This window comes from Mesorhizobium sp. M1217, from assembly GCF_040318275.1.
Lineage (GTDB): Bacteria > Pseudomonadota > Alphaproteobacteria > Rhizobiales > Rhizobiaceae > Mesorhizobium.
The window spans coordinates 1-110,018 of sequence record NZ_JAMYMA010000002.1; the positions used below are offsets into that span (position 1 = coordinate 1).

Here is a 110,018-nt window from a genome sequence, read left to right on the forward strand (position 1 = left end):
GCGAATGGTTCGAGGCCAAGACCCAGTTCGCCGTCGTCTTCGGCGAAAGGTTCGTCAGCCAATGACGAAACCGGCCTCGCGCACAGAATTCCTGACAGTTCCTAGCCCGGCTCCATCGCTGGCCGGGCAGCGGGATCAAGCGAGTGGCAGTTTAGCTTCGAAACCGCCGAAGGCCGGGCTGATGCGAGTTCTCCGCCCGGTCGTTGGGCCCTTGTGGCTCCAGTGTACGACTTCCGGCATGACCTGGCGCCTGGCTACTCCGTAGGATCGCAGTTTGTCCGTGTCGAAACCATTATCGAAGTTACCCGGCCCGATGGCGGAGTGTTGCGGATTGCGCGATCCAAGGACCGGTCCGTCCAACAACCAACAAGTTGCGCGGAAGCCATCTCAAAAAGGTCCAGGCTGTGCGTCGTCAGGATGGTAGCCGAACCAGCGAAACAGCCAATCAGGTGTCCCTTCCTTCGACCTTTAGAGACTGAGCAGTCAGCTGCCGCCAAGCGAGAATGACGATCGCTCTCACTGCTGCGGCGCTGGTATCGGTGTGCCGCCAAACCAACCAGCCGCATACGCAATCACGACCAATACCACGATCACGGCTACCACGCCGTACCAGAGGCGCCTGTCCTTGAGATCCATCGTTACCTCCTGCCCGCTACGTGTTGGCCACTGGGCGAATTCCTTGAGCCTTTAGCCGTCATTTCCCAGATGAGCGACCCATTTGCCGTCTGGCAGGCACACAGTAGGCTGGATAAGGGGTCTTTGAGAAGCGCGCAATACGACCGCGCCGGCATGATCGCCAGCGGCTGCGACCGGCGGCGGCAGGCGTGCTCGACGAGTGGCGTTGCGGCATGGATGTCAAAAGATCGGCGATGCCATCCAGCGCCTGTGTGATCGATGCGGCGCGCGTTATCCTGATCTTCCAGCACGGCTCCGCGCAGCCGCACCCCTCATTAGACCGTTTCGAGACGGCTGAACCGAACCGGGATGAGTTTGCGAGTCTTCAGTTGCCCTGCCGCATCCTTGTCGATGACCGTCAGAAACTGTGCATTTTCAGATCCCAAAGGCAGAACCAAGCGTCCTCCCGGCTTGAGTTGCTTCAGTAAAGCCGGCGGTGTCCGCTCAGCCGTCACCGTGACCAGGACCTTGTCGAATGGGGCGTGCTCAGGCCAGCCGCGAGACCCGTCTCCGACACGAATGCCGACATTGGAGAAGCCGAGACCCTGCAGGAGAGCCTCGGCATGGCTTGCGAATTCCTCGATGATTTCGACGCTCCAAACTTGCCCGGCAAGGTCCGCGAGGATTGCGGTTTGGTAGCCTAGGCCGGTGCCGATCTCGAGCACTACCTCGTGCGGTTGCGGCGCAAGGAGATCGGTCATGAGAGCAACGATGAAGGGCTGCGAGACGGTTTTATCAAAGCCGATCGGCAGCGGCATGTCTTGGTAGGCATAAGGCGCAACTGATGCTGGCACGAAGAGATGCCGCGGTATCCGCCTCATCGCCGCCAATACCCGCTCATCGAGCGCCGCCTTGCCAAGTTCTTCGCTTGCAAGATCGGTGTGAATTGCAATCATCTCGACCATGTGCCTGCGTAGAACCGCGAGATGCTCTTCGTTCATCGGCTTCATGACGGTGGGGCGCTCCTCAACCAGTCTGCTGCCTCATAACCTTATACCCTGTTCGTCTTGTCACAGTAACCATGTCGTCGAGAACGCGGCTTCGGTTGGGGCGGGTTGTACCGCCCTGCTATTTCGTCGCCGTCCTTGGTGCTCTCCCGTTCCTCGCACCGGGGTGGAACGGCGTGCGCATCAGAAGCTCGCCAGCCAGGCGACAACATCGATATAGCGGATCGCCAGCCAATTGAGCACCAATAGGCCGAAGGCCAAAACGACGCCGAACCCTGCGCTGTCGTTCACCGGCTCCATCCCGTGCTGATCGTGCGTGATCTGGCGATTGACGATGGCCGAACCTGGGCGAGCCAGCAGCGCGATTCGCGCTGCAGGCCGGCCATACGATAATCAGCGTTAGCCCGCGTGGCGCTGCTGAGAAGAACCGGAATTTCGTGATGGCTTGCCGCCGCCATTGGCGCGGCACTGGGGGACTGGCTGTCCTTCTGGATCGGCAAACGGCTTGGAAAGCGGGTTTCGCACTATTGGCCGCTCCCCTGTTCTTCGAGCGGTGGGGGGTCGCCGGCGCTTCTTCGGTCCCTTGCGTGCATCCGTACCCATGGTGGCGGGCATCTGCGCGATGCCCGCTCTGACGTTTCAGTTTGCCAATATCGCTTCGGCTCGCCGGAGTTCGTAGCCGACGTTGCACGGTTTTTCGACGTCACGAGAGGACACGTCTTGCTCGCCGGTCCCAAGACGATCGCGAGCGTTCCGGATTTTGCTCGCGCGGATCGGGAACTTGTCGTCGTTCGCTCCAGTATGGATCCCGAGGACACGCTCAAGCGCTTTGCCGGCCGTGTCGTCTTCATCGGCGGCGGTCCACCGGTCTGGGACGCCTACGCGCGCTTCGTCAGCCACTGGGATGTCACGCGGCTGCCCTATGACGGGCCGGCGGACCGCTGGTTCGATGCAAGATGGCTTACGGGGTGGCGAAGTTGCCAGAAATCACCGCGACCAATGAAGGCTCGGCTCGTATCGATCTGGGATTATTTAGACCACCTCGCGACCCAAGTTCCAGACCGCATTTTATGCAACTTTACATCGAACACAGAACCGACAGCGGTGCAGCTTGCAATTATTTCGCCGAACGGCGTCACACGGTGATGGTCGTGCAGCACCAGCCCGCGCACAAAACGATCGCGGACTCCTTCCTGCAACTGGTGCAATCCCCGAAAGTCCTGCGGAACCGTTTGCGGAGGCCTTCACCTCGATACCGACGACCCGACCGCGTCGATCCTCGATCACGACGCCGACCTCGTCCTGATCCTTGGTCCGGTAGTGTGAGAAAGACACCCGTCGCTCTGACCACCATGCGAGCTTCAGGAATTCCGACACCACGAACCTCTCGAGCAAAGCACCGCGATCGGTCCTACGTTCTTCGTCTACGGCCGCTCACAAGATTGTCAACAATCTGAGAAAGTTTTGTTGACAGGTGATTGATTTGAGCCTTCACTCACAAAAGTCCGCGTATCGGTCGAGTTCTGTCGCAACAATGCGCGGCCTCCAAAGGGGAAAGAACAATGATCAACAGACGTTCAATAATCACATCCGCGGCGCGCGGCGCCGTCTCCGCGCTGGCAATCATGGCCGGCGGCACAATCGCGGTGCACGCCGCCAACAAGGAACTCAAGATCGGCTTTGTCGGCGTGACGAGTGGCGCGGCCGCTGCGTGGGGCACATCCAACGTCCGCTCGATGCAGACGCGCGCCGCCTGGATCAACGAAACCGGCGGTGTGAAGATTGGTGACGAGACCTATGACATCAAAATCGTCACCTTCGACGACCAGAAGGACCCGAAGCGGGCGATCGCTGGCATGGAGAAGATGGCCCAGGAGGGCATCCACTATGTCGTCGGTCCGAATGTCGACGACGGCGCGGCGGCGGTGCGTCCCGTGGCAGAATCCAAGGGCATCATCTATTTTCCCTACGCATTCCCGAAGGAACTCTACACCCCGCCGGCGTCCAACGCCGTGCTCGGCATGATCGCCAACTACCAGTCGGCTCCGGCGATCTACAAATATCTCATGGAAAACAGGGGCGTGAAAAAAGTTGCCTTTGTCGCCGCCAACGAATCCGATCCGCTGAGCCAGCGGGATGGCGGTGTTGCCGCGGCAAAGGCGCTCGGGCTCGAGGTTGTGGCTGCCACGGATGTCTACCAAAACGATACCCGCGATTTCACGCCGGTACTGACGCCGATCGTTTTGCAAAAACCGGACCTGCTGGTGCTTTCGGGCGTCGCGCCGGGCAATGCGCCGCTGCTGATCCGCGCCGCGCGCGAGCTCGGCTACGAAGGCCTGATCTCCACCGAAACGGCGCAGGATGCCAAGGTGTTGGAAGAGGGCGCGGGCGAGTTGGCCAACGGCTTCATCTCGGTCGGCGGCGCATCGACGCCCGAAATCGCGTCCGACACGATGAAGGAGTTCGTCGAACGCTATACGAAAATGTTCGGCGAATACAATGACGAGTCCAACACCAAGGTCTACGCGCTCGAATACATCATCGAGACGCTGAAGGCGAACCCGGCCGCGATCGACAATGTCGAGGAGTTCAAGAAGACGATCGACACTTTCTCGGCGCCCAATCCCTATCTGAAGGACGATGCCAAGCTGACCTATGTCGGAATGACGTCGTTTGGCCAGAAGCGCCAGCTTTCGGTCCCGATGGTGGTCACGGAATACCGCGACGGCAAGTTCGAGACGCTCTTCGTCGCTCAAGTCGATTGACGCAACTGCACTGAAGCGGATTGCCGCAGAGACTCGAGCATTCGTCTTCAGCCTCTGAACGGCCGGAACCATCCTGATGGAACAAGTCATCGCCAACGGGCTTTATCTTGGCGCGCAATACGCCTTGATCGCGCTCGGTCTGACCCTGATCTTCGCGCTAATGAACGTGCTTAACTTTGCCCATGGGCAGATGTACGTTCTCGGCGGCTTCGTCACCTACACCGTCTATGGCCAGCTCGGCATGCCTTTCGTCGTCGCGCTCGTCGCGTCCGGGGTCACGCTGCTGGTCATTGGAGCGCTTGTCGAGAAATTCCTTTTCAGGACGGTGATTAAGCGAAGCGTGCGGGAGGAAAGTACGATGCTTCTCGCGGCGGCGGTCGCATTCTTCCTCGACGCCGTGATCCTCCTCTTGTTCGGCGAAAAGCAGCGCGGCGTGCCGAAGATCGTCAAAGGCGTCTTCGTCTCCGACAGCCTCATAATGCCTTACGACCGGCTGCTGGTCGGCGCACTCGCCATACTGTTCATCGCCTCCTTCGTGCTTTTCATGCAGTACAGCAAGCCGGGACGCGCCATGCGGGCGCTGGCGCAGGACCGGGTCGCGGCGCAGCTGATGGGCGTCGAGGTCGACCGCTATTCGATGATCGGCTTTGCGCTCGGCGCCATGCTTGCCGGCATAGTCGGGGGGCTGCTGGTCGCCATCACCGGCGTCAATTCGGGCATCGGCGGGCCGATCTCGATCAAGGCGTTCTTGATGGTGATGATCGGCGGGGCCGGCGTGGTCAGCGGAGCGATCGCCGGCGGCTTCATCCTCGGCATGATGGAATCGGTCGGCCTGACGGTGCTACGCCAATATGGCGACGTCACTTATCTCGTCATCTTCGCCGCGCTGATGGTGTTCCTGAGCATCCGCCCGAACGGGCTCATGGGCAAGCCGTGGGGATGATGGACATGAAGCGTACACGCAACATCCTCGTCGTCGCTGTCTTCCTGCTGGTCGTACTCGTTGGCGTGCCCTGGCTGATTGAGGCGACCGGTCGGCTCGACCTCTACTACACGCTGACCTCGGTCGCGCTGCTCAGCATCGCCAGCGCCGGGGTGTGGGTGACTTTCTACATCGGCCGCATCAATATCGGCCAGGGCGCCTTCGCGCTTATGGGCGGCTATGTTTCGGCCATTCTTGTCGTCCAGTACGGTGTGTCGTTCTGGCTGACACTGCCGCTGGCTGGGCTATTCTGCGCCGCTGCAAGCGTGCTGATCGGACTGCCCATCCTCAGGCTTCGCGGCGTCTATTTCGCCATGGTCACGCTGGTTTTGACCGAAGTGGCGCGGCTGCTCGCGCTGGCGCTGCCGATCACCAACGGAGCCAAGGGCATGGTCAGCATTCCGCTCCCCGGCGGCATCTCGATCTTCGGGCTGACCATCCTTCCAGATTTCGCGACGCTCGCCAATCCGCGTCCCGCCTTCTATCTGGTGTCGGTTGTGCTGATGGTGCTGTGCTTTGCGGCGCTCTACCGCCTAGTCCATTCGCGCATTGGCAAACTCTGCCAGTCGTTGCAGCAGAACGAGGAACTGGCCTCCTCGATCGGCGTCAACATCGCCTATCTGCGCGTTATCGCCTACGCCTTATCCTCATTCCTCGGCGGTCTCGGCGGTGCGATGTTCGTCGCCATCTCGCAGTCGATCTATCCGTCGAGCTTCACCGTCACCGACTCGGTGAACTTCATGCTGAACTGCTTCCTCGGCGGGCTCGGCCACGTCTTCGGGCCGATGATCGGCACCTTCGTGCTCTATTTCGGCTGGGATTTCCTGTTCGAGACCGGCGAGTTCCAGTTGCTGATCTTCTCTTCGGTGCTGATCGCGCTGATGCTGTTCCTTCCCAACGGCCTGCTCAGCCTCAGGCTGTTCGGCAAGAAGCAGGGCTAGGACCATGACTGAGCTTCTCCAGATCAAGGCCGTGAACAAACGCTTCGGCGGGCTGGTCGCGGTCAACAATGTTTCCTTCGCGGTCCGCGAACGCGAAATCCTCTCCGTCATCGGCCCCAACGGCGCCGGCAAGTCGACGCTGTTCAAGTTGATTTCCTCTTTCCTCAATCCGACCTCGGGCGAAGTGCTATTCCGGGAAGAGCGGATTTCAGGCCTGGCGCCGCATATCGTCGCCCGGAAGGGCGTGGTGCGCACGTTCCAGGAGACGACGATCTTCAAGGGCATGACGGTGCGCGACAATGTCATCATCGCGCATCACCTGCGTTCCAATGCCAGCCTTGCCGGCTTCTATCTCGGCACGAACACCGCACGGCGCGACGAGGATGAATTCGGCCGCTCGGCCGACGAGATCATCGACTTCCTCGATCTCGGCGCGCAACGGCATGAGATCGCCAGCACGCTGCCGCACGGCCATCTGCGCGCGCTCGGGATTGCCATCGGGCTCGCTACCAACCCGACCGTGCTTCTGCTCGACGAGCCCTTCGCCGGTATGAACCATGACGAAACCGTGCGCGCGGTGGAGATGGTGCGCGGCGTGCGGAAGCGCGGCGTGACTGTCCTGCTGGTCGAGCACGATATGCCCGCCGTCATGAACATTTCCGACCGCATCGTCGTCCTGAACTTCGGTGTGAAAATCGCCGAGGGAACGCCGAAGGAAATCCAGGAGAACGAAAAGGTCATCGAGGCCTATCTCGGCGTCGAAGATGAGACGATCGGATTTTAGCCATGAGCGAACTGCTGAAAGTCTCCGACATCGAACTCTACTACGACCATGTCTATGCACTGAAGGGCGTGTCGCTCAACGTCAACGAGGGCGAGACCGTCGCGCTGATCGGCGCGAACGGCGCGGGCAAATCCTCGATCCTGCGCGCCATCACCGGCCTGAAGAAAGTCCGCAGCGGCGAGATTCATTTCCGGGGCCACCGCATCGACGGAACGCGCCCGGACGAGCTGGTCAGGATGGGCATCGCCATGGTGCCGGAGGGTCGGCGCGTCTTTTCCTACATGACGGTGCGCGACAATCTGATGATGGGCGCCTTCACCCGCACCGACAAGGCCGAAATCGCCAGGACGCTGGACATGGTGCTCGCGCGCTTTCCGCGCCTGAAGGAACGCTATTCCCAGACGGCGGGCACGATGAGCGGCGGCGAACAGCAGATGCTGGTGATCGGGCGGGCGCTAATGGCCAAACCGAAGCTTCTGCTGCTCGATGAACCCTCGCTCGGCGTCGCGCCGAAGCTCGTCCAGGACATCGCCCGCTCCATCGTGGCGATCAATCGCGACGAAAAGGTCAGCGTTCTCTTGGTCGAGCAGAATTCGCGCATGGCGCTGCGCATCTCGCAGCGCGCCTACGCACTGACGACCGGAAAGATCGCGCTGGCCGGACATTCGGCTGAGCTGCTTGGCGACGACCGGGTCAAGAAACTCTATCTCGGCGGCGAAATATGAAAGCGCAAATGGACATACTCGTCGTCAATCCCAACACCACTGCGTCCATGACCGAAAAGATCAGCGAGGCGGCGCGCGGCGCGGCTTCGGCCGGCACCAGGATCATCGCCGTCAATCCGAAGGACGGGCCGCCGAGCGTCGAAGGCTATTTCGACGAGGTCTTCGCCATCCCGGGAATGATCGGCGAGATCCAGAGATATCCGGCGGCGAGCGCCTGCGTCATCGCCTGCTTCGACGACACCGGCCTCGACGCAGTACGCTGCGTCGGCGAGATGCCGGTGGTCGGCATCGGCGAAGCGGCGTTTCACATGGCGAGCCTAATTGCCGGCAAGTTCAGCGTGGTGACGACGCTGTCGCGTTCGGTGCCGGCGATCGAGCACAATCTGGTGCGCTACGGCCTCGCCAGCCGCTGCGCTAGGGTGCGGGCAAGCGACGTTCCCGTTCTGGAGCTCGAAGTGCCCGGCTCCAACGCCCGCCATCGAATTTCGGAGGAGATCGAGCGCGCCATCCGCGACGACCGGGCCGAAGCGATTGTGCTGGGATGCGCCGGCATGGCCGACCTCGCCGCCGCGTTCAGCCGCGAACATGGCCTTCCTGTGCTCGACGGCGTCGCCTGCGCGGTACAACTCTGCGAGAGCCTCGTCAGCCTTGGCCTGTCGACCTCGAAGCGCGGCGGCTACCAGGTTCCACTCGAAAAGTCCTTCGCCGGAATCTTTGCGTCCTTTTCGCCCTCCGGCCGTGTATCCTGATGCGTGCAAAATTGTTGACATTCCCACACAGGATGTTCGATGTCCGGCCGGAAACGCGGTGTTCGCGCCGCTATGCGATCCGGCCGCCGGGACAATGAGACGATGGACCTGCTTGGACCAAAGACACGGGATGGCGACAAGCCGACGATGCGCTGGTTTCCGGTCTATGCCGGCCTGCGCGACGCCATCGTCAGCCACCGCCTCGCACCGGGCACAAAGCTGCCCGAGGACGAGCTCGCCTCGATCTATTCGGTAAGCCGCGCGGTGATACGCGCGGCGCTGCAGGCGCTGTCGCATGACCGCTTGGCTCGGCTCGAGCCGAACCGCGGCGCGTTCGTCGCCCAGCCGACCAAGCAGGAAGCGCGCGAGGTGTTCGAAGCGCGAGCGCTGATCGAGCCCAAGGTCGCGGCGCTTGCCGCCGAAGTGGCAAAGCCGGCCGAGATCGCGCAACTGCGGCTTCATCTCGAAAAAGAGCACGAGGCCCTGCATGCCGGCCGCGACAGCGACGCCATAATGCTGTCGGCAAAATTCCATGTCGGCATCGCTGAAATCGCCGGCCATTCGATCCTGACCGGCTTCGTCAAGGACCTGTTGTCGCGGTCGTCGCTGATCATCGCGCTCTACTGGCGTCGCCGCGACACCACCTGCGAAAGCCACGCCCATCACGCCCTCGTTGATTCCATCGAAAAGCACGACGCAAAAAACGCGTCCGACCTGATGCAAAGTCATCTCATCGACCTTCTGTCGGGCCTTGATCTGTCGCTTGGCGAGAAGAAGCCCGAGAGCCTGTCGGACATCTTGCGCTGATCTCCGCTGTCAAACTCTTCGCCGGAGTTCGCCTATGTCCGCACGTGCTGGGCGTGATCGAAGCAATGCATAGCATGCATCGGTCCATGAGGACTGCTTCTTCGTTCCTGCCGTCATAACAGTAGCGCTCGTTGAGTCCGCGGCGCTGCCCCCCAGCTTCAGCTACTCCTGCTGCCGCACAACGGACGGGCAATGCGCCGATCAGAGCTTGAGGCACGCAGTCGCAGCAAGGATTGGCAAACTGCCGGTTTTTCTTACGGCCTTTAGATACGACCTGATGCGATCGGTCGATGGCCCTCGCGAGAGGCCAGTTCCAGTTTATGCGACTTTGGAAGCACAAAAGGGGAACACCTAGCGGCTTATGTGTTTTCGACGTCAACAGCCTCTGGCGGTCAGATCGGCGATCGACCGGCATTGTGAATGCCTGGAAGGGGCCGGAACCGGACTGTCAGCTTTCAAGATGACTGGACAAGATAGCCGGCCCTTGCGTCCAGCCCCGTCTGACCGCTGTGCGCCAGAAGCGACCTTTCGGACCACTGGGGCTAATGGACGACCTCCTGGCTTTGGCCGGGCGGGCTCGTCAGGGCGCCGCGATAGGTGTACAATTTTAGCCATGTTGGGTCCGGGGCCGGATGATGATCGTCCCTCCATTGAACCGGAAACTGCTGGCGATCCTTGCAGCGGATATGGTCGGCTATTCAACGGCGATCGAAATTGACGAAGCTGGCACCATCGGACGCCTGAGAGCTATCCGGGCCGACGTAACCGATACGGCGATCGCTCTGCACCAGGGTCGAATTGTCAAACTATTAGGAGATGGCGCACTTGTCGTCTTCGACAGCGTGGTCGATGCGGTAATCTGCGCAGCCGAAATTCAAAAAGCTGTGGCCGTTCGCAATGGTGGACTGCCGGAGCATGAGCGGATTGTGTTCCGCATCGGGATAAATCTTGGCGATGTGGCGCTCGTGGATGGCGATGTGTATGGCGACGGCGTCAATATCGCCGCTCGGTTGCAGCAACTCGCTGACCCGGGCGGCGTGATCGTATCGGGCACGGCCTTTGACCATCTGCAGGGCAAGCTTGATTGGCCCCTCGATTTCGCTGGCGAGCAGCAAGTCAAGAATATCAATCGCCCCGTGCGGATGTACCGGCTGAGGCTCGATGGCAAGCCGGCGCGCCGCCCGCTTCTCGGAATGATGCCGCGCTGGGCCAGGACGGCTGCGGCGGCCATCGTGGTGCTGGCTCTGGCGGGTGGAGGGACATGGTGGGTCTTTCAGCCTGCGCCACTGGGGGCCAAGCCGTCGATCGCGGTGCTGCCCTTCAATAATTATGGCGGCGACGAGGCCACCGGGCGTTTGGCCGATGGCCTCACCGAAGACATCATCACCGATCTCGCGCAGTTTCCCGAACTCGACGTCGTGGCACGCAATTCGACGCAAGCGTACAAAGGCAAGTCGCTGGATGTCCGCCAGGTCGCGAGTGCGCTCGACGTCGGCTATGTGCTGGAAGGCTCGATCCAGCGCCTGGGCGGTCGGCTGCGGATCACCGCGCAGCTGATCGATGCAAAAACCGGCAACCATCTGTGGTCGGAGCGATGGGACCGGCCTGCTGAAGACGTATTCGCCGTTCAAACCGAGATCGCCGAGCAGGTCACCAACCGCCTCGGCAACGGCGTGGGGCTGATTCAAGGCGCGGGGCGGGCTGCAGCGAAGCGTAAACGGCCGGACAACTTGACTGTCTATGATTACTACCTGCTCGGAACCGAAAGGATTGAAAAGATTACCGTAGCGGATGAGGAGGAGGCCATCAGGCTGCTCAACCTCGCTGTCGAGCTGGACCCGGGGTTCGCCCGCGCCTGGGTGGAACTTTATCATGCTCATAACATATTGGCTGGCTTCGGTATCAATCCCGAGAGCGAGATCAAGGCGGCTGCCGATGTAGCCGAACGCGCGGTGCGGCTCGATCCGAGCGACGCCGAGGCGCACGCCGTTTTTGGCATGAGCCTCAAAGACAAGGGCGACAACGCCCGCGCCAAGGTCGAGCTGGACACGGCCCTCCGCCTCGCTCCGGGTTCGGCCGAAATCCTGACATTCTATTCCGGCTTTGCGGCAGGCTTCGACGAACCCGAACGCGGCGCTCAGTTGGTCGACCAAGTTATACGGCTCGACCCGAATTACCCGATGTGGGCAACTGCTTTCTACTCCACTGCCTATTTTATGGCTGGTCGCTATGAGGACGCCTTGAAGATGCTGGAGCGCAAGACGCCCGATAACTACGGCAAAGGGGGTTGGGTGGTGCGTAGCAGCTCCTTTGCGGCTCTGGGTCGAATCGATGAGGCGAATGCTTCGGTCCGGGAAACCCTCAAACGGTATCCGGACCTGACCGTCGAGGGCATGGTCAATGAATTCAGCTTGAGCAAGACGGAGCGCGGTCGTTTCATCGAGACAATGCCGCTAGCCGGCTTCCCGGCGTGCGCCAAGACCGGGTCGCTGGCAAAACTCGCCAAACCTGTGCGGCTGCCGGAATGCGAGGCGGGGGAGGCGCAGCCTCTCGGGCAGCCATAGAACAAGCTCGGCGCAAAAGGGAGACGTGAGCCGCGAATCACCCCGGCACTGGCGGGCGCTGTCGCCGAAGGTTGGAGGCGATGACACATATGGTTGTGACGCCGCGCGAGGCTCCCGCTAGCGAACGAAGAACTCAGGGTCAAACGCTCAAGTGAGTATCCCTACGGTGGAAGCCGGCTGAGCAAGTGATTTTCTGAGCAGTGGCGATTATGTCAGGAATGGGCCGACAACGGATCGGCAGCTTCGAGCCCGTGGATATCGAAAGCGGACATTCACGTCGATGTGGGCATGATCATCATCTGACCCTGAACAGACTGGGAGCGAGGTGCCAAAAGCTTCAACGCCGAAGAGCGATTTAGGTCAAATCAGACGATCCTCATTACGACATCGATGTTGCCCCGTGTCGCTTTGGAGTAAGGACAAATCTCGTGCGCTTCATCCACCAGAATTTGTACCACATCGCGCTCCAGACTCGGCACGGCAATATCCAGTTGGACGCTAAGAAAGTGGCCGTTTTCTCCGTAGTTCAGATTCACCTCGGCCTCGATGCTCATCCCTGCAGGCAGCGCGATTTTTCGTTCGTGGGCCGCAGATGCGATTGCGCTTGCGAAGCTGGCCGACCAGCCGGCCGCGAGCAACTGCTCCGGATTGGTGCCGATGCGCGCCGATCCAGGCGTCGATAGCCAGATGTCCAGAAGACCGTCGGAACTGCGCGAGGCGCCATTTTCGCGACTGCCCGTGGTTGCGGTCCTGGCCGTATAGACAACCCTTGTGATGTGGCTCATGGGCATTCTTTGCTGGTAGCGGTAACCGCCGCTTCGGCGGTTGCCGCGAACTCGATCAGGCGTCGACTTCGACAACGGCATCGGCAAAGGCCTGCGGCGCTTCCTGGGGCAGGTTGTGCCCGATGCCGCCGGTGACGACCCGATGCGCGTATCTGCCCGGGAACATCGTGGCGTATACGCTGGCGTCCGGATGCGGCGCGCCATTGGCGTCGCCTTCGAGGGTGATCGTCGGCACGCCGATGACCGGTGCCTGCGCGAGTCGCTCCTCGAACGCGTCGTATTGCTGCTCGCCGGCGGCGAGTCCGAGCCGCCAGCGATAATTGTGGACCACAATGGCCACGTGATCGGGATTGTCGAAGGCTGCGGCGCTGCGCTCGAATGTGGCATCGTCGAAATTCCACCGCGGCGACGCGAGTTGCCAGATCAGCCTGGTGAAATCTCGTGTGTATTTCTCGTAGCCGGCGCGGCCGCGATCGGTGGCGAAGTAATATTGATACCACCATTGCAGCTCGGCCTTGGGTGGCAGCGGCAGCTTGCCGGCTTGCTGGTTGCCGATGAGGTAGCCGCTCACCGAGACCATCGCCTTGCAGCGTTCAGGCCATAGTGCGGCAATGATGTTCGCGGTGCGCGCGCCCCAGTCGCAGCCGCCAATCGTCGCCTTTTCGATGCCCAGTGCGTCCATCAGGGCGACAATGTCCGCGGCAATCGCTGACTGCTGACCGTTGCGCATCGTGTCGTCCAACAGGAATCGGGTCGTGCCGTATCCGCGCAGGTAGGGAACAATCACGCGGTGGCCTTTCGCTGCCAGCAGAGGAGCGACATCGGCATAGGTGTGGATGTCATACGGCCAGCCATGTAGCAGGATGACGGGCGGGCCGTCGGTCCGTCCAAGTTCCGCATAGCCGACGCTCAGCACGCCGGCCTCGATCCGCTTCAAGGGCCCAAAGGACGCCGCAGGCTCTCCAGTCGTCTGTTGCGCTTGTGCCGGGCCGATCAGGCCGAACTGAGTGGCGGCGACAGCCATCGCGGCGGCGCCAAAGAACCGACGGCGATCTTGGTCGATTTCATCGGGGATATTGAGCGAATGCATTTGGGAACCTCTATCCTTGCGCGGGCGATCAGCCGAACGTGAATGCAAAGACCTCCACGCCTGAGTCGAGAAACTCGATCTCGAACTGGCGATCGACGATGGGTTTCGATTGTCGGATCAGTTGGTACAGGCGCTGCTCTGTCACTGCGCCTTCGCCCATTTCATTGACGTCGATGCCGTGAGCCGTGCCTGGCGGCTGCCCGTCGATCAGCACGCGAAATCTCACAGACGTTCCCGGCGCTGCCGGACCCATGACCAGATGAAGGTCGCGCGCGTGAAAACGGTACGCGGTGCGGGCATCGGACTTGTTCAGTACGGCGGTTTCTTTCCTTACCGTCCAACTGCCAGACAGCCCCCACTCATTCAGGCGTAGTCGCGCCGGCACGTCGTAGATGTGCGGCGCGTCCAAGACCGCTTCACCGCCGGAGGCAGAATTCTGGGTGCGTTCGTAGCCGAGATAATTTTCCGGAGACTTGAGGGTCTCCCAATCGGCCGCGGCCTCGATGCCGCGGGCATCCACCGACACAGGCTCACGGTCGAATCCGCCGGCGCCAGCCTCAGTCAGCAATTCCTGGATGACCATTTCCGACTGTTGGTATGAGCCCTCGCCAAAGTGGTGATACCGGACGCGTCCCCGCGAATCGACGAAATAGAGTGCCGGCCAGTACTGGTTGCTGAAAGCCCGCCATATGAGATGGTCGTTGTCGACGGCGATCGGGTAATCGATCCCCAGGTCTTTCACCGCCCGGTGCACGTTGTTCAGGTCTTTTTCGAACGAGAACTCCGGCGCGTGGATTCCGATCACCACCAAACCATGCTTCCGGTATTTCTCGTCCCAGGCCTGAACGTAGGGAAGCGTGCGCAGCCAGTTGATGCAGGTGTAGGTCCAGAAATCGATGAGGACGACCTTGCCATGCAAAGCCGACGCCGTCAGCGGCGGCGAATTTATCCACTCGTGCGCCACGCCAAGCGAAGCAAGCTCGGATTGACTCTCGAACTGGTCGGAGGAAAGTCCGTGAAGGAACGGAACCCTCATCGGTGCGGAGGGTATCGGCTGAGCCACATTCGTGTCTCCCAGAAAACTGGCAATCGGAGCCCCGATTGCCATTGCGAGCGCCACGGCGACGAGCAGCTTAATTGCTTTCATCGACGACGCCTTTTCAGTTTCGATCGATATCGCCGCGCAGACGGTTCAGCGGCGCGCTGCGCGCTGAATCCTTCAGAGCGGAAGCTCTTTGCCGGCCTGCTCAGCCACCATGTATTCCGCGTACCAGTCCGGCCAGTTCTCATCGCGCTGGCCGCCGTTGCGCTTCTCGTGCTCGCCGTGGGCCTCCGACGCGCGTCGCAGCGCGGCAACAAGATCCGCTCCGGAAGCGTAGGTCGTGGTGTCGATCCGGCCGGGAAAGCGGGTGGTGATTTCCTGCAGCAGCCATTCGTTGCCGTCCGGGTCCTTGAACGTCGCGAACGAGGAGTAGCTGCGCCGCTCGGGATCGCGCCCCTTGACCGCCGGCTTGCCGGGACCTGTGCGGTGAAACGCCTCGCTGACCTCGGCGCCGTGGCCAATGAGCTCGGCGCGCGCCGCCTCGATGTCCGACACGACAAGATAAAGCCCGCTTGCCGAGCCGGGCTCCGCCGTCGTGACCCCCGTGCCGAAGTGGATCGAGGCAGGCGAGCCCGGAGGTGTGAACTGCACACCCCGGAACGTATCGCCGACGACGAAATCGCCGTCGAGCCGCCAGCCCAGGCCGATATAAAAGCTCTTGGCGCGATCGACGTCCGAGACGGGGATGACCACGACCTCGAGCTTCATGTCGAGCGCCTGCTTTTTGAGGGTCCCGGTCGCAGTTTCGTGCTTTTCGTCACGGGGCGTTTTCATGGTTTGAGACATTTGTCGTTCCTTTCGAGTGAGGTGGTTATTTGGTTTGCCGCAGCGGCCTGAACGCGGCGCGCAACTCGGCAGAAAAGAGCTCCGGCCGCTCCCACGCGGCGAAGTGGCCGCCTTTGTCGACCTCATGGAAGTAGATCAGGTTGGGGTAGGCGCGCCGGGCCCACGTCTCGGGGGCCTGATAGCCTTCCCCCGGAAAGACCGTGATGGCCACCGGCAGCGAGACTTCGCTGGTCTTTTCAGGGCCGGCAAAAACGGGACTGCGCCCGCCGCCGTACTCCCAGTAAATTCGCCCGGACGAGGTGGCGGTGTCCGTCAGCCAGTACAGCGTGATATCGTCCAGCACCTCGTCAGGCGACTTTTCGGGGTCGCTTTTGTCGTAGGTCCAGCCCGAAAAGCCCGGATGCCCGAGCATCCAAGCGGCGAGCCCTGCGGGGGAGTCATTGATGGCGTAACCGATCGTCTGGGGCCGGGTGCCCATCATCGTGGCGTAGGATCTGTTCCCCATCTTGGCGGCCATGCTGAGCGCATCGAACGCCGCGCGCTCCTTGTCCATGAGCCCCGCCGGCGCCGGTCCGCCGGCGGCGAGCACCGCGGCAATCTCTGGCGGTACGACAGCCGGCAGGTTGACATGAATGCCGAGCAGGCCTGCCGGGGCCAGACGTCCCATTGCATTCGAAACGGGAGAGCCCCAGTCGCCGCCCTGGGCGACGTAATCTGTGTAGCCAAGGCGCTTCATCAGCTCTGCCCAGGCTCGTGCAATGCGGTCTGTACCCCAGCCGGTATCTGTGGGTTTGCCGGAGAAGCCGAAACCCGGCAACGACGGCAGTACGAGGTCGAACGCGTCTTCCGGGCTACCGCCATGCGCCGTGGGATCGGTGAGAGGGCCGACGGTCTTGAGCAGTTCCAGCACCGAGCCGGGCCAGCCATGCGTCATGATCAGCGGCAAGGCATTGGGATGTTTCGAGCGAACGTGAATGAAGTGGATGTCCACTCCGTCGATCGTGGTCATGAACTGGGGCAGGGAATTCAGCTTCGCTTCCGCTGTCCGCCAGTCGTAGGCCGTGCCCCAATACTCGACGAGCGGCCTGATCTTCGCGAGCTGTATGCCCTGCGACTGGTCATCGACCGTCTCCCGGTCGGGCCACCTTGTCTGCGCAATGCGACTGCGAAGATCATCGAGCGGCGCTTGCGGCACATAGACTTTGAAGGGCCGGATCGAGCGATCCTCGACCGGGTTGGCGGAGGCGGGCGCGGAAAGGATGCAAAGCCCGAATGCCAGCACGGCCGCCAGTTGGTCGAGCCTCATGGCTGCACCTTCTTGTCCGGAGTGTGGAACGTCACCGTTTGTTTGGTGAAGACTTTGCCTTCGGGATCCACCACCTCGATCAGCACCTTGTGCTGGCCGCTTGGCATGCCAACCAAGATGATGGTGTTGCTCTGACCGTAGTCCGCCCACGCCCAAGGCAGGTCGTCGACGGTGACGTGCAGATGCCCGACCCGCGGAGACACGTTGCGCGCGGCCGCCCCGCCCACAGGCAGGATGCGCAAGTTCTCCACCCGGTACGGGATGAACACGACGCCGTTGGCCAACGGACCCGGAAGCGGCGGCTCCACGATCAGCTTGGATGCGGGCTCGTTGTCGATGGGAACGACCGTGCTCTGGGCAAACGCGCCCGTGGCGAGCACGGTGCAAACCGCGAGTGCGGTGAGCGTCTTGATGAGGGGGTTCATTGCAGTCGCTCCCTTCGGAGGTTCGCTACGCAGCTATCGCTGGGCGGAAGATGACGAGCGTCCGGCGCGCCATCCCCCGCCAACACGTCATGTCTGCAACGTCTTGAATGTTGCGCGCACCTCATCGGTGAAACTCTTCGGCTGCTCCCAGGCGGCGAAATGGCAGCCCTTGTCCGTGCGGCCATAGTGCAGAAGCTTCGGGAACGCGCGTTCGGTCCAACTCTTCGGTGCGGTGTAGATTTCACTGGGGTTCGCAGTCGCACCGACGGGAATGGTGATGCCCTTGGCGTCGAAGAAGCCGGCCTTCGCCGTTTGCGTATGTTCCCAATAGAGACGTGCCGACGAGATCGCCGTGTTCGTCAGCCAGTAGAACGTGATGTTGTCGAGGATGTCGTCGCGGGTAAGGCCCTCCGGCTCTCCATCGAAGGAGCGGGCGATCAGCGCATAACTGTCCGCATCGTGATCGAGGATCCACGCCGCCAGGCCGGCCGGTGAATCGACGATCCCGTAGAGCGTTTGCGGACGAAGAGCCATCTCGTTGGCGTAGCCCAGGCCGTTTTGGTAGAAGAACGCTACCTGCTCGTAGGCACGCTTCTCGTCGGGGCCAAGATCAGCGGGGGGCGGACCGCCGGAGGCCAGCGCCTTCACGATCTCCGGCGGAATGGTCCCCGGCATATTCGTGTGGATGGCGACCAGCTCGGGAGGTGCGATCAGGGCCATCTGTTCCGTGATGAGTGCTCCCCAATCGCCGCCCTGCGCGACGTAGCGGTCGTAGCCAAGGCGTTTCATCAGCACGATCCACGCCCGCGCGATGCGCCCGGGATCCCAACCGGTTTCGGTGGGCTTGCCGGAAAAGCCGTAGCCCGGCATCGACGGGATCACCACGTCGAACGCCTCCGCCTCCGTGCCTCCGTGCGCAGTGGGATTGGTGAACGGGTCGATGATCTTCAAAAGTTCGATGACCGAACCGGGCCAGCCGTGCGTGATGATGACAGGCAGGGCGCCCTGATGCTTAGACTTCACATGGATGAAGTGGATGTCGAGCCCATCGATCTCAGTGACGAAATTCGGCAGCGCCTTCAACTGCGCCTCGCACTTGCTCCAATCGTATTCCGTTCGCCAGTACTGCATGAGCTTCTGCATTGTGGCGAGTTGCACGCCCTGCGTTGGCCCTACAGTTGCTGGGGTCGACCAGATCCGCCGGGACGCCTCGTCGGAGACGAGTTCGCGCTCGGGCCAGCGCGTGGCGGCGATGCGCCGGCGCAGCTCATTGATCTCCTCCTGCGGGAAACTGACGGAGAAAGGGCGGATGGCATCGCTCGTGGATGCGGCGGCCAATTGCGACGGGAGCAGGCTTGCCGCGCCGGCGGCGGCGATGCCGGCCGCCGCAGTGCCCAAAAGTCGCCGGCGATCCTGGTCGATTGCTTCGGAGGTTCTGGTCGTGTCCATGGGTCTCTCCTGGGTTGATGGGTTTGCGATCTATCTACGTAGCTTGAACTACGCCCAGGAGGCGGGATTAGCCCGTTATGCGTCGTGAGCTTGTGTTAGCCGCTGCCAGCCTGCCGCTTTTTTGAGCAGATAGGAGGCGCCTAGACTGTGAGACTCCCTATGGTGCAGGAGCGCTCCTTGACTTAAACTGCGGCGCTGGGTGCAGGCGGCTCCAAAAGAAGACGCCATGACGAAAACGGGAATACAAGCCAAAGACAGATTGTCGTTTGGCCCTTTCCATTTTGCTGCGGGTGAAAGGCTCCTGACAAGAGAAGGCGCTCCCGTAGAGTTGGGTTCGCGCGCCATCGACATTCTCATAGTCCTGACCTCTGCACCGAATGAAGTCGTCAGCAAGAAAGATCTAATGTCGCGGGTTTGGCCGGATGTCGTCGTCGAGGAAGGCAGCCTGCGGTTCCACATGACCGGACTGCGCAGGGCGCTGGGCGATGGAAAGGATGGCGCGCGGTACATCGCGACGCTTCCGGGGCGGGGCTATTGCTTCGTTGCGCCGGTTTTGCGATTAAACAGCCCACGCGACGAAGCCCTATTCATTGCCGCTGAGTTTCCGCACGCGAATCTTCCAAACCGCTTGAGCCGGATGGTCGGACGGGACGAGGATGTTCTTAAGCTGTCGGTGCAGCTGAATGCTTCGCGGTTCGTCACCATCGTTGGCGCCGGTGGCGTCGGCAAAACCACCGTCGCGATCGCAGTCGGGCATCACCTGATCGAAGCATTTTCAGGGGCGGTCTTGTTCGTCGATCTGGGAATGATCGGCGATCCCGGTCTGGTGACGACAGCCGTCGCCTCGATGCTTGGACTAACGGTTCAAACAGAGGATGCGACGCCCAACCTGATCGCTTACTTGCGCAACAAGCGGATTCTCTTGATCCTCGATACCTGTGAGCATCTCGTGGATGCGGTGGCGCCTCTGGCCTCGAGCATCGTCGATGCGGCGTCACAGGTCTACATCCTGGCGACGAGCCGCGAGGCGCTTCGGGTCGAGGGCGAACATATCTGCCGGTTGGATGCGCTTGCGTTTCCGCCCGACGAACCGGGGCTAACGGCGGCCATCGTCCAGACATTCCCGGCCACCCAGCTGTTCGTCGAGCGAGCGGTGGCAGGTGGCGCTCGTTTGGACGTCGGCGACGCCGAGGCCTTGATCATCGCAAGCATCTGCCGAAAGCTTGACGGGGTGGCGCTCTCGATCGAACTGGCGGCCAGACGTGTCGAATCCTATGGGCTGCAGCAGACAGCCGCGCTTCTCGATCAACGCCTGACACTGCTGTGGCTCGGTTCACGGACAGCGCCGCCGCGTCAGCAGACCTTGCAGGCGACACTAGACTGGAGCTTTGGGCTCCTGACCGACGTTGAGCGCGTGGTGCTTCGCAGGCTCGCTGTATTCGTCGGTCATTTCACGCTCGATGCCGCCCTGGAGGTCGTGACGAGCGCGACCCTCGACCGATCGACCGTCCTTGGCGCCATGGACAGTCTTGTCGCCAAATCGATCGTGGCGACGCGTCCGGTCGGAGCAATGATGCGCTACAGGCTCCTCGATACGACGCGCGCCTACGTTCTCGACATCCGGATCGATGACGCCGAGGCTGCCGATCTGGCAGTGCGCCACGCCGCCTACTATCGGAGATGGCTGGAGCAGACCGGGATCGAGTGGCCAAGCCTGGCGACCGGTGAGGAGCGGGCGCCCCACTTCGCCGCCATCAACAATGTCCGGGCTGCCCTGGAATGGTGCTTCGGCGACAGCGGAAACGCCGACATCGGCGTCGGACTCGCCAGCGCTGTCGCGCCGGTTTTCCTGGCAATGTCCTTGTTGCCGGAGTGTCATCGCTGGTCTGAAAGAGCAATATTCGCTTTCGACGATGCCGCCCTTGGCGGACTTGACGAGATGCATCTTCAGGCAGCCCTCGGCGTGTCCTTCATGTTCATGCGGGGAGGACGCGACAGGGCGCGCGTAGCTCTGGAGAGGAGCCTGGCGATCGCCGAGCAGCGCGGCGATCCGCTGGACCGGGTGCGTCTGTTGGGTTCGCTCAACATGTTCCATCTGCGGACGGGCAATTTCGCAACCGCCCTTGAGTTTGCAAGGCGTTGTTCAGCCACAGCCGCGACCTTGGACGACTCGGTCGTCAACGCGCTGGCACACTCGATCCTGGGCATCTCGCTCCACCTGCGAGGCGACCTCGCGGAGTCCCGCGCAGAGCTGGAGGCGGCGCTCGACCGTGGGCCGCGCTCCCAGCGGACCACGACGATCTATCTGGGCTTCGAAGGCAAAATCCTGGCCAGGGCCATCCTGGCGAGGAACCTTTGGCTACAAGGCCATCCGGACCAAGCCATGGCACACGCCCGACAGGCCGTCGAAGAGGCTGCCGCCATGGATCATTCTCTAACTTTGGCGATCGCGTTGATCTGGGCGATATCGGTCTTCCTGTGGACCGGTGACCTGAAGAGCGCCGAGGCGTACATAGATATGCTCATCGCCCGCGCGGAATCCCATTCCATGACTCCGTACCTGCTGGTCGGTCGGGGCTTCAAAAGCGAAGTCGCGATCCGTCACGGCGATGCAAAAAGCGGCGTCGAGGGCCTGCAGACATCTCTTCGGAAGCTCCACGCGGCGCCTTATGAATTGCTCACGACGCCGCTCAACCTCTCGCTAGTTAGGGGACTGTCCGCGATCGGTCAGGTTGATGAAGCCATTGCGTTGATCGACGAGTCGCTTGGTCAAGTCGAAAAGAACGGCGACCAGTTGTACCTCCCGGAGTTGCTACGGATGAAGGGAAGCCTCCTTCTCCAGTCGGAGCGCAACCGTGATGAAGCTGCCGCCTACCTCATGCAGGCACTGGAGTTGAGCCGAAGTCAGCGCGCACGGGCATGGGAGTTGCGAACCGCAATCGACATGGCGACGCTGATGGCCGGGCGCGGGGAGATCAACAGCGCTCGCGAGCTCTTGCAGTCGGTTGCGGCGTATTTTGTGGAGAGCCTGAATACGGCGGATGTCGGGGCTGCCGAACACCTGCTGGCGACACTGAGGTAGAGCCTCAATGCCACTTCTCCTAATGGTGTCGTCCCCTCTCGGCGCAATTTCGACGGTGGTGTGGGCACTATTAATGTCGGCTTCGGGAGGACAGGAGTGGCTGGCTGAATGACCGACATGCTGAAGGGTTTCGGGTGCCGTCAGGCGTACGAAAGTCTCTCATGCAGGAACCCGCGGGCCGCAGACGACGGCCTATGGGGATTTGTGTTTCGGAGCGTGCCTGGGTCTGTCGCGAACTTCCGCATAGGATGCGGTGGGCATGGCGTGGAAGGGGCTTCCGGGCCCGGTCGCAGAGCCTGGAGCGTTGATTCCGACGGGATTGGTGTGCGTGACGACCGGCTCGACGGCAATGTGCACATAACATCCCGTTGACCGTCGCCGGCGTGGCGCGGTCGTACGAGCAACTTGGTCATGCCGGGTCATGAGGTGTTCTCCCGGTTCGGCGCTCGTGAGGTCGTCGAGCAATCCGTCCTTGGCAAACACCTCATTCGGATCGCGGCCGGCAAGCAGTTGGTCCAGAAGTTCCTTCTCAATAGCCATGCGATGATTCTCTCCTTTCCATCATCATGGCCTCGCGCACAGAATTCCCGACAGTCCCCCGCGCATTGGTCAAGGACCGTACCGCCGCGCAGAACAGGCAGAAGAACCTGACCATCCCGCTTTTGAAGCGCCAGGCCGAGCAGCGGCTCAGGCAAATCACCACCCAGATCAATGCGATCGACGCCGAATGTCGTACGCTGGTCGCCCGCGAGCCAGATCTTGTCCGTCGCTTCGACATCCTCACTAGTATCCCAGGCCTTGGCGAAGTCACAGCCTTCGCCATCATCGCCGACATGCCGAAGTTGGGAACCCTTGCCAACAAGCAGGTCGCAAGCCTCGCCGGCCTCGCACCGGTCGATCGCCAGTCGGGGCAGTGGAAGGGCAAGTGCTTCATCCGGGGAGGAAGATCGTCGGTCAGGCAGGCGCTCTACATGCCAGCCCTCGTCGCGGTCCGTTTCAATCAGTCACTCAAGACAAAATACCAAGACCTCCGAGACGGCGGAAAACCTGCAAAACTCGCCTTAACCGCCATCATGAGAAAGCTCGTCGTTCTCGCTAACGCCCTCATCAGGGACGACCGGAAATGGTCGCCATCCCTTCCTTGACCAAGACGGATACTCTAGATGCATTCGACAGGCGTTTGACCGACGAAAGCTTAAGCCCCCAAGATGCCGCGGCCTATGTCAAGTGCTGCGAGGCGAGTATGATCGACGCGTTGGTGCCAGGCTTCTGAATGATAATCACGACGATGGTAGTCATTCTCGACGATACAAGAGTTGCTGCCACTTATTCGGACAGGAGCTACCGGTTCGATTGAACCGGTAGCGGTGAACGGAAGGGGCACAAACACCCTTCGGCCGCGATTTCGCCAATAGCAATACCGCAGAAACGTGCCACTTTGGCGGACGATCTGCGCCCTCCGAAGGCAGAAGTTACAGGTTCGAATCCTGTCGGGTGCAGCATTGCCGCAGTTCGCTTGCCGACAACTATTCCTGCTGGAATTGACAGGGCCAATCTTCAGGCCTCGTCAAGCCAGAAGGCAACTCGGTCCGGGCGTCTCCGCAAGCCATGTTGAGCTGCCACTGGGACAGACCCGCCGAATTGGAAAGATCGACACCCTCGATACGGGTCAGAAAGAAAAAGGCGCGGTCAAAGTCTATCGGCGCGGTGAACCTCGCTCCTCGGAAGTCCGCCCGTGCGAGATTGGCAAACGAGAAGCGGCTGCCGCTGATATCGGCGTCATGGAACTGCGCACGCCCCAGTTCTGCCTTTGTGAAATCAACATTGGTCAGATTGGCGTCCTGGAAATTCGAGCGCTGCATTTCCGCGCTCGCAAACACAGCGCCCTGCGCGTCCATACGGCTGAAGTCGGTCCTGTAGGCCTCGATTCTGTCGAACCGGGCGCCTTTGGCGGTCGAGTCGGCCAAGGAAGCACGCACAAGAGTTGCCTTCTCAAGATTTGCCGCACGGAGATTGGTGTTCCTGAGGTCGGTCGAAGTGAAATCAACACCGAACAGGTTCGCCCCGCTCAGGTCCTGTCCATCTAGGATGAGAAGCTTCTTGTCACACTCTTGCCAATTGACGCCAGGCGTCGCGGCTGCGTCGCAATTTTGAGCGGCAGCGGCGTTCTGCCAAGCAAACACAGTGCAAACCGCTAGAACCAAGCCGGATGTGCCGTAAGCTCTGGTTCGCCTCAAAGTCATTGTTGCTGGACCTCTGCTACTCGCCGACACTCACCCTTACCACATCTGCTGACACTCGAGCCACGGTGACCACCGCCGTCACAGTTGGCGCATTTCTCATATTCAAGCTTTGATGTTGATCAACAGATCAACCCGCGCGTAGGGCGCGATTTGCGAGCGCCTCCCCATATCGGCGGTCCAGCAGAGATTCATTTGTCACCGGCCAGGCGCATCATTCCGTAGGTATGCTTGACTAAGCCGAGGAGAGCGGTCGTTCAGGCTGGCGAAGTCGCGTGCCAAGATTGGCCTCCGCTCTGGACGCTTGTCTCGCTAATTGGGAGCCTGCTCGAGTGCAGACCGCCAACCGCCGGCGTCCGCTGCCGACAAGCGTGAATCCGCTTGGTTCCGCACCGGTCGGTACTTCCCGACGGCGAGGTTGACCCGGCACGGGGTGCTAGTCGCACTGACGGCATTGCTTGGCGACGCCGTTATCTTTCTAGGAAATGAGAGTGGTTCCATGCATCTGGCGGCATCAGTAGGGACTCCTGTCGTCGGCCTTTACGGCTTGACACCGCCGGACATTTGGGGGCCGCTCGGAGTTCCGCATCGGATCGTGGCGCCTCGGCTGCCCTGCCAATGCGCTGCTCCCAACTTGTGCAAGCCGAACAATCCCGGTGGCGTCTACTGTGTGCATCGCGTGCGAGTAGAGGAGGTCACCACAGCTACCCTCGACCTGATCGAGTTCGAAACGCTCAAATCAATACCGAATCGTTAAGCTCAGCTCAGCTAGTTCGTTGAAGCGGCGGACCTAACAACTGGCCGGATCGACGGCGAGCGGCCTAGGTCCATCAGATCAAAGCCGGGCCTCGATCCAGAACCGAGATATCGTAAACTACACTCTGCGTCTCATGAACGGCCAAGTCAGCAAAATACCCCTATTCACCCCCGCCGTCGGTTACTGCTCATCGCCTTGAGATAGCCTCTTGCGAGTCGACAATCGCCTCCCGCGCTATGACAAGGTCTTTCCGGGTGAGAGCATTGCATTCCCTCGCAAGCGCGATTCGAACCGTTATTGCGCGTTCATTTTCCGCAAGACGGCAGCGCGTTCCCGGATAACGAACATTCGATCCCAGCTAACGGCAATCGCATCCCACATAACGACAACGGATTTCCCTGTTAATTCACCGGCCGCCGGTGAATATTCACGCAAATCTGGTCGATATTCCCTGACGCCTCGCGCAGGAAATCTCCCACTAAGTAGCTGACATCGCGACAAGATATTGATGTTCTGCCCGCCCAAAGCGCGCATTTCGCACAAATACCCTGCTTTTTGCCTGTTAGCAGGAAATATCAAACGGAGACTGGTTTGCCACAGACCGGTCGGTTCACCATGCTTTCAATAGGTTACCCGAGGGATGCATCGGTCATCAGCCGTGGACGCGTGCAAGGAAGTCGCGCACGGCCGATGCGGCCGGCATATAGCCGTCCTCGGGACCCCAGACGATCAGTGTCGGCGGTTGCCGTTTGCGCAGATAAGCTTGGTATTTCGGGAACCAGTTGAGGTTCCCCTCCAGCTTCTCCATCAGGCCGACCGCAAGCCGCCGACGGGCTGGCGTGTCCATCAGAGGCCAATGGAGTTTCCACAGATCCGGTGGCACGCGCTCGGCCACGGTCTCGCCAACTTCACCGATGAACTCGTGCCGGAAGCCCTCCTCGCTGACCGCATCTTCCAGCGGGCGATGCTTCTCGGACGTCTTGTCGTTCCAATACATCTTGATGGCTGCGTATTTCGGGCCGAGCACGTCTTCGTAGATGTCGCCGTTCTGGATGATAAGCGCGGCAACGCGCTCCGGATAGGCGATGGCGTGGCGCAATCCGATCTGCGAGCCATAGTCGTGCAGCCACAGCGCATAGCGGGATAGGCCGAGCGCGTCAGCGAAAGCCGCCAGAAACCCGGCATAGGCATCGAAATCGTAGCCGAATGCAGCCATGTCGGGCGTGGCGCTGTAACCGAAGCCAGGAAAATCCGGCGCGAACGTGTGCCAGCGATCTGCCAGTCCAGGCATCAGCCTTCGAAACTGATAGGACGAGCAGGGATAGCCGTGCGGCAGCAGAAGCACCGGAGCGTCGGCCGGGCCGTCCTCGCGAAAGAAAATAGCGTCTCCGTTAACTTTGACTTGGCGGTGTCGCAATTTTGCCTCCTCGATCGAAAGGCTGCAACCTCCCGCATCCCGTTGTTTACGATGCTCTCGCTGGAAGGTTCCGTCGGGCCACGTGGTCCCCGCACCGTCCAAGGCCAATTCGCAAACTTATGACCAGGCGGAGGGTTCCCGGTCGCGCCGTTGAAAGCGCCAAGGAACCTGCCGCCGATCAGATCGTTTCGCGGTATCTGGCCAGATCGACCGCAACGGAGGAGAGACATGCTCGAAATTCTGCATGCTCACAATCGCGCGACACCGAACATCGGCCGGCTCGGCCAGTTCGGGCTTTGGCATGATGCTGCGTGACGTCGACTACGTCCTGCGAAAACTCGACTGGATGCGCGCCGAAGGCATCTGGCCCGACGGCTTGCGATATCTGTGGACCGATGCATTCGGGGTCGTGCTCTACGTCTCGCTTTACACAGAAACTGGCGAACAGCGCTGGCTGGACGCGGCCGAGCGGCTGGTCGCCGATGTCGAGCGTGTGCTCGGCCGCCGGCGCGGACTGAGGATCGGCGAAGCGGCCGATCGCGACGGCCAGTACTTCCATTATCTCGCGATGTGGCTGTTCGCCTTGGCGCGCCTCGGCGATCTGAAGCCGGAATACCGCAAGCGCGGCATTGCGCTGGCGCGTGACATTCACCCGGCATTTGTGGTCCCCGGCCGCGGTGTGATCTGGAAGATGCAGGAGGATCTAAGCAGCCCATATCCTGGCTACGGTCTCGGCAGCATGGATGCCTATGACGGCTACGTCTCTTACCGGACGCTCGATGAGGACGCACTGGCGCCCGAGATCGCGCAAATGCGTGATCTGATGCAGCGCGATTGGCGCACCCTCGACATCGAGCAGGACCTCGGCCTCGGCATGATGCTGTGGCTCGCCCATTTCTTTCCCGACGAGCCGTGGGCCGAGGCCCAGACGAGGCGTTCCCTGCGAAGCCTGGAAACGATGTGGGTCGACCCGCCCGGCTATTTCAGCCGTGCCCCATGGCTGGGCGACACCAAGTTCGCCTTCACCAATTACGGCGTTTCGCTCGGCCTGCAGGCCGCCGGTATCTGGCCGGGGCGTGTCGATAGGCTGAACGCCTTCTTCGAGGACTGGCGCTCCGGCGACGAATACGACCGCGAGGCGATCACGTGGGTGATGGCCTGCACCTCGCATCTTCCTGGTGCTTTTCTGACCCGGGGTGGCGAGACAATGATTGAAAGCGACCAAGCTCGGGAACGTTCCTCTGCCGGCGCGGTTGTCGATGGAAGTGCACCGAGACGCAAGGAACGCGGTTGAAATGGCCATTCTCTTGGGAAAACCGGGAAGCTGTTGGGTGGCGGCAGCCAGATCCACGAACTATCCCCAGCTCGAAGGTTCGATCCATGCGGACGCCGTTGTCGTGGGGGCTGGAATTGTCGGGCTGACGACGGCGCTTCGGCTTTGCGAGGCGGGCCGATCGGTGGTCGTCCTCGAAGGCCTGCGCACGGGCGGCCAGGTGACCGGCCGCTCGACGGCCAAGATCACCACGCAGCATACGCTGATCTATCGTCATCTCATCGACACTGTCGGCCGGGAGTTGGCCCAGGTCTACGCCGATGCGAATTCCGCCGGCGCCCGACAAATCCGCGATTGGGTTAACAACTACGCCATCGCCTGCGATCTCGAGAGCAAGGAAGCCTATACCTACACCTGCGACGATCGCCGGCGCGCGGAGGTCGCGGCCGAGGCGGAGGCCGCGCGCCAGGTCGGGCTAGAGGCCGAGGTTCTCGAACGCGCACCGCTGCCTTTCGAAACGGCCGCGGCATTACGGTTCCCCGACCAGGCGCAGTTCAATCCGGCGATGTATCTGGTTGGTCTGGCGGAAGCGGTGACGGCCCGTGGCGGTCGGATCTTTGAAAACAGCCGCGCCACCTCGATCGACGAAGCAAGCCGCTGGCGCGTCGTCACCGATGGCGGCGCCGTTGATGCCGGGCACGTCGTCGTCTCCACCAACATGACGGTGAAGAGCCCCGTCGGCATGGCGAACCGGACGCAACCGCGCTGCCACACCGTGATGGCCTTTCGGACCGATGATCCCCTCCCTGTCGACGGCATGTTCATCGGCATCGACGAGCCGACGCATTCCATTCGCACAGGCCGTGATGCCGAAGGTCCACTGCTGGTCACGCTTGGCCCCAAATTCAACACCGGCTGGGATGGCGACGTGGCGAAGCGGTTTGTCGAACTGGAAAAATGGACAAGAAAGAACCTTCCGGTCGGCGACGTCGCGTGGCGCTGGTGCAATGAGGATTATGATACGGCCGACAGGATCCCATACGCCGGCGAACCCGATCCCACCAAGGCCGCCGGCTTCCACATTGCCACGGGCTTTAACGCCTGGGGCATCACCAACGGGACGGCCGTGGGCACGATGATAGCCGACCTGATCTGCGCCCGCCCGAGCCCATGGCAAAAACTCTACGATCCGGCGCGGCCCTATCCCGAGGACTTCCACAAGAATGGCCGCAGTCAATCGATCGTCTCGAGCACCCACGACATTGCGCCCGGCATGGGTGGCGTGATCGTCAGGGGAGACGAAAAGATTGCGGCCTGGAGAGACACCGAAGGCGCACTCCAGGCGGTTTCGGCGACCTGCACCCACAAAGGCTGCACCGTAACCTGGAACAATGCGGACCACACCTGGGATTGTCCCTGCCACGGCTCGATCTTCGCCCCCGACGGTTCGGTCATCCACGGCCCTGCCCGAAAACCGCTTGCCCAGATTACATTGTGAAGGCGGCCACTGTGAAGGCGGCGATCGGCGCGGCCCGCGTCACGCCGGCCGTTCGTAGGTTCCGACCAACTCCGTCTCCTCCAATGCGTGTTTCTGGGCTTGCTTCCAGACCTGATGCACGCCCGCCTGTCCTGGTACGCTGAGGCTCGGCACATCGAGCGCGGCCAGTAGGAAGTGGTAATGGTGGACGCCGTGCCCTGCAGGCGGCTGCGGACCATCGTAATAGGCATTGCCGAAATCGTTGGTGCCTTGCCTGAGTGCCGACGGGCCGGGCTTGCCGTCTTCGGCCTCGGCGAGTCCGCCGGCATCCGGCGGGATATTGAAGACCGCCCAGTGCGCGAAAACCCCGCTTGGTGCATCGGGATCCTGCACGACAAGAACAAGGCTCTTGGTACCATCCGGAACACCGGACCACTTCAGCGGCGGCGAGACGTTCTGGCCGTCACGCGCATATTTTTCGGGAATTGTTCCGCCTGCCGGGAACGCCGGGCTGATAAGGGTAAGTGGCATTGCTATTTCCCCAAGGAGGTTGCGACCGAGAAACCCGCGCCGCGCCGTTCACGCCGCTTGCTGAGCTTCGGCGACGCGTCTTATCTCTCCTGGCAGGGATTCGCAGACCTTGTGCATCTGTCCTTCTCCGACGTGATGGGCGAGCACCTTGGACACGACCCTGAATGCATCCTTGGAATCGACCGGACGGGTAAATTCCAGCTCCGCCTTGATCTTGGCCAGAAACTCGTCGAGCGACCGCATCTTCTCGGGAGCTTTGGAAGGCTGATATTGGTCATAGAAGGCGCCGCGCACCAGAATCGGCAGCTGCGAGCCGAGGTGCGCTGCAAGATCCGGCTGCATACGGTCCCGCAAGGCGTGCAGCACCGCTCCGAGAACGTGCCAGGCGACCTGCCGATCCGGCCCAATCTCGTCCATGATCTCGTCGAGCCAGATGTTCGTGATCTGCAGCGTCTTGTCGAATACGTCGAGTCCAGTGGCGTTCATCGAAATCCTCCTTCCATTCAAATCCGACTACGGCTGATACGACCAAACAGCCGTACCTGCCCGTTGTTCCCCGATGGGCATGCCCTGACGCGCATTCATTGTCGGAGGTTCCGCCAGGAGGGAATTCGGGCCGGCTTTTTGCCGCTGTTTTTTCGACCGCCTTTCTTGGCCGGCGCTCGGAACATCCTCATGGGCGGACGAGTTTTATTTGCCGTCGCCGATCACATGGCGACGAGTGATGCAGACACGAGAAACAGGAGAAGAACCATGGCACATCACGATTTGGCGCCCAGGACGCCATCGCGCAGCCTCTACCCATCCGCGCGAGACCCGCTCACGTCATTTCACCGGCAGATTGATCGCCTGTTCGACGACTTCTTTGCGCCAATGGCCGAAGCGACTACGGCGGGCGGTCTTTGGCCGAGCGTCGACGTATATGAAACAGACCAAGCCTATAAGGTCACCGCCGAATTGCCGGGGCTCGAGCAGAAGGATGTTGAGCTCGAGCTGCGCGACAACACCCTCTCCATTACGGGCGAGAAGCGTTCGGAGCAGAAGGAAGGCGACGGCGGCCGCACTTACAGCGAACGCAGTTATGGCCGGTTTCAGCGGACCATCCCCCTGGAAACGGAGATCGATGCCGACAAGGTGCAGGCCACTTTCAGGAACGGCGTTTTGGCTGTCGAGCTTCCGAAGAATCCCGCTGCAAAGGACAAAACACGCCGCATAGAAGTGAAAGCGCGATAGTTGCCAAACTGAAGGCTGCCTGAGCAGGCGGCGTTCAGCCCCTGTGGAAGGAGAGCGGCGAGCACGGCGGCAACCGCTCAGGGCGTCTAGCGCCGGGGATCGTCCGTCGCCTCGGAAACGCCTTCGAGAGCGATTTTGGCGGCTTCCTCACCGGTCCGCCCGAGGTCGGCCAAGGCAATGACGCCGACGAGGCGCTTGTCGTGGTTGATCACCGGAAGACGACGCACCTGATGCTTGGCCATGATCTTCGCCGCATCGGTGATATCGGCATCGTCGAAGCACCAATAGACATGCTCGGACATGACCTCGCGAACGGTCGTGTTGCCGGCTGAGCGCTCCTCGGCGACGCCGCGCATCACGATGTCGCGGTCCGTCACCATGCCGACCAGCCTGTCATTCTCGCCGACCGGAAGGGCACCGAGATTGTCGGCCCGCATTTTCCGGGCGGCATCCCTGATTGTCGTGTTCGGGCCGACCAGTTCGGTCCGACGGCTCATGATCTCCTGAACTTGCATGGCATATTTCCTCTCTCTGATTGCTGAGGCAACAAGTCGCCAAACGCGCTGTTGCCGCGCATCGCGAGATTGCCAGCTGGCCGGACGAGGCTTGTGCGTCTCGATCCCGCGCCAATGCACGTGCCGGCACCTCGCGATCGAAACTATTCTTGGAACGTCCAGGCAGCGAGCGAGTTCCAAAACGGTACCCGGCGTCGCAGCCATCCCACGGGATGTCGCCGCAGGCTGGTGAAAAACATCCACCGGAAAAACAGATGCACGCGGATTGAAGATCATGGCTATCATCTTTTCAGATCGCCGCGAGGCCGGGCGGCGACTCGCCGGAGAGCTCGTTCGCTTTGCCGGGCGCGACGACGTGACCGTGTTGGCGCTGCCCAGAGGCGGCGTGCCGGTCGGCTACGAGGTCGCGCAGGCGCTCAAGGCACCGCTCGACGTCTTCGTCGTGCGCAAGCTCGGCGTCCCCGGTCACGAGGAGCTGGCCATGGGAGCGATCGCGCCCTTCGGCGTACGCGTCCTCAACGACGAAATCGTCAGCAGTCTCGCGATCCCGCCACATGTCATCGACGCAGTCGCCGCAACGGAGGAAAACGAGCTTCTGCGCCGCGAGCACCTCTATAGGGACGGGCGGCCCCCACCGCAGTTGAACGGACGAACCATTATCCTCGTGGATGACGGGCTTGCGACCGGATCGACCATGCGGGCCGGGATCAAGGCGCTGCGAAAAAACCACGCCGCCCATATCGTCGCGGCCGTTCCCGTCGGTAGCCCCGACACTTGCGACGCGATGCGGGCGGACGCAGACGAGGTCGTTTGCGCGACGACACCAGAGCCGCTGCTCGGTGTCGGGCGGTGGTACGTGGATTTCTCACAGACGAGCGATGAAGAGGTCCGCGCGCTCCTCGCCAGGTCCGTGCCCAAGCCTGCCGCTTCCGACAAGCCTGCCGCTTCCGAAGAGGAATTGGCTGGGCATGCGAGTGCGGGTCCGGCGCCTGGCATCAGATCGACATAGCGGAGGTGGATATGGACCGGGATAGCGAGCACGTCGTGCATGTTCCCTATCACGCTCGAGGGCAATCTTTCGTTGCCCCGGATGCCCGCGGCCTTGTGCTCTTCGCCCATGGCAGCGCTGGACGAAGTCGCGGATCTCGCGAGCCGATGGTTCTTGCGCCATCTGATTTCGGACAGATCGGCGTCCACGTCCTGACAGCTGGAGGTTGGATCACCAGTCCCGGGATCATTTGCGTCCTCAACGCGTTAAGGTCCTCGTAAAACAGCGCGCAGCTGCAACCCAAATGGCTGTCGCAACCCCTAGTTGGGAGAAAGACAATGCCGGACAAGAAAACCATCGAGAAGGCCCGAAAGGACAAGCGCGAGGGCAAATCGCCGAGCACGCAGGCCGGCGAGTTCGTGCACGAGGAGATCGATAAAATCCGCCGCGGCGAGCACGGCGCGCGCTCGACCCAGCAGGCTATCGCCATCGGGCTTTCCGAGGCGAGACGCGCAGGCGTAGACCTGCCCCCGCCCAAAAAGGGCAAGGTGAAGGAGAGCACGCGCAAAAGCGCCGAATACGCCTATGAGGCCGGCCAGGGCGAACGCACGCCGAAACGCCGCCCGCGGGTCTCGAAAGCCGTCTCCAAGGTGCTCGAGCACGAGCCGAAGAGCACAGCGTCGCACGAGGCGCTGGCGCAGCAGGCAAAGCGTGCGGCCTCGCGCCGGACGGCTGAGGAGCGTTCCGCAGCCGCAAAGAAAGCCGCCGAGACGAAAGGCGCCAGCGGAAGGAAGGCGGCGGCGCAAAAGGCCGCCAGAACGCGGGCACACCACGCATAGTTCAAAGATGGCAGTTCGGCTCTAAGAAACCCGATATGGCCCAAACGACCGGTATCGAGCTCCGCTCCTGCAGCGTGGGACGGTGCCGCTGCCCAAGGCGAATCAGTGACTGCATCTGCGGGACAACATCGACGTCTTCGCTCGAAATGTTCCCTTACGCGTAACACCGACCCAGAGGTACTCGGCGGCAAGGCCCCGGAGGTACTCGGCGGCAAAGCCGACGGGAGACCGGGAGGAAAGCGCAGCCTGTTTCTTGAGCAGATGCCTATTGCCCACAATGCGGAGAACTCTGATCATGTCCTCAGTAGCCAGCACGACAATGCCACGAACCACCCCTCAGGCGAGACATATCGCTTTGCTCGGCGCGCCCTCTAATCTTGGGCTGATGCCGCAGGAGGGTGAGCCGGAGCCCGGCGCATGGAAGGCGCCGGAGATACTTCAATCGCTTGGTCTCGCCAACCGTTTGGGCGCCGGTCCGTTGCGCACGGTTCGGGCTCCGCCCTATCGGCCTGAGGTGGACCCTGCGACGGGCGTGCGCAATGCCCAGGCGCTGCGCCAGTATTCCGAGACGCTTGCCGAAGCCGTCGGCGAGGAGCTGAACTCGGGAGGGTTCCTGCTCATACTCGGCGGCGATTGCAGCGTGTTGCTTGGCCCCGCGCTAGCGCTACGGCGTCGTGGCCGCTACGGCCTTATCTTCTTCGATGGGCACACGGATTTCAAATTGCCGGATACCTCGCCCTCAAAGGGAGCCGCGGGCATGGATTTGGCCTTCGTGACCGGCCATGGACCGAAGCTCCTGACCGATTTCGGCGAGCACACTCCTTTGGTCCGTGAGGCCGATGTAGTCGCGTTTGGCTATCGCGATGTGCAGGACCCCGCGACTTACACGTCCAAGGCCGTCTTCGACACCGATGTTCACCGGATGGATTTGGCTGAAGTGCGGCGGCGCGGCGTCGCCGATGCTGCACGCGTAGCGCTTGACGCGGTCGCAGGGCAGGACGTCGAGGGTGTATTCGTTCACTTCGATGTCGACGTGCTGGACAGCGAGATCATGTCGGCTGTCGATACGCCGGAAGCCGGCGGTGTCTTGCCCGACGAAGCCGTCGAAGCTCTTCGCACATGGTGCAATGATTCACGCGTGATTGGGATGGAGGTGACGATCTATGATCCCGACCGCGATCCAGATCGTCGCTGCGGCAAGCTGCTGATCGACATTCTGACTGCTGCACTTCGCGACCGGTAGGCCAATGGCAGTCGTCCTGCACTTGTGCACGAATGCAATCCGCCGGAGCGAATGGCAGTCGGTCTGACGGATCGCCGCGCGCATCCATTCCGTGATGCCACCTCATCGGGAACCGTTCTCAACGAACATGGTTCCGAGTGTGCGACTGAAAGCATTTGGCCCCTTTCATCTCGCTACCGCCAAGGAGATTCGCCATGACCGGCAAAACCCGTCCCACCGTCCTGATCACAGGCAGCAGCGGGTTTCTGGGCCAGCCCATCGCTCGCGGGCTGACGGAGCGCCACGACATCATCGGCCTTGATGTTGCCAGGCGGTCCTTGCCCGGCGTCGAGACGATCGAGATCGACCTTACCTCGGATACGAGCGCGGCGAAGGCGCTGGCCGAGGTGCGCGAACGGAGTGGCGGCCGCATTGCCTCGGTGATCCATCTCGCGGCCTATTACGACACGACCGGCGAGGATAATCCGAAATACGGCGCGGTGACCGTCGAGGGAACGCGCCGGCTGCTGAACGCGCTGAGGGGGCTCGAGACGGAGCAGTTCGTGTTTTCGAGCACGTTGCTGGTGCATGCGCCGAGCCCGGCGAAGGGCGCCAAGATCAACGAGCGATCGCCGATCGATCCGGCCTGGGCCTATCCGAGATCGAAGGCCGAGACCGAGACACTGATCCTGAAGGAGCACGGCGACATCAAGGTTGCGATCCTGCGACTGGCGGGTGTCTATGACGAGGATTGCCACGCCGCCTTCATCGCCCAGCAGATCGCCCGCATTTTCGAGCGCATGCCGACCGCCTATCTTTTCACCGGCGACATCACCACCGGACAGCCTTACCTGCACCTGGACGACCTCGTCGACGCCGTAGTGCGCACCGTCGACCGGCGCAGCGAGCTTCCCGACGAGACCGTACTGCTGATCGGCGAAGAGCAGACGCCGTCCTACGACGAGATGCAGAAGCAGATTGGGCGGCTCCTGCATGGCGAGATCTGGCGGACCTGTCCCTGCCCAAGGAGGTGACGAAGCTCGGCGCCTGGATGCAGGAGAAGGTTTTCGACCAGGAGACCGACATCAAGCCATGGATGATCGAGAACGCCGACGATCACTACGAGATCGACATCTCCCGCGCCAGGCGGCTGCTTGGCTGGAAGCCGCGGCACAGCCTGACCGCTACCTTGCCGGAAATGATCCGGCGGCTGAAGGCGGATCCCACCGACTGGTACAAGAAGAACAAGCTTGAACCGTCGGCGGTCGCCGCTTCCGCGCCCGAGCTCGACCAGGCCGCCGCAAGGCTGCGGCGTCCGCTCGAGCGCTCGGACGACGAGGTCGAGGTGGAAACCGAACGCCACCGGGCCGCAACGCTCTGGGCGCCACTGACCAATGTTGCCATCGGACTGTGGCTCGTGGCGGCGCCCTTCACGCTCGGCCTGTTCGATCCCGCTTCAGCACCGATTCCGCCGGCGCTCGGACATGAGATCGCCTCGCCGGAGACGCGCGACGGAAGGCTCGGCATCAGTGAGATCGTATCCGGCCTCGCCATCCTGTCGCTGGCGCTTGTAGGCATGCGCCGGCGCTGGCGCGGACTGCAATGGATCACCGCCTCGATCGGGGTTTGGGTGATGTTCGCGCCGCTCCTGTTCTGGACCACCAGCGCCGGAGCCTACGCGACCGACACGCTGGCCGGCATGCTGATCGTCGCGTTCGCGGTGATGGTCCCGCCAACGCCGGGTATCAGCCGGCGTGCCCTTGCCGCCGATGACGACCGGCCGCTCGGCTGGAGCTATTCGCCCTCGCTCTTCACCCAGCGCATTCCCATAATCGGCCTCGCCTTTGTCGGCCTGTTCGTCTCGCGTTATCTCGCTGCCTATCAGCTTGGCCATATCGATGGCCTTTGGGAACCGTTCTTTGGCCCGGGCGAAACGCCGGCCGGCAATGGCAGCGAGGCGGTAGTCACCTCCTGGGTCTCCAAGGGCTTTCCGATCGCCGATGCCGGGCTGGGCGCCTTTGCCTATGCGCTGGACATCCTCGCCGGCGCGATCGGCGACCGCCGCCGCTGGCGCACGATACCGTGGATGGTGCTTTTGTTCGGCTTGCTGGTCGTCCCGCTCGGCGTGGTCAGCGTCAGCTTCATCATCATCCAGCCGCCGCTCATCGGAGCGCTGTGCACGCTCTGCATCGTCCAGGCTGCCGTCACCGTCGTGCTCATCCCCTATTCGGTCGACGAGGTGCTGGCGAGCTGCCAGTATCTTTGGCGTGCGAAACAGGCGGGAGAGCCGTTCTGGCGCACATTCTGGTGCGGAGGCCCGGCACTTTCGGAGGACCAGACGCCGGCGCCGGATCTCGACCGGCCGCTGTCGGAAGTGGCGCGGGACTTCGTCACCGGCGGTGTGAACTTCCCATGGACCCTAGTCGCCAGCACCCTCGCCGGCGCCCTGCTGATGATCACGCCGCTCGCCTTCGGCACAAGCCCGCCGCTCTACTTCAGCGACCATGTCACCGGCTGCCTGGTCATAATGGTCGCCGTTACTGCGATGGCCGAAGTGGCGCGCGCCGTCCGCTTTCTGAACATCGCGCTTGGAGCCTGGATCGCCCTCTCTCCCTTTATCCTCGCCGGCGGTGCGGCGGCGAGCCTAGCCAATCTGGCGATCGGAGCGCTGCTGGTCGGGCTCAGCCTGCCGCGCGGCACGCGCAGCGCCGCGCATTATGGCGGTTGGGACCGGGCCATCGTATAAGGATGTTCAGCAGCGCTGGACGTGTCGAGATGAGGGTCGCCGAAGCTAGCCAAAGGATGGCGGCGCGGCGCCCTGATCGTGCCCCAACAGCGACCGCGACGCCCGCGCTCACACCGAGCCGGTCATGCCGCCGTCGACATAGATGATCTGGCCCGTCATGAAGCTCGATGCGTCGGAAGCCAGGAAGATCGCGGCGCCGCCCAGTTCGTCGACTTCGCCCCACCTTGCCAGCGGTGTGCGCCCGACCAGCCAGCGCGAAAACTCGGCGTCTTGCACCAGCGCCTCGTTCAGTTCTGTCCGGAAGTAGCCTGGGCCGATACCATTGACTCTGATGCCGTGTGGGCCAAGCTCGGTGGCAAGCCCCTTGGTCAGCATTTTCATCGCACCCTTCGATGCCGTGTATGGCACGATCGAGGAACGCCCCAGTTCGCTTTGCACCGAACATATGTTGGTTATGGATCCGGTCTTGCGGGCCATCATCGAGCGGACCACCGGCCGGGTGACATAGAATGCACTGTAAAGGTTTGTCCGCATCAATCTGTCGAACATGTCGAGCGGGAAATCGGCGAATGGCGCGCGGTGCTGCATGCCGGCATTGTTGACGAGAATATCGATCGGGCCGCGCTCTGCTTCCAGCCTGCCGATTTCACGCTCGACGTCTTCAGCCACGGTCAAGTCGAAGGTGGAGCCGATCGCCTGGATACCGGATTCGGCCAACGATCCGAGTGCCTTTTGAACGTGGTCTTCGTCCCGCCCATTGATGATCACCGTCGCGCCGGCGCTCGCCAGCGCCTTCGCCATGGCAAAGCCGATTCCGCGGCTCGATCCGGAGATGAAAGCGGTTTTGCCGGCGAGGCCGAACAGGTCCGATAGGTCGGTCAATGTTTGTTTCCCAGAGATGCGGCCAGATGCAGGCGATCGAGGCCCTGCCGTACATCGTAAGCGCGAACGACCGCTGTCAGCAATGGCGAGATTGCCGGCGATAAACGCTTATCCCCGCCAGACGCCTTCCCGGCGCAGATCGTCCATCGTGCGCGAAAGGCCTTCGCGCAGGATCGACACCATGTCGTCGATCTGCTCGCGCGTGATGATCAATGGCGGCGACATCACGCACATGTTAATCAGCGGCCGGACCAACAGGCCGAGCTCGTGGCAATGCGCGTCGATGCGTTTGCCGACATCCTTGTCGAGCTGCAGTGGATCCTTGCTGTCGCGGTCGGCGACGCATTCGACGCAGCCCATCAGCCCCATGCCGCGCACCTCACCGACCAGCGGCAATTCCTCCAGCGTCTTCAGTTGCGCCTGGAAGTAGGGCGCGACCTCGCGCGTATGGGCCAGCACGCTTTCGTCCAGAATATCGAGGTTCTTCAGCGCCACCGCGCAGCCGACCGGATGGCTGGTGTAGGTCAGGCCATGGCCGAACATGGCGTCCGGATGGTTCGAGCGGCGCAGCTCCTCCAGCAGCCGTTCCGAAAGGATGACGCCGCCGAGCGGGAAATAGCCTGAGGTCACCCCTTTCGCAAAGGTGATCATGTCGGGCTCGATGCCGAACACCTCGCCGGAGGCAAAGACATGGCCAAGCCGGCCGAAGGCGGTCACCACCTCGTCGGAAACATAGAGGATGTCGTTGTCGCGGCAGATCTGCCGGATGCGCTGGAGATAGCCTTCGGGCGGCACGATGACCCCGCCTGATGCCTGCACCGGCTCGCCGACGAAAGCACCGATCCTGTCGGCGCCGACGCGGGCGACTGTGTCGCGGAATTCGGCGACCAGAGCATCGGTGAAAGCGGCAACGCTCATGCCCTTCGGACGGCGGAACGGATCGGGTGAGGACAATTTGACGACCAGCTCGTCTGCGCCATCCATCCAGTCACGGTCGCGCGGACGCCCGTTAAGCGAGGCCGACAGATAGGTCGAGCCGTGATACGCGCCGCCCCGGCTCAGGATCAGCTTCTTTTCCGGGCGGCCGCGCACATTGTTGTAAAATTGCATAAAGCGCAGCGCCGTCTCGACCGCCGAGGAGCCGCCCGTGGTGAAGAAAACATGGCTGAGATCGCCCGGCGCGTGGCCGGCGATTCGCATGGCCAGTTCCGCCGACGGCGCATTCATCGTGTACCACGGCGTGTTGTAGGACAGCGCCATCGCCTGGTCGTACATTACCTTGGCGAGCTCTTCGCGACGGTGGCCGACATTGATGCACCACATGCCCGCCGGTCCGTCGATCAGCCGCTTGCCGGTGGCATCGGTGATGTAGATGCCCTCGCCCGCGCCGATCAGGACGCGTGCCTCCGCGCCGACCGAGCCGGCGAACGGCCAGGGCTGGACAAGATGGCGCTTGGCCAGTTCGACGGCATCCTGAGCGCCGGCTCCAGCCATTTCGGTCGAAGTGATGTCTCTTGCCGCCGCCATCTTCGCCTCGCATTGTATGCCGCAATTTCACCGGACACGAAGCTGGTTCACGCTCCAGGAAAGCTCGGCTTTCTTCGTTCATTTTGAATGGCCGTTCAATCAATATTGCAGAAATAGCGCTTGATTTCAATCCGCCGATGCGCGCATGATGAAAGAAAGCCGGCAAGCTCGGAGCACGATTGCGCCCTGGGCATAAAGTGGGAACAGATAGCCGGTTCCAGCAATGGGATGCCGCATGGCAGGACAGTCCGCGCCAGCAACCGAAATCACGCCGGAGACCCTGCCCGAGGGCCTGCAATGATGGTGGCCGCGGAAGGGTCGCCCGCTTTCGGCATGACGCGGGCGAGGCGAAACGCCCTTCTGCAATCAGAACCCGTTCAGGGTCTTGCCCTGATCAGCCCGACCTTCGTCTATGCGCTGATACTTCTGGTGCTGCCGATCCTGGCGGTCATCGCGCACTCCTTCTGGACGCAGAATTACCTCACTGTCGACCATACCTTCACGCTTGAAAACTACCGCCTCGCGCTGACCGAGCCGATCTATCGCGACCTGCTGTGGCGCTCGCTCTACATCTCGCTGACGGTGAGCTTCTTCACGGTCGTGCTCGCCTATCCGATCGCCTATTTCATCTCGTTCCACGGCGGCCGCCACAAGAGCCTGTGGCTGTTCCTGATCACCATCCCGTTCTGGACCAGCTATTTGCTGCGGGTAATGTCGTGGAAGGTCATCCTCGGCTATAATGGCGTGCTCAATTCCGGCCTGATGGGCCTTGGCATCATCGACGAGCCGTCGACCGCGCTGCTTTACAATTCGACTGCCGTCATCATCACGCTGACCCACGCCTGGGCAGCCTTCGCCATCCTGCCGATCTTCGTCTCGCTGGAAAAAATCGACCGCACGCTGGTCGAGGCGGCCACGGACCTCGGCGATGGCCCTGTCCGTTCCTTCCTGCGCGTGACGCTGCCGCTTTCGGCGCCCGGCATCATTTCGGCAGCGCTGATCGTCATGATCCCGACGGTCGGCGATTACGTCACGCCGAAGCTTGTCGGCGGCAAAGACGGCGTCATGATCGCCAATGCCATCCAGGCGCAATTCGGCAAGGCCTCCAATTGGCCGCTGGGTGCTGCACTCTCCGTCACCACGATGCTGGTTGTGACGCTGATCGCAGGCGCCACGGTTCTGATCATCCGTGCCGCCCAGCGGCTGGCACGATGAGGCTGGCGCGATGAGGCCGGCGCGATGACGGCGATGCGCCGCTTGCTGCCGGGCCGATTGCTGCCGGCCTATGCGTTCCTCTACGTCGTGTTTCTCTATCTGCCGGTTATCTTCCTGCCGATCTTCTCCATCAACACCGCCGCGACGCCGAAATTCCCGCTCTCCGGCTTCACCTTGAAATGGTACCACGACCTGCCGCGCACGCCGGCGCTGCTCGACGCCACCTGGAACAGCCTGGTCGTCGGGGTATCGGCTTCCATCCTGTCGACCGTTCTTGGCATCCTCGCCGCGCGCTCGATCACCCGCTACCGCTATCCCGGCCGCCGCGCCATCAACGGCCTGATCATGGCGCCGCTGGTACTGCCCGAAATCATCGTTGCCATCTCCTTGCTACTGGTGATCCTGCAACTCGGTTTGAGCCTGTCGCTGTTCACCGTCGTGCTTGGCCACGTCCTGGTCTGCGTTCCCTATTCAATGACGGTGCTGACCGCCGGCTTCGAGGGCTTCGACCGCAGCCTGGAGGAAGCCTCCGCCGATCTCGGCGAGAGCGCCTTCGGCACGTTTCGGCGGGTGACGCTGCCGATGGTGGCGCCGGCGATCATTTCAAGCCTGCTCGTCTGCTTCACCATTTCGCTCGATGAGTTCCTCATCGCCTTCTTCCTGACCGGCACCGAGGCTACACTGCCGATCTATATCTGGGGCCAGTTGCGTTTCGCCGCGAAACTGCCCGGCGTGCTGGCGCTGGGCACGCTGTTGCTGGTTGCCTCGTTTCTTTTGATGACCATCGCCGAAATCCTGCGCCGCCGCGCGGCCAGACGCACCCAGAACGAAGGAGGCCTCCATGCCTGAGCGGCCCCAAATCGAGCGCTCTATGATCGAGATCCGCAACGTCACGCGCAGCTATGGTTCGTTCAAGGCGCTGGACGACGCCTCGCTGACCATCAGGGAGGGCGAATTCTTTTCGCTGCTTGGCCCGTCCGGCTGCGGCAAGACCACGCTGTTGCGTATGATTGCCGGTTTCGACAACCCGACCAGCGGCTCGATCTCCGTCGATGGCCAACCGATGGAAGGCATCCCCGCCAACCGCCGGCCGACCAACATGGTGTTCCAGAGCTACGCCATCTTCCCGCACCTCAATGTCGAGCAGAACGTCGCCTATGGCTTGAAGCGGCTGAAGCTGGCCGGCACGGAGGAAAGGCGCCGCGTCGAGGAAGCCCTCGCCCAGGTGTCGCTGACCGGCCTCGGCAAGCGGCTCGCCACCGAGCTTTCCGGCGGCCAGCGCCAGCGCGTGGCGCTGGCCCGCGCGCTGGTGATGCGCCCAAAAGTGCTTTTGCTCGACGAGCCGCTGTCGGCGCTGGACAAGAAATTGCGCGAGCAGATGCAGGTCGAACTGCGCCGCCTGCAGCAGGCGGTCGGCATCACCTTTGTCCTGGTAACCCACGACCAATATGAGGCACTGGCGATGTCGGATCGCATCGCAGTGATGTTCGGCGGCATGATTGCGCAGGTCGCATCGCCGAAGGAGATCTACCAGCGGCCGGTCAATCGCCAGGTGGCCGACTTCCTCGGCGGCATGAATTTCGTCAAAGCGGAGATCGTCGAGGAGAACGGCGCCTCGCTGGTGCTCGACACGCTGGGCTTCGGCCGCGTCAAGACCGACAAGCCGAAAGCTTTTGTGCGCAATGGCGCCGCCGCGACGCTTGGCATCCGGCCCGAGCGCCTGCGCGTTCTGTGGGACGATGCGACGGCAAAATTCGAGGTCGCCGGCAAGGTGGTCGAGCGCCATTATTTTGGCGAGATCACCCATTTGATCGTCGAGATACCAGGGCTGGAAAAGCCGTTGTCGGTGACCGAGACCAACGACTTCGGCGCCGACGACATTCCGGTCGGCACCACGATCCGCCTCGCCTACGACCCAGAGGCCTTGGTGGCGATGGCAGATTGACGCTATCTCACCTCCAATTCGGCGGACAGATAGTCACTTAATCGATGGTCGCCTGCCTTCTTTGAATCCTCCAGCAGCATTTTAAGATCATCAATGTCGACCAATCCATGGTTCTGCAAATAGACGACTGTAAGCTCCGGGTCGAACCCGCACTTGAGATTACCCAATTGGCTAAGCACGTGATAATGCGCACGGTCGCCGGACTTCCAAACAGCAAATGAGTTGATCGGCCAGCCGCCCTGAAGGTCAGCTTTAAGTGAGCTTGCCGAGTATTCGCAGACCTTCTTTAAGGTATTGTCGAGTTCACCAATCTCGATTGGGTGGGGCGCCGAATAATAGCCAGCCGCAAATCCTGTAACTGCCATGACCGCACCGGTGAGTACGATCTTCGAGACCGTTTTCATACCGCTCAGATCTCCTCGATCAACCGCCGCGCCATTTTTCGCCCGGCGACGATTGCACCCTCGACATAGCCTGGGAATGACGGCGACAGCTCCGACGAGGCGAAATGGACCGGCGGCGCGCCGGCGCGGATGATGCGTTCGGCATTGGTTGCCGTCGCATCGACGATAAGGTCGCTGTAGCCGCCACCGCTCCAGCGATCGTCCGTCCAGTCACGGTAGCTGAGATCGGAGAAGCCAGCCGCCTCGGCGCCGAGCGCTTGCTCCAGTTTTGACGTCACCTTAGCGCGCAGTTCCGCCTCGCCCAGTTCGCGCCAGCGCCGGGCCAGCGGCCCGCCGATGAAGACGACAAGTGCTGGATGACCGTCGTCATTGCCGGCGTCGCAGGCAAAAAGCCCGTGCGGATCGCGCCACATCACCATGCCGCTCAAGCCCCTGTCGCGCCAGAAGGCCGTGGGATAACGCGCCAGCATCTTGATTACCGCGCCGCTTTGCCAGACGCCGAGCGCTGCTTCCAGCGCAGCCGGCAGCAGCGGTACGAAATCCAGTCTCGACGCCATCATCGGCGGGACTGCGACCAGCACCGCTCGCGCCTCGATTGAGCCTGCGGCCGAGACGACGCGAACCCCTTCCGCTCGACGCTCGATGGTCTTGACCGGCGTGTTCAGCCGCAGGCGACCACCGAGGTCGCGGGCCAGGTCGTCTGCCAGCGAATGCATGGTTTCGCGCACGAAATACTGCAGTTCCGACACCTCGTTGGTGATGCGGCGGTCGTTGTCGATCAGGTACCACAGCGGCAGCCTTTCCATTGCCAGGCACCAAAGGCCCTCGATCAGCGAATGAAAGACCGCCTTGGCTTCATCGGGATCATTCTGGCGATCGAGCCATGCCGCGACGGTCAAACCGGCAATGGCCGGATCGTCCGGTGCAATCGCGTTCATCCGCTCGCGTATTCGCATGGCGGTGCCATAAGTGCGCTCGGCTTGCGCCTCGCTCATCCGCGGTTGGGTGATGAATTCGCCGGCGAAATGCGTCCCGACCAGCGTCTTGCCGCGTGCCCGCACCAGCGCCATCAGTTCGGGCATGTCCTCGCACAGGAACTGGCCGCCGCTGTCGATGCGCTCGCCGAGCCCGTTCGGCATGGCTTCGACGCGTCCGCCGACGCGGTCGCGGGCTTCGAGCAGCACGAAATCGACGCCAGCGTTGTTCAGCTCATGCGCCGCCGACAGGCCGGTGAAGCCGGCGCCGACGACGACCACCTCGGCTCGTTCGATCTCGGACGTCAATAGCCGACCTTGATCTTCTCGAATTCGGCGATCATCCGCTGCTTGAGCTCCGGCGCCACCGGCTGCTGGAACAGCGTCTTGTCGAGGAACTTGTCGAGATCGTCGAAGCCGCGCTCGGCCAGGATCTTGGGATCGATTGCCGCCATGGCAGCGGCGTTGCCATGGCCATAGCCGAACGTCTTGACCCGATAGTCGGATACAGCAGGCGCATTGACAGCGTTCAGGAAATCATAGGCCTGGTCGAGATCACCCGGTGCGTCCTTCATCAGCACATAGCCGCACACCCATGTCGACAGGCCTTCCTTGGTATCGCGGTTCATGGCGATCGGCACGCCTTGGCCCTTGAGGGTGACGAAAGTCTCGTTCCAGCCCCAGGCGAGATCGACCTCGTTGCCGGAGAAGGCCTGATTGATATCGGTGTCGTCGGTCCAGTAGAAGCGGATGTTCTTGTGCACGTCACGCAGAAATGCCGAGGCGCCCTTGAACTGCGCGTCGGTCATCTTGTTCCAGTCCTTGAGGCCGATGACCAGGCTGGCCAGCGCGTAGGCGTCGTCGACATTGTCGCCAATGGTAACGCGCCCCTTGAACTTCAGATCGGCAAAGATCCTGAGCGACTGCGCCTGATCCGGCGTCACATTGTCGGTGCGGTAAAGCAGGGCCGTATTGCCCCAGTCGAAAGGCATGAACCAGGCCTTGCCGTCAGCGGTGGTGGCGAGATCCTTCATCGCCATGATGCCGGGATTGAGATCCTTCCAGCCGGCGATACGGCTGGTGTCGAGCGGCTGCAGCATGCCGGCCTCGCGCCATTTCACCACGCTTTGCGAGCAGGGATGCGCAATGTCCGCCTTGAAGCCGGCCCGCATTTTCTGAAAGGCCTCTTCCTCGTCGCCGAAGAAGGCGAAGGTCGGCTCGGCGCCTTGTTCGGCGGTGTAGGCCGGATGCAGCAGCGGGTCCTCATAGCCCGACCAGTCGAACACGACGAGGTCGCCGCCGCCTGCCGCAAGTGCCGCGACTGTGCCTGCGCCGATTGCGCAGGCCGCGGCGATGGCCAGGCGGCGAAGCACGGAATTCATGGCGCAAAGCTCCTCATCGCGGGAAACACCGCGGCGACGTTAGGAGAATTCGGGAGCTTTGGCGAGCCCGTCCGCCCGCTATGTCCGTGGGCAGACGGGCCAGGCGAGGAGAGCTCAATAGCCGGCTTTGATCTTCTCGAACTCGGCGATCATCTTGAGCTTGAGATCGGATGGAACCGGCGACTGGAACAGCGTCTTGTCGACGAACTTCTGCACATCGTCATAGCCTTTCTCCTTTAGTCGACGCCGGCCATGCCATTGGCATTGGCCTGGCCGTAGCCCCAGTCCTTGACCAGGACCTTGGCGACTTCCGGATCGTTGACGGCGTTGAGATAATCATAGGCCTTGTCGGCATTGCCGGGCGCATCCTTGAACAGCACATAGCCGCAGACCCAGGTCGAAATGCCCTCGTCGGTGTCCTTCTTGGCCTTGATCGGCACGCCGGCGGCGACAGACTGCACCGTCGCGTCGTTCCAGGCCCATGCGAGATCGACCTCGCCGCCGCTCAACAGCTGCACGATATCGGTTGAGTCGGTCCAGTAGGAGCGGACGTTCTTGTGCACCTGGCGCAGGAAGCCTGATGCCTGTTTGAACTGGTCGTCCGTCATCTTGGTCCAGTCCTTCAGGCCGATGGCGAGACTGGCCAGCGCGTAGGCGTCGTCGACATTGTCACCGACGGAAACCCGGCCCTTGAACTTCGGATCGGCGAAGGCCTTCAACGACTGCACGTCCTTCGCATCGATCTTGTCGGAATTGTAGGTCAGCTGCGTGTTGCCCCAGTCCCAAGGCATGAACCAGGCCTTGCCGTCGGCGGTGGTGGCGAGATCCTTCATCGCCATTATGCCGGGATTGAGGTCTTTCCAGCCTGATATCTTCGAGGTGTCGAGCGGCTGCAGCAGGCCGGCCTCGCGCCATTTCACCACGCTTTGCGAGCAGGGATGGCCAAGATCGGCCTTGAAACCGGAGCGGACCTTTTCGAACGCCTCGTCCTCGTCGCCGAAGAAGGTGAAAGTCGGCGAATCGCCGTTCTTTTCGACATATTTCGGATGGAAGCCGGGCTCCTCGTAGCCAGACCAGTCGAACACAACGAGATCCCTGTCCGCAGCCAGCGCCGCCGCCGAAGCGGCGAGCGCTCCGGCCAATGCCAATGTCAGCGTCAATGTCAGCGTCGGGCGTCGCGTCATTGTCTTCATTGCTGTTCCATCCTCTTTTGATTGTTTCACGCCGGCTTGGCACCGCCGGCTGTCGGCCACGGATAATGCTTGGGAAATGCCGCGGACAGGAACGCGTTCGCGGCCTGCAGCGCAGTCTCGCGCGTGGTGTCTTCGGTGCCCATCATCAGCCGCAGCCACAGTCCCTCCAGCATGGCGCTGAGCGCCAGCGCCATCACCTGCGGCTCATAAGAATAGCCGCCGCTCTGCTTGAGCGTCGCGCAAAGGTCGATAAAGATGTTCTGATAGACGGCGTCGCGTGCGCTGCTCAGCGCCTGATAGGTCGGCCGCGATTTGGCTTCGCCCCAGAACGCACACCAGGCCGCCAGCTTGCGCTTGTTGCAGATCGAGCGGTCGAAATCGGCCGCGACCAATGCCTGCAACTGGCGGGCGGGATCATCGCCGGCCTTCTGCAAGGCGCTGCGCCAATGCGCCGAATACTCGTCATACATGTATTGCAAAGTCGCGACGAGCAGCTTCTCCTTGCTTTCGAAATGGAAATTGACGATGCCGCGCGACAGGCCGGCACCGTCGGCAACGTCGGCCATCGTCGTATCCGAATAGCCGCGCTTGGCCAGTGAATCGATCGTCGCTTCGATCAGTTGAAGCTGCCTGGTCTCTTTCGACGCCTTGCGGCCACGCTTTTCGGTGTCGCTCTTTCGCGTCGCCTCGAGGAGGGCTTCGCGCGCCTCTGTTGTCTTCATGGGATTGATGGTCTCCAGCATCGCCGGCTAGCCAACCGGCTTTCGGCCGCGAAGATGAGTGGGACGGTGCTCGCCTGTGTCAAGCACCTTCTGCATGGCTTCCCAGGTTCGTATATTCTTGTCGACATAGGCCGCGCCGACGGCAGCCGCGACCACCGGGTAGAGCGGCCCCTTCAAGCGGTTCAGTTCCTCCCCCGCGATCTCGCGATACCAGGGATTGCGGTCGCGCACGGTGATGTCGGCAAAGCCGGCCTGGCGCATCGCCTGCACATAGCGGGCCGGCGATGCCATGGCGAAGGACAGGCCTTCAGCGGCGACATAGGCCTTCATCTCGGGCGACGGCTCGCCATCATGCGAGATCATCCAGTTCGACGCGGCAAAGACGCCGCCAGGCTTCAGGACGCGGAATATCTCGGCGAACAATGCATCCTTGTCCGCCACGTGCAGCAGCGCGTCCTTGGAAAATACGACGTCGAAGGCACCGTCGGCAAAAGGCAGCGGTCCTGGCGCCGCCTGGATGAAATCGGCGCGACGCGCGAGCCCGCGCGCAGCGGCCCGCTTCCTGGCCGTCTCGATCACGGGCCGTTCGACGTCGAAGCCTGTGAGGTGGGCCGCGCGGTGACGCTCGATGAGATGCAGCGTGATGCCGCCGGAACCGCAGCCCATGTCGAGGACTGTCTTGCCCGCAAGCGACAGCCCTTCGACGACCCGGTCGACCTCTTCTGGCCCACCCGGCGACAAATAGCCGTCGCCCCACAGCGCCTCGAGGAAGCGGATGGCGGTGTCGTCATACTCCGGTTCGGCCTCTGCCGTTTCGATCATCAAACCCTGGTCCCAAGGCTATCCTCGAATGAGCCAAAGCCTAGCGCATAAACACGAAAACGCAACATCATTTGTTGAACATTCATTCAATATGGCTGGACAGGATGACCGTCTTCGTGCGAAATTCGGCTTATTGGGGGCGCATCACACGAAAAGAAGGTCGGGCACGATGAAGGCTGGGCCAAAGTGAAGAGCTGGGACGCGATCGTCATCGGCGGCGGGCATAACGGGCTGGTCAATGCCTGCTACCTGCAGCGTGCCGGGCTCGACGTGCTGGTCGTCGAGAAGAACGACTGGGTCGGTGGTGCCGCCACCAGCCGCGAGCTGACGCCCGGCTTCCTCTATTCCAACTGCTCCTATGTCTGCTCGCTGTTCCGCCCGGAGATCATGCGCGACCTCGAGCTGCCGCGCTTCGGCCTGCAGGTGATCTCCTATGAGGGCGGCGCGGTGTTCACCCGCGATGGCGACTATCTCGCCAACTACCGCGACCACGATGCCCACCGGCGCGAATTCGCGCGGTTCCCCAAACGCGATGCCGAGGCCTATGATCGTTATGCCCGCGACGTGACGCGGCAGTGCCGCTTCATCCAGCCGCTGCTGATGCGCACGGCGCCCGACCCGACCAGCCTGCGGCCGCGCGACCTTGGCGAACTGCTCTATCTCGGCAAGAAGTTCACGGGGCTCACTGCGGAGGAAATGGCGCTGACGCTGCGCTTCTGGACCATGTCGATCTCCGACTTTCTCGACGAATATTTCGAGACCGACGTGATCAGGCGAATTTCGCTTTGTCCGGCATCATCGGCACCGCGCTCGGGCCGATGTCGCCCGGCACCGCCTATGTCCTGCTGCATCATTATATGGGCGAGGTCGACGGCTCGGTCGGCGCCTGGGGCTATGCGCGCGGCGGCATGGGCGCGGTCACCGAGGCGCTCGCCGCATCCTTCCAGGCTTCGGGCGGCACCATCCGTACCGGCGCCGAGGTCGACCATGTGCTGATCCGGCGCGGCAAGGCCAATGGCGTGGTGCTGGCCGGCGGCGAGGAAATATACGGCAAGCTCGTGGTTTCCAACGCCGACGTGAAGCGCACCTTCCTCAAGCTGGTCGAGGAAAAGGAATTGCCCGAGATTTTCCTGCGCCGGGTCAGGAATTTCAAGATCCGCGGCTCGTCAGGCAAGGTCAACATCGCGCTCGATTCACTGCCGGAATTCCCGGCGCTGCCGAAGGATTCGCCCGTCTATTGTGGCGACATGCATTTCACCGATTCGATCGAGCGCATGGAGCGTGCCTATGACGACTGGAAGGCCGGGCGCTGGTCGGCCGATCCTCCTCGACATGGTGATCCCGACGACGCTCGACCCGACCATGGCTCCACCCGGCAAGCATTTCATGAGCTGCTTCGTGCAATATGCGCCACCGAAGGTGGACGGCCGCGGCTGGACCGACGCCGACCGCGACGGCTTTGCCGAAAGCGTGATCGCGCAGATATCGGACTATTCGCCGGGCTTCCGCGACCGCATCGTCCACATGGAAGTGCGCACGCCGCGCGAGATCGAGGCCGAGGTCGGCCTCACCGAAGGCAATATCTTCCAGGGTGAATTGACCTTCGACCAGTTGTTGTTCAACCGCCCCGTGCCGGGCTACGCACAATACCGCTCGCCGGTCGATGGACTCTACATTTGCGGCTCCTCGACCCATCCCGGTGGCGGCGTCATGGGCGCGCCGGGCCGCAATGCCGCCGCCGAGATCCTGCGTGATCTCGCCAAGCCAAATCAGCATATGAGCCCGGCCCATGACGTCATCTGACAAATGGGATGTTGTCGTCATCGGCGGCGGCCATAATGGCCTCGTCGCCGCCGCCGTTCTGGCGAAGAGCGGCCGCAAGGTGCTGGTGCTGGAAGCCGCCGGCGAGGTCGGCGGCGCCGCGCGCACGGAGGAATTCGCGCCCGGATTTCGTGTTTCGTCGATCGCCCATCTGCTGAACCGGCTGCACCCCGATGTGGTGAAGGTATTGGAGCTGGAGAAGCACGGGCTGCAGGTCGCACGCGGCGACTTCGCGCCGTCGGTGGTGCTGGCGAAAAGCGGTCCGCCGCTTTTCCTGCATGGCGCCTATGGCGAGGTGCTGACCGGCACCAGTCCTGCCGAGCAGTCCGCCTGGAAGGAGTTGCGGGCACAGCTGCTGCGCTACGCCGGCATCCTGAAGCTGTTCTTGTCACGCCGGCCGCCCGATCTCGGCGCCATGTCGCTCGCCAACACGGCAGCGCTCGGCCAAACCGGACTGGCGCTGAAGAAGCTTGGCAAGGAGGACATGCGCGATTTCCTGCGCGTGCTGTTGATGAACGTTGCCGACCTGCTCGACGAGCAGCTTGCCGACGACCGGCTGAAGGGCCTGCTTGCCTTCGACGCTACGCTCGGCAGCCATCTTGGCCCGCGCTCGCCGACCTCGCTGCTCGGTCTCTATTACCGCCTGGCCGGCGAGACCGGCGGTTCCGCCGGCGCGCAGATGATGCCGAAGGGCGGCATGGGCGCCGTCATAGCCGCCATTCGCGCATCGGCGCAACAGGCCGGCGTGACCATCCGCACCGCGACGCCGGTGGCAAAGATTATCGTCGAGAAGTGCCGCGCCGTCGGCGTGCTGCTCGACAGCGGCGAGGAAATCCGCGCGACAACGGTCGTGTCCGCCATCAACCCGGCGACGACCATGGTCGACCTTGTCGGCCCGCGTGAAGTCGACACCGGCTTCGTTCGCAAGGTCGGCAATATCCGCATGAAGGGCGATGCTGCGAAGCTCAATCTGGCGCTCGACCAGCCACCGCAATTCGTCGGCGTCGATGCCGCCGGCCACCGTGGCCGTCTCGTCATCGCGCCCTCGACCGATCATGTCGAGCGCGCCTTCAACCCGTCGAAATATGGCGAATTCTCACCCGAACCGGTGATGGAGATCACGCTGCCCTCGCTGTCGGACGCCTCGCTCGCGCCCGAGGGGGCCTGCGTGCTGTCCGCGGTGGTGCAATACGCCCCCTATGCCTTGAAAGAGGGCTGGAGCGTCGGCAAGCCGAAATTCCTCAAAGTCTTAATGGCTGAACTCGAGGCTTATGCGCCGGGAATCGGCGGCAGCGTGCTCCATGCCGACCTGCTGACGCCGGCCGACATCGAGGCGCGCTACCGGATGCCGGGTGGGCACTGGCACCACGGCGAACTGCAGGCCGACCAGATGCTGATGTCACGGCCGATCTCCGGCTGGTCCGGCTACGACACGCCGGTGGACGGGCTGTTCCTTGCAGGCGCCGGCTCGCATCCGGGCGGCGGGGTCTCCGGCGTGCCGGGCCTGAATGCCGCAAGGCGCATCATTACGGTGAGGGGGTAGCTGTCATGGTGCAACGAGCCAAGACCGTGCTCCACGGCGAAAGAACGCCGTGATGAACCATCAGCCCATTGGCCCATCCGATGCCCGCATCGCGGCACAATCCCATTTCCGCAGTTTGCGCCTCGACACGCCGTTCCAGGCGCGCATTGATGCGCTGGCGAAGACGAACGACTGGTACAATTGGGCCGGCTATCGCGCCCCACATTCCCTATGGGACGAGGATCTCGAATATTTCGCCATCCGCAGCCAGGCCGCTCTGTTCGACATCTCGCCGATGACGAAGTACCGCATCGAGGGACCGGATGCCGAGACCTTCCTCGACCGCCTGACATTGCGCGACGTAACTAGGCTGAAGCCCGGCCGCGTCAACTACACCGCCTGGTGCGACGATCAGGGCTTTGTCCTCGACGACGGCACGTTGTTTCGGCTATCGCCGACACGGTTCCGGCTGTGCTCGCAGGAGCGGCATCTGCCGTGGCTTCTGGACAGCGCCATTGGCTTCGACGTGGCGGTTGAAGAAGAGACCGAAACCGTCGCCGGCCTCGCCTTGCAAGGCCCGACCTCCTTTGCCGTGCTGCGCGATGTAGGTTTTGCAGGTATAGAAAAACTGAAAATATTCGACCTCGCCGAGTTTCCGCATGACGGCGTCACCATCACCATCTCGCGCACCGGCTTCACCGGCGATCTCGGCTACGAGTTGTTCGTGCAAACGGATAAGGCGCTCAGCCTCTGGGATCGGCTGATGACGGCGGGCGAGCTGCGCGGCATCCGCGCCATCGGCTACGCCGCATTGAACCGCGCCCGGCTCCAAGCCGGGCTGATCGTCGCCAATGCAGATTTCGTCACCGCCGAGCATGCCATCCGCGCCGATCGCCTGCGCATGCCGGACGAGATCGGCCTCGGCTTCATGGTCGACTTGGAAAAGGGTCATTTCAACGGCCGCCGCGCAATACTCCACGCACGGGCGAAGAAGCGTCTTCGCCATGTCCTGGTCGGGTTGCAGATCGAGGGCAATATCCCGGCCGAGCACGCGATCGTCTACCACAGGAAAAGCCAGGAGGTCGGGCTGGTCAGCGCCGCCATGTGGTCGCCAATGGCCAAGCGCAACATCGCCATCGCCTCGCTGACGCGGCCGTTCGGCGAGACCATCGTCGACGACCTCTGGGTCGAGATCTACGCCATGCGCGAGCTGCAGTACCAGAAGCTGATGAAGCGGGCCAAAATCGTGGCGCGGCCGTTCGTCAGGCTCGACCGCCGCACCGCCAATCCGCCCGCGGATTTCTGAGCATGTCCGACGAAGCCGAACGTCATGAGGATGACGCCGAAGCCGCCGAACAGTGGCAGCTGGTCAACACGCCGGTCGGCGAAAAATGGTCGGGCCGCACCCGCTATGCCGCGGCCATGTTCTTCTACAAACGCGGCGAGATGAGCGCTGAAACGCTGGAGGTCTACCGCATTTGTGCGAGGCTGGACTCGACCGATCCGCTGCCGATCATCCGCGATCGCGGCATTGGCCAGGACTGGCTTAAACGCATAGGTTTTGAATAACTCGCCCTGGGGCGTGTTGAGATTCAGGTCAGGCCGAGTCGAAAATTGTGGGTTCCGAGAACCGGAGCGGAGCGTACTTTTGGGTGCCCTAGCCGATGGTCTTTTCCAGCATACTGAGCCAATTGCGATAGGCGATCTTCTCGATCAACGCGCGCCCGAAGCCGCGTGCTGCGAACGCGTCGAGCAGCTTCGGCAGGCCGGCAACGTCGCCGATCACGGCAGGAATCATGGCGCCGTCGAAATCCGAGCCGAGGCCAACGCCGTCTTCGCCCAGCGCCTGCAGCAGCGAATCGACATGGCGCACCATGATGTCGAGGCTGGTGTCGGCGTTCATCCTGCCGTCCTCACGCAGGAACCCGGTGGCGAAGTTCAGCCCGACCATGCCGCCCGAGTCGCGGATTGCGCCGAGCTGCCATTCGGTGAGGTTGCGCGAATGGCCGCAAATCGCGTGCACGTTGGAGTGGGTCGCGACCAGCGGTGCATCGCTGATTTCGACGACGTCGCGAAAACCTTTTTCGTTGAGATGCGAAAGATCGATCATGATCTTCAGCTGGTTGCAGGCTTTCACCAGCGCCTTGCCGGCATCGGTCAGCCCTGGCCCTGTATCGGGCGACGACGGAAAACGGAACGGCACGCCGTGGCCGAAGGCATTGGGACGGCTCCAGACGATACCGAGCGAACGCAGGCCGGCTGCGTGGAGGACGTCAAGCAGGGTGAGCTCAGGATCGATCGCCTCGACCCCTTCGATATGGAACACCGCCGCGATCGAGCCTTGCGCCATCGCCTTCCTCACGTCGCCGGCGCTGCGGCAAACGGTGAGCGCCGAAGCCCGCTCCAGCCTGAACAGGATCGAGGCCATCGCCATGGTGGAGTTGAGCGCATCGGCGCGCGGAACCTCGGGCGGCAAGGGCTCGCTGTCACTCGGCGCCAGCGGCACCGAGCCGCGTTTGGATTTCTCGACAGGCGGCGGGAAGATCGCGAACATGCCGCCGGCAAATCCGCCTTTCTTCGCGCGCGGCAGGTCGATATGGCCACCCGGCGTCCCCTCGACGAACAGCTTTTCGACGTCCGCATCCTTCGACTGGTAGAGCCTGAGCAGCGTATCGTTGTGGCCGTCGAAGACGGGAACGAGATCGGATTCGGTCATGGAGGGCCATTCGGTTGAAGTGGTCGGGCCGCAGACGGCGAGCCGGTTTGTTGGCAATACTTAGGCAAGACGGGCGCTTTTCGCAAATCCCGCATGTTGCCGGTGTGTTTGTACGCCTCCAATGGCCGAAGAGGCCCGCGGTAAAGCCGCGCACCCTTTCTCCTGTCATTCATCGATGGCTGTCTCTTACCGCTTCAGCACGTCCGCCCATTCCGGATGGCGACGGAACTGGGCATTGGCGAACGGGCAAAGCGGGATGATCGTTTTGCCCGCCGCACGCGCATCCTCGACGGCACGGGTGACCAGGCGAAGCCCCGCGCCCTGGCCGCGAAATGCATCCGGCACTTCGGTATGGTCGATGATGATCTGGTGCTCGCCGATCTTGGTGAAAGTCATCTCCGCCTCGGCGCCGCCCGGCCCACGCAGGAGATAGCGGCCCTTCGAGCCGCGGTCCTGCAGTTCGATCTCCGGCAATAGGTCAGACATGGCTTGCGGTCCTTTCGTCCGGCGCCACGGCGAACAACCGCCGCGCCGCCTCGATCTCGCTCGGCCGCACCTCATGGCCGCCGTCATGCCACTCGACTGTGACATCGGCGCCATCGGCGCGCAAATAGGCTTCGAGCCGCACCGTCAAATTAGGCGGACAGATCGGGTCCCGCCTGCCGGCGGTGACCAGGATGTGACTGCCGCCAAGGCTGCCCTTGACCTCCGGCTCGAACGGGATCAGCGGATGCATCAGCACCGTTGCGTCGAACAGCGACGGCTCGGCAAACAGCACCGAGGCCAGGATGTTGGCGCCGTTGGAGTAACCGAGGCCGAGCACCGAAGATGGCTTTGCCGCCTCGACATGTGCCTTGACGAAGCCGGCCATCTTCTCTGTCGCTCGCGTGAGGTCGCCCATGTCGTAGACGCCCTCGCCGGCGCGGCGAAAGAAGCGTGCAGCGTCTTGTTCCGAAACATCGCCGCGCGGAGCGACGATCGTCGCCTGCGGCACAAGATCGCGTCCAAGCGACAGAAGCTGGGCCTCGTCGCCGCCGGTGCCATGGAAGACGAAGAGCAGCGGTCCATCAGGCGAACCGGGCAGCACCTTGTGAATATACGAATCCTTACTCACGACGTTGCCCTCAGTCTTCCAGTTTCTGCAGATGCTGCTCGAGATAGGGCCGCAAGTGCTGGTGTTGTGACGGCAGCTTCAGCGCCTCACCAAGATGGGCGGTGTCCTCGTCGCGGTCGAAGCCGGGCTCGTTGGTAGCGACTTCGAACAGCACGCCGCCCGGTGTGCGGAAGTAGATCGCCCAGAAATAGTCGCGGTCGATTACCGGCGTCACCTGATAACCGGTATCGAGCAGCGCCTTGCGCACTTCGAGCTGCTTGGCGCGGTTCTCGACGGCGAAGGCGACATGGTGGACCGAGCCGGCGCCGAGATTGGCGAAGCCGGCCCCTGGCAGCGATTCGATATCGACGACATCGGCGCCGTTGCCGTTCTTCACCGTTAGCCGCCTGACATTGCCGGACTTGTCGACCTCCTCATAACCCATGAATTTCAGCAACTCTTCGGTGGCGCCACTATCTTTCAGCCTGAGCGACACTGAGTGAAAGCCGCGGATCGCCTCGTCAGTGGGAATGCCACCCTTGGCCCAGGGCGCTCGGCTGTCCGCTCTGTCCTCGACCAGCGCAAAACCGTCGCCGTCGGGACCGGCGAAGGCAAGACGCTTCTCGCCGAACGTCTCCTCGCGAGAAAGCCCTGTGACACCTTGCTCGGCAAACCGTTTCTCCCAATAGCCGAGCGTGCCCTCGGGCACCGAGTAAGTGGTTGTGCCGACTTCGCCGACTCCATGGCGGCCCTTGCCGATGTTGGGGAAGGGGAAATAGGTCATCACCGAGCCGGGCATGCCGACCTCGTCGCCGTAATAGAGGTGGTAGACGTCGGGCGCGTCGAAATTGACGGTTTTCTTGACCCGCCGCAGGCCGAGCGTCCCGGTGAAGAATTCATTGTTCTGGCGCGCGTCGCTGGCCATCGAGGTGACGTGATGCAGGCCCTTGACCTGGTCGAGCATGTTTCTGCTCCTTCCCTTGTACTGGTGCGGCCCTTGCCGCTGTCCACGCAAATATGAGGATCCGGCTCCTGGCTGCAAAGATGGCAAACACAGAATGGACTGTGCTGTTAAAGTGAACGATCAAACAGGTTTTGTTCACCATTCGGCAAACTGGACCGGCTTGCATATTCGCCGAAATTGCGCTCCATGAGCGACGTAGCCGGCATGAGGATATAGCGGTTGATTGGAAAACGCCCCAACATTCTCCTGATCACCTGCGACCAGTGGCGCGGCGACTGCCTATCGGCTGCTGGCCACAAGGTGGTAAGAACGCCGAATGCCGACGCGTTGGCTGCAGAGGGCATTCTTTTCAAGAAGCACTATGGCGGCGCCGCGCCTTGCTCGCCGGCGCGCGCCTGCCTCTACACCGGCCTCTACCAGATGAACAATCGTGTCTGCCGCAATGGCACACCGCTCGACGCCCGCCACGGCAACATAGCGCTCCGGGCGCGTGCCCTCGGCTATGAACCGACGCTGTTCGGCTATACTGATATGGCACGCGATCCGCGTACGCTGGCGCCTGGCGACCCGCAGCTGAAGAGCTATGAAGGCGTGCTGCCCGGCTTCACCGTACGTCAGCTTCTGCCCGAGCACCAGAAGCCTTGGCTGTCATGGCTCAAGGCGCGCGGCGTCGATGCCGGCGCCGGCTCCCCCGACATCCATCTCCCGGTGGGTGAAATCCCGGAAAACGACGGCGGGGTTAGCAACGCCCCGCCCGTCTATTCGAAGGACGAAACGCCGTCGGCCTTCCTGGCCGGCGAATTTATCCGCTGGCTCGGCGAACAGGAGCGCGATGCGCCGTGGTTCGCGCACCTTTCCTTCATCAGTCCTCACCCACCCTTCATCGTGCCGGCGCCTTACAACGCCATGTACGATCTGGCCATCGGTCCAGCTTTTGACCGCGCCGAAAGCTGGCAGGCCGAAGCAGCAAGCCACCCTTATCTCGCCTATGAACTTGACCGGCAGGAACGGTCGAAATTCCGGCCCGGCTCGGAGGGCAAGGTGCGCGACTGGGGCGACGATAATTTTCGCCGCATTCGGGCGCTTTATTACGGCATGATCTCGGAGAGCGATGCGCAGCTTGGCCGGGTCTGGCAAGCAGTCAAGGCGGCCGATGCATGGGACGACACCGTCATCGTGCTGACCTCCGACCACGCCGAGATGATGGGCGACCATTTCATGCTGGGCAAGGGCGGCTTCTTCGACGGCAGCTTCCATATTCCGCTGATCATTCGCGATCCGCGCCGCCGAAAGGCTGTCGGCAGCAGCGTCGACCGCTTCACCGAGGCGGTGGATTTGGCGCCGACCTTGCTCGAGCTCACTGGCGGCGAAGTGCTGCCGCATCTCGACGGCCGCTCGCTGGCGCCTTTCCTGGACGCGACGGAGCCGGACGCCTGGCGCGACGCGGCCCATTGGGAGTTCGATTTCCGCTCGATCGCGGATGGTGATGCCGAACGGTATTTTGGCATCGGTCAACGCCAGTGCAATCTCGCCGTCATCCGTACGGAAAAGTACAAATATGTGCATTTCGGCGGTGGCCTGCCGCCCTTGCTCTTCGACCTCGAGAAAGACGCCGGCGAGGTGACCAGCGTCGCGGACGACCCAGCCTATCGGCCGGCGCGGCTGGAACTTGCCGAAAAGCTCCTTGCCTGGCGGGCCGAGCATCTCGACCAGTCGCTGGCGCTCGCCGAATTGACGCATGACGGCGTTACCGGCCATATCGCGGGCCTGCCTTTTGCGTCGACATGAGAAAGCCCGCGCCGTTGCCGGCGCGGGCTTACCTGTCGACTGAGATGCAGCTTACCGCATGATCATGCGCTGTTTGTCGCGGTTTTGCGCATAGCTGCCCTTGTCATAGGCGGCCTGCGCCTCGAGCTGCTCCTTGGTGAAGTTCGTGTAGAGATAGCGCTTGCCGTTCTTGTCGGTCATGAATTTCAGGTTGTCCATACCGACTGCCACCTCCTTCTCGCCGACGCCGAGGAAGCCGCCGACGTCGATGATGACTGCGTCGACCTTCTTGTCGCCGCTCAGCACGACGTCGCCGATCTCGCCGACATTGGCATCATTGGCGCCGTAAACGGTTGTTCCAACCAGATCCTCGGCCCGGATTTCGCCTATCGGCATTTCAGTCAGCGTCGACTTGTCGATCGAGCCGGTCTTGGTCTGGTCGGCCGCGGAATTAGCCGTGGGCGCCGGCGCCGGGGCATTTTGAGCCGTTTTACTGGCTTGGTCAGTGTTGCTGGTCGTCGCGGTGTTGCTGGCCGTCACGGTAGGCGTGACGGTGGCAGGCGCAGTAGCCGCGGCATCGTTCGACGCAGTGGTTGCCGGGGCCGGATCATAGGCCTTGCGGTTGAAGTCCGGCTGTGCCTGCAGCTCTTCCTTGGTCGTTTGCGCGACCAGCCAGCGATCGCCGTTCCTCTCGGCCCACTGCGCCTTGTCGAAATCATAGGCGACGTTCTTTTCGCCGATGCCGAGGAAGCCGCCGACACCGATGATCAGCGATTGCGCCTTGGCTTCCTTGTTGATGACGATGTCGTTCACGTCACCGATGTTTTGGGCGTCGTCGCCGGTGCCGTTATAGACGGTCTCGCCGATGATATTGGTGGCGAGATTGCCCTCGGCGCGCTTCACTGGCTCAGCCGGCGCGGCAGGCGCCGGGGTTGTATTTTGCGCGCTGGTGGAAGGGGCGGCAGGCGCCGCATTATCCGCCGAAGCTGGTGGCGGAGGCGGATCGTAAGGCCTCCGGTCGAAATCCGGCTGAGCCGTCAACTCATCCTTCGTCGTTTGCGCTATCAGCCAACGGTCGCCATTTCTTTCGGCCCATTGCATCTTTTTGTAGTCGAAAGCGACGTTCTTGGTTCCTATGCCAAGAAAACCGCCGACGCCGATGACGACGGATTTTACCTCGCCGCGCTCGTCGAAGACGACGTCGCTGATGTTGCCGATATTCTGGGCATCGTCGCCTGTACCATTATAGACGGATTCGCCGATGATGTTGGTGACAAGGCTGCCCTCGGCACGTATCGCCGGAGCGGTATCCTGGGCGGCGGGTGGTTGCGCCGGCGCCGGGGTCGTCGCCGATTGCGCAAATGCACCCGTCGCAATCAATGTTGCGACTGCTGTCGTGGTTAAAAGGGTGCGGATCATCTTAGTGTCTCCTCGTCGGTGATTTCGTGCAAGCCCTACCCGCCTGGCGTCACTGCGGGCGCAGCGTCTTCTGCATGTTCACAACGTTGTGACCACACTGTTGTTCCGAAAAAAGCCGCGGTGCACCCGGTGCGATGTCAATGGTTCTCGGATTCGCCGCGCTGGTCGAACGGAACATTTTCTCGGCCGCCCCGTTCCACTCCCGGCTGGGCCCCCGTCCCGGCCCGATAGGTACTGGAAAATGGAACGGCCATGCGGTTTGCAGCGGTGCTGAACAAGGACGGGGGCACCCTGCGCACCATCGATCTTGAGGCCTTCGCCAGCCGGATGCGCGGCACGCTTGAGACTGCCGGCCACTCGATCGATATCGAAATCGTCGCCGGCAAGGATATCGTCGCCACGCTGGACGGCGTAGCTTCCAGGCGCGGCATCGACGTCGTGCTGGCGGGCGGCGGCGACGGCACCATTTCGGCCGCGGCAGCCCGTTTGATGAATGGGGAGAAGGCGCTGGCAATTCTGCCGGCTGGCACAATGAACCTTTTTGCGCGCGGCCTCGGTATTCCGCAGACCCTCGATGCGGCACTGAAATCGTTTGCGGACGGCGAGGTGATGGCGATTGACATTGCAACAGCCAACGGCCGGCCTTTCGTGCATCAATTCTCGATCGGCATGCACGCCAGGATGGTGCAACTGCGCCAGAAGATGGAATTCGGCTCGCGGCTGGGCAAGATGCGTGCCTCGGTGCGAGCCGCTTGGGCAACGATCAACAATCCACCGGCGATGAACGTAACGCTGACGGTCGGTGAGGCCGAGATCAGAACCCGGATCACCGGTATCGGCATCACCAACAATCTGTTCGGCGAGGGCCACCTGCCCTATGCCGACAATCCGGCAGGCGGCGTGCTGGGCATCTATGTCACCGTGGCACGGCGGCGCGGCGAATTGATCAGGTTCCTCTTTGACGTCGCCCGTGGGAAATGGCGCGGCAACGAGCATGTCGAAATCCATCAGGCAGACCGCGCCGTTTTGAAAATCCATTCGACGAACAGGAAAGTTCAGGCCGTCATGGACGGCGAACTGGTAAAGCTCGATCGCGAGACGACCGTCGAAATCCATCCGCGCGCGTTGAATGTTCTCGTCCCGGCGCGCGCCGCCGAGGCAAAGGTTGCCTGACGTGAGGTGGCGTGATGTGGGGTTGCGTGATGCGGGTTGGCACGAGAGATGGAGAGAGTTTAGCCGCTGGGTGTGTTGCCCTGCTCGGTCTTAGGCGTCTCGATCATCCAGCCGTAGATTTCGGCGACGCCCCAGGCGATAAAAGCCAGCAACAGCGCGGCGATCAGGATACGAAGGACATGCTGACCTCGCCGCCCTTGACGGGCTTTGTTTTCAGAAACGATTTTTGGCATGGTCTGGCTCCATATTTGGCGCCGGCAGGCGTAGCTAGCAGGGCATTGGCTGGTAACGGCTCCCCGCTGCGAAAGTTCCGGCTCGACAAGGCGGCAAACGGGCCGGTTGGCCTGATCAATCAGCGGGGCCGGCCACTGGGGGCGTAGTGGACGACAATAGCCAGACAAAGCCGGGCCTGCCGGTCGATATTCGCCGTGTGGTGGGCGCTGCGGACCGCCTTGCCGTGCTGCACGGCCTCGACGCGCTGGATACGGCTGCCGACCCTGATTTCGACCGTATCAGCGGTCTTGCCGCTTCGGCGATGCAAACGCCTGTCGCACTGATCACGCTGGTCGATGCCGAGCGGCAGTGGTTCAAGTCCTGTATCGGCCTCGACGAGACCGAAACCGCAACCGAGACATCGTTCTGTGCCCACACCATCGCAGCCGGCGACGTGCCGATGGTGGTGGCCGACGCGGCGGCGGATCCGCGGTTCAAAGCCAATCCGCTGGTCACCGGCGAGCATCACATCCGCTTTTACGCCGGCGTGCCGATCGTGGTCGACGGCGCACTGATCGGCACGCTCTGCGTGCTCGACCGGAAGCCGCACGCACGTCCCTCTTCTGTCCAGCTCGACCAGCTGTCGGCGCTGGCTGGCCTCGCCGCCAGCCTGTTCACGCTGAAGGATGCAACCCGCAGCGCGGCGATTGCCGAGGCCGCACTGGTTCGAGAGGAAAAGCGACGCGCTATTGCGCTCGACGCGGCTTCGCTCGCCAGTTGGGCATGGGATATCCGCAGTGACATGATCGACTGCGATGTCCTGCTGTCCGAATTGTTCAACTTGCCCAAGTCGAACAGGCTGAGAGCGCGCGACATCCTGACCGCCATCGACCCGCGCGACGTTCATCAGACCGAAACACGCTTTCGCGACGCGCTGACCGGCAGCGACGATTATTTTGGCGAATACCGTGTCAAAGGCCTCGATCCGCCGCGATGGATCGCAACGCGCGGCCGCGTCATAGAGCGCGACGGCGAGGGCAAGCCGACGCTGATCTTCGGCGTCAACTACGACACCACCGAACGCAAGCTTGGCGACGAACGTCAACGGCTGTTGCTGCGCGAGCTCAATCACCGTGTCAAGAACACTTTGGCAACCGTACAGGCGCTGGCGACGCAGACCGTTCGCCATGCCCGTCAGCCAAGCGAATTCCTTGAAGCTTTCAGCGCCAGGCTGCAGGCGCTGGGCGTTGCGCACAGCCTGCTGTCGGACCGCGAGTGGCGCGGCATCGGCATCCGCGAGTTGGTGGAGATCGAGGTAAAGCCGTTTCAAACCGCTGGACAATCGCGCATGGCGATCTCCGGCACCGATGTCCTGCTCTCACCCGACCAGGCAGTCGGGCTCGGCCTGATCCTGCATGAACTGGCAAGCAACGCACTACAATATGGGGCGCTCTCGGTTTCTTCCGGAAAGGTCGATCTCGAGTGGAAGGTGCAAGGCAGGAAGGGTGCACGACGTCTGTTGCTGGCGTGGCGTGAAAGCGGCGGCCCGCGGGTTGCGCCGCCCGAACGCCATGGCTTCGGCTCGATCCTGATCCGCCGCAGCCTGGCCAAGGTCATTTCCAGCGAGGTGACCCATGAATTCCGGCCCGACGGCGTAATCGCCGAAATATCGATGCCGCTCGACGATTTGTGACGCGAGGATTTTACGACCGGGCGCCAGAATCGTTTGCGCCGAACTATCCGCTTCCGAACTATTTCCCTTTGCCGGTATCCGGATCGTCGGAGTCGGGCTTCACGTTCTCGCGGTAGATGGCGTAGGCTGCGAGTGCTATCGCCGGGCCGAGAATGGCGCCCAATCCGCCCTTCGCCACGCCACCTTTGCCCTTGAGCAGCGCCGGCAGCACGGCGAGTGCAGCGGCGATGCCGACCGCCTTCATGTCAGCGTTGCGTCGCTTTGCCCGGCGTCTGGCGCGCGAGCCGGCCGACATCCGGTAGACGAGCAGGATGAGACCGGCGATTGCCAGAAAGCCGATCCCGAAGCTCAGCGACGCCGCCATCGGCCCATAGCGGGCCGCCGTCCAGATATAGGCCGCCCCGACCAGGAAGCCGAGGCCGCACAGCGCCGCGAGTGCTGCGACCGAATAGACCATCGCAGCGACGCGCGCGCGTTGTATCGCCGCAATGGTTTCGCCCGAGGCGAGGCCCGAGATCAGCGATGCAAGCATTCCCATGCGTGCAGAACTAGCGGCGCGCGAGGAGTGCGAAGAGGAACCCGACGCCTGCGGCGATCGCCAGCGAAGTCACAGGCTTTTCGCGCATATGGGCTATCAGCTGCGCCTCGATGTCCTTGGCGTTGCTGCGCAGGCTGTCGAAGGCTGCTTCGCCCTGGGTTCGCAACTGCTCGACGCCCTCGGCGGCGGCGCGGCGCGCAGCCCCGTAGCCATGTTCGCCAGTTTTGGCCAACAGCTTGGTAAGTTGGTCGATGTCGGCCTTCAGTTGTGCGATGTCGGCCTCAATATCGGAATTCGTGCGGGCTTCGTTCGCGGCCTTTCCTGCGGCAGTCGCCATTGCTTCACTCTCCTTGCTTTTGCTCGGTCGAAAACGCCCGACAGACCCCAAGGTTCCGGCACGAACCTCTTCTACCCTATCTCCGGCAGCGCTCGTTGCAAATGCCTTGCAAGGGCCGAGGCCGACGCATCCGCCGGCATGTCTTTTTTAAATGACAGCATGCCAAATAGCGATCATGACTTCCCCGGTTTCAAGATAGAGACGCACTTAAGGAGATATTGCTGCGTGGACCCATCGCTTGACGGTTTGCGGGTTCTTATCCTGGAAGATGAGTTCCTGATTGCCATGGATATCGAGCAGCTTTGCCGCGACTACGGCGCGCTCGATGTGGTCATCGCCCGTGATCTGAATGAGATCGAACAGCAAGACGTTGCCGCGCAGTTCGATGTGGCCATCGTCGACCTCATGCTGAGCGGCGTTTCGACGCTCCAATTTGCTTCACGGCTGCGTGAAGCGGGCATCCCGTTCGTCTTCGCCTCGGGCCAGTCGGATATGGACGAGATCAAGAAATCCTTTCCCGGCGTCAGACTGGTCACCAAGCCCTATTCGGGAGACGATCTCGTCGAGGCAGTGGCAGCGGCCTGCAGGCGCTGAGGCGCGGAGCGGCTCGAACACGCCCACGCTTCACGCTGCCGTCGACCCCGTCACCTGAGCCGAAATTGCGTCCGGGCCATACTCGTCTTCACCGGAGATCTTCAAGATTTCCTGCAGCCGCGTGCGGGCGCGGCTGACGCGGCTCTTGATCGTTCCGACGGCGCAGCCGCAGATCTCGGCCGCTTCCTCGTAGGAAAAGCCCGATGCGCCGATGAGGATAATGGCTTCGCGCTGGTCTTCGGGCAGCAACTCGAGCGCGCCGCGAAAGTCTTCGAGGTCAAGCTGGCCGTGCTGGGCCGGATGAACGGCAAGTCTGGCCGTCATGACGCCATCGCTGTCCTGCACCTCGCGGCCGCGCTTGCGCATCTGCGAATAGAATTCGTTGCGCAAGATCGTGAACAGCCATGCCTTCAGATTGGTGCCGGGTTGGAAGCTTTCATGCTTGTCCCAGGCCTTGACTAATGTTTCCTGCACCAGGTCGTCGGCCTTGTCGGCATTTTGCGTCAGCGACACGGCAAAAGCCCGCAGGCTCGGGATCGAGCCGAGCAAGTCGGTCTTGAAGCCCTGGGAGACGGCCGCCATGCCTCAGTCCTTCTTCTGTACAGGTTCGGCCTTTTCCAACTGGCTGAGCAGTTGTGCGAAGCGATCCGGCACATTGTCGGAGACCAGCTCGTCGTAATATTGTTTGAGTTTGCGGCCGATTTCCGAGTTCGGCCCAAGCGGGTCGCGGGAAGCAGCCCGGCGCCCGTTGCCAACGCCAGCCGTGGTAGCTTTCGTCATGTTCTTCATTTCGCCCTTTGTCCCAGCCTTAAGCCGCCCCTTCAACACATAACGCAAGGCAAGCGGCAGCCTCGTCTGGTTGCCCAACCCCGCCCTAAACGCCAGCCCGCATACTTAGTTCCGCATGACCGGAACTTTTTCGCACAACCCGCGTTTTTAACTTTGGGCTTGCGAACCGTTTTTAGCTGTAACATGCAATCACGTCATATGAGGGAGACGTCCGATATGAGCCTATCAGCAACCATCGCTCCGCACCTGCCGTTCCTGCGCCGCTTCTCGCGCGCCGTATCCGGATCGCAGGAGAGCGGCGACGCGTTGGTCGCCGCAATGCTCGAGGCCATCATTGCCGATGTCGATATCTTTCCGGACGCATCGAACGACCGCATCGCACTCTACAAGGTCTTTGCCAAGCTCTTCACCTCGGTGGCCATTCGCGTTCCGCAGGAGCATGCCCAATCGGCATGGGAGCAGCGCGCCGCGGCCAATCTGAATGCAATCGCGCCTCGTCCCCGCCAGGCCTTTCTGCTGGTCGCCGTCGAAGGCTTCAGCGAAGACGAGGCGGCGGAGATTCTCGACGTCGACGAACAGGAATTCTCCGAACTCCTCGCGCAGGCGAGCAACGAGATCTCCCGTCAGGTGGCAACCGACGTGCTGATCATCGAGGATGAGCCGCTGATCGCCATGGATATCGAGGAAATGGTCGAAAGCCTCGGCCACCGCGTCGTCGGAACGGCGCGCACCCACGCCGAGGCGGTGGCGATGTTCGGCAAGGCGCGGCCAAAGATGGTGCTTGCCGATATCCAGCTTGCCGACGGAAGTTCGGGCATAGCGGCCGTCAATGAGATCCTGTCGTCGACCTCGGTACCGGTGATCTTCATCACCGCCTTTCCCGAGCGCCTGCTCACCGGCGAGCGGCCGGAACCGGCTTTCCTGGTTACCAAGCCGTTCAATCCGGACATGGTCAAGGCTCTTATCAGCCAGGCCCTGTTCTTTGACCGGCACGCGAAAGCCGCGGCATGAAACAGCGGACGGCCGAACTGCGGCCGCCGAGACAGCCGCTCTCTCGGATCAGATGGGCGTGACGCCGGCTCAATTCACTGGCAACCAACTGGGGCAACCAACTGGACCTTTCCACACACCGCGGCAATTCGGGCCCTGAAGATTTTCAGCATCGTCTTTTTCGGAAAATGGTGGAACAAACGGAGGCGAATCACGTTTTCACCGCAGCATTGGAAGGAGATCGATCATGCTTTACTGGGCGCTCGTATTTCTCGTCGTGGCGATTATCGCCGGTGCGCTTGGTTTCGGCGGCATCGCTGGCACCTCGGCCGGCATAGCGCAGATATTGTTCTTCATCTTTCTCGCCTTCCTGATCATATCGCTTATTGCCGGCCTGATCAGACGAGCGTGAATGCCAAGCGGCCATTCAAGCGAACACTGGAAGCCGCACCCCTCAAACGGTTTCCAGCCACCGCCGGGCAGTGTCCTCCAACGGGATGCCGCTCGGCGGACCGCTTTTTAAGGCTTGATACGAACCTCCTCTTTTTGGAACCCATTTTTCCGCGAACCGTTCAGCCCGACATGGGTTGAGCAAATTGACCGATGCGTTCCAGAGTCGGAAAAATGAAAGACCGCGGCCAGAGTGATGAGATCATCGCTTTGCATCCCGCCGAAAGCGGGATGCAGCTTGGCCGGGCCCTTCTCCATGCACTGCACAATGCCGGGATTTCCGTCCTGTACCAGGATCGCGAGATGAAGACGGTGTGGGCGCGCAACATGCGCGCGCCCTGGACTTCCGATGCCTCCGACAACACCGGCATCTTGCCGCCGGCGCAGGCAGAGCGTATCGGCGCCGCCAAGCACGACGTCATCGTCTCCGGCAATCCTCAACATCTTGAACTCAGCGTGCCGGCCGATGACGGCGCCCGCTGGTTTCAGGTGTGGATAGACGCCGACCGCAGCGAGACCGGCGCGGTGCAGGGCGTCGTGACCACCATGGTCGAAACAACCGAGCAGAAACGCCGGGAGCAGACGTTGAAGGCGCTGCTGCGCGAAGTCAGTCATCGCTCCAAGAACCTTTTGGCCATCATCCAGAGTATCGCCACCCAGACGGGCCGTTATTCCGGCAGCATTGACGATTTCCTGACGCGCTTCCGCGGCCGATTGCAGTCGCTGGCCTCCTCGCAGGATTTGGTTACGTCATCCAACTGGCGGGGAGCGGCGCTGCGCGAGCTGGTTTCCGGTCAGGTCGGCAGGTACGGCGCGGATCCCTTGCACAGCCTACGCTTCCGCGGCGCAAATCCATATCTCAACCCCAATGCCGCCTTGCACATCGGCTTGGCCATGCATGAGCTCGCCGTCAATTCGGTCAGCTATGGCGCACTGTCGCGCAGCGACGGTTTCGTCGAGGTGACGGCCGATCTGACGGCAGCTTCCGCTGGCGAGCCTGCGCTGTCGCTGACATGGGCCGAAGTGATCGGAGCCAACGACAATCAGCGCAGTGAGAAGCGTTTTGGCAGCGTCGCGCTCGAACGCGTCGTGCCCACTTCATTGAATGGAACGGCGACACTTGAGATCACCGGGAACCGCCTCGAATACCGCCTTGTCGTTCCTCACGGCAATTTCGAGACGGATTAACGAGCGGCGGTCGCCGCGCGAAGGCTTGCTGCGCATCGCCATCTTTAACCGACTGTTCACCATAAAGTCCGATCCTGTGCGAACGTGCCGATCCACCGGATTGAGTTTGGCACAAAATGAAGGGAATGGGCCTTGACGGCTGCCGACTTGAACAGACTGGAACAGCCCGCTCGCGTCTCGATGGGCGGTTTTCAGGATCCCGACGCGTCCGCAGCGCCCGCGCCTCGTGCTTCGCCCCTCCGCTTCGCCGCTATCGCGCTTATGGCCGCGATCGTCCTGACCGCCGCGTCCCAACTGATCTGAATCGAACTCGCCTCTGCTTGATCGCTTTGAAACCACTGCCCGAGTGCTCGGCCGTGCCCGTTCGCGGTCACCGACCTGCCGGGCCAGGCCCAACATGTCGTCGCCAGATGCCTTGCCGTCGATCCGGTGCTCGAGGACGACTATGACAGGATCGTCTGGAACGTGCGTCCCAGCGGCACGCTCGATGCGTCCTTGGAGATTTCCGGGTTCGTGGTAGCATCGAACGGCGCACGCCCCGAAAAAGACTATCTTAATCAACAATGAAATCGTGCGGGCAAAGGCCGTACTTTCATGCTAAATGGCGGCTGGAGCTTATTAAAGTGAGGACAAAAGTGAGGATGACTCCATGCGGAAGATGATTATTGCCATGGTTGCCGTGGTTGCGGTCAGCGGCTGCACCACCACGGAAGAGAACGTGGGTATCGGCACTGTGGGCGGCGCGCTCATTGGTGGCGCTGTCGGCGGCGGCAAGGGCGCTTTGATCGGCGCCGGCGCTGGTGCGATTGGCGGTCTGCTCGTTCGCCGTCTGCAAAATGGCTACTGCCAATACAGAGATCGTCACGGCCGGATTTACACAGCTCGCTGCAACTAGTTTCGAGCTCCAGGCGAACAGCAAACGCGGAGGCAGGCCACCTGTCTCCGCGTTTGCCCTTTTAGAGCGCTGTTGCGACGCGGCCCACGAGACGGCGTTTCAGGCCGGCAGCGGAACCTTGATTTCCACGTTCAAGCCATCTTCGCGAAAATCGCGCCTGATTGTGCCACGCAATTCGCGCGTGACGTTGAGATCGATCAGTCTGGTGCCAAAACCGCTCTTTGCCGGTGTCTCGAGCTTCTTCTGACCGGCCTCGCGCCAGTTGAGAGCCAATGTCCGGGTGCCGCTACGGGCGTCGAGCGACCAGTCGACCTTCAGCGCACCGACTGAATTGCCGGCTTCGCCATGCTTCAGCGCATTCGTCGCCAGTTCGTGAAAGACGAGGCCGAGTGCCTGCGTCGTCTTTTCATCGAGAAGAACCTGCGGTCCCGACAGCAGCCCTTCAGGAAGCTCGCTGCCGAACACCTGGCCTAGCTCGATGCGCAGCAGGTCGCCGAGATCGGCTTTCCGCCAGCGTGAGCGCGTCAGCATGTCCTGGGAAGCCGCCATCGCCTGCAGCCGGGCCGAGAAAGAAGCCGAGAATTCCTGGACGTCGGTGGTGTGCGATGCTGTCTGGCGCGCGATTGCCAGCACCCGCGTGATCGAGTTCTTGATGCGATGCTTCATCTCCTGCAGCATCAGGTCTTTTTCCAGCAGGCTCTTTTCGGTCGTTTCGTGAAGCAGCGAGACCGCCTCATAGGCCCGCTCCTGATAGCGGGCCACCAGCGCGATGGCGCCCGCAAGCAGCAGTCCGAACAATCCGAGCATCACCGGGATGGCGCGCGAGGAAGGTTGCGAGAAAGCACTTGTCCCCTGAACAGGACGACCCACGGCCGGCCGGCGACGGTGATCTTGCGGGTGACCAGCAGCCTGTCGCCGAGGCTCGAAACAGGCGGCGTTTCCGATTGGAACAGCAGGTTGTCGCTGTCCACCGTGCCGTCATAGATCTCGGTGTTGACCGGCAGCAATGGTGCCCGGCTGAGCGCAGCCTGGAACAGATCACGGGCGCGGAAGGCCGCATAAAGGAAGCCGGCAGTCGAGGATCTCGTCGCGTTCACGGCGTCCGGCGCGGTTTCGACATTGAGCCGGACGAAGACGAGGAACCCGGTAAAGGTCTGCGCGGCACCCGTATCCTTGCCGAACTGCACGAGCCCGCTGGCGTGCTGCTGGTCGTCGGTCATCGCCTTTTCGATCGCCTCGCGCCGCGCCGGCCCGGTGAACATGTCGTAGCCGATGCTGGATTTGTTGGACGGATCCAGCGGTTCGAACAGCACGATGGGCGTACGCCACGGTAAGTTCGTGTCGGGATAGATCGGATGGCTTGCGCCGTGATCGTGCAGGATGTCGCGCTCGACCGCCGCCTCGTTGCCAGTTTTCGCCAGGCGAAGGAAACCGATGCCGCGCAGGCCGGCGAAATTATTCTCGATGTCGAGCGCGTTGAAGAAGGCCTTGAACTCGCCCTGCGAGATACCGCCATTGCGTGCGTCGAACAGCGCCCGGGTCGAACGCAGCAGCGACAGGTCCAGGTCGATGCGGCTTTCGATCCGGTTAAGCGCGTCGTCTGCCGTCGCCTCGAATTTAATGCGGGCCGCCTCCTGGGTGGCAAAATAGGCAAAACCCGCCATCGTCAGGCTGATCAGCGCGACGGCGATAAAAGCGACGGTCGGAAAAAGCTTCTTCAATTGCTGATACGTCCCGATGGACGGTTCGGCATCTTTATGGGCAAGTCCTGACGCCAACACAATGGCGAGGCCAATGCATGGTGACGGCTGGCACATTTTGGCGGCTTGTGATTAGCCGGCTAATTCTCGTTCATGCGGCGATCTTCAGCGCGCCCGGCCCCGGAATGGCGCCGGGTGGGCACTTGCCGAGGATGATCATGCCGAGCACCTCGTCCTGGGTGACGTCGGTTGTGCGCGTCGTTCCGACAACCCGACCGTTCTTCATGACGCAGACACGGTCGGCAAGCTCGAACACGTCGTGAATATCATGGCTGATCAGGAAGATGCCGATGCCGTCGGACTTGAGCTGCCTGACCAGTTCGCCGACCTGCGCCGTCTCTTGCGGCCCGAGTGCCGCCGTCGGCTCGTCCATGATCAGGATGCGAGCATTGAACAGGATGGCGCGGGCGATCGCCACCGACTGCCGCTGGCCGCCCGAAAGCTTTACCACCGGCTCCTTGAAGCGTTGGAAACGCGGATTGAGCCTGCCCATCACCTTGCGCGCCTCGGCCTCCATGGCGACGTCGTCGAGCGTACCCCAGCCGGTCATCAGCTCGCGGCCGAGAAACAGGTTGGCGGCCGCATCGACATTGTCGGCCAGCGCCAGCGTCTGGTAGATCGTCTCGATGCCGTACTTCTTGGCGTCGCGGGGATTGGAGATCGAAGCTTCCTCGCCGTTGACGAAAATCTGGCCCGCATCGCGCTTGTAGGCGCCGGACAGGATTTTTATCAACGTCGATTTGCCGGCACCGTTGTGACCGAGCAAAGCCATCACCTCGCCCGGGAAAAGGTCGACAGAGGCATCGTCGACGGCGCGAATGCCGCCGAAAGCGATGGAGATGTTGCGCATGTCGATCAGCGGCGTGGGAGCGGTTTTGTCTGCCATGCTCGTCCTTCCTCCCTATAGATCCTGCTTGAGCATCAAGTTGTACGAAAACCGGTTTCCACCTTGCGGGATCATGCTCAGACCCGTTTGCGATAGACGGTATCGAGCCACACCGCGACCACCAGCACGGCTCCGACAACGATGCTCTGCAGCGGCGAATCGATGCCGAGCAGCACCATACCGGACTGCAGCGACTGCATCAAAAGCGCGCCGAGCATGGCGCCGAGCACTGTGCCGGAGCCGCCGGCGAGCGACGTGCCGCCGATCACCGCCGCCGCGATGACCAGGAGCTCGTCCAGCGTGCCCAGCGCATTGGTCGACGAGTTCTGCCTGGCTGACGAGATCGCTGCGGCGATCGTCGCCAGCACGCCCATGATCATGAACACCTTCATGGTCACCCAGCGCGTGTTGATACCGGCAAGGTTGGCTGCTTCCGGATTGCCGCCGATGGCGAAGACATAGCGGCCGAAACGGGTACGCTTGGCGATGAAGGTCATGATCAGCCCTACGGCTACAGCCATCAGCACGGGTATGGCGATGCCATGGGCGATGAACAGCCCGCCTTCGGGAACGGTTATATTGTTGGCCGCCGCATATCTGTTCACGATGCCGACCGGCCAAGGATAGGAATTGGCAAGCCATATGGCGCCCATGATGACAAGGCAAGTGACGGCCCCGAGGAACGTCTCGGCCCAGATCGGGCGTAACGGGAAGCGGAACCGCTTGCGCTGCACCCGCCCGTTGAGCAGCATGAACACAACCGCCAGGCACGCGACAATTCCGACGATCCAGCTCCATCGCGCACCGATCGAACCCGTCGGTCCGCCGCCCATCAGCTGGAAAGTGGCATCCAGCGGCGCAATCGTCTGCCCACTGGCGACCCACCATGCGGCACCCCGCCAGACCAGAAGGCCGCCCAGCGTCACGATGAAGGCCGGCACCTCGAGATAAGCGATGATGTATCCCTGGAACGCTCCGATCAGAAGGCCAAGCGCGAGGCCGATGGCCAGCGCCAGGATCCAGATCCAGGGGTTGCCTAATTGCAGACCGACCATTCGCACCAGGAAATGCACCTGCGCAAAACCCATGACCACGCCGATCAGGCCTTCGGCGGAGCCGACCGACAGGTCGATATTGCGCATGACGATAACCAGCACCATTCCGGCGGCCATTATGGCCACGGCCGAAGTCTGCACCGACAGGTTCCAGAGATTGCGTGGCGTCAGGAAGGTCCGGCTGTCGAAGTCGAACGGATTGACGCCGAGCCGTACGCTAGAAATGACATGCAGGCCGACCCAGATGACCAGCAGCGCGCCGACCATGCCGAGCATGCGCGTGTCGAGTTCGGTTGCCTTGAGAAATCGGGCAACAATGCCGAGTTCGGATTCCCGTGCCCGGTCTGTCGTGCTGTCGACCGGCGTGTTGGACGTCGTGTCGGTCATGATGTTTCTCCCGCCGGGTTGCCGTCTGCCGCGGATGCCGGAAGCAGCCTAGAAGTTATCCGCCGGAAGCGGAAAAACAACTCTTGTTGGAAAAACGCCGCGGCGAGCGGCCGCGGCGTTCGGACTTTTCGGAAACGTCGGCTCAGTTGCAGACTGCAACAGTGCCAGCCGTCACCCCGGCGCAGACCTCTTCTTTCTTGATCCAGCCGGCGTCGATGACGACGTTGAGGTTGTCCTTGGTGATGGCGACCGGGGTCAGGAACAGCGACTTGACGGTATTGCCGCCGGGCGTGGTGAAATCCTTCACGCCGGCAATGTCGGTCATCTGCTTGCCGTCGGCCAGTTGCGAGGCGATCTCGGCGGCATTCTTGCCGAGCTCGCGCGCATCCTTCCACACCGACACGGTCTGTGTGCCGAGCGCGATGCGGTTCAGCGCGGCGTGGTCGCCGTCCTGGCCCGAAACCGGAACCGATCCGGCCAGCCCTTGCGCCGTCAGCGCGGCGACGACGCCGCCGGCAGTGCCGTCATTAGCGGCGACCACGGCATCGACCTTGTTGTCGTTGGCGGTCAGGAACTGTTCCATGTTCTTCTGAGCGTTGGCCGGCAGCCAGCCGTCCGTATAGGCCTCGCCGACATTCTTGATCTTGCCGCCGTCAATGGCCTCCTTCAGCACCTCCATCGAACCGGCAAACAGGAAATCGGCATTCGGATCGGAACCCGAACCCTTGATGAAGACGTAGTTGCCTTCCGGCTTCACCTTGAAGACTTCGCGGGCCTGCATGCGGCCGACTTCCTTGTTGTCGAAGGTCAGATAGAACACGTCCTTGTTCTCGATCAGCCGGTCATAGCCGACGACCGGGATGCCTTCGTCCAGTGCCTTCTGCACGGCCGGCCCGATGGCCGAGGCGTCCTGCGCCAGGATGATCAGTGCGCTGGCGCCCTGCGAGATCAGGCTCTCGACGTCGGTGAGCTGCTTGCCGGGGTTGGACTGTGCGTCGGCGGAAATATACTTGTCGCCTGCGGCCTCAATGGCCGCCTTCATTGCGGCCTCGTCGGTCTTCCAGCGCTCTTCCTGGAAGTTCGACCAGGAAACGCCGATGACCTTGTCTTTAGCCTGCGCCACCGACGCCAGCGCCAGCGTCATGGCGACACCCGCCAGAATGGCGGTCGTGAATTTCTTCATCATATCCTCCCTGCGCCGCGTACGGCGTGACCAATTGGCTCAAAGACCAGCTTAGAAGCTCTAATTTTTTCGAGCCTCGAAAAAATACTGGCCCGATCTCCGGCTGCTGTCAACATCGATTCTGATGGATTTTGATGACTCTGCGAGTTTTTTCGAGCGTCGGAATAAACGATGACAGCGCCACCTGCATCTGACACTATTTGCCTGCGTCCGACACTATTTGTCGGACATTACCGACGGCTTCCGGTTCATGAGCGGCCGCGGCAACCGGGAGGAAAGCAAAACAATGTCGGTCGGAATCCGCCATGACGATTTGCGCCGGCGCAACCGGGCGATGGTGATCTCGGCGGTGCGCCGGGCCGGCCAGCCATCGCGTACTGAGATCGCAGCTACTACCGGCCTCAGTCATTCGACCATATCGGCGATCTCTTCCGACCTGATACGGGAAGGCATCCTCGCCGAGAGCAAGGCAAGTGAGCCCGTTTCGTTGAAACGCGGTCGTCCGCAGGTCGGCCTCGCCCTCAACCCGGAAGCGGCGGCGGTGCTGACCGTGGTGTTGTCGCTGAATTTCCTGTCGGCCGCCATTATCGACTATACGGGACAGGTGGTCGCCGAGGAACAGCGCCGGCTGGACACGCTGACCATGCCGCGCGACGAGCTGATCCGTGAATGCATGGCCATCGTCCGGCGCCGGCTGCAGGATCCAGACCTTGACGTCCGCAGTGTCGCCCGCATCGCCCTGGCGATTCAGGGCATTACCGACTCCCCTGCACGCGCCATGCTGTGGTCGCCGATCACGCCGCAGACCGACATCGCCTTTGCCGACATGCTGGAGGACGAATTCGGCATCCCGGCAACGGTGGAGAACGACTGCAACATGATGGCGGTGGCTTTGCGCTGGCGCAATCCGGATCGCTATCGCGACGACTTCATCGCCATCCTGCTTTCGCATGGCATCGGCATGGGGCTGGTGCTGAAGGGCGAACTGTTCACCGGGACGCATTCCTCGGGTGGCGAATTTGGCCACATGATCCATCGTCCGGGCGGCGCGCTCTGCCGTTGCGGGCGGCGCGGCTGCATCGAGGCCTATGCCGGCAACTACGCCATCTGGCGCAACGCCAGGCAGATGAGCGAAGAAAGCGAACCGATCGCCGACGTCAGCGACGCCGACATGCGAGCACTGGCGGCCCGGGCGCGCGAGAAAGATGGGCCGGAACGCGAGGCCTACCGCAAGGCCGGCGAAGCGCTGGGTTTCGGTCTCGGCTCGCTGTTCGCGCTGATCGATCCGGCACCGGTCGCGATGGTCGGCGCCAGTGCCGCCGCCTTCGATCTGATCGAGCCGGCCTTGCGGAAGGCAATCGCCCAGACCGCCGGCGGCCAGCATTCGGGCTCGATCTCCTTCGATACAGAGCCGAACGAATTGCCGCTGATCCGCGAAGGCTGCGCGATGCGGGCGCTAAGCTTCGTCGACCAGGAGATTTTCGCGCCGGGCGCGCAAATGAGGCCCAGCGTCAGAAAGAACGTAGCCTGACCAGGCGGGTCAATCTTCCCTGATCGCATAGCCGGCACCGCGGATGGTGCGGATGACATCCGGCATCCGGCCGTTGTTGACGGCTTTGCGCAGCCGCCCGACATGCACGTCGACGGTGCGTTCGTCGATGTAGATTGTCTCGCCCCAGACATTATCGAGTAACTGGCTGCGCGAGAAGACACGGCCCGGATGCCGCATCATGAACTCGAGCAGCCGGAATTCGGTCGGCCCGAGCCTGATTTCGCTCTTCTTGCGATAGACCCTGTGCGATTCGCGATCGAGCACGATGTCGCCGACCTTCAGCACGCTGGACAGCACTTCCGGCTTGGCGCGCCGCAGCAGCGCCTTGACCCTGGCCATGAATTCCGGTGTCGAAAACGGTTTGACCAGATAGTCGTCGGCGCCGGTCGAAAGCCCGCGCACCCGGTCGCTCTCCTCGCCGCGCGCGGTCAGCATGATGATCGGCAGCCGCTCGGTTTCGGGGCGCACCCGCAACCGACGACAGAGCTCGATGCCGGAAACCGCTGGTATCATCCAGTCGAGCACCAAAAGGTCGGGCACATTCTCCTGCAAACGGATCTCGGCTTCGTCGCCGCGTGTCACCACCTCGACCTGGTAGCCTTCGGATTCGAGATTGTAGCGGAGCAGCACACCCAATGGCTCCTCGTCCTCCACCACCATTATGCGTGGTGCGATCATCGGCTGGGCACCCCCATCATGTCACCGGTGCGGACATTGTCGTTTCGTCCTGCTTCGGACGATTGACCGGCAATTGCTCGCCGGTCAGCACATAATACGCATTTTCGGCGATGTTGGTGACATGGTCGCCGATCCGCTCCAGATTCTTGGCGCAGAACAGCAGGTGCGTGCAAGCGGTGATGTTGCGCGGATCTTCCATCATGTAGGTCAACAGCTCGCGGAACACGGACGTGTATTTGACGTCGATGCGCTCGTCGGCGGCACGCAGCTTGGCCAACGCGGCCGCATCGCCTGCAGCATATTCCTCGATGACACCCTGCACCTGGATGAGAACCAGCTGCGCCATCGCGTCGATGGAATGCGACAGGTCCCGCGGCGTGGCGCTGAGGCCGACCGCACTCACGCGCTTGGCGATATTCTTGGCAAGGTCGCCGATGCGTTCGAGGTCGCCCGCCATGCGGATCGCTCCGACCACATGGCGAAGATCGTGGGCCATCGGCTGGCGTTTGGCGATCAGGGTGATGGCGCGGTCGTCCAGTTCGCGTTGACGCGCATCCATGATGGCGTCGTCGGAAACGACGCGTTGCGCCAGCACGTTGTCGGAATTCAACAGGGCCTTGGTCGCCCCGCCGACCATCGAACCGGCGAGGTCGGCCATGTCGCGGATCAGCTTGCTGATCTGCTCGAGATCCTCGTCGAAAGAAGCGACTGTGTGTTCGCCCATGGTCCTGTCCTCATATGCATGATCGGAACGGCTCAGCCGAAGCGGCCAGTGATGTAGTCCTGCGTGCGCTTCTCGCGGGGCGACGTGAAGATCTTCTCGGTCCGGTCGAACTCGACCAGTTCACCCAGATACATGAAGGCGGTCTGGCGCGACACGCGCGCCGCCTGCTGCATGTTGTGGGTGACGATGACGATCGTATAGTCGGCTTGCAATTCGTCGATCAGTTCCTCGATCTTGGCAGTCGACAGCGGGTCGAGGGCCGAAGCCGGTTCGTCGAGCAGAATGACTTCCGGCTTCACGGCCACGGTGCGGGCAATACAAAGCCGCTGCTGCTGGCCGCCTGACAGGCTCAAGCCGCTGGCGTTGAGCTTGTCCTTGACCTCGCCCCACAGCGCGGCCCGCTTCAACGCTTGTTCGACGCGGCCGTCCATTTCGGACTTGCCCAGATTCTCATAAAGCCTGACGCCGAAGGCGATGTTCTCGTAGATCGACATCGGGAACGGCGTCGGCTTCTGGAACACCATGCCGATCTTGGTCCTCAGGAGATTGAGGTCCTGCGAGCGGTCGAGAATGTTCTTGCCGTCGAGCAGCACCTGGCCCTCGGCTGTCTGCTTCGGGTAGAGTTCGTAGATGCGGTTGAACACACGCAGCAGCGTCGATTTCCCGCAGCCCGAAGGGCCGATGAAGGCAGTGACGCTGCGCTCGGGCAGCGACAAGGTGATGTCCTTCAACGCCTTGCTCTGGCCGTAGTAGAAGTTGAGGTTCTTGACCTCGATCTTCGTCTTCTCGGCGACCGTTTCGGTCATCGTCATGTCCGGGGACAACATCTGTGTCATCTGTCCTCTCTGCGTCCGGTAAGGCTGCGGGCGAGGATGCTCAAGCCCAGAACCGTCAGGGTGATTATGAGTGCGCCGGTCCACGCCAGTTGCTGCCATTCCTCATAAGGGCTGAGAGCGAACTGGAAGATGGTCACCGGCAGGCTGGCCATCGGCGCGTTGATATTGCTGCTCCAGAACTGGTTGTTGAGCGCGGTGAAGAGCAGCGGCGCCGTCTCGCCGGAAATGCGTGCTATCGCCAGCAATATGCCGGTGACGATGCCGGACAATGCGGCGCGGTAGGCGACCGAGCGGATCACCACCCAGCGCGGCGCGCCGATCGCGGCGCCGGCTTCACGCAACGCGTTCGGCACCAGGTTGAGCATGTCTTCAGTGGTGCGCACGACCACCGGAATGACCAGGATGGCAAGCGCAACGGCGCCGGCTATGGCCGAGAAATGTCCCATTGGCCGCACCATCAGTTCATAGACGAACAAGCCGATGATGATCGACGGCGCCGACAACAGGATGTCGTTGATGAAGCGCACGACGGTGGTGATGCGCGAGAAACGCCCATATTCGGCCATGTAGGTTCCCGCCAGCACGCCGATCGGCGTGCCGACGACAACGGCGATGATCGTCATCAGCAGGCTGCCCGCGATTGCATTGAGCAGGCCGCCGGCCTCGCCTGGCGGTGGCGTCATCTCGGTGAAGACCGCGAACGAAAGCCCGGCTGTGCCCTTATAGACCAGTGCACCGAGAATGAGCGCCAGCCAGGCAAGCCCGATGCCGGCGGCGACGACGCAAAGCGCCATCATCACCGAATTTCTGGCTTTGCGGCGGCTGTGGAGCGATGAGGATGTCGACATCGGTCAGACTCCCGTACGGGCGTCGATCCGCATCAGCATATAGCGGGCGGCGGCAAGGATCAGGAAAGTGATGACGAACAGGATCAGGCCGAGCGAAACCAGAGAGGAGGTGTAGAGATCGCCGTCGGCCTCGGTGAACTCATTGGCGATGGTCGCCGAGATCGTCGTGCCCGGCGCGAACAGAGAGGCGCTGATGCGGTGGGCGTTGCCAATGACGAAGGTCACCGCCATGGTTTCGCCGAGCGCGCGGCCGAGGCCAAGCATGACGCCGCCCATGATACCGATGCGGGTATAGGGAATGACCACGCGCCGGGTCACTTCCCAGGTCGTGCAACCGATGCCGTAGGCCGATTCCTTCAGCACCGCCGGCACCGTATCGAAGACGTCCTTGGTGATCGAGGTGATGAAGGGCAGCACCATGATGGCGAGGATCAGCGCCGAGGTCAGAAGGCCGATGCCGTAAGGAGGGCCGGCGAAAAGGCTGGATAGTCCCGGCACGCCGTGGAAGATGTTGATGATGAAGGGCTGTATCGTCGTCTGCAGGAACGGCGCGAACACGAACAGGCCCCAGATGCCGTAGATGATCGAGGGAATGCCGGCCAACAGCTCGACCGCTATGCCGATCGGGCGCCTGAGCGGGCGCGGGCAGAGTTCGGTGAGAAACACGGCAATGCCGATGCCGATCGGAACCGCGATCAGGATGGCGATGGCCGCCGTGACCAGCGTGCCGTAGATCGGCGCCAGCGCGCCAAATTTTTCCGTTACCGGATTCCAGCTTTCAGTCGTCAGGAAAGAGAACCCGAAGGACGACAGGGCCTGCCATGAGCCGGCAAACAGCGAGATTGCGACACCACCGAGGATGACCAGCACAAGAATTGCGGAAGCGCGGGTGAGTCCGCGGAATATGGCGTCTGTGAGCGCGAAGCGCCGCACCGTAGCTTCCCTGGCCCGGGCTGCAGATGATAGCATGGCATCGGAAGCGATGGTCATTGGGTCCTCGCGATTGAAGGCAACAGGGAGGGCGCCGTCGACGCCCTCCCTGGAGGAGATTACATAGCCGAGTAGAGCGGCTTGCCGTCGCTGCCGACGACTTCCTTGGCCCACATGGCCTTGACGCTCTCGACCACCTTGTCGGGCATCGGAACGTAGTCCAGCTCGCCGGCCATCTCGTCGCCCTTGTCGTATGCCCAGGCGAAGAATTTGAGCGCTTCGCCGGTGGTCGCCGCGTCGTCCGGCTTCTTGTACAGGAGGATCCACGTCGCCGCCGTCATTGGCCAGGACTCGGCGCCCGGCTCGTTGGCGAGGATGACGCCATAGCCCGGCTGCGAGCTCCAGTCGGCATTGGCCGCTGCCGCCGAGAATGCCGCCGCGGTGGGTTCGACCTTCTTGCCGTCCTTGTTGATCATATCGGTGTGGGTGAGCTTGTTCTGCTTGGCATAGGCGTATTCGACATAGCCGATCGCGCCGCCGGTCTGGGAGACGTTGTTGGCAACGCCCTCATTGCCCTTGGCGCCGATGCCCACGGGCCATTCCACGGCCTTGTCGACGCCGACCTTTTCTTTCCAGTCCGCGCTGACGTCGCCGAGGTAGTATGTGAAGTTGAACGTCGTGCCCGACCCATCGGAACGGTGAACGACCGCGATCGCCTGCGAAGGCAGCTTGACGTCGGGATTGAGCTTCTTGATCGCCTCGTCATCCCAGCTCGTGATCTTGCCGAGGAAGATGTCGGCCAGCGTCGGGCCGTCGAGAACCAACTCGCCCGGCTTGATGCCTTCGAGGTTGACGACGGGAACGATGCCGCCCATCACCATCGGGAACTGAGCCAATCCGGACGATTCAAGCTCTTCGCCTTTCAGCGGCGCATCAGAAGCGCCGAAGGTAACGGTCTTGGCTTTGATCTGCTTGATGCCGCCGCCGGAACCGATCGACTGATAGTTAAGCCCAATGCCGGTGTCTTTCTTGTAAGTGTCGGCCCACTTCGCATAGATCGGGTAGGGGAAGGTGGCGCCGGCGCCGGAGATGTCCGCGGCGAGCGCGGCGGACAGGGTGAGGGTAGTCGTCGCCGCAGCCATTGCAATCGCAACGGCCGCCGAGCGGATGAAATGTCTCATGTGGCCTGCTCCTGTTCGGAATATGGTCTCTCGGCGCCATTCCTCCGGCGCCCGCTGAGGCCAATAGCCCCCGATTATTACAGTCGCATGACAGTTTCATGTCGCTCCGGTAACGTCGTCCAGCCGGGTTAAGAAGGAACGGCCGCGGGCTTTGTCGGCATGGGCCGCGGTTTGCCGCTGGAATCAGCAGCTTGCGTGAATTCCGGCCGGCTTTGTCCGCTCGACGATAGCAGCCACTGACCTTGAGAAGAAAAAAGCCGGACGGGAGCGCGTTGCATGCAGCCAGAACGTGTCATGGCCGCGCCATCGCCGAAACAGGTCCGTTGGGGTAAATCTGACCCTGTTTCTTGCCGGCGGTCGCTGCTCCCGCCCGTAACTGGAGGAGCGGAACTTCGAATATCCCATTGTCGCGACTGAGCGCGCCATTGGGTATGGTGCGATCGCACCATGGCCTTACGCTGGAAGCGGTGACGAATCGCAAGGTTTTAATTCGCCTCGCGCTGGACCTCCATCCGCGCCCGACCCGGCGATCGATCTTTCGAGCGGGGCCTTCGACTGGAAGTGCGGCGATTTCTACTTCACCTTACCTACTCCCTCTGCACTATTCCGCCGGTTGTCGGTTGGGCCGAAGCAGCGTTATAAGCTTGCAGGGGTGTTGCTGATGTTTCGACGGATTCTGCCTGTCTTCCTGTGCCTGGCGCTGCTTCTGGGAACCGGCTGCGCGCGCAGCTATGACGGCACCGTGATCATTCCCAAGCCGCTCGATGTTCGCCGTTTCTGGGACCGGCCTTCTCCGCAGGCGCAAGCCGAACAGTCGCAGCTGGAGACCGATGTCTTTCCTGTGGCGCCTCAAACGCCGAAAAGGCCGGCGGTGCGCAGGAGCGCAGCTTCCGTTGCAGCGCCACGAAGGAAGGTCGTCGCCAACCCGCCCATGCTGTCATCGGAGCCGGCGAAGCCGCTCACCTGCAGGAATGTCAGCCTGCCCGGCAAACGGGCCCGCATGGTCTGCGAATAACCAACCGGCCGTCGGTCGATACGTGCGGCTGTAGGCCTTGAAGCGGCTATCCGGCCAGCCGTTCGCCGTCTCGGGACATCGCCCGCCCTGGTCAGTCCGCCGGGAAAAAGGCCGGCCCGACCACTCTCACCGGCCGCGCGCCGATCGCTCTTTCGACCGACTGATGCTGGGCAGCCCCTGGCACCTCGGCAACCGGCGTTTTTGCCCCTGCGAGAGCGGTACCGGCGGTTTCGATCCCGGATTCAGGAATTTCCGCGACGCTGCCAAAATCCGGCTTTGCCGTCGGCAACGGAATGATGGCGTTGCTCATGTTGGCCGGTGTCACGGTTCGTGCCCTGAGTTCGGCGACGCGCTGGTAATAGCGCTTGACGTCGCAGGCCTTGAAGTTCGCGTCGTCGCGGTACCTGAAGGCGGTCGCAAGCTCCACATAGGGCTTTTGCGTCTCGAGCGCGATCATCTCTTCGGTCTCGCGGGTGGCATCGCTCAGCGTATAGAGTTCGACGCCGGCATCGTCGCAGATATAGCGGCACTGATCGACCGTTTCCTTCAGATCGTCGTTCTTGGCGAACTGCGATTTTGGCGCGGGGAAGAAATATCCGTCCGACAAGCGAACGCAAAACAGCATCCGATTGCCACCCATTGTTGCGCCTGCGGACTGGGTTTTGGGTGCTGTGCGCTGCTGCGCCGGCGGCTGGTCTTGCTGCGCCTGCTGCTTCTTGGCAGCGGGGGCGGCGCAGCCCAGCGCGACGAACCTGGCCTTCAGGCCGGAGGTGTCCCTGCCCGAATTCGACAGTCTGGCGATCTGCCGTTGCACCTCCGCCTTGCTGCTTACGAGGTCGGCGCAGGGGTTGAAGAAGAACCCGGCCGTTTTCGCCGTGCATCGGCGCTGTCTCTCCAGCCTTTGAATCGCGGCGAGTTGCCGGCGTAGTTGGGCAAGCTCGGGGCTGGTCCCGGCGCCACGCCCCGCCGAAAGCAATTGGCTCCTGATCGCGCCGCAGCTATCCGCATAGGAGGAGGACGTGCCGAGCGCAACGGCTATTGCCGACACCAGCATCAGAATCGTGAGAAGCCAGAAGCGCGTCATTGGAGCGACCATTGTCCTTGTTGCGCCGAGAACAGGATTTCTTTGTCGACTATGGATAAGTACTGGCTAAATCAGTTTTACCTAATTGAAGTAGACCGCCCCGCCACCAGAGACTTTAGTTCTAGTGTATTATATCCACTGGCGTAAATTCAATATTACATTTTTATTTCAAGATTGAGACGAACCGGCAGCAACGCCGGCGAACTCGCGCCACGGCGAAGTTTGAAGCACCCGGCCGGTTCCGCACCGCGATCAATCCGGCGTTACCGGCCGGCCGTTGCTGAAACCTTAGCCCCAAGTTCGGCGTTGAGCGGCCAAAGGAGGAGACCGCAAATGTCGATTCATTTCACTGTCGCGGGCCTGACCAGGAATCTGTTCCATTCACTTGGGCTGGACCATGAACGCACACCGAGGCCGCTCGACCACGAGCAGAGGCTTTTGCTGGAGTGCTATCTCGCCGGCCAGATTCCGGAATCGGCCTGGAGCGACTATGTCTTCGAAATGCCGGAACTGGCGCGACATGTCGAGGCCAGACGAAGCCGCCACTAAAGCGCATCGCGGTCGACCGGGCCTCATGCGACGCGCTTAGGTTCTTGTTTTATGCATGTCGTTGTCGCAAAACCGCTGCACACTTTTGCTCGACATGCGCTAGATCCCGAAAAGTAGAATCCGGTTGTCGGAAAAGATCAAGGCGAAGCCTGCACCCGCGTTGCAGGCTGTTTTTGTTTGGGCGAGTTGAATTGCAGAGTGAACACCTTGCCCGGGATGCCTTCAGCCAGCGCCGGTGAAAGGCTCAACGGCAGGCAGTGGTCCACGGCCGCAATCGCCGCATCGACAAAAGCTTGCCGCGCCTTCTCGTCGCCGGCCACGCGGATGGCAGTCGGCTTGGGCCGGCCGATCAGCGTGCCATTGCGCCTGAAGCTGAAGCTCAGGGTGACGGTGGAGTTCCCGGCATTCGCTGGCGGGGTCCAGCACGCCTGGATGGCAGCCCCGACCTCGGGCATGGAGTTGAGCGTTGCTGCATTCGATTGACCGGCTGTGCCCGCCAGCATGGCGCCTGCAATCACCACCATTCCAGCAATGCTTTTCATGACAGGGCCTCTGTCCTTGAACCGCCCTCGAGGACGTGACTAACTTCGATGGTAGGGCCGACATCGGCGATGACAAGGTGCCAGCAACGCGCTTCATCAGCCATGCAGGCGTCGTGAAGCGCCGTCGGCCGCAACTTCGGCAGGGCTGCAACAAGCAAAAGGCCGGCGAGCAGCCGACCTTTGCTTTCCATCCGCGCCAGTACATCCGTGGTCGCGGGCTGGAGGTGGATACAGTAGAAAGGGTTTCGGTTAACGAAACCTTAAGCTCCCCACATCGTGCAAACAGGGGAGAGTAAAAAAGAATTACCCCAGATCGTTACCGGCTCCTGCAGAACGTACGGACGATCGCCGGCCTGCACGTGCCTCAGGCGTTGGCCTGCGACCGCACATAGGCGATATAGCCGCGCACATCGCCGGCCGGCTCGGCATAGGCCTTGCCGAGCTTCTTCTCGATCGCCGTCATATAGTCTTTTGCCCATTGGGGCAGCGCATAGTCGATGACGGCGAGGAACTCGAGCGTCGCCGCCAGACGGATGTCGGCGATCGACGGGTTCTTGCCGCCGATGAACGGCTTGCCGTTCCTGAAGAAGCTGTGAAACACCTCCAGCGGCTCGGCTATCGCTTCTATAGCGGCCTTTTGGGCTTCCGACTTCTTGTCGGGATGAGCGTCGCTGTGGCCGACCTCGCCGGCATATTGCGGGAAATTCAGTGCAGGATAGGTGGCGCGCGCCACATAGGGGTAGAGCGTCCCGATCAGGTAGAACATGGCGCTGTCGATCATTGCCCGCTTGGCCGGCGCCTTGGGATATAGTTTCTCCAGCCCGTGCTTGTTGGCGAGGTACTGCATGATGGCGCAGCTTTCCCACAAGACACCTCTCGGCAGGCCCTTGTCCTCGATCATCGGCGTCAAATGGGCCGGGTTTCGCGCCATGTATTCAGGCGAGCGCGTGTGGCCCCATACGTCGGTCTCGGAATGGTCGAGCCCGGCCGCGCGCGCAAACACCCGTACGCTCATATTGTTGACGCTCGGCTTCAGCATGCTGAGCATCAGCGCGGGTTTTTTCGCTGATTTCGCTACGGCCTTCCGCGCGGACTTCGCGGATGCCTTGGCTGCAGGTTTTGCGGCGGCTTTCGTTGCCGACTTGGCGGACGCTTTCGACGCCTTGGCTGCAGGCTTTGTCGCGGCCTTGGCAGCTGGTTTCGGAGCGGCCTTGGCGGCCGGCTTCTTCGCACTCTTCGTTGTCGTCTTTGCCATTGTGTCCTCCCTTTGTTTGGCCTGTCGTCAGTATGGATCTTTCGGAGCGCGGTCTTCCGACAAGGTCGCGCGGGAGCGCTCGACAAGCGCCTGGATCGCGTCGGCGAGATGCACCTCGGCTATTGCGTAGTCGCCGCGCGCGACGCGGATCTTGTGCGCCTGCATCAACACGTCGGCATGGGTGAAGCCCGCCGGCGGCTCGAAACGGTAGGAGGCGAGCTCGATCAGCAGGCCGAGCGGATCCTCGAAGTAGATCGAGTCCATGAAGCCGCGATCCTTGACGCCGCTGTGCTTGATGGCGCGCTCGTCGAGCCGGCCGACCGCCTGCAAAAAGGTGACGCGCGACACCGCGAAAGCGATGTGATGGACGCAGCCCGTATCGGTTGGCGTGCGCCGCTTGACCGGCGTGCGGCTCTCGTCGGTGAAGACGGTGATCAGCCGGCCGTCGCCCGGATCGAAATAAAGATGGCTTTCGCTGGCTTTGTCGAGGTTGGGCTGCTCGAAGATGAAAGGCATGCCGAGCACGCCTTCCCAGAAATCGATGGAGCTCTGGCGATCGGCGCCGACCAGCGTGATGTGATGGACGCCTTGTGATTGCAGCTTCTGCATCTGACTCCTCCCGGCCACGCCGTCTTGCCGCCGAACGGAAGTTCGGATGCCCAGTCGCGCTTGGATCAGCGCCCGGCATGTGACCGCGCCCGGCCTCGCTCGCCTGCGCTCCGCATTCCGCATCCTGCAGGAGTGCGGCCGGAGCTTTGATGAACGGATGCTAATTCAATCCGAGGCGTTGCGCCAGAAGCGCTGAGTTTCAAGAACTCCACGCAGGCGCCAAGAGCGGCACCGGGATCGCGGACGCCTTCGCCGAGCTCGCCGAAACGATCCGTCGCCGGCAGCTGTAATGGTGCGGCAGCCCGCAGGTCGCTGGGTTTCCCGAGCGGCCGGTTTGGCGACGGCAGGTCAAAGGGGCCTCGTTGACGCATGCCGCGCCTGGTTCGGATTACGGGCATCCGCGGCCCTTAGATGAAAATCACATATTCTTCATCGGCACGTCGGGATCGACATGTCCCCCATCAGCAGTGATCTTCAGCCGTGAGAGGTAGTGCTCCCATCCCCTTCGGTGGCTGTCACGCTCCTTTGCGTTCGGCAGTCCGCTGTGCGTGAAGCGGATCAGTGTCCCCGCATCCCTCGCGATCAGGTCGATCTCGACATGGCTGGAGCCGGGCGGCACGGTCTCGTTGTCTTCCCAGCCAAAACTGTAGGCAAGACGGTGGACCGGGATCACCTCGGTGAACTCACCGCGGGCCATATGGCGACCACCGACATTGACGAGGAACAGACCGCCCGGCGATGCATCTAAATTCGCTTCGGTCCCGATCCATCGCACGATCTGGTCCGGATCCGTCAAAAGCGCGAACACGGTCGCTTGTGGCGCGGCGACCTCAATCTCTGTGTAAACCGATTCCGCCATCGCTCACTCCAGGTCACATCCGCATCGAATACCGTGCATGATTGAAGCGAATGTGGGGAGTTGCAAGAAGATGTTCGAGGCGTAAGCATAAGCCTGTGCCGAGTGACCTTCTGCCGATGCTTCTCGCAAACTCGCTTTCATTCCTTCTGGACGACGCCGCGCATATTGGCGACGGTGGGCGACTTCTATTGCAGCTCTCAACGCATTTGATGGAAGACGGCCTGCCGATCATCGCCGGCGCGCTGGCGCAGGATGCTCCCGACCCGATCATTTCACGCCGCATCTGGCTCTGGCGAGCGCCTGGGAATGAAGTGGTCGAGGCTTTGGGCATAGGCGCCGACCGCCAGAATGCCGATCCCCGGCTCGTGCTGCGGGAGTGGCTTGGCACGACGCGGGCGATGGTGTTCGACGAGCGAGCGGGCGGTGTCGCACCGACTTTGGTGTGGGCGTTCGATCATACTCCGGATGAGGCGCAGTCAGAGCTGCTGCGGCAAATCTCCCGGTTTGCTGCGGCTCCGATGACCGCACTCGCAGAACGGTCCGCGAAACGCGCATTGCTCGAAGCATATTTGGGAAAGCGCAGTGCAGCACATGTGCTCAACGGTCATTCTCGTCGAGTAAAGGGAGAGACGATACGGGCTGCGCTTCTGTGCGCGGACCTTCGAGGTTTCACCGATCTATCCGAGGTTCATGATGCAGACGAGATCGTATTGGTACTTGATGCCTGGTTCGATTGCGTCGCGGGCGCGGTGCACGCATTTGGTGGTGAGGTTCTCAAGTTTATAGGTGATGGCGTCCTCGCGATTTTCCCGATTGGCGAGCGCGATGCAAATGCCGCATGTGACGCTGCGGTACGCGCCGTGAAGGCCACGCGCGCCGGGATAGATCATCTCAACCAAACTCGGCGCCGCAATGGCGGCCCTGAGCTCGGATATGGCATTGGCCTGCATGTCGGCGAGATACTCTGGGGGAACATCGGCACTGCCGGCAGGTTGGACTTCACCGCGATCGGCAAGGCTGTAAATCTTGTCAGCCGCATCGAAGGGCTGTGCAAGCCGTTGGGACGGACGGTGCTCGCGTCGACAGTGTTCGAGGCAGAAACTACCGAGCCGATGATCGCCATGGGCAGTCATCCGCTCGGAGGAATAGCAGGCGCGCAAACACTTTTCGGCTTACCGGAATAGATCGAATGGTTGAGCGCGCCGTGGATGTGTCGTTCGCAGCATATCTTGGTATCGTGCGAAGCCATGACTGAGCGGCAATGAGCCAAACCCGCCGCGACCCAAGGCGATGGATCGGATTGATGGTTTGCGGAGAGCTTGGAGAGACTTGGTACGCCCAAGGGGAATCGAACCCCTGTTCCCGCCGTGAGAGGGCGGTGTCCTGACCGCTAGACGATGGGCGCGTTCAAGAACCGGCGATATAGGCTGACGGCTGGCAAAAAGCAACTAGGCTTAAGGCTGCCTGTCGCGCCGGTGAAATATCCGCTGCAAGCCTAGCGTTTTGGCTCGATCAGGTCCCAGAGATTGCCGTAGAGATCAGCGAAAACCGCCACAGTGCCATAGGTCTCGTGCCGGGGCGCCTCACGGAATTCGACGCCCTTTTCGAGCATCAGCGCATGGTCACGGGCAAAATCGTCGGTTTCGAGGAACAAAAAAACCCGCCCGCCGGCCTGGTTGCCGACGGCGTCCGTTTGCGCATCGCCGGATGCTTCGGCCAGAAGCAGCCGCGCCCCCTGCCCGTTGCCTGGCGTGATCGTGACCCAGCGTTTGCCGCCGCCGAGATCGACATCTTCGGTGAGGACAAAACCCAGCCGGTCGACATACCAGGCGATCGCCTCGTCATAATTTGCGACGACGAGCGCGACCGTGGCAATGCTGCGGTGTTCGGCAAAACCGGTCATTTGTTCCTGATCGAAAAACGGCCGACGATGCGTCGTTCGGTGATGTCATAGACGAAGATGGCGCGGCTGCCGTCTGCCAGCCCGGCGTCGATCGACAGGCGATTGCCGGAGAGCGATTGACTGACCACCCTGGCGCCGACCGGCAGCACGATGTCGCCATTGACCGGTTCGCCGATCGGCACCTGGATGTCGCTGCTCAGCGGAGGGCTGACAGGCGGTGCATTGCGCGCTTTGTAGACAAGCGCCGCGATCACCACCATAAGGGCGAGGAACAGCAGGCCGAGATTGATGGCGACGAAGCGGACGAGCTTCCTCCGCACCTTTTCGACCTCGGGGTCGAGCGGCTTTTCCTCGTCTTCGTCGGCAAGCGGCCGGGCCATGGCAGCAGATTCCGGAACTGTTTTCGATGAGCGCTCATAACGAAGAGGTCAGACAATTAATAGGGGCCAGACAGATCGTGCTGGAGGCCGGCGCCGATGCGGCCGGCCAACGGCTCGACCAATGGCTGGCGGCCAGGCTCGGCCCCGACATGTCGCGCAGCCGGGTGCAGATGCTGATAAAGCAGGGCGCGGTCAGGATCGGCGGCAGGCCAGCCAGCGAGACGAAGCGCAAGATGGCACAAGGTGACAGCGTGTCGGTCGACATGCCGGAGCCGGAACCGGCGGAGCCGCAAGGCGAAGATATTGCGCTGGATGTCCTCTACGAGGACAGCGAGCTGATCGTCATCAACAAGCCGGCCGGGTTGGTCGTGCATCCCGGCGCCGGCAACTGGACCGGCACGCTGGTCAACGCGCTGATCCATCATTGCGGCAACAGCCTGTCGGGCATCGGCGGGGTGAGACGGCCGGGCATCGTCCATCGCCTCGACAAGGAGACCAGTGGCGTCATGGTCGTCGCCAAGACCGATCGCGCCCACAAGGCGTTGTCGGAGGCCTTTGCCGACCACGGCCTGACCGGCGATCTCGAGCGCGCCTATCTGGCGTTGGTCTGGGGCATACCGGCAAGGCCGACGGGGATGGTCGACGCGCCGCTTGGCCGCGCCGCCGACCGGGTACGCCGCGCCGTGGTGCCGCAAGGCCGCGACGATGCCCGCCACGCCATAACGCATTTCACCGTCATTGAGCGCTTTGGCGAGCAGCAGCAGGAATTCGCCACGGCGAGCCTGGTCGAATGCCGGCTGGAAACCGGTCGCACCCACCAGATACGCGTCCACATGGCCCATATCGGCCATCCGGTGATTGGCGACCCCGAATACGGCCAGGCTTTCCGCACCAAGGCCAACCGGTTGCCTGAGCCGCTAACCAGCAAAGTGAAAGCATTTCCGCGACAAGCTTTGCACGCCCGCCTCCTTGCATTTCGGCATCCGGATACCCATATAACGATGGGGTTCGAAGCACCGATACCGTGGGACATGGAGGAACTCGTCGACGGCTTCCGCAAGCTTTGAACCAACCACCTGAAAACCTGACCGGCGTTGTTCACTTCAGCGTGACACACTGTTTCGTGTTGAACAAATGCCTGTCTTTCTGGTTTTGTTCCTATATATGTCGGTTGGCGCGAATGTGCCTTTGGCATTCGCGCCACATGCCTGCCGCGTTTCGGGGGCATCACTCCAATAGAGAGGGGGCGCTATCATGGCCCAGTCACTACCCAGTATCGTTTCCGGCGAAGGCGGCCTCAGCCGCTACCTGGAAGAAATCCGCCGTTTTCCGATGCTTCAGCCGCAGGAAGAGTACATGCTCGCCAAGCGCTACGCCGAGCATGAGGACACCACGGCTGCGCACAAGCTCGTCACCAGCCACCTTCGGCTCGTCGCCAAGATCGCCATGGGCTATCGCGGCTACGGCCTGCCGATCGGCGAGGTGATCTCGGAAGGCAATGTCGGCCTGATGCAGGCCGTCAAGAAATTCGAACCGGAGCGCGGCTTCCGTCTCGCCACCTATGCGATGTGGTGGATCAAGGCCTCGATCCAGGAATACATCCTGCGCTCGTGGAGCCTGGTCAAGATGGGCACCACCGCCAACCAGAAGCGCCTGTTCTTCAACCTGCGCAAGGTGAAGGGCAAGATCCAGGCGCTCGACGAAGGCGATTTGAAGCCCGACCAGATTACCGAGATCGCCACCCGGCTGAACGTCTCGGAAGCGGAAGTCGTGTCGATGAACCGCCGTCTGTCGGGCGATGCCTCGCTCAATGCGCCCATCCGGGCCAGCGAAGGCGAATCCGGCGAATGGCAGGACTGGCTGGTCGACGATCACGAAAGCCAGGAAGAGATGCTGATCGAGCAGGACGAGCTGGAAAACCGGCGCGGCATGCTGTCGGGCGCTCTTGCCGTGCTCAACGACCGCGAACGCCGCATCTTCGAGGCGCGCCGCCTCGCCGATGAGCCGTTGACGCTGGAAGAGCTGTCGGCCGAGTTCGATATCAGCCGCGAGCGCGTGCGCCAGATCGAGGTGCGCGCCTTCGAGAAGGTGCAGGACGCGGTCAAGGCCGCAGCCAAGCGCCAGATGCAGGCGCTGCGCACCATCGAGGCGCAGCCGGCGGCGTAAAGCCTTCCGATAGAAACAAATAACGGCCGGTAGAAACAAATAACGGCGGCGTCAGGTAACTGGCGCCGCCGTTATTTTAGAAGGTTGCCAGTTCCGCGGCGCCTTCGCGGATGTCCGATCCACTGCCATAAACTGCTCAGTAGCCTCGCCATCGTGTCCGCAGACGATCCCATCGATAGCGGCATTATCGCAATTTTCCCCAAGCTCTGGAAACCGCAACGCTGCAAGCTGTGGCGGCAATGTTCCGGCGCCGACACGGGCTTCCGTCGCAAAATTCCACAAGGCGGCGCTTGCGGCAGGCGGGCGACAACGGGCCGCCGGGGCCGCGCCGGGCAGTTGAACTCGTCTGTTCGGAAACGAAAGGCGATATGACGATGACGATTTCTCCGTTTCTGACCGCTCTCGGATCCGAAGGTCCCCCAGCCGACCGAGCGAAAGACATGGACCTGTATGGATGGCTAATTGGAAGCTGGGAAATGGACACGGTCCACTACCTCGATGACGGGACAATCCAGAAATGGGATGGCGAATGCCATTTTGGCTGGGTGCTCGAAGGCCGCGCGATTCAGGACGTTTGGATCAGGCCCAAGCGCCCTGCGCCGTCGACGATGTATGGCACAACCTTGCGCATCTTCGATCCTGGGATCGATGGCTGGCATATCATATGGAACGACCCGCTCAACCGGGATCACTCGCGCCAGATCGGCCGGGCCGAGGGTAAGGACATTGTCCAGCTCGGCAATGACTCGCGCGGTCTGAAAACTCGATGGCGTTTCACTGAGATCACTGCCAACAGCTTCCATTGGATTGGCGAGGAAAGATCTTCCGAGAGCGATCCTTGGCAAATCACGTATGAACATTTAGCCCGCCGAACAAAACCCTGACGCTGGACTAAACACTTAGCTGGCGTCTGCGCCGCTCCTCATCCGGCTGCCGCCACCTTCTCCCGTATGGCGACCTATCGGATTCACACATCGCAAAAATCGAATCAGGATCAATAACTTAATCAATAACTTAGATGACCATCTCGGAACGATGAGCGGGCGCCGAGTTTGAAATGGCATTTGTAGTGCCAGCGACCCATCTCCTCAGAGGCAATCGAGCGGAAATTTCAGATAGCGCCGCCCGTTGGATTCCGGTTCCGGCAGGCGTCCGCCATTCATATTGACCTGCAGCGCGTGCAGGATCAGCCGCGGCATCGGCAACGTCCTGTCGCGGGCTTGGCGGAGCGCGACGAAGTCGGCTTCCGTCTTGCAGCCGGCAACATGGATGTTGCCGCCTTTCTGTTCCGCGACCGTGCTTTCCCAGCGCGCTTCGCGGTCACCCGGCTGGTAGTCGTGACCGACGAACAGACGTGTCTCGTCCGGCAGTGCCAGGATGTCCTCGATCGAACGCCAGAGCCGCTCGGCGCTGCCGCCGGGAAAGTCTGCCCTTGCGGTGCCGCTGTCCGGCATGAACAGCGTGTCGTGGATGAAGGCGGCGTCGCCGATGACGTAAGTAATCGAGGCCAGGGTGTGGCCCGGCGAAAACAGCACTCTTGCCGGAAGGCCGCCGACCGAAAAAGTCGCGCCGTCGGCGAACAGCCTGTCCCATTGCGAACCGTCGGCGGGGAATTCCGGCCAGTTGTAGATCACCTTCCACAATTTCTGGACGTCGATGATCCTCTCGCCGATTGCCGTCGGCGCTCCGGTTCTCCCCCTCAGATAATGGACGGCGGACAAATGGTCGGCATGCGGATGCGTGTCGAGGATCCACTCGACCTCCAGCCCGCTTTCCCTGACGAAGTCGAGCAGGGCGTCGGCGTTTTTCGTTGCCGTTGCACCGGACCTTTCGTCGAAGTCGAGCACCGGATCGATGATGGCGCATTTGCGGGTCGCCATGTCGGCGACCACATACTGGACGGACCCGCTCGGCTTGTCATAGAAGCCGGTGACCTGCGACCTAGCCGATAATGCGTCCAATCCCAGCCCCCTTGATCCTCTCACCGTGGCAGGAATGATTTTCTCAGCCACGGCAAATGAAAGGCATGGTTGTCCGTCAACCAGGCGTCGTCAAGCACCCCGTGCTCACACGGCTAGGAAAACCAAAAATTTCTCCGTGCCGCCTCTGCCTGCTCAGGCGGAAGGCTGCTTGGTTTTCCTGAGATATGGCAGGATTGTCTCGTAGGCGCCGAAGCGCTTGATGGCATCCTCATTCGAGACAGCAGCGGTGATGATGACGTCCTCGCCCTGCTTCCAGTTCGCCGGCGTCGCCACCTGGTGCTTGGCGGTCAGTTGCATGGAATCGATGGCGCGCAGGATTTCGTCGAAGTTGCGGCCCGTCGTCATCGGATAGGTGAGGACCAGCTTGATCTTCTTGTCGGGCCCGATGACGTAGACCGAACGCACCGTGGCATTGTCGGCGGGCGTGCGGCCCTCCGAGCTCTCGCCGGCACCCGCCGGCAGCATCTCGTAAAGCTTGGCGACCTTGAGATCCTTGTCGCCGATCAGCGGGTAGTTCACCGAATGGCCGGTCGCCGTCTTGATGTCGTTCTGCCACTTTCCATGGCTTTCGACGGGATCGACCGAGATGCCGATGATCTTAACGTTGCGCTTCCTGAACTCGCCTTCGAGCCCGGCCATCGTGCCGAGTTCGGTTGTGCAAACCGGCGTAAAGTTCTTCGGATGGCTGAACAATACCGCCCAGCCGTCGCCGATCCATTCATGGAAGCTGATCGGTCCTTGCGTGGTCTCAGCGGTGAAGTCCGGCGCGATATCGTTGATGCGGAGGCTCATGACATGTCCCTACCTTGTGAGTGCAGATCGCAGCCGGCGTTGACCGGCGCTGCTTTTGCCTTTCTACCACTCCGGCGTCATCCTTCAAACGGCTGTTGCGCCGGCATCGAGGCCGGCGGCGAAATATTTTCATTGCTTCTCGGCAAATGCAGCAGGAATTTTCGCTGCGCTGGCTCAGGCCTTGCTCACTGCTAACGTCGTCGTCAGGTCTTCCATGCGCTGGGCCAACGCGCCGAGCGCCCCGGTCAGCACGGAATCGTTCTTGTCGGCCTTGGTCAGTGCGTCGTCGCGCGTCTTGCGCAGCGTCAGCACTTCGCTTTCCATGCCCTTGACCCGCTTTTGCAGTTCTGAAAGCTCGTCCATGACCATGATGCCGGCCATCACGGTCAGCCTCTGGTCGCCGATCTCGCCAAAAGAATCCTTCAGATGCGAGACATAGCGGTCGAAGCGCTCGGCAAGATCGATCAGATGCTCTTCCTGGCCCTCGTCGCAGGCCATCCGATACTGCTTGCCGTCGATGGAAACCGTGACTTGTGCCATTGGCCTACCTGTCCAGTACCGCGCGGATGGTCTCCATGGCTGTCACCAGCCTTCGCGATACTTCCTTGTTGGCATCTTCCAGCCGTTCGGCGCGGGCCTCGGAATTGTCGAGCTCCTGCGCCAGCCGCGAGCGGTCGGCGTTCATCCGCTGCACTTCGGCCTCGGCTTCCGAATAGTCCCGCTCGTGCTCGAGCTTGGCCGCGACGGCGTTTTCCAGCCCTTCGATGGCCTTACCCAGCCTGGCAATGACTTCCTTGAGGGTCGTTTCCCCGGTCATGGCTTTCGTCCTGCGCCCTGCCCATCACCGAATCATCCACGTTCAGAACGCGTTATCCCTGAAACATTACGCGCCGTGTGAACCGCACGTCAATAAAGCGATCGCGACTGTCCCCTGCTAACGCTAATGTAAGTGGTGCATGGCCATCACAAGACCGGCAAAAGCACACCGATTTGTTGACTAAAAGGCCGCGCCTGCTATGTGTCGCGCACCCTTTTCAAGGGCTTTCCCAAAGCCCAAACCCCCATTTTGGAGGAAGCATGACCTCGCGCGAACAACATGACCGGATGGCCAATGCGATCCGTTTTCTCGCCATGGACGCCGTCGAGAAGGCAAACTCCGGCCACCCCGGGCTGCCCATGGGCTGTGCCGACATCGCCACCGTGCTGTTCACCCGCTTTCTCAAATACGATCCGAAGAACCCGCATTGGCCGGATCGCGACCGCTTTATCCTGTCGGCCGGCCACGGCTCGATGCTGCTTTACTCGCTGCTCTATCTGACCGGCTACGAAGACATCACCATCGACCAGATCAAGCAGTTCCGCCAATTGGGGTCGAGGACCGCGGGGCACCCGGAATACGGCCATGCCGCCGGCATCGAGACGACGACGGGCCCACTCGGCCAGGGCCTTGCCAATTCGGTCGGTTTCGCGCTCGGCGAGCGCATCATGAATGCCGCTTTCGGCAACGATCTCGTCGACCACTACACCTATGTGCTTGCCGGTGACGGCTGCCTGATGGAAGGCGTGTCCCAGGAAGCCATCGCGCTTGCCGGACATCTGAAGCTGAACAAGCTGATCGTCTTCTGGGACAACAACAACATCTCCATCGACGGCCCGGTGTCGCTGGCCGACAACACTGATCAGGTCGCCCGCTTCCAGGCGTCCGGCTGGAACGCCAGCCATATCGACGGCCAGGACCCGGAAGCGATCGCCTATGCCATTGAAGCGGCCCGCCACTCCGACAAGCCGACGATGATTGCCTGCAAGACGACGATCGGCTTCGGCGCGCCGACCAAGGCCGGCACCAACAAGGCGCATGGCTCGCCGCTCGGCGCCGAGGAAATCGCCGGCGCCAGAAAATTCTTCGGCTGGGATTATCCGCCGTTCGAGGTTCCGGCCGATATCCTCGACGCATGGCGTACCGCCGGCCGGGCCGGCGTCAAGGCTCGCACCGACTGGGAAAGCCGCCTTGCCAAGGCCGACGCCAAATTGCGCGGCGAATTCGAACGCCGCATCAGCGGCACGCTGCCGGCCAACTTCGATGCTGTCATTGGCGATTACAAGCAGAAGCTCGCCGCCGACAAGCCGAAGGTCGCCACCCGCAAATCGTCGGAAATGGCGCTGGAGGTCATCAACGGCGCCGTGCCCGAAACCATCGGCGGCTCGGCCGATTTGACCGGCTCCAACAACACCAAGACCAGCCAGACCAAGAACATCACTGCCGACGATTACGGCCAGCGCTATGTCCACTACGGCATTCGCGAGCACGGCATGGCGGCTGCGCTCAACGGGCTGACGCTGCATGGCGGCATTATCGCCTATGGCGGCACCTTCATGTGCTTTTCCGATTATGCCCGTCCGGCGATGCGGCTTGCCTCGTTGATGGGCATCCGCTCGATCTTCGTCATGACCCATGATTCCATCGGCCTTGGCGAAGACGGCCCGACCCATCAGCCGGTCGAGCATCTGGCAGCACTTCGCGCCATCCCGAACCACAATGTCTTCCGCCCGGCCGACGCGGTGGAAACCGCGGAATGCTGGCAGCTGGCCATTGAATCTGAAAAGACGCCTTCGACTTTGGCGCTGACCCGGCAGAACCTGCCGACGGTACGCAACGACTTCGTTGCGGAAAACCTCTCCAGCCGCGGCGCCTATGAACTTGCCGCCGCAAGTGGCGAGGCGGCGGTGACGATCTTCGCTTCGGGCTCCGAGGTCGAGATCGCGCTGGCCGCGCGCGAGGCGCTGGAAAAGCACGGCCATGCTACCCGCGTCGTCTCGGTGCCGTGCTTCGAATTGTTCGACAAGCAGAGCGCCGACTATCGCAGCCGGATGATCGGCAATGCGCCGCTCAAGATTGCCATCGAAGCCGGCATCCGTCAGGGCTGGGATTATTTCATCGGCACCGAAGGCATCTTTATCGGTATGACCGGCTTCGGCGCCTCCGGCACGATCGAACAGCTCTATCCGCATTTCGGCATCACCGCCGAAGCAACGGTGAAGGCGGCGGAAGCCCGTCTGCACGGCAAATGAAATTAAGCCCCGATCCGCAAAGGCTGGCATAGCGGTTTTGCCGGCCGGCGGAGCACTAATCGATTTAAATCCGAGCCTCGGCGGCTGGATTCTTTGCCCGTCCGCCGTTATGAAGCTGCGGACTTGATCTTCGGCCCCCAACTCCCAGGGAGAGAACAATGACCGTCAGAGTTGCCATCAATGGATTCGGCCGCATCGGCCGCAACATCCTGCGCGCCATCCACGAATCCGGCCGCAAGGATATCGACGTCGTCGCCGTCAACGATCTCGGCCCGGTCGAGACCAACGCGCATCTGCTGCGCTTCGACAGCGTGCATGGCCGCTTTCCGCATGAGGTGACGGTTGACGGCGATCAGATCATCGTCGGCAAGGAAAAATTCAAGGTCACCGCGATCAAGGATCCGACGCAACTGCCGTGGAAGGAACTCGGCATCGACATCGCGCTCGAATGCACCGGCATCTTCACCGCCCGCGACAAGGCCGCCGCCCATCTGACCGCCGGTGCCAAGCGCGTTCTCGTCTCCGCTCCGGCGGAGGGGGCCGACCTCACCGTCGTCTATGGCATCAATCACGACAAGCTGACCAAGGACCACATCGTCATCTCGAACGCCTCCTGCACCACCAACTGCTTGGCGCCGCTGGCGGCCGTGCTGAATGAGGCCGTCGGCATCGAGAAGGGCATGATGACGACGATCCACTCCTATACTGGCGACCAGCCGACGCTGGACACCATGCACAAGGACCTCTACCGCGCCCGCGCCGCCGCGCTTTCGCAGATTCCGACCTCGACCGGTGCCGCCAAGGCCATCGGCCTGGTACTGCCCGAGCTCAAGGGCAAGCTCGACGGCATCTCCATCCGCGTGCCGACCCCGAACGTCTCGCTGGTCGATTTCAAGTTCATCGCCAAGCGGTCGACCACCGTCCAGGAAATCAACGACGCGGTAATCGCGGCTTCGAACGGCAAGCTGAAGGACATCCTTGCCGTCACTCGTCATCCCAATGTTTCTATCGACTTCAACCACGATCCGCACTCCTCGATCGTGGCGCTCGACCAGACCAAGGTCATGGACGGCAATTTCGTTTCGGTGCTGGCCTGGTACGACAATGAGTGGGGCTTCTCCAACCGCATGGGCGACACCGCTGTCGCCTTCGGCAAGACCATCGCCTGATCGCAGAACCATCTTCTCGACTTGGACAACGCCCGGCTCAGTCCGGGCGTTTTTCGTTGCAGCACGCCCCCCCGAGGCAGCCTCCGCTGCTCGGAGGTGCCAAAACATTCGACTATCGGCAGCGTAGGGCGAAAAGCCGCGCTGCTGCCTTGCAGCGGCCATGTCTTCGCCCCACTCTCCCGTGATGCCGGAGCATATCGACTAGGGGCGACCAACGAATGGAGCATGGTATCTATCTGGTGACGCTCGTTGGCGCAGCACTTGTCGTTGCCGCCGCGTTTTCGAGCCTGATCGCCTTCCGTTTCGGCGCCCCTCTCCTGCTGCTGTTTCTCTGCATCGGCCTTGCCACCGGAACCGACGGTCTCGGAATCCATTTCGACAATGCCCGATTTGCCTATTTTGCCGGCTCATTGGCGCTGGCGGTGATCCTTTTCGATTCCGGCTTCGGCACGCCGCTCAATGCCTTGCGGCAGGCGGCCGGGCCGGCGCTGTCGCTGGCGACCTTCGGCGTCCTTTTGACCACTGGCCTGTTCGGGGCCGCCGCCTATTATTTGCTCGACCTGACATGGCTGGAATCCTTCCTGCTCGGTGCCGCCGTCGCCTCGACCGACGCCGCGGCGGTGTTCTTCCTGCTGCGCGCCGGCGAGATCAATTTGCGCGAGCGCGTGCGTTCGACGCTCGAGGTGGAATCCGGCACCAATGACCCGATCGCCATCTTCCTGACCATCACGCTGGTCGAGGTCATCGCCGCCAACACCCACCCCGAGGCCAAGGTGCTGGTTACCGATCTTGCCGTCGGTTTCCTTGTCAACATGGGGCTCGGTGCGGTCATCGGTATTCTCGGCGGCATGGCCATCGTGCGCCTTGTCGATCGCCTCAATCTAGATCACGGCCTGCTGCCGATCTTCGTGCTGACGCTGTCGCTGATGGTGTTTGCCGCCGCCGGCGCCGTCGGCGGCTCCGGCTTCCTGGCGGTCTATCTCGCGGGCCTGATCGCCGGCAATTCCGATATCCGGGCTGTCACCATCCTCAAGCGCTTTCAGGACGGGATGTCGTGGTTGGCGCAGATCATCATGTTCCTGATCCTCGGCCTGTTCGCGACGCCTTCGCAATTTCCGGCGATCCTGGTGCCGGCGGTGCTGCTCGGACTGTTCCTGATATTTGTCGCACGGCCAGTCGCCGTCTGGCTATGCCTGGTGCCGTTCCGTCTGCCACGCCCGGAAGTCGCCTTTGTCTCATGGGTTGGCCTGCGTGGCGCCGTGTCGATCCTGCTTGCTATCACGCCGCTGCTCGGCGGTCTTGAGAACGGCCGCCTCATCTTCAACACCGCCTTCATCATCGTGCTGGTCTCTCTGGTCATCCAGGGATGGACCGTCGGGCCGCTGGCGCGCCGCCTCGGCCTTATCGTGCCGGCCCGCCTGGGACCGCTCGACAAGGTCGAATTGGAACTGCCGGGCTCCGCCCATCATGAGCTTCTTGCCTACCGCGTGGCACCCGGCAGCCCGGTGGCGCGCGGCGAACGCATTCCGCGCTGGGCGCGGCCGTCGCTTGTGCTGCGAGACGGACGCTCGATGCGCTTCCAGGATATGGGCCGGCTGGCGGCCGGCGATCATGTCTACATCTTCGTGCCGGACCGCTATCCGCGCCTGCTCGACAAGCTGTTCGCCAGCCGTGCCGTGGTCGATCCCGAGGATGCGGATTTCTTCGGCGCCTTTGCCGTCGATCCGTCACGCTCCGCCGAGGAACTGGAGACCGCCTACGCGCCGGGCCTGACCGAAGCGGAACGCAAGCTCACCATTGGCGATCTGGTCACGGCGCGGCTCGGCGGCCACGCCGAATATGCCGACCGCGTGCTGCTCGGTCCGATCGAGCTGATCGTCCGCGACGTCGACGACAAGGGCAGGATCACCGGCCTTGGCCTGTCCTTCGAGCCGACCGCGCCGGTGGCACGCGTTCCGGTGTTCCTCAGCGCCGGCGAAATCCGCGACCGTATCGCCGCCTTTATCCGCAACCGGCGCAAGCCGGCCGAAGCGCGAGCGGTCGAGGCGGTGGCCGAAATGGAACCGGTTCCGCAGCCCGTGGTGGAAAAGACAACTGGCGAAGGCTGACCGCGTCGACCCGAGCCGCGGAGCCCTGCCGCGAGGCTGAAGAATGGTTCGGCAACTGGAGTGGCGAGTCCATGTGGTCCGACATTGCCGGAAATCATCCCGATCGGCCGGCTGCGAGGGCATCTGGCCGAACAGTCGCCAATCCTCCGTGGCTGTACGGTGCGCCATAGGGGGCAGCTTAATTGTTGCGGGCCGCAACGAACTGCGCCGCTTGTTTCAGAAGCGCGGCTTGTTCGCCATAGGGCTCGAGCAGCGCATGAGCTTGGTCGACGAGGCCATGGAGCTGGTCCCGCGCCCAGTCCGGTCCGTGCAGCGCGACCAGCGTCGCCTTGCCGGCCGCGGCATCCTTGCCGGTTGCCTTGCCCATCTGATGCGCGTCGGCGGTCAGGTCGAGCAGATCGTCGGCAAGCTGAAAGGCAAGCCCGATCGCCGAGCCGAACTCGGCCAGCCTTTCGCGGTCGCCCGACGGCGCGCCGGCAACGATGGCGCCCGCTTCGCAGGCAAAGCGGATCAGCGCACCGGTTTTCATCGCCTGAAGCCGGATGATGCCAGCCTCGTCCGGCCGGCTTTGTTCGGCCTCGAGATCGAGCATCTGGCCGCCGACCATGCTGCCGGCCCCTGCGGCGCGGGCCAATGCCAGCACCAGCGCTGCCCTGCGCTCGGCCGGCAGCATTGTCGCCTCGTCGGCAAGGATGTCGAAGGCAAGCGTCAACAAGGCGTCGCCGGCAAGAATGGCTGTCGCTTCATCGAAAGCCCTGTGCACGGTCGGCTGGCCACGGCGCATATCGTCATCGTCCATGGCCGGCAGATCGTCATGGATGAGCGAATAGCAGTGCACGCATTCGAGCGCTGCCGCGACGCGCAGCGCCGGCTCGACGTCGGCTGAAAACAGTGCAGAACTTTCCATGACCAGGAAGGGGCGCAGTCGTTTGCCGCCGTTCAGAACGCCATGTCGCATCGCGGCCATCAGGCGTTCCGGCCGCGCGATCTCGCCTGAAAGCGTGCGTCCGTCGAGCAACCGCCTCAGCAGCGCCTCGAGCGGAACTGCCCGGGCAATAAGTGCAGCCTCGAACGCCATTTGGTCGTCTTTCGTCATGGTCGGGAGCGGTAGCCGACACTCAGACGTTGCGCAAGAAGCCAAGCGCCATTATGCCGGGGGCAGGGAGTAGCGCGGATTGGGTGGCTTGGCGGAACCGATCGTCGATCACGAAACCGAAGGGTTGGACATGGCGAGACCGAGACGCGGCAGCCGCATCGGTCTTCAACGCTGGGTCCGGCGCGGCATCGCTGTCGCCATCGTGCTGGCGCTGATGCCGGTGGTTCTGACCTTTCTGTACCTGCCGTCATTCGTGCACCCGGTTTCGACATTGATGCTGAAGGACCTCGCGACGTTTTCCGGCTACGATCGGCGCTGGGTTTCTATCGATGATGTGGCGCCGGTGCTGGCATATTCGGTCATCATGTCGGAGGACGGGCAGTTCTGTTTCCATCGCGGCGTAGATCTAGGTGAGTTGCGCGGCGTCGTCGACGATGCGCTCGCCGGCGAGATGACGCGTGGCGCCTCGACCATCACCATGCAGACGGTAAAGAACCTTTATCTATGGTCGCGGCCGTTGGGCTCGGTCCGTAAGGTCGTCGAACTGCCGCTGGCCGTCTATTTCGATGCGGTGCTGTCGAAACGGCGGATCATGGAGATCTACCTCAACATCGCCGAATGGGGACCGGGCATCTACGGCATCGAGGCCGCCGCCCAACATCATTTCGGCGTCTCGGCAAAACAGCTGTCGCGCCGACAGGCAGCGCTGCTTGCCGTCACCTTGCCGAACCCGATCGTGCGCAATCCGGCGAAGCCCGGGCCGGGACTGAGGCGGCTTGCCGCGTTGATCGAACGGCGCGCGGGCCGCGCCGGCGCCTATGTCGGCTGCCTGCGATAGTGTCAAAAAAAAACACCGCGACGCTGGCCAAAACGCCATCGGGCGTGTATAGGCAGCCGACTTTCTCAGATTCCGGCCCCTGACGTGGCCCTTTCACGAGGGCCGCCGGGGCGTTTTGACCATGTAGTGGAGCATATCCATGGCCGTTCCGAAACGAAAAACCTCTCCGTCGAAGCGCGGCATGCGCCGTTCCGCCGACGCACTGAAGGCCCCGACCTATGTCGAGGACAAGAACTCCGGCGAGATGCGCCGTCCGCACCATATCGACCTGAAGACCGGCATGTATCGCGGTCGCCAGGTGCTGGAGCCGAAGGAAAGCTGAGACAGCTTTCGACGGTTTATTATTGCAAAAGACCGGCCACTGGCCGGTCTTTTTGCGTTCGTCGACAACTGATCGTGTCGACCGGGGCTGACATTGTTGTTTCACGCCGTCTTTGTCCGTGTTTATGGGCCGCACGAAAATTCTTGACGGCGAACGCCGGGCGCACTCTACAAAGATCAGTCCAACCGGAGCCGCCACATGTTCGGTGCCATTCCGCTGCTGATCGTGCCTTTCATTCTCTACAATCTCGGGCTTCTGGGAATATTCGGCAGCGGCGACGACCCGTGGGCGACCGAAATGTTTTCGGTCCGGATGATGTCGGGCGGGGTGTTCTCGATGACCCTCGGCGATCTCATCGTGCTGATCGCATTGATCTTCTTGTTCGTCGAAGTGGTGAAGTCGACGCGAACGACAAATGCCTCGATCATGGACCACCTTTTGTCGACCTTCGTCTTTGTGGCCTATCTGGTCGAATTCCTGCTGGTGAAGGGCGCCGCCCATTCCGTTTTCTTCACACTGATGGTCATAGCACTGATCGACGTGCTGGCCGGCTTTTCGGTGTCGATGCGGTCGGCCAGCCGCGACATCAACATGAATTAAGGATTCCGGCTCAGCCCGGGTCGGCGGTGAAGCCAGCCGCCTCGATGCCAGCGATGGCTGCCGTTTCATCATTGTCCGACGTATCGCCGGAAATGCCGACGGCGCCGATGATCGTGCCAGCCTTATCGCGGATCAGCACGCCGCCGACGACCGGCAGGACGCGTCCGCCCGACACGTCGGAGACGCCGGCTATCAGATGCGGGCGCTCCTTGGCGAAAGCCTCCACCCGGCGCGAGCCCATGCCGATAGCGAGCGCGCCATAGGCCTTGCCGGCCGACATTTGCGGACGCAGGAACGAGGCGCCGTCCTGACGCTGGAACGAGACCAGATGGGCGCCGGCATCGAGCACCGAGACGCCAAGCGGCCTGAGCTTGAGCTCGGCACCCTTGGCAAAGGCGGCGGCGATGATCTCAAGGGCTTTGTCGAGCGTCAGTGCGGTCATGGCCGCCTCCTAAACGCGCCAGTTATCAACCGGCAGAACAGATCGCGGTGAAAACTGTTCCGCGTACGAAACGAAGCAATGCGATCCAAGGAGCGCCGGCTTATTTCTTCTTGGCGCGGGACTTCTTCACCGGCGCCGGAGGCGCATTGGCCAGGTCTTCCGCTTCCTTGGCGAGGCGCAGCGCCCGCAGCTTGTTGGTTTTGGCCTGGCGAGCGTCGCTCTCGGCGACATATTCCGCCATGGCCTTCTGGCGCACCGTGGCTGCCTCTTCCTGTTTCTTGAAACGCAAATCGGCCCGCGCACGGGCAGTGTCCTTAGAGTTCTCGACCAAGAGCGTTATCCAATCCGGTAAATTATCTTCAGTCCCTTGATAGCAGAGCCAGCCCGCAATTGGGAAAATAAGTTGGTCATGGCGCCGGATCGCACCCGACTCGCTCCGCATTGCGGGCGATCACCGCATCGTATGCGGCCTGCAAGGTCGCGCGCACGGTGGGTCCAGATGGGGCGGCAGACGCACCCAGATGCTCGTGGCGCAACTCGTTCATAAACTTATCCCACATCGGCGGGCCGCCTTTTTCCAGAAGCTCGGCACGGATAGAGAGATCTTCGCTGACCGGCAGCCAGACGCGGCCCCAGGCGCCGAGATGCGCCAGGATCGGCACCAGCGTAATCGCCATTTCGGTCAGGCCGTAGATCGCCTTTTGCTTGTGGGAGGGATCGTCCGCCTTGGTCAGCATGCCGAGCTCCATCAGCCGCTTCAGCCGGTCGGCGAGGATGTTGGAGGCGATGCCCTCCATCGAGCCATTGAGCAGTTCGCGAAAGTGGCGTCTGCCGCCGAAGATGATGTCGCGAAGGATGATCAGGCTCCACCGATCGCCGAACACTTCGAGCGACAGGTTGATCGGACATCCGGACCGGCGATCAATGTTCATGCGAATCTCCAAAAACCGGTTGCATTATCGTATCGGTTTTAATATCGTGCAACCGATTGCAAATTGCAATCGGATTTGCGGCCCGAGGAGGAAAGCCATGAGAAACGCCGAACACCCCGAAATCGTATCCCAGCCGTTCGGCGATCCGGCACATCCGGCGGTATTGTTGATCATGGGCGCCATGGCTTCCATGCTCTGGTGGCCGGAAGCGTTTTGCCGAAAGCTGGCCGGCGAGGGTCGCTTCGTGATCCGCTATGACAATCGCGATACCGGCCGTCCGACCAAATACGCGCCGGGCGAGCCGCCTTATACATTCGACGACATGGCGGACGATGCCATCCGCGTCCTTGACGACCAGGGAATCCGAAAGGCGCACGTGGTCGGCATGTCGATGGGCGGCGTGATTGCGCAGCTCGTTGCGTTGAAATACCCGTCGCGTGTCACTTCGCTTACGGTGATCAGCAGCTCGCCCTTGGGCATCAATACGTCGCATCTGCCCGGAACCACCGAGGCCTACAGGAAACATTCGGCCGAAGGCGCGAAGGTCGACTGGTCTGACCGTGGCCAGGCGGTCGATTTCATCGTCAAGGACGCGTATGCGCTCACCGGCACCGCACGCTCATTCGACGAGCAGCGCACGCGGGCTTTCGTCGAACAGGATTACGACCGGTCCGGCGGCTTTCTAAGCGCCACCAACCATTTCATGCTCAAGAGCGGCGAAGATGGGAGCGGCGAAGATCGGAGCGGCCAGGACTGGACGGGGCGGCTGCACGAGATGAAGATCCCGCTCCTCGTTATCCACGGCACCGACGATCCGATCTTTCCAGTCGAGCATGGCGCCGCTCTTGCCGACGCGGTCGCCGGCGCAAGGCTGGTCCGGATCGAGAGCGGCGGCCACGAGCTGCATCCCGACGACTGGGCCGCGATCATCGATGCCATCGTCACCCACAGCCAAGCCAAATAGTACCAAGCCTGACCTCAACACCGAATTTCCGCGAGACGAACCACCCAAGGAACGACAACCAATGTCCCTGACTATGCATCTTCATCCACTGGCCTCCTTCTGCTGGAAGCCGCTGATCGCGCTCTATGAGAACGGCACGCCATTCACATCCGTTGTCGTCGATCTCGGCAATGAACAGTCGCGCGCGGCGTTTCTGAAATTGTGGCCGCTCGGCAAGATGCCGGTACTGCGTGATGAAGCGCTGGATCGGACCGTGCCGGAATCGACAATCGTCATCGAATATCTCAACGCGTATTATCCTGGGCCGGCCGAACTGATCCCCGCCGATGTCGATCTCGCTCGCCAGACCCGGCTCGCCGACCGCTTCTATGACTTCTACGTCCAGGAACCGATGCAGAAGATCGTCGGCGACCGGCTGCGGCCGGAGGGCAAGACCGATCCGTTCGGCGTCGAGCAGGCCCGCGCCCAGCTGCGCAGCTCCTACGCCGTCATCGAACAGGACATGCAGTCGAGGACATGGGCGGTGGGCGGGAGCTTCACCATGGCCGACTGCGCCGCCGCCCCCGCGCTGTTCTACGCTAACAAGGTCGAGCCGTTCGGCGACAAATATCCTGCGGTGAGGCGCTATCACGACCGGCTGCTGCGGCGCCCGTCGGTTGCCCGTGTGATCGAGGAAGCGCAGCCTATTTCAAGCTCTTCCCCTACAACAACGGCTAGAGAGTGGTTCATCGTTTCACGGAAACGCCGAACCGCTCGATCCTTTTGTTTTTTGCGCAATTCCGGACGGAAAACCGTTTCACACTTTTCCTGGAATTGCTCCAGGCCCGAGGCTGCACGAGCTGCCCGACGCGCGGACGACGCCTCTCAGCTTCCGGGTGAACCGAGCTGCTCTGCATCCCAGAACTGGTCGAGCCAGATGTTGAGCTTTAGGAAGCCGGCATTGCTGACCGTATAGACGCGCCTGGTGCCTTCCGGCTTGGCGTTGACCAGCCCGGCATCAAGCAGCACCTTCAGATGCTGCGAAACGGCCGGGCGGGACACCGGCAAGCCAGAGGCCAGTTCGTTGACGGTCTTCGGTCCGCGCCGGAGCTCTTCCAAGAGATAGCGCCGGTTGGGATCGGCAATCGCCATGAAGGCGTCGGAAAGCATCATGCCTTATTTGTGGGGCAAAGCGTCTCGAATCTCAACCGTCGGTTTCAGCTTTTCTGCGCGGGTCGAGCCGCAACGCTTCCGGCGTCACCGAGCGGTCGGCCGGCTGGGTCTTGAAGGCATCGCGGCCTTCGATTGGCACCGGCGCGCGACGGCTGATGCGCAGCAGCGTATAGGCGGCCAGGCAGAGATGCGCCAACGCAGTAGCCAGGAACAGCCCCTCGGGACGCATCCAGCCCATCAGGCCGGCGGCCAGCAGCGGGCCGATCATCGTGCCGAAGCCATAAAGCAGCAGCAGGCCGCCCGACACTTTGACGAAGTCTTCCGATCGGGCATGGTCGTTGGCATGCGCCACCGCGATCGAATAGAGCGTGTAGGCGAAGGCGCCGTAGGCGGCGGTGCAGACGATAACGAAGACGCCGGAGCGCGGTTCGAACAGGAAGATGGCGATGGCGAACAGCGCAGCGCCGAAAGCCGCGCCCGCCAGCACGAAACGACGGTCCGTCGTGTCGGAGAGCCGCCCGGCCGGAAGCTGCATGGCGGCGCCGGCGATGACCACCAGGCTCATCATGAGCGCGATCTCGGCCGTCGAGATGCCGATGCGAGCTCCATAAACGGCACCAAGCGTGCCCCAGGCGCCGTTGGCGATGCCGATCAGCACGCAGGCGATCGCCGACACCGGCGAATTGACGTAGAGCCCTTTGACGTCAAGCGACACGTCCTGCAGCGGCTTGGGGTGCGACGCCGTCGAGACCGCCGTCGGGATCAGTGATAGGCAAAACAGAATGCCGGTGATCATGAATAGCGACGCCGATTTCACATCGCCGCCGGCAACGATCATCTGACCGCCCATGATCGAGGCATAGGTGACCATCATGTAGAGGCCGAAGACGGTGCCGCGGTTTTCGTTGGTGGCCTTCTCGTTCAGCCAGCTTTCGATGACCATGAAAGCACCGGCCATGGTGAAGCCGGTGAAGGCGCGCAGCAGGATCCAGGTATATTCATCAATGATCAGGCCGGTGAGCAGTGCGACGATCGCTCCCGATGCGGCAAAGGCGCCGAAAGCCCTGACATGACCGGCGCGGCGCACGATGCGTGGCGCAAAGAAGCAGCCGGTGACGAAGCCGCCGGCCCAAGCCGTGCCCATCAGGCCGAGCGATGCGGTCGAGAAGCCCTCCACCTGGCCGCGCAGCGGCAACAGCAGCCCGTGCAGCCCGGATGCCGCCAGCAGGAACGCGGTGCCGCGCAGCAGCGAGAGGATCGGTCTGTAGCTTGCGAACATTGTTCAATCCGGCTGGGGTTCGGGGCACAGGTCTGGAGACAGCGGCATTCGGGCTTTTCGGCGGCGTGCCCGAGCTTTTGGAATTGCCCGCAGTACTATCCGCGGCGAAACAGCGCCTCTGCCGCCGACTTGGTGGAGCCCTTGGTCATGAGCTCGGCTTCCAGCCGGGCGATCTCGCCGCGCAGGATGCCGATCCGCTCGGACAATTCATCGACAGAAAGCAGCGACAGATCCTGCCCGATCTCGTGCGGGCGCGCTTTCTTCTTGGGTTCGTCGTCGAAGACCGCCATCGTCGCTCCTCCGTGATTGCCCATTTGCCTGATTTGCCAATGAGCATACATAGGGCAGGGGTATGGATGCAAATGGCAGGCAACAGCTGGCGCTAGAAACCGGCGAAACACGACGGGAAAATTCATGGCGAACGCACAGAAAATTCCGACCAGGATGATGGCGATCGCCATCTCGGAGCCGGGCGGGCCGCGGGTGCTGAAACCGGAAACCCGCGACGTGCCGGTACCCGGCCCTGGCGAGATCCTGATCCGGGTGCGTGCCGCCGGCGTCAACCGGCCCGACGTGCAGCAGCGCAAGGGTGCCTATCCGCCGCCGCCAGGTGCGTCGGATCTGCCGGGCCTGGAAGCGGCGGGCGAAGTCGCCGCCCTCGGCGACGAGATATCGCGCTGGCGCGTCGGCGACCGGGTCTGCGCGCTGACGGCGGGCGGCGGCTATGCCGAATATGTCAAGGTTCATGCCGGCAGCGTGCTGCCGCTGCCCGCCGGCTTTACCTACACCGAAGCGGCGGCGCTGCCGGAAAACTACTTCACTGTTTGGCACAATGTCTTCGAGCGCGGCGGCCTGAAGAGCGGCGAGACGCTGCTCGTGCATGGCGGCTCATCGGGTATCGGAACGACGGCGATTCAGCTTGCTGCCGCTTTCGGCGCTTATGTCGTCACCACCGCCGGCAGCAAGGAGAAATGCGACGCCTGCCTCAAGCTCGGCGCCGACCGGGCGGTCAACTACCGCGAGGAGGACTTCGTCGCCGCGGTCAAGGAGGCAACCGGCGGCAAGGGCGCCAACGTCATCCTCGACATGGTCGGCGGCGATTATGTCGCGCGAAACTACGAGGCTGCGGCCGTGGAGGGCCGCATCGTCCAGATCGCGACGCAGGGCGGAGCGGTGGCGAGCGCCGATTTCTTCAAAATCATGGCCAAGCGGCTCGTGCACACGGGTTCGCTGCTCAGGCCACGCACGGTGGAGTTCAAGGCGGCAGTCGCGGCTGCGCTGGAGGCGCAGGTTTGGCCGCTGCTCGGCACGCGCAAGGTTGCACCGGTGATGGACACGATCTTCCCGCTCAAGGAAGCCTGGCGGGCGCATGAGCGGATGGAGGAGGGTGAGCACATTGGCAAGATTGTGCTCGATGTCGCCTGACGGCCGGTAAACAGGCTGAACGAAGGCTTAATGGTGCAATGCAACAAACGCATTGCCGCCATGCAAAAGCGTCTGTTCAATTTTTCATCGCCGATGCCTATTTACGCGGCATCGAAACGATGGAGGACTACCATGAACCCGATCCGCGCTTTCCGTAACTGGCGCATGTACAACGAAACCGTGCGCGAACTGAACCGGCTGAACGCTCGTCAGCTCAATGATCTCGGCATCAACCGCGGCGACATAGAGAGAATCGCCCGCCAAGGGCTTTGATCTCGAACACGATCCTGTCCGAAGACCGGGCGCTGCTTTTCCGCAACGCCGAGCCGCGGTTCGGGATCAAGCCTTAGAAGCCAGAGCCGTAGCAGACGGATTTCCGTCGCCGGTTCCGAGCCCGCCCGACCTTGGTCTGGCGGGCTTTGTCTTTTTGAAGCTTTCGACTGCATGGCTTCATGTGCCGACCCTTCGCGGTCTGCTGGTCGCGCCGCCATGCCGTCCTTGACGCGCGCCTGCCAAAAACATTGCGAAATGGCGAGTGAGCAGTTATATAGACCCCGATTTTCCCATTTTGGTGGCTGTAAACCACCGCCCGCGCGGGAACGCGGGCGAACGAGAAGGATTTTTGTAATGGCCAATACGCTGCTGATGCCAAAAGCGACCGCCGTCTGGCTGGTTGACAACACAGCGCTTTCCTTCGAGCAGATCGCGCAGTTCTGCGGACTGCATCCGCTTGAGGTCAAGGCGATCGCCGACGGCGAATCTGCGCAAGGCATCAAGGGTATGGACCCGATCATGACCGGCCAGCTCACTCGCGACGAGATCGCGCGCGCCGAGAAGGACCCGAACCACCGGCTGAAGCTCTCCGACCCCAAGGTGCGGGTGCCGGAATCCAAGCGCAAGGGTCCGCGCTACACTCCGCTGTCCAAGCGCCAGGACCGGCCCAACGCCATCCTCTGGCTGGTGCGCAACCATCCCGAGCTCAAGGATGCGCAGATTTCCCGCCTTGTCGGCACGACGAAGTCGACGATCGACCAGA

General features: G+C 62.1%; 108 protein-coding genes, 1 tRNA gene and 7 pseudogenes (1 of these 116 running past the window's edge). 53 read left to right on the forward strand and 63 right to left on the reverse strand.

The window, feature by feature from the left end; genetic code table 11:
• Nucleotides 1-157 precede the first annotated feature (157 nt).
• Nucleotides 158-282: pseudogene (locus tag NKH37_RS02635) on the reverse strand (IS6 family transposase); the annotation flags it as partial.
• 668 nt (nt 283-950) lie between these two features.
• Nucleotides 951-1,625 (reverse strand): protein-L-isoaspartate(D-aspartate) O-methyltransferase, encoded by a 675-nt coding sequence (locus NKH37_RS02640; RefSeq protein ID WP_353040784.1) that lies wholly within the window; start codon nt 1,623-1,625, stop codon nt 951-953.
• A 663-nt stretch (nt 1,626-2,288) separates the two neighbouring features.
• On the opposite strand from NKH37_RS02640, the pseudogene NKH37_RS02645 reads away from it, so the two are divergent.
• Nucleotides 2,289-2,588: pseudogene (locus NKH37_RS02645) on the forward strand (diacylglycerol kinase); the annotation flags it as partial.
• Nucleotides 2,589-2,690: 102 nt separating this feature from the next.
• Here NKH37_RS02645 and NKH37_RS02650 read toward each other — a convergent pair.
• Entirely contained in the window at nt 2,691-3,002 is a 312-nt protein-coding gene (locus NKH37_RS02650) for a DUF4143 domain-containing protein (RefSeq protein ID WP_352484977.1), read from the reverse strand.
• Nucleotides 3,003-3,184: 182 nt separating this feature from the next.
• On the opposite strand from NKH37_RS02650, the gene NKH37_RS02655 reads away from it, so the two are divergent.
• The 8 genes from NKH37_RS02655 to NKH37_RS02690 all read left to right on the forward strand — a co-directional run bounded on the left by NKH37_RS02655 (nt 3,185) and on the right by NKH37_RS02690 (nt 11,939).
• A complete protein-coding gene (locus NKH37_RS02655) occupies nt 3,185-4,387 on the forward strand; it encodes an ABC transporter substrate-binding protein (protein WP_353001297.1) in 1,203 nt (400 codons plus the stop codon).
• A 76-nt stretch (nt 4,388-4,463) separates the two neighbouring features.
• Nucleotides 4,464-5,330, forward strand: coding sequence for a branched-chain amino acid ABC transporter permease (locus NKH37_RS02660; RefSeq protein ID WP_023722333.1), 867 nt, complete (start codon nt 4,464-4,466; stop codon nt 5,328-5,330).
• Between the two features lie 5 nt (nt 5,331-5,335).
• A complete protein-coding gene (locus NKH37_RS02665) occupies nt 5,336-6,310 on the forward strand; it encodes a branched-chain amino acid ABC transporter permease (RefSeq protein ID WP_353040786.1) in 975 nt (324 codons plus the stop codon).
• A gap of 4 nt (nt 6,311-6,314) precedes the next feature.
• Entirely contained in the window at nt 6,315-7,094 is a 780-nt protein-coding gene (locus tag NKH37_RS02670; RefSeq protein ID WP_352484979.1) for an ABC transporter ATP-binding protein, read from the forward strand.
• Between the two features lie 2 nt (nt 7,095-7,096).
• A complete protein-coding gene (locus tag NKH37_RS02675; protein WP_023722330.1) occupies nt 7,097-7,819 on the forward strand; it encodes an ABC transporter ATP-binding protein in 723 nt (240 codons plus the stop codon).
• A gap of 8 nt (nt 7,820-7,827) precedes the next feature.
• Nucleotides 7,828-8,568: an aspartate/glutamate racemase family protein gene (locus NKH37_RS02680; RefSeq protein WP_352642978.1), complete on the forward strand. Its 741-nt coding sequence runs from the start codon at nt 7,828-7,830 to the stop codon at nt 8,566-8,568.
• Nucleotides 8,569-8,670: 102 nt separating this feature from the next.
• Nucleotides 8,671-9,375 (forward strand): GntR family transcriptional regulator, encoded by a 705-nt coding sequence (locus NKH37_RS02685; RefSeq protein WP_023722328.1) that lies wholly within the window; start codon nt 8,671-8,673, stop codon nt 9,373-9,375.
• 635 nt (nt 9,376-10,010) lie between these two features.
• Nucleotides 10,011-11,939 carry an adenylate/guanylate cyclase domain-containing protein gene (locus tag NKH37_RS02690; RefSeq protein ID WP_352484987.1) on the forward strand — a complete coding sequence of 643 codons (1,929 nt, stop codon included), beginning with the start codon at nt 10,011-10,013 and terminating at the stop codon, nt 11,937-11,939.
• A gap of 365 nt (nt 11,940-12,304) precedes the next feature.
• On the opposite strand, the gene NKH37_RS02695 is transcribed toward NKH37_RS02690, so the two are convergent.
• The 7 genes from NKH37_RS02695 to NKH37_RS02725 form a co-directional block, all read right to left on the reverse strand.
• A complete protein-coding gene (locus NKH37_RS02695) occupies nt 12,305-12,724 on the reverse strand; it encodes an Ohr family peroxiredoxin (RefSeq protein ID WP_031195077.1) in 420 nt (139 codons plus the stop codon).
• Between the two features lie 55 nt (nt 12,725-12,779).
• On the reverse strand, nt 12,780-13,748 hold the full coding sequence (locus NKH37_RS02700) for an alpha/beta fold hydrolase (protein ID WP_502895824.1): 969 nt from the start codon (nt 13,746-13,748) through the stop codon (nt 12,780-12,782).
• A 94-nt stretch (nt 13,749-13,842) separates the two neighbouring features.
• Nucleotides 13,843-14,961, reverse strand: coding sequence for a redoxin domain-containing protein (locus NKH37_RS02705; RefSeq protein WP_353003767.1), 1,119 nt, complete (start codon nt 14,959-14,961; stop codon nt 13,843-13,845).
• A gap of 72 nt (nt 14,962-15,033) precedes the next feature.
• Nucleotides 15,034-15,690, reverse strand: coding sequence for a VOC family protein (locus NKH37_RS02710; RefSeq protein ID WP_031195072.1), 657 nt, complete (start codon nt 15,688-15,690; stop codon nt 15,034-15,036).
• A gap of 37 nt (nt 15,691-15,727) precedes the next feature.
• Entirely contained in the window at nt 15,728-17,008 is a 1,281-nt protein-coding gene (locus tag NKH37_RS02715) for an epoxide hydrolase family protein (RefSeq protein WP_031195070.1), read from the reverse strand.
• Nucleotides 17,005-17,433, reverse strand: a complete 429-nt coding sequence (locus NKH37_RS02720) for a DUF6130 family protein (protein WP_023722324.1) — start codon at nt 17,431-17,433, stop codon at nt 17,005-17,007. The genes NKH37_RS02715 and NKH37_RS02720 overlap by 4 nt, the downstream gene beginning before the upstream one ends.
• Before the next feature lie 87 nt (nt 17,434-17,520).
• Entirely contained in the window at nt 17,521-18,882 is a 1,362-nt protein-coding gene (locus tag NKH37_RS02725; protein ID WP_023722323.1) for an epoxide hydrolase family protein, read from the reverse strand.
• Between the two features lie 226 nt (nt 18,883-19,108).
• Between NKH37_RS02725 and NKH37_RS02730 the strand changes: the two genes are divergently transcribed.
• On the forward strand, nt 19,109-21,964 hold the full coding sequence (locus NKH37_RS02730; protein WP_353040788.1) for an ATP-binding protein: 2,856 nt from the start codon (nt 19,109-19,111) through the stop codon (nt 21,962-21,964).
• Nucleotides 21,965-22,156: 192 nt separating this feature from the next.
• On the opposite strand, the gene NKH37_RS02735 is transcribed toward NKH37_RS02730, so the two are convergent.
• Nucleotides 22,157-22,504: a hypothetical protein gene (locus NKH37_RS02735; RefSeq protein ID WP_353004169.1), complete on the reverse strand. Its 348-nt coding sequence runs from the start codon at nt 22,502-22,504 to the stop codon at nt 22,157-22,159.
• A gap of 26 nt (nt 22,505-22,530) precedes the next feature.
• On the opposite strand from NKH37_RS02735, the gene NKH37_RS02740 reads away from it, so the two are divergent.
• Entirely contained in the window at nt 22,531-23,109 is a 579-nt protein-coding gene (locus NKH37_RS02740) for a transposase (RefSeq protein ID WP_352588404.1), read from the forward strand.
• Nucleotides 23,110-23,490: 381 nt separating this feature from the next.
• Here the strand turns inward: NKH37_RS02740 and NKH37_RS02745 are convergent, their stop codons facing one another.
• Nucleotides 23,491-24,207: a pentapeptide repeat-containing protein gene (locus tag NKH37_RS02745; RefSeq protein ID WP_352965852.1), complete on the reverse strand. Its 717-nt coding sequence runs from the start codon at nt 24,205-24,207 to the stop codon at nt 23,491-23,493.
• Nucleotides 24,208-24,637: 430 nt separating this feature from the next.
• Here NKH37_RS02745 and NKH37_RS02750 point away from each other — a divergent pair, with 430 nt between their 5' ends.
• Complete coding sequence (locus NKH37_RS02750; RefSeq protein WP_352480825.1) at nt 24,638-24,961, forward strand: glycosyltransferase family 9 protein; 324 nt, start codon at nt 24,638-24,640, stop codon at nt 24,959-24,961.
• Nucleotides 24,962-25,613: 652 nt separating this feature from the next.
• Here NKH37_RS02750 and NKH37_RS02755 read toward each other — a convergent pair.
• Nucleotides 25,614-26,378, reverse strand: a complete 765-nt coding sequence (locus NKH37_RS02755; RefSeq protein WP_353040791.1) for an alpha/beta fold hydrolase — start codon at nt 26,376-26,378, stop codon at nt 25,614-25,616.
• 244 nt (nt 26,379-26,622) lie between these two features.
• Here NKH37_RS02755 and NKH37_RS02760 point away from each other — a divergent pair, with 244 nt between their 5' ends.
• A complete protein-coding gene (locus tag NKH37_RS02760) occupies nt 26,623-27,672 on the forward strand; it encodes a hypothetical protein (protein ID WP_353003769.1) in 1,050 nt (349 codons plus the stop codon).
• Between the two features lies 1 nt (nt 27,673).
• A complete protein-coding gene (locus NKH37_RS02765; RefSeq protein ID WP_353003771.1) occupies nt 27,674-29,149 on the forward strand; it encodes an FAD-dependent oxidoreductase in 1,476 nt (491 codons plus the stop codon).
• A 39-nt stretch (nt 29,150-29,188) separates the two neighbouring features.
• Here the strand turns inward: NKH37_RS02765 and NKH37_RS02770 are convergent, their stop codons facing one another.
• Together NKH37_RS02770 and NKH37_RS02775 are read right to left on the reverse strand one after the other, a co-directional pair.
• Nucleotides 29,189-29,659 carry a YbhB/YbcL family Raf kinase inhibitor-like protein gene (locus NKH37_RS02770; RefSeq protein ID WP_023720888.1) on the reverse strand — a complete coding sequence of 157 codons (471 nt, stop codon included), beginning with the start codon at nt 29,657-29,659 and terminating at the stop codon, nt 29,189-29,191.
• 48 nt (nt 29,660-29,707) lie between these two features.
• A complete protein-coding gene (locus NKH37_RS02775; RefSeq protein WP_352641801.1) occupies nt 29,708-30,145 on the reverse strand; it encodes a DUF2267 domain-containing protein in 438 nt (145 codons plus the stop codon).
• A gap of 267 nt (nt 30,146-30,412) precedes the next feature.
• Between NKH37_RS02775 and NKH37_RS02780 the strand changes: the two genes are divergently transcribed.
• Complete coding sequence (locus NKH37_RS02780) at nt 30,413-30,892, forward strand: Hsp20/alpha crystallin family protein (protein WP_353003773.1); 480 nt, start codon at nt 30,413-30,415, stop codon at nt 30,890-30,892.
• 86 nt (nt 30,893-30,978) lie between these two features.
• Here NKH37_RS02780 and NKH37_RS02785 read toward each other — a convergent pair whose 3' ends face one another.
• Nucleotides 30,979-31,389, reverse strand: a complete 411-nt coding sequence (locus NKH37_RS02785) for a CBS domain-containing protein (protein ID WP_352847246.1) — start codon at nt 31,387-31,389, stop codon at nt 30,979-30,981.
• Nucleotides 31,390-31,681: 292 nt separating this feature from the next.
• On the opposite strand from NKH37_RS02785, the gene NKH37_RS02790 reads away from it, so the two are divergent.
• The 4 genes and pseudogenes from NKH37_RS02790 (at nt 31,682) to NKH37_RS02805 (ending at nt 37,202) form a co-directional block, all read left to right on the forward strand.
• A complete protein-coding gene (locus NKH37_RS02790) occupies nt 31,682-32,416 on the forward strand; it encodes a phosphoribosyltransferase (RefSeq protein ID WP_353003775.1) in 735 nt (244 codons plus the stop codon).
• Between the two features lie 317 nt (nt 32,417-32,733).
• Nucleotides 32,734-33,234 carry a DUF6496 domain-containing protein gene (locus NKH37_RS02795; protein ID WP_023678569.1) on the forward strand — a complete coding sequence of 167 codons (501 nt, stop codon included), beginning with the start codon at nt 32,734-32,736 and terminating at the stop codon, nt 33,232-33,234.
• Nucleotides 33,235-33,589: 355 nt separating this feature from the next.
• Nucleotides 33,590-34,477, forward strand: coding sequence for an arginase family protein (locus tag NKH37_RS02800; protein ID WP_353040793.1), 888 nt, complete (start codon nt 33,590-33,592; stop codon nt 34,475-34,477).
• A 194-nt stretch (nt 34,478-34,671) separates the two neighbouring features.
• Nucleotides 34,672-37,202: pseudogene (locus tag NKH37_RS02805) on the forward strand (NAD-dependent epimerase/dehydratase family protein).
• A gap of 108 nt (nt 37,203-37,310) precedes the next feature.
• Here NKH37_RS02805 and NKH37_RS02810 read toward each other — a convergent pair.
• The gene (locus NKH37_RS02810; protein ID WP_353040795.1) at nt 37,311-38,084 is read right to left on the reverse strand and encodes a glucose 1-dehydrogenase; all 774 of its coding nucleotides are present in this window, start codon (nt 38,082-38,084) and stop codon (nt 37,311-37,313) included.
• Nucleotides 38,085-38,192: 108 nt separating this feature from the next.
• Nucleotides 38,193-39,611, reverse strand: coding sequence for an aminotransferase (locus NKH37_RS02815; RefSeq protein ID WP_352817735.1), 1,419 nt, complete (start codon nt 39,609-39,611; stop codon nt 38,193-38,195).
• A 297-nt stretch (nt 39,612-39,908) separates the two neighbouring features.
• On the opposite strand from NKH37_RS02815, the gene NKH37_RS02820 reads away from it, so the two are divergent.
• The 3 genes from NKH37_RS02820 to NKH37_RS02830 are packed head-to-tail and all read left to right on the forward strand — an operon-like array spanning nt 39,909 to nt 42,771.
• The gene (locus NKH37_RS02820) at nt 39,909-40,826 is read left to right on the forward strand and encodes an ABC transporter permease (RefSeq protein WP_352817737.1); all 918 of its coding nucleotides are present in this window, start codon (nt 39,909-39,911) and stop codon (nt 40,824-40,826) included.
• Nucleotides 40,827-40,850: 24 nt separating this feature from the next.
• Nucleotides 40,851-41,675 carry an ABC transporter permease gene (locus tag NKH37_RS02825; RefSeq protein WP_023720898.1) on the forward strand — a complete coding sequence of 275 codons (825 nt, stop codon included), beginning with the start codon at nt 40,851-40,853 and terminating at the stop codon, nt 41,673-41,675.
• A gap of 22 nt (nt 41,676-41,697) precedes the next feature.
• Entirely contained in the window at nt 41,698-42,771 is a 1,074-nt protein-coding gene (locus tag NKH37_RS02830) for an ABC transporter ATP-binding protein (RefSeq protein ID WP_023720899.1), read from the forward strand.
• 2 nt (nt 42,772-42,773) lie between these two features.
• Here the strand turns inward: NKH37_RS02830 and NKH37_RS02835 are convergent, their stop codons facing one another.
• From NKH37_RS02835 to NKH37_RS02860, 6 genes and pseudogenes are all read right to left on the reverse strand, one after another.
• Nucleotides 42,774-43,175 carry a hypothetical protein gene (locus NKH37_RS02835; protein WP_031194528.1) on the reverse strand — a complete coding sequence of 134 codons (402 nt, stop codon included), beginning with the start codon at nt 43,173-43,175 and terminating at the stop codon, nt 42,774-42,776.
• A gap of 5 nt (nt 43,176-43,180) precedes the next feature.
• A complete protein-coding gene (locus tag NKH37_RS02840; protein WP_352480840.1) occupies nt 43,181-44,458 on the reverse strand; it encodes a flavin monoamine oxidase family protein in 1,278 nt (425 codons plus the stop codon).
• A complete protein-coding gene (locus NKH37_RS02845; protein ID WP_353003781.1) occupies nt 44,455-45,531 on the reverse strand; it encodes an extracellular solute-binding protein in 1,077 nt (358 codons plus the stop codon). The genes NKH37_RS02840 and NKH37_RS02845 overlap by 4 nt, the downstream gene beginning before the upstream one ends.
• 114 nt (nt 45,532-45,645) lie before the next feature.
• Nucleotides 45,646-46,724 (reverse strand): annotated as a pseudogene (locus NKH37_RS02850) (ABC transporter substrate-binding protein).
• Nucleotides 46,725-46,750: 26 nt separating this feature from the next.
• Nucleotides 46,751-47,467, reverse strand: coding sequence for a transcriptional regulator BetI (gene betI, locus NKH37_RS02855; RefSeq protein WP_031194530.1), 717 nt, complete (start codon nt 47,465-47,467; stop codon nt 46,751-46,753).
• A gap of 6 nt (nt 47,468-47,473) precedes the next feature.
• Complete coding sequence (locus NKH37_RS02860) at nt 47,474-48,268, reverse strand: methyltransferase domain-containing protein (protein ID WP_023720903.1); 795 nt, start codon at nt 48,266-48,268, stop codon at nt 47,474-47,476.
• Between the two features lie 186 nt (nt 48,269-48,454).
• On the opposite strand from NKH37_RS02860, the pseudogene NKH37_RS02865 reads away from it, so the two are divergent.
• The 4 genes and pseudogenes from NKH37_RS02865 (at nt 48,455) to NKH37_RS02880 (ending at nt 53,180) form a co-directional block, all read left to right on the forward strand.
• Nucleotides 48,455-50,071: pseudogene (locus NKH37_RS02865) on the forward strand (phytoene desaturase family protein).
• Nucleotides 50,058-51,632 (forward strand): phytoene desaturase family protein, encoded by a 1,575-nt coding sequence (locus tag NKH37_RS02870; RefSeq protein WP_023720904.1) that lies wholly within the window; start codon nt 50,058-50,060, stop codon nt 51,630-51,632. The pseudogene NKH37_RS02865 and the gene NKH37_RS02870 overlap by 14 nt, the downstream one beginning before the upstream one ends.
• A gap of 52 nt (nt 51,633-51,684) precedes the next feature.
• Nucleotides 51,685-52,917 (forward strand): aminomethyl transferase family protein, encoded by a 1,233-nt coding sequence (locus NKH37_RS02875; RefSeq protein ID WP_023720905.1) that lies wholly within the window; start codon nt 51,685-51,687, stop codon nt 52,915-52,917.
• Between the two features lie 2 nt (nt 52,918-52,919).
• The gene (locus NKH37_RS02880) at nt 52,920-53,180 is read left to right on the forward strand and encodes a hypothetical protein (RefSeq protein ID WP_353040797.1); all 261 of its coding nucleotides are present in this window, start codon (nt 52,920-52,922) and stop codon (nt 53,178-53,180) included.
• Between the two features lie 88 nt (nt 53,181-53,268).
• Here NKH37_RS02880 and NKH37_RS02885 read toward each other — a convergent pair whose 3' ends face one another.
• The 4 genes from NKH37_RS02885 to NKH37_RS02900 all read right to left on the reverse strand — a co-directional run bounded on the left by NKH37_RS02885 (nt 53,269) and on the right by NKH37_RS02900 (nt 56,384).
• On the reverse strand, nt 53,269-54,327 hold the full coding sequence (locus tag NKH37_RS02885; RefSeq protein WP_352547168.1) for a dipeptidase: 1,059 nt from the start codon (nt 54,325-54,327) through the stop codon (nt 53,269-53,271).
• 186 nt (nt 54,328-54,513) lie between these two features.
• Nucleotides 54,514-54,813 (reverse strand): GNAT family N-acetyltransferase, encoded by a 300-nt coding sequence (locus tag NKH37_RS02890; protein ID WP_023720908.1) that lies wholly within the window; start codon nt 54,811-54,813, stop codon nt 54,514-54,516.
• Nucleotides 54,806-55,441, reverse strand: a complete 636-nt coding sequence (locus NKH37_RS02895; protein ID WP_023720909.1) for an alpha/beta hydrolase — start codon at nt 55,439-55,441, stop codon at nt 54,806-54,808. Before NKH37_RS02895 ends, NKH37_RS02890 begins: the two co-directional genes overlap by 8 nt.
• A gap of 10 nt (nt 55,442-55,451) precedes the next feature.
• Entirely contained in the window at nt 55,452-56,384 is a 933-nt protein-coding gene (locus NKH37_RS02900; protein WP_023720910.1) for a VOC family protein, read from the reverse strand.
• A gap of 219 nt (nt 56,385-56,603) precedes the next feature.
• Between NKH37_RS02900 and NKH37_RS02905 the strand changes: the two genes are divergently transcribed.
• Nucleotides 56,604-58,172: an alkaline phosphatase family protein gene (locus NKH37_RS02905; RefSeq protein WP_353003783.1), complete on the forward strand. Its 1,569-nt coding sequence runs from the start codon at nt 56,604-56,606 to the stop codon at nt 58,170-58,172.
• A 51-nt stretch (nt 58,173-58,223) separates the two neighbouring features.
• Here the strand turns inward: NKH37_RS02905 and NKH37_RS02910 are convergent, their stop codons facing one another.
• Nucleotides 58,224-59,570 (reverse strand): PRC-barrel domain-containing protein, encoded by a 1,347-nt coding sequence (locus tag NKH37_RS02910; RefSeq protein WP_353003785.1) that lies wholly within the window; start codon nt 59,568-59,570, stop codon nt 58,224-58,226.
• A gap of 252 nt (nt 59,571-59,822) precedes the next feature.
• Between NKH37_RS02910 and NKH37_RS02915 the strand changes: the two genes are divergently transcribed.
• Nucleotides 59,823-60,743, forward strand: a complete 921-nt coding sequence (locus NKH37_RS02915) for a diacylglycerol/lipid kinase family protein (protein ID WP_353003787.1) — start codon at nt 59,823-59,825, stop codon at nt 60,741-60,743.
• 59 nt (nt 60,744-60,802) lie between these two features.
• On the opposite strand, the gene NKH37_RS02920 is transcribed toward NKH37_RS02915, so the two are convergent.
• A complete protein-coding gene (locus NKH37_RS02920; RefSeq protein ID WP_353003789.1) occupies nt 60,803-60,976 on the reverse strand; it encodes a hypothetical protein in 174 nt (57 codons plus the stop codon).
• Between the two features lie 146 nt (nt 60,977-61,122).
• Here NKH37_RS02920 and NKH37_RS02925 point away from each other — a divergent pair, with 146 nt between their 5' ends.
• Entirely contained in the window at nt 61,123-62,649 is a 1,527-nt protein-coding gene (locus NKH37_RS02925) for a sensor histidine kinase (protein ID WP_353003791.1), read from the forward strand.
• Nucleotides 62,650-62,707: 58 nt separating this feature from the next.
• Here the strand turns inward: NKH37_RS02925 and NKH37_RS02930 are convergent, their stop codons facing one another.
• Together NKH37_RS02930 and NKH37_RS02935 are read right to left on the reverse strand one after the other, a co-directional pair.
• Nucleotides 62,708-63,187, reverse strand: a complete 480-nt coding sequence (locus tag NKH37_RS02930; protein ID WP_023720916.1) for a hypothetical protein — start codon at nt 63,185-63,187, stop codon at nt 62,708-62,710.
• A 10-nt stretch (nt 63,188-63,197) separates the two neighbouring features.
• The gene (locus NKH37_RS02935; RefSeq protein WP_023720917.1) at nt 63,198-63,524 is read right to left on the reverse strand and encodes an ElaB/YgaM/YqjD family protein; all 327 of its coding nucleotides are present in this window, start codon (nt 63,522-63,524) and stop codon (nt 63,198-63,200) included.
• A gap of 225 nt (nt 63,525-63,749) precedes the next feature.
• On the opposite strand from NKH37_RS02935, the gene NKH37_RS02940 reads away from it, so the two are divergent.
• Entirely contained in the window at nt 63,750-64,118 is a 369-nt protein-coding gene (locus NKH37_RS02940) for a response regulator (protein WP_353003792.1), read from the forward strand.
• Between the two features lie 30 nt (nt 64,119-64,148).
• On the opposite strand, the gene NKH37_RS02945 is transcribed toward NKH37_RS02940, so the two are convergent.
• Nucleotides 64,149-64,700 carry a sigma-70 family RNA polymerase sigma factor gene (locus tag NKH37_RS02945; RefSeq protein ID WP_023678544.1) on the reverse strand — a complete coding sequence of 184 codons (552 nt, stop codon included), beginning with the start codon at nt 64,698-64,700 and terminating at the stop codon, nt 64,149-64,151.
• A 3-nt stretch (nt 64,701-64,703) separates the two neighbouring features.
• Nucleotides 64,704-64,907 carry a NepR family anti-sigma factor gene (locus NKH37_RS02950; RefSeq protein ID WP_023720919.1) on the reverse strand — a complete coding sequence of 68 codons (204 nt, stop codon included), beginning with the start codon at nt 64,905-64,907 and terminating at the stop codon, nt 64,704-64,706.
• Nucleotides 64,908-65,123: 216 nt separating this feature from the next.
• Between NKH37_RS02950 and NKH37_RS02955 the strand changes: the two genes are divergently transcribed.
• From NKH37_RS02955 to NKH37_RS02975, 5 genes are all read left to right on the forward strand, one after another.
• Nucleotides 65,124-65,918 carry a response regulator gene (locus NKH37_RS02955; RefSeq protein WP_023678542.1) on the forward strand — a complete coding sequence of 265 codons (795 nt, stop codon included), beginning with the start codon at nt 65,124-65,126 and terminating at the stop codon, nt 65,916-65,918.
• A 226-nt stretch (nt 65,919-66,144) separates the two neighbouring features.
• Entirely contained in the window at nt 66,145-66,309 is a 165-nt protein-coding gene (locus NKH37_RS02960; protein WP_023678541.1) for a DUF1328 domain-containing protein, read from the forward strand.
• A 191-nt stretch (nt 66,310-66,500) separates the two neighbouring features.
• The gene (locus NKH37_RS02965; RefSeq protein ID WP_352574835.1) at nt 66,501-67,535 is read left to right on the forward strand and encodes a sensor histidine kinase; all 1,035 of its coding nucleotides are present in this window, start codon (nt 66,501-66,503) and stop codon (nt 67,533-67,535) included.
• 132 nt (nt 67,536-67,667) lie between these two features.
• Entirely contained in the window at nt 67,668-67,838 is a 171-nt protein-coding gene (locus NKH37_RS02970) for a hypothetical protein (protein ID WP_353003793.1), read from the forward strand.
• 346 nt (nt 67,839-68,184) lie between these two features.
• Nucleotides 68,185-68,430 carry a YMGG-like glycine zipper-containing protein gene (locus NKH37_RS02975; protein WP_006328050.1) on the forward strand — a complete coding sequence of 82 codons (246 nt, stop codon included), beginning with the start codon at nt 68,185-68,187 and terminating at the stop codon, nt 68,428-68,430.
• 99 nt (nt 68,431-68,529) lie between these two features.
• Here NKH37_RS02975 and NKH37_RS02980 read toward each other — a convergent pair.
• From NKH37_RS02980 to xylF, 4 genes and pseudogenes are all read right to left on the reverse strand, one after another.
• A pseudogene (locus tag NKH37_RS02980) lies at nt 68,530-70,151 on the reverse strand (CHASE domain-containing protein).
• A 130-nt stretch (nt 70,152-70,281) separates the two neighbouring features.
• Nucleotides 70,282-71,076: an ATP-binding cassette domain-containing protein gene (locus tag NKH37_RS02985; RefSeq protein ID WP_352480857.1), complete on the reverse strand. Its 795-nt coding sequence runs from the start codon at nt 71,074-71,076 to the stop codon at nt 70,282-70,284.
• A gap of 77 nt (nt 71,077-71,153) precedes the next feature.
• Nucleotides 71,154-72,518, reverse strand: coding sequence for a sugar ABC transporter permease (locus tag NKH37_RS02990; protein ID WP_352574833.1), 1,365 nt, complete (start codon nt 72,516-72,518; stop codon nt 71,154-71,156).
• A gap of 142 nt (nt 72,519-72,660) precedes the next feature.
• Nucleotides 72,661-73,701 (reverse strand): D-xylose ABC transporter substrate-binding protein, encoded by a 1,041-nt coding sequence (gene xylF, locus NKH37_RS02995; RefSeq protein WP_352480859.1) that lies wholly within the window; start codon nt 73,699-73,701, stop codon nt 72,661-72,663.
• A gap of 286 nt (nt 73,702-73,987) precedes the next feature.
• On the opposite strand from xylF, the gene NKH37_RS03000 reads away from it, so the two are divergent.
• Entirely contained in the window at nt 73,988-75,232 is a 1,245-nt protein-coding gene (locus tag NKH37_RS03000) for an ROK family protein (protein WP_352480860.1), read from the forward strand.
• 9 nt (nt 75,233-75,241) lie between these two features.
• Here the strand turns inward: NKH37_RS03000 and phoB are convergent, their stop codons facing one another.
• From phoB to pstS, 6 genes are read right to left on the reverse strand one after another with little or no spacing between them, the layout of a single operon-like run.
• Nucleotides 75,242-75,931 carry a phosphate regulon transcriptional regulator PhoB gene (gene phoB, locus NKH37_RS03005; RefSeq protein WP_031212149.1) on the reverse strand — a complete coding sequence of 230 codons (690 nt, stop codon included), beginning with the start codon at nt 75,929-75,931 and terminating at the stop codon, nt 75,242-75,244.
• Nucleotides 75,932-75,947: 16 nt separating this feature from the next.
• Nucleotides 75,948-76,655 (reverse strand): phosphate signaling complex protein PhoU, encoded by a 708-nt coding sequence (gene phoU / locus NKH37_RS03010; RefSeq protein ID WP_023678534.1) that lies wholly within the window; start codon nt 76,653-76,655, stop codon nt 75,948-75,950.
• Between the two features lie 32 nt (nt 76,656-76,687).
• A complete protein-coding gene (gene pstB, locus NKH37_RS03015; RefSeq protein WP_023720928.1) occupies nt 76,688-77,491 on the reverse strand; it encodes a phosphate ABC transporter ATP-binding protein PstB in 804 nt (267 codons plus the stop codon).
• Nucleotides 77,488-78,339 carry a phosphate ABC transporter permease PstA gene (gene pstA, locus NKH37_RS03020; RefSeq protein ID WP_023720929.1) on the reverse strand — a complete coding sequence of 284 codons (852 nt, stop codon included), beginning with the start codon at nt 78,337-78,339 and terminating at the stop codon, nt 77,488-77,490. Before pstA ends, pstB begins: the two co-directional genes overlap by 4 nt.
• A 3-nt stretch (nt 78,340-78,342) precedes the next feature.
• A complete protein-coding gene (gene pstC / locus NKH37_RS03025; protein WP_023720930.1) occupies nt 78,343-79,329 on the reverse strand; it encodes a phosphate ABC transporter permease subunit PstC in 987 nt (328 codons plus the stop codon).
• Nucleotides 79,330-79,388: 59 nt separating this feature from the next.
• On the reverse strand, nt 79,389-80,450 hold the full coding sequence (gene pstS / locus NKH37_RS03030; protein ID WP_031194537.1) for a phosphate ABC transporter substrate-binding protein PstS: 1,062 nt from the start codon (nt 80,448-80,450) through the stop codon (nt 79,389-79,391).
• Nucleotides 80,451-81,111: 661 nt separating this feature from the next.
• Between pstS and NKH37_RS03035 the strand changes: the two genes are divergently transcribed.
• Nucleotides 81,112-81,465: a hypothetical protein gene (locus NKH37_RS03035; protein WP_352494191.1), complete on the forward strand. Its 354-nt coding sequence runs from the start codon at nt 81,112-81,114 to the stop codon at nt 81,463-81,465.
• Between the two features lie 91 nt (nt 81,466-81,556).
• On the opposite strand, the gene NKH37_RS03040 is transcribed toward NKH37_RS03035, so the two are convergent.
• The gene (locus tag NKH37_RS03040; protein WP_352817760.1) at nt 81,557-82,549 is read right to left on the reverse strand and encodes a DUF2865 domain-containing protein; all 993 of its coding nucleotides are present in this window, start codon (nt 82,547-82,549) and stop codon (nt 81,557-81,559) included.
• A gap of 333 nt (nt 82,550-82,882) precedes the next feature.
• On the opposite strand from NKH37_RS03040, the gene NKH37_RS03045 reads away from it, so the two are divergent.
• Nucleotides 82,883-83,098: a hypothetical protein gene (locus NKH37_RS03045; protein ID WP_023720934.1), complete on the forward strand. Its 216-nt coding sequence runs from the start codon at nt 82,883-82,885 to the stop codon at nt 83,096-83,098.
• A gap of 137 nt (nt 83,099-83,235) precedes the next feature.
• Here the strand turns inward: NKH37_RS03045 and tolA are convergent, their stop codons facing one another.
• The 4 genes from tolA to NKH37_RS03065 all read right to left on the reverse strand — a co-directional run bounded on the left by tolA (nt 83,236) and on the right by NKH37_RS03065 (nt 86,363).
• Nucleotides 83,236-83,640 (reverse strand): cell envelope integrity protein TolA, encoded by a 405-nt coding sequence (gene tolA, locus NKH37_RS03050; protein WP_023720935.1) that lies wholly within the window; start codon nt 83,638-83,640, stop codon nt 83,236-83,238.
• A gap of 364 nt (nt 83,641-84,004) precedes the next feature.
• Nucleotides 84,005-84,895 carry a glutathione S-transferase family protein gene (locus NKH37_RS03055; protein ID WP_353003801.1) on the reverse strand — a complete coding sequence of 297 codons (891 nt, stop codon included), beginning with the start codon at nt 84,893-84,895 and terminating at the stop codon, nt 84,005-84,007.
• A 27-nt stretch (nt 84,896-84,922) separates the two neighbouring features.
• On the reverse strand, nt 84,923-85,504 hold the full coding sequence (locus tag NKH37_RS03060) for a VOC family protein (RefSeq protein WP_023720938.1): 582 nt from the start codon (nt 85,502-85,504) through the stop codon (nt 84,923-84,925).
• A 418-nt stretch (nt 85,505-85,922) separates the two neighbouring features.
• Nucleotides 85,923-86,363 (reverse strand): SRPBCC family protein, encoded by a 441-nt coding sequence (locus tag NKH37_RS03065; protein WP_023678521.1) that lies wholly within the window; start codon nt 86,361-86,363, stop codon nt 85,923-85,925.
• A gap of 116 nt (nt 86,364-86,479) precedes the next feature.
• Here NKH37_RS03065 and NKH37_RS03070 point away from each other — a divergent pair, with 116 nt between their 5' ends.
• The gene (locus NKH37_RS03070) at nt 86,480-87,547 is read left to right on the forward strand and encodes an adenylate/guanylate cyclase domain-containing protein (protein WP_023720940.1); all 1,068 of its coding nucleotides are present in this window, start codon (nt 86,480-86,482) and stop codon (nt 87,545-87,547) included.
• 146 nt (nt 87,548-87,693) lie between these two features.
• Here the strand turns inward: NKH37_RS03070 and NKH37_RS03075 are convergent.
• From NKH37_RS03075 to NKH37_RS03085, 3 genes are all read right to left on the reverse strand, one after another.
• Nucleotides 87,694-87,768: transfer RNA gene (locus NKH37_RS03075), tRNA-Glu, on the reverse strand.
• Between the two features lie 90 nt (nt 87,769-87,858).
• Nucleotides 87,859-88,266, reverse strand: a complete 408-nt coding sequence (locus NKH37_RS03080; protein WP_023720951.1) for a VOC family protein — start codon at nt 88,264-88,266, stop codon at nt 87,859-87,861.
• Complete coding sequence (locus NKH37_RS03085) at nt 88,263-88,646, reverse strand: fimbrial protein (protein ID WP_352817764.1); 384 nt, start codon at nt 88,644-88,646, stop codon at nt 88,263-88,265. The genes NKH37_RS03080 and NKH37_RS03085 overlap by 4 nt, the downstream gene beginning before the upstream one ends.
• 26 nt (nt 88,647-88,672) lie before the next feature.
• On the opposite strand from NKH37_RS03085, the gene NKH37_RS03090 reads away from it, so the two are divergent.
• The 3 genes from NKH37_RS03090 (at nt 88,673) to NKH37_RS03100 (ending at nt 91,696) form a co-directional block, all read left to right on the forward strand.
• Nucleotides 88,673-89,713 (forward strand): RluA family pseudouridine synthase, encoded by a 1,041-nt coding sequence (locus tag NKH37_RS03090; protein WP_353040799.1) that lies wholly within the window; start codon nt 88,673-88,675, stop codon nt 89,711-89,713.
• A 187-nt stretch (nt 89,714-89,900) separates the two neighbouring features.
• The gene (rpoH, locus tag NKH37_RS03095; RefSeq protein ID WP_023720954.1) at nt 89,901-90,812 is read left to right on the forward strand and encodes an RNA polymerase sigma factor RpoH; all 912 of its coding nucleotides are present in this window, start codon (nt 89,901-89,903) and stop codon (nt 90,810-90,812) included.
• 368 nt (nt 90,813-91,180) lie between these two features.
• The gene (locus NKH37_RS03100; protein WP_352480872.1) at nt 91,181-91,696 is read left to right on the forward strand and encodes a hypothetical protein; all 516 of its coding nucleotides are present in this window, start codon (nt 91,181-91,183) and stop codon (nt 91,694-91,696) included.
• A gap of 204 nt (nt 91,697-91,900) precedes the next feature.
• Here the strand turns inward: NKH37_RS03100 and NKH37_RS03105 are convergent, their stop codons facing one another.
• The 4 genes from NKH37_RS03105 to NKH37_RS03120 form a co-directional block, all read right to left on the reverse strand.
• On the reverse strand, nt 91,901-92,773 hold the full coding sequence (locus NKH37_RS03105) for an MBL fold metallo-hydrolase (RefSeq protein ID WP_023720957.1): 873 nt from the start codon (nt 92,771-92,773) through the stop codon (nt 91,901-91,903).
• 153 nt (nt 92,774-92,926) lie between these two features.
• Nucleotides 92,927-93,586 carry a peroxiredoxin gene (locus NKH37_RS03110; protein WP_023720958.1) on the reverse strand — a complete coding sequence of 220 codons (660 nt, stop codon included), beginning with the start codon at nt 93,584-93,586 and terminating at the stop codon, nt 92,927-92,929.
• A gap of 174 nt (nt 93,587-93,760) precedes the next feature.
• Complete coding sequence (locus NKH37_RS03115; RefSeq protein ID WP_023720959.1) at nt 93,761-94,126, reverse strand: cell division protein ZapA; 366 nt, start codon at nt 94,124-94,126, stop codon at nt 93,761-93,763.
• Nucleotides 94,127-94,130: 4 nt separating this feature from the next.
• Nucleotides 94,131-94,403: a DUF4164 domain-containing protein gene (locus NKH37_RS03120; RefSeq protein WP_006200774.1), complete on the reverse strand. Its 273-nt coding sequence runs from the start codon at nt 94,401-94,403 to the stop codon at nt 94,131-94,133.
• 260 nt (nt 94,404-94,663) lie between these two features.
• Here NKH37_RS03120 and tkt point away from each other — a divergent pair, with 260 nt between their 5' ends.
• The 3 genes from tkt to NKH37_RS03135 all read left to right on the forward strand — a co-directional run bounded on the left by tkt (nt 94,664) and on the right by NKH37_RS03135 (nt 99,932).
• Entirely contained in the window at nt 94,664-96,655 is a 1,992-nt protein-coding gene (tkt, locus tag NKH37_RS03125) for a transketolase (RefSeq protein WP_353003807.1), read from the forward strand.
• A gap of 158 nt (nt 96,656-96,813) precedes the next feature.
• Nucleotides 96,814-97,824, forward strand: a complete 1,011-nt coding sequence (gap, locus tag NKH37_RS03130) for a type I glyceraldehyde-3-phosphate dehydrogenase (protein ID WP_023720961.1) — start codon at nt 96,814-96,816, stop codon at nt 97,822-97,824.
• 218 nt (nt 97,825-98,042) lie between these two features.
• Entirely contained in the window at nt 98,043-99,932 is a 1,890-nt protein-coding gene (locus NKH37_RS03135; protein ID WP_023720962.1) for a potassium/proton antiporter, read from the forward strand.
• A 178-nt stretch (nt 99,933-100,110) separates the two neighbouring features.
• On the opposite strand, the gene NKH37_RS03140 is transcribed toward NKH37_RS03135, so the two are convergent.
• Complete coding sequence (locus NKH37_RS03140) at nt 100,111-101,028, reverse strand: polyprenyl synthetase family protein (protein ID WP_352494184.1); 918 nt, start codon at nt 101,026-101,028, stop codon at nt 100,111-100,113.
• Nucleotides 101,029-101,107: 79 nt separating this feature from the next.
• Here NKH37_RS03140 and NKH37_RS03145 point away from each other — a divergent pair, with 79 nt between their 5' ends.
• The 3 genes from NKH37_RS03145 (at nt 101,108) to NKH37_RS03155 (ending at nt 102,788) form a co-directional block, all read left to right on the forward strand.
• Nucleotides 101,108-101,866 (forward strand): transglycosylase domain-containing protein, encoded by a 759-nt coding sequence (locus NKH37_RS03145; RefSeq protein ID WP_031194544.1) that lies wholly within the window; start codon nt 101,108-101,110, stop codon nt 101,864-101,866.
• Nucleotides 101,867-102,005: 139 nt separating this feature from the next.
• Nucleotides 102,006-102,188 carry a 50S ribosomal protein L32 gene (gene rpmF, locus NKH37_RS03150; protein WP_006203806.1) on the forward strand — a complete coding sequence of 61 codons (183 nt, stop codon included), beginning with the start codon at nt 102,006-102,008 and terminating at the stop codon, nt 102,186-102,188.
• 198 nt (nt 102,189-102,386) lie between these two features.
• Nucleotides 102,387-102,788, forward strand: coding sequence for a hypothetical protein (locus NKH37_RS03155; protein WP_023720966.1), 402 nt, complete (start codon nt 102,387-102,389; stop codon nt 102,786-102,788).
• A gap of 10 nt (nt 102,789-102,798) precedes the next feature.
• On the opposite strand, the gene NKH37_RS03160 is transcribed toward NKH37_RS03155, so the two are convergent.
• The 3 genes from NKH37_RS03160 to NKH37_RS03170 form a co-directional block, all read right to left on the reverse strand.
• On the reverse strand, nt 102,799-103,230 hold the full coding sequence (locus NKH37_RS03160; protein ID WP_023720967.1) for a GlcG/HbpS family heme-binding protein: 432 nt from the start codon (nt 103,228-103,230) through the stop codon (nt 102,799-102,801).
• Between the two features lie 100 nt (nt 103,231-103,330).
• Nucleotides 103,331-103,561: a hypothetical protein gene (locus NKH37_RS03165; protein ID WP_023720968.1), complete on the reverse strand. Its 231-nt coding sequence runs from the start codon at nt 103,559-103,561 to the stop codon at nt 103,331-103,333.
• A gap of 76 nt (nt 103,562-103,637) precedes the next feature.
• Nucleotides 103,638-104,162, reverse strand: coding sequence for a winged helix-turn-helix transcriptional regulator (locus tag NKH37_RS03170; protein ID WP_352999131.1), 525 nt, complete (start codon nt 104,160-104,162; stop codon nt 103,638-103,640).
• A gap of 97 nt (nt 104,163-104,259) precedes the next feature.
• Between NKH37_RS03170 and NKH37_RS03175 the strand changes: the two genes are divergently transcribed.
• Both NKH37_RS03175 and NKH37_RS03180 read left to right on the forward strand, forming a co-directional pair.
• A complete protein-coding gene (locus tag NKH37_RS03175; RefSeq protein ID WP_353040801.1) occupies nt 104,260-105,126 on the forward strand; it encodes an alpha/beta fold hydrolase in 867 nt (288 codons plus the stop codon).
• A 61-nt stretch (nt 105,127-105,187) separates the two neighbouring features.
• Nucleotides 105,188-105,843: pseudogene (locus tag NKH37_RS03180) on the forward strand (glutathione S-transferase family protein).
• Nucleotides 105,844-105,990: 147 nt separating this feature from the next.
• On the opposite strand, the gene NKH37_RS03185 reads toward NKH37_RS03180, so the two are convergent.
• From NKH37_RS03185 to NKH37_RS03195, 3 genes are all read right to left on the reverse strand, one after another.
• Nucleotides 105,991-106,278 carry an ArsR/SmtB family transcription factor gene (locus tag NKH37_RS03185; protein ID WP_023720972.1) on the reverse strand — a complete coding sequence of 96 codons (288 nt, stop codon included), beginning with the start codon at nt 106,276-106,278 and terminating at the stop codon, nt 105,991-105,993.
• A gap of 31 nt (nt 106,279-106,309) precedes the next feature.
• A complete protein-coding gene (locus NKH37_RS03190; RefSeq protein ID WP_352480880.1) occupies nt 106,310-107,557 on the reverse strand; it encodes an MFS transporter in 1,248 nt (415 codons plus the stop codon).
• Nucleotides 107,558-107,652: 95 nt separating this feature from the next.
• Complete coding sequence (locus tag NKH37_RS03195; RefSeq protein WP_023720974.1) at nt 107,653-107,847, reverse strand: DUF1192 domain-containing protein; 195 nt, start codon at nt 107,845-107,847, stop codon at nt 107,653-107,655.
• A gap of 124 nt (nt 107,848-107,971) precedes the next feature.
• Here NKH37_RS03195 and NKH37_RS03200 point away from each other — a divergent pair, with 124 nt between their 5' ends.
• The 3 genes from NKH37_RS03200 to NKH37_RS03210 form a co-directional block, all read left to right on the forward strand.
• A complete protein-coding gene (locus tag NKH37_RS03200; RefSeq protein WP_353003809.1) occupies nt 107,972-108,982 on the forward strand; it encodes an NAD(P)H-quinone oxidoreductase in 1,011 nt (336 codons plus the stop codon).
• Between the two features lie 132 nt (nt 108,983-109,114).
• Nucleotides 109,115-109,255, forward strand: coding sequence for a DUF1127 domain-containing protein (locus NKH37_RS03205; protein WP_023720976.1), 141 nt, complete (start codon nt 109,115-109,117; stop codon nt 109,253-109,255).
• Nucleotides 109,256-109,609: 354 nt separating this feature from the next.
• Nucleotides 109,610-110,018, forward strand: the 5' portion of a protein-coding gene (locus NKH37_RS03210; RefSeq protein ID WP_023720977.1) for a DUF1013 domain-containing protein. The gene runs 287 nt beyond the window's last position; the window shows 409 of its 696 coding nt (coding positions 1-409); its start codon is at nt 109,610-109,612; its stop codon lies off the right edge, out of view.

What these genes read in the sequence shown, in the direction of transcription:
- NKH37_RS02815 (WP_352817735.1), bottom strand. Translation starts at nt 39,611, where the DNA reads ATGGCGGCGGCAAGAGACATCACTTCGACCGAAATGGCTGGAGCCGGC.
- tkt (WP_353003807.1), top strand. Translation starts at nt 94,664, where the DNA reads ATGACCTCGCGCGAACAACATGACCGGATGGCCAATGCGATCCGTTTT.
- NKH37_RS02835 (WP_031194528.1), bottom strand. Translation starts at nt 43,175, where the DNA reads ATGAAAACGGTCTCGAAGATCGTACTCACCGGTGCGGTCATGGCAGTT.
- NKH37_RS02685 (WP_023722328.1), top strand. Translation starts at nt 8,671, where the DNA reads ATGGACCTGCTTGGACCAAAGACACGGGATGGCGACAAGCCGACGATG.
- NKH37_RS03120 (WP_006200774.1), bottom strand. Translation starts at nt 94,403, where the DNA reads ATGACCGGGGAAACGACCCTCAAGGAAGTCATTGCCAGGCTGGGTAAG.
- NKH37_RS03160 (WP_023720967.1), bottom strand. Translation starts at nt 103,230, where the DNA reads ATGACCGCACTGACGCTCGACAAAGCCCTTGAGATCATCGCCGCCGCC.
- NKH37_RS02830 (WP_023720899.1), top strand. Translation starts at nt 41,698, where the DNA reads ATGATCGAGATCCGCAACGTCACGCGCAGCTATGGTTCGTTCAAGGCG.
- NKH37_RS03195 (WP_023720974.1), bottom strand. Translation starts at nt 107,847, where the DNA reads ATGGCGGTCTTCGACGACGAACCCAAGAAGAAAGCGCGCCCGCACGAG.
- NKH37_RS03090 (WP_353040799.1), top strand. Translation starts at nt 88,673, where the DNA reads ATGAGCGCTCATAACGAAGAGGTCAGACAATTAATAGGGGCCAGACAG.
- NKH37_RS02725 (WP_023722323.1), bottom strand. Translation starts at nt 18,882, where the DNA reads ATGGACACGACCAGAACCTCCGAAGCAATCGACCAGGATCGCCGGCGA.
- NKH37_RS02880 (WP_353040797.1), top strand. Translation starts at nt 52,920, where the DNA reads ATGTCCGACGAAGCCGAACGTCATGAGGATGACGCCGAAGCCGCCGAA.
- NKH37_RS02935 (WP_023720917.1), bottom strand. Translation starts at nt 63,524, where the DNA reads ATGGCGACTGCCGCAGGAAAGGCCGCGAACGAAGCCCGCACGAATTCC.
- NKH37_RS02670 (WP_352484979.1), top strand. Translation starts at nt 6,315, where the DNA reads ATGACTGAGCTTCTCCAGATCAAGGCCGTGAACAAACGCTTCGGCGGG.
- NKH37_RS02680 (WP_352642978.1), top strand. Translation starts at nt 7,828, where the DNA reads ATGGACATACTCGTCGTCAATCCCAACACCACTGCGTCCATGACCGAA.
- xylF (WP_352480859.1), bottom strand. Translation starts at nt 73,701, where the DNA reads ATGAAGAAATTCACGACCGCCATTCTGGCGGGTGTCGCCATGACGCTG.
- NKH37_RS02845 (WP_353003781.1), bottom strand. Translation starts at nt 45,531, where the DNA reads ATGAATTCCGTGCTTCGCCGCCTGGCCATCGCCGCGGCCTGCGCAATC.
- NKH37_RS02795 (WP_023678569.1), top strand. Translation starts at nt 32,734, where the DNA reads ATGCCGGACAAGAAAACCATCGAGAAGGCCCGAAAGGACAAGCGCGAG.
- rpmF (WP_006203806.1), top strand. Translation starts at nt 102,006, where the DNA reads ATGGCCGTTCCGAAACGAAAAACCTCTCCGTCGAAGCGCGGCATGCGC.
- pstA (WP_023720929.1), bottom strand. Translation starts at nt 78,339, where the DNA reads ATGTCGACATCCTCATCGCTCCACAGCCGCCGCAAAGCCAGAAATTCG.
- NKH37_RS02745 (WP_352965852.1), bottom strand. Translation starts at nt 24,207, where the DNA reads ATGACTTTGAGGCGAACCAGAGCTTACGGCACATCCGGCTTGGTTCTA.
- NKH37_RS02705 (WP_353003767.1), bottom strand. Translation starts at nt 14,961, where the DNA reads ATGAAAGCAATTAAGCTGCTCGTCGCCGTGGCGCTCGCAATGGCAATC.
- NKH37_RS02640 (WP_353040784.1), bottom strand. Translation starts at nt 1,625, where the DNA reads ATGAAGCCGATGAACGAAGAGCATCTCGCGGTTCTACGCAGGCACATG.
- betI (WP_031194530.1), bottom strand. Translation starts at nt 47,467, where the DNA reads ATGCTGGAGACCATCAATCCCATGAAGACAACAGAGGCGCGCGAAGCC.
- phoU (WP_023678534.1), bottom strand. Translation starts at nt 76,655, where the DNA reads ATGGGCGAACACACAGTCGCTTCTTTCGACGAGGATCTCGAGCAGATC.
- NKH37_RS03055 (WP_353003801.1), bottom strand. Translation starts at nt 84,895, where the DNA reads ATGGCAAAGACGACAACGAAGAGTGCGAAGAAGCCGGCCGCCAAGGCC.
- NKH37_RS03140 (WP_352494184.1), bottom strand. Translation starts at nt 101,028, where the DNA reads ATGACGAAAGACGACCAAATGGCGTTCGAGGCTGCACTTATTGCCCGG.
- NKH37_RS02785 (WP_352847246.1), bottom strand. Translation starts at nt 31,389, where the DNA reads ATGAGCCGTCGGACCGAACTGGTCGGCCCGAACACGACAATCAGGGAT.
- NKH37_RS02710 (WP_031195072.1), bottom strand. Translation starts at nt 15,690, where the DNA reads ATGAAAACGCCCCGTGACGAAAAGCACGAAACTGCGACCGGGACCCTC.
- NKH37_RS02665 (WP_353040786.1), top strand. Translation starts at nt 5,336, where the DNA reads ATGAAGCGTACACGCAACATCCTCGTCGTCGCTGTCTTCCTGCTGGTC.
- NKH37_RS03085 (WP_352817764.1), bottom strand. Translation starts at nt 88,646, where the DNA reads ATGGCCCGGCCGCTTGCCGACGAAGACGAGGAAAAGCCGCTCGACCCC.
- NKH37_RS02965 (WP_352574835.1), top strand. Translation starts at nt 66,501, where the DNA reads ATGCGTTCCAGAGTCGGAAAAATGAAAGACCGCGGCCAGAGTGATGAG.
- NKH37_RS03205 (WP_023720976.1), top strand. Translation starts at nt 109,115, where the DNA reads ATGAACCCGATCCGCGCTTTCCGTAACTGGCGCATGTACAACGAAACC.
- NKH37_RS03070 (WP_023720940.1), top strand. Translation starts at nt 86,480, where the DNA reads ATGCTTCTCGCAAACTCGCTTTCATTCCTTCTGGACGACGCCGCGCAT.
- NKH37_RS03100 (WP_352480872.1), top strand. Translation starts at nt 91,181, where the DNA reads ATGACGATGACGATTTCTCCGTTTCTGACCGCTCTCGGATCCGAAGGT.
- NKH37_RS02990 (WP_352574833.1), bottom strand. Translation starts at nt 72,518, where the DNA reads ATGACCGACACGACGTCCAACACGCCGGTCGACAGCACGACAGACCGG.
- pstS (WP_031194537.1), bottom strand. Translation starts at nt 80,450, where the DNA reads ATGAGACATTTCATCCGCTCGGCGGCCGTTGCGATTGCAATGGCTGCG.
- tolA (WP_023720935.1), bottom strand. Translation starts at nt 83,640, where the DNA reads ATGAAAAGCATTGCTGGAATGGTGGTGATTGCAGGCGCCATGCTGGCG.
- NKH37_RS02915 (WP_353003787.1), top strand. Translation starts at nt 59,823, where the DNA reads ATGCGGTTTGCAGCGGTGCTGAACAAGGACGGGGGCACCCTGCGCACC.
- NKH37_RS02890 (WP_023720908.1), bottom strand. Translation starts at nt 54,813, where the DNA reads ATGTCTGACCTATTGCCGGAGATCGAACTGCAGGACCGCGGCTCGAAG.
- NKH37_RS02730 (WP_353040788.1), top strand. Translation starts at nt 19,109, where the DNA reads ATGACGAAAACGGGAATACAAGCCAAAGACAGATTGTCGTTTGGCCCT.
- NKH37_RS02695 (WP_031195077.1), bottom strand. Translation starts at nt 12,724, where the DNA reads ATGAGCCACATCACAAGGGTTGTCTATACGGCCAGGACCGCAACCACG.
- NKH37_RS02975 (WP_006328050.1), top strand. Translation starts at nt 68,185, where the DNA reads ATGCGGAAGATGATTATTGCCATGGTTGCCGTGGTTGCGGTCAGCGGC.
- NKH37_RS03200 (WP_353003809.1), top strand. Translation starts at nt 107,972, where the DNA reads ATGGCGAACGCACAGAAAATTCCGACCAGGATGATGGCGATCGCCATC.
- NKH37_RS03185 (WP_023720972.1), bottom strand. Translation starts at nt 106,278, where the DNA reads ATGATGCTTTCCGACGCCTTCATGGCGATTGCCGATCCCAACCGGCGC.
- NKH37_RS02780 (WP_353003773.1), top strand. Translation starts at nt 30,413, where the DNA reads ATGGCACATCACGATTTGGCGCCCAGGACGCCATCGCGCAGCCTCTAC.
- NKH37_RS02660 (WP_023722333.1), top strand. Translation starts at nt 4,464, where the DNA reads ATGGAACAAGTCATCGCCAACGGGCTTTATCTTGGCGCGCAATACGCC.
- NKH37_RS02675 (WP_023722330.1), top strand. Translation starts at nt 7,097, where the DNA reads ATGAGCGAACTGCTGAAAGTCTCCGACATCGAACTCTACTACGACCAT.
- NKH37_RS02875 (WP_023720905.1), top strand. Translation starts at nt 51,685, where the DNA reads ATGAACCATCAGCCCATTGGCCCATCCGATGCCCGCATCGCGGCACAA.
- NKH37_RS02825 (WP_023720898.1), top strand. Translation starts at nt 40,851, where the DNA reads ATGACGGCGATGCGCCGCTTGCTGCCGGGCCGATTGCTGCCGGCCTAT.
- NKH37_RS02740 (WP_352588404.1), top strand. Translation starts at nt 22,531, where the DNA reads ATGGCCTCGCGCACAGAATTCCCGACAGTCCCCCGCGCATTGGTCAAG.
- NKH37_RS02770 (WP_023720888.1), bottom strand. Translation starts at nt 29,659, where the DNA reads ATGCCACTTACCCTTATCAGCCCGGCGTTCCCGGCAGGCGGAACAATT.
- NKH37_RS02985 (WP_352480857.1), bottom strand. Translation starts at nt 71,076, where the DNA reads ATGGCAGACAAAACCGCTCCCACGCCGCTGATCGACATGCGCAACATC.
- NKH37_RS02920 (WP_353003789.1), bottom strand. Translation starts at nt 60,976, where the DNA reads ATGCCAAAAATCGTTTCTGAAAACAAAGCCCGTCAAGGGCGGCGAGGT.
- NKH37_RS03110 (WP_023720958.1), bottom strand. Translation starts at nt 93,586, where the DNA reads ATGAGCCTCCGCATCAACGATATCGCGCCGGACTTCACCGCTGAGACC.
- NKH37_RS03045 (WP_023720934.1), top strand. Translation starts at nt 82,883, where the DNA reads ATGTCGATTCATTTCACTGTCGCGGGCCTGACCAGGAATCTGTTCCAT.
- NKH37_RS02900 (WP_023720910.1), bottom strand. Translation starts at nt 56,384, where the DNA reads ATGCTCGACCAGGTCAAGGGCCTGCATCACGTCACCTCGATGGCCAGC.
- NKH37_RS02700 (WP_502895824.1), bottom strand. Translation starts at nt 13,748, where the DNA reads ATGGCTGTCGCCGCCACTCAGTTCGGCCTGATCGGCCCGGCACAAGCG.
- rpoH (WP_023720954.1), top strand. Translation starts at nt 89,901, where the DNA reads ATGGCCCAGTCACTACCCAGTATCGTTTCCGGCGAAGGCGGCCTCAGC.
- NKH37_RS03035 (WP_352494191.1), top strand. Translation starts at nt 81,112, where the DNA reads ATGTTTCGACGGATTCTGCCTGTCTTCCTGTGCCTGGCGCTGCTTCTG.
- NKH37_RS02775 (WP_352641801.1), bottom strand. Translation starts at nt 30,145, where the DNA reads ATGAACGCCACTGGACTCGACGTATTCGACAAGACGCTGCAGATCACG.
- NKH37_RS02955 (WP_023678542.1), top strand. Translation starts at nt 65,124, where the DNA reads ATGAGCCTATCAGCAACCATCGCTCCGCACCTGCCGTTCCTGCGCCGC.
- phoB (WP_031212149.1), bottom strand. Translation starts at nt 75,931, where the DNA reads ATGATCGCACCACGCATAATGGTGGTGGAGGACGAGGAGCCATTGGGT.
- pstC (WP_023720930.1), bottom strand. Translation starts at nt 79,329, where the DNA reads ATGACCATCGCTTCCGATGCCATGCTATCATCTGCAGCCCGGGCCAGG.
- NKH37_RS02910 (WP_353003785.1), bottom strand. Translation starts at nt 59,570, where the DNA reads ATGATCCGCACCCTTTTAACCACGACAGCAGTCGCAACATTGATTGCG.
- NKH37_RS02715 (WP_031195070.1), bottom strand. Translation starts at nt 17,008, where the DNA reads ATGAGGCTCGACCAACTGGCGGCCGTGCTGGCATTCGGGCTTTGCATC.
- NKH37_RS03155 (WP_023720966.1), top strand. Translation starts at nt 102,387, where the DNA reads ATGTTCGGTGCCATTCCGCTGCTGATCGTGCCTTTCATTCTCTACAAT.
- NKH37_RS03080 (WP_023720951.1), bottom strand. Translation starts at nt 88,266, where the DNA reads ATGACCGGTTTTGCCGAACACCGCAGCATTGCCACGGTCGCGCTCGTC.
- NKH37_RS02690 (WP_352484987.1), top strand. Translation starts at nt 10,011, where the DNA reads ATGATCGTCCCTCCATTGAACCGGAAACTGCTGGCGATCCTTGCAGCG.
- NKH37_RS03190 (WP_352480880.1), bottom strand. Translation starts at nt 107,557, where the DNA reads ATGTTCGCAAGCTACAGACCGATCCTCTCGCTGCTGCGCGGCACCGCG.
- NKH37_RS02820 (WP_352817737.1), top strand. Translation starts at nt 39,909, where the DNA reads ATGATGGTGGCCGCGGAAGGGTCGCCCGCTTTCGGCATGACGCGGGCG.
- NKH37_RS03170 (WP_352999131.1), bottom strand. Translation starts at nt 104,162, where the DNA reads ATGAACATTGATCGCCGGTCCGGATGTCCGATCAACCTGTCGCTCGAA.
- NKH37_RS02720 (WP_023722324.1), bottom strand. Translation starts at nt 17,433, where the DNA reads ATGAACCCCCTCATCAAGACGCTCACCGCACTCGCGGTTTGCACCGTG.
- NKH37_RS02790 (WP_353003775.1), top strand. Translation starts at nt 31,682, where the DNA reads ATGGCTATCATCTTTTCAGATCGCCGCGAGGCCGGGCGGCGACTCGCC.
- gap (WP_023720961.1), top strand. Translation starts at nt 96,814, where the DNA reads ATGACCGTCAGAGTTGCCATCAATGGATTCGGCCGCATCGGCCGCAAC.
- NKH37_RS02735 (WP_353004169.1), bottom strand. Translation starts at nt 22,504, where the DNA reads ATGGCTATTGAGAAGGAACTTCTGGACCAACTGCTTGCCGGCCGCGAT.
- NKH37_RS02655 (WP_353001297.1), top strand. Translation starts at nt 3,185, where the DNA reads ATGATCAACAGACGTTCAATAATCACATCCGCGGCGCGCGGCGCCGTC.
- NKH37_RS02950 (WP_023720919.1), bottom strand. Translation starts at nt 64,907, where the DNA reads ATGAAGAACATGACGAAAGCTACCACGGCTGGCGTTGGCAACGGGCGC.
- NKH37_RS02960 (WP_023678541.1), top strand. Translation starts at nt 66,145, where the DNA reads ATGCTTTACTGGGCGCTCGTATTTCTCGTCGTGGCGATTATCGCCGGT.
- NKH37_RS03065 (WP_023678521.1), bottom strand. Translation starts at nt 86,363, where the DNA reads ATGGCGGAATCGGTTTACACAGAGATTGAGGTCGCCGCGCCACAAGCG.
- NKH37_RS02885 (WP_352547168.1), bottom strand. Translation starts at nt 54,327, where the DNA reads ATGACCGAATCCGATCTCGTTCCCGTCTTCGACGGCCACAACGATACG.
- NKH37_RS02760 (WP_353003769.1), top strand. Translation starts at nt 26,623, where the DNA reads ATGCTCACAATCGCGCGACACCGAACATCGGCCGGCTCGGCCAGTTCG.
- NKH37_RS02765 (WP_353003771.1), top strand. Translation starts at nt 27,674, where the DNA reads ATGGCCATTCTCTTGGGAAAACCGGGAAGCTGTTGGGTGGCGGCAGCC.
- NKH37_RS02945 (WP_023678544.1), bottom strand. Translation starts at nt 64,700, where the DNA reads ATGGCGGCCGTCTCCCAGGGCTTCAAGACCGACTTGCTCGGCTCGATC.
- pstB (WP_023720928.1), bottom strand. Translation starts at nt 77,491, where the DNA reads ATGACACAGATGTTGTCCCCGGACATGACGATGACCGAAACGGTCGCC.
- NKH37_RS02860 (WP_023720903.1), bottom strand. Translation starts at nt 48,268, where the DNA reads ATGATCGAAACGGCAGAGGCCGAACCGGAGTATGACGACACCGCCATC.
- NKH37_RS03040 (WP_352817760.1), bottom strand. Translation starts at nt 82,549, where the DNA reads ATGACGCGCTTCTGGCTTCTCACGATTCTGATGCTGGTGTCGGCAATA.
- NKH37_RS02870 (WP_023720904.1), top strand. Translation starts at nt 50,058, where the DNA reads ATGACGTCATCTGACAAATGGGATGTTGTCGTCATCGGCGGCGGCCAT.
- NKH37_RS03000 (WP_352480860.1), top strand. Translation starts at nt 73,988, where the DNA reads ATGTCGGTCGGAATCCGCCATGACGATTTGCGCCGGCGCAACCGGGCG.
- NKH37_RS02930 (WP_023720916.1), bottom strand. Translation starts at nt 63,187, where the DNA reads ATGGGAATGCTTGCATCGCTGATCTCGGGCCTCGCCTCGGGCGAAACC.
- NKH37_RS03175 (WP_353040801.1), top strand. Translation starts at nt 104,260, where the DNA reads ATGAGAAACGCCGAACACCCCGAAATCGTATCCCAGCCGTTCGGCGAT.
- NKH37_RS03135 (WP_023720962.1), top strand. Translation starts at nt 98,043, where the DNA reads ATGGAGCATGGTATCTATCTGGTGACGCTCGTTGGCGCAGCACTTGTC.
- NKH37_RS03060 (WP_023720938.1), bottom strand. Translation starts at nt 85,504, where the DNA reads ATGCAGAAGCTGCAATCACAAGGCGTCCATCACATCACGCTGGTCGGC.
- NKH37_RS03115 (WP_023720959.1), bottom strand. Translation starts at nt 94,126, where the DNA reads ATGGCACAAGTCACGGTTTCCATCGACGGCAAGCAGTATCGGATGGCC.